The sequence below is a fragment of the Psychrobacter aquaticus CMS 56 genome, assembly GCF_000471625.1.
GTDB classification, from domain to species: domain Bacteria; phylum Pseudomonadota; class Gammaproteobacteria; order Pseudomonadales; family Moraxellaceae; genus Psychrobacter; species Psychrobacter aquaticus.
The window spans coordinates 115,343-230,685 of the sequence record NZ_AUSW01000034.1 but is presented as its reverse complement, the minus strand read 5'-3'; the positions used below and the strand labels follow the sequence as shown (position 1 = coordinate 230,685).

The 115,343-nt window shown below is 43.1% G+C and carries 89 protein-coding genes (1 of these 89 cut by a window edge); 51 read left to right on the top strand and 38 right to left on the bottom strand.

Features of this window, described 5'->3' with window-relative positions; all coding sequences use genetic code 11:
- Positions 1 to 72, top strand: partial view of a RidA family protein gene (locus M917_RS10530; protein WP_040642715.1) — the final stretch only. Its footprint begins 267 nt before the window's first position; only the last 72 of its 339 coding nucleotides appear in the window; its start codon lies off the left edge, out of view; it ends in the stop codon at positions 70 to 72.
- Positions 73 to 352: 280 nt separating this feature from the next.
- On the opposite strand, the gene M917_RS10525 is transcribed toward M917_RS10530, so the two are convergent.
- Both M917_RS10525 and M917_RS10520 read right to left on the bottom strand, forming a co-directional pair.
- Positions 353 to 1,489 carry a glycerate kinase gene (locus tag M917_RS10525; protein WP_021814826.1) on the bottom strand — a complete coding sequence of 379 codons (1,137 nt, stop codon included), beginning with the start codon at positions 1,487 to 1,489 and terminating at the stop codon, positions 353 to 355.
- A 31-nt stretch (positions 1,490 to 1,520) separates the two neighbouring features.
- Positions 1,521 to 2,918, bottom strand: a complete 1,398-nt coding sequence (locus tag M917_RS10520) for a GntP family permease (RefSeq protein WP_021814825.1) — start codon at positions 2,916 to 2,918, stop codon at positions 1,521 to 1,523.
- A gap of 183 nt (positions 2,919 to 3,101) precedes the next feature.
- Between M917_RS10520 and cobT the strand changes: the two genes are divergently transcribed.
- The 3 genes from cobT to M917_RS10505 are packed head-to-tail and all read left to right on the top strand — an operon-like array spanning position 3,102 to position 5,643.
- Entirely contained in the window at positions 3,102 to 4,154 is a 1,053-nt protein-coding gene (gene cobT, locus M917_RS10515; RefSeq protein WP_040642714.1) for a nicotinate-nucleotide--dimethylbenzimidazole phosphoribosyltransferase, read from the top strand.
- Positions 4,154 to 5,017 carry an adenosylcobinamide-GDP ribazoletransferase gene (cobS, locus tag M917_RS10510; RefSeq protein WP_021814823.1) on the top strand — a complete coding sequence of 288 codons (864 nt, stop codon included), beginning with the start codon at positions 4,154 to 4,156 and terminating at the stop codon, positions 5,015 to 5,017. Before cobT ends, cobS begins: the two co-directional genes overlap by 1 nt.
- A 32-nt stretch (positions 5,018 to 5,049) precedes the next feature.
- On the top strand, positions 5,050 to 5,643 hold the full coding sequence (locus tag M917_RS10505) for a histidine phosphatase family protein (protein WP_021814822.1): 594 nt from the start codon (positions 5,050 to 5,052) through the stop codon (positions 5,641 to 5,643).
- A gap of 67 nt (positions 5,644 to 5,710) precedes the next feature.
- On the opposite strand, the gene M917_RS10500 is transcribed toward M917_RS10505, so the two are convergent.
- The 6 genes from M917_RS10500 to ppsA all read right to left on the bottom strand — a co-directional run bounded on the left by M917_RS10500 (position 5,711) and on the right by ppsA (position 11,359).
- Positions 5,711 to 5,950, bottom strand: coding sequence for a hypothetical protein (locus M917_RS10500; RefSeq protein ID WP_040642605.1), 240 nt, complete (start codon positions 5,948 to 5,950; stop codon positions 5,711 to 5,713).
- 513 nt (positions 5,951 to 6,463) lie between these two features.
- Positions 6,464 to 6,973 (bottom strand): 50S ribosomal protein L9, encoded by a 510-nt coding sequence (gene rplI, locus M917_RS10495; protein WP_021814819.1) that lies wholly within the window; start codon positions 6,971 to 6,973, stop codon positions 6,464 to 6,466.
- A gap of 20 nt (positions 6,974 to 6,993) precedes the next feature.
- Positions 6,994 to 7,224 (bottom strand): 30S ribosomal protein S18, encoded by a 231-nt coding sequence (gene rpsR, locus M917_RS10490; protein WP_010198808.1) that lies wholly within the window; start codon positions 7,222 to 7,224, stop codon positions 6,994 to 6,996.
- 16 nt (positions 7,225 to 7,240) lie between these two features.
- Entirely contained in the window at positions 7,241 to 7,645 is a 405-nt protein-coding gene (rpsF, locus tag M917_RS10485) for a 30S ribosomal protein S6 (RefSeq protein WP_021814818.1), read from the bottom strand.
- 233 nt (positions 7,646 to 7,878) lie between these two features.
- Positions 7,879 to 8,862: an RDD family protein gene (locus M917_RS10480; protein WP_021814817.1), complete on the bottom strand. Its 984-nt coding sequence runs from the start codon at positions 8,860 to 8,862 to the stop codon at positions 7,879 to 7,881.
- A gap of 112 nt (positions 8,863 to 8,974) precedes the next feature.
- Positions 8,975 to 11,359 carry a phosphoenolpyruvate synthase gene (gene ppsA, locus M917_RS10475; protein ID WP_021814816.1) on the bottom strand — a complete coding sequence of 795 codons (2,385 nt, stop codon included), beginning with the start codon at positions 11,357 to 11,359 and terminating at the stop codon, positions 8,975 to 8,977.
- Positions 11,360 to 11,805: 446 nt separating this feature from the next.
- Here ppsA and ppsR point away from each other — a divergent pair, with 446 nt between their 5' ends.
- Together ppsR and sthA are read left to right on the top strand one after the other, a co-directional pair.
- Complete coding sequence (gene ppsR, locus M917_RS10470; RefSeq protein WP_021814815.1) at positions 11,806 to 12,702, top strand: posphoenolpyruvate synthetase regulatory kinase/phosphorylase PpsR; 897 nt, start codon at positions 11,806 to 11,808, stop codon at positions 12,700 to 12,702.
- 152 nt (positions 12,703 to 12,854) lie between these two features.
- A complete protein-coding gene (gene sthA / locus M917_RS10465; protein WP_021814814.1) occupies positions 12,855 to 14,504 on the top strand; it encodes a Si-specific NAD(P)(+) transhydrogenase in 1,650 nt (549 codons plus the stop codon).
- A 115-nt stretch (positions 14,505 to 14,619) separates the two neighbouring features.
- On the opposite strand, the gene M917_RS10460 is transcribed toward sthA, so the two are convergent.
- Positions 14,620 to 15,474 carry a YihY/virulence factor BrkB family protein gene (locus M917_RS10460; protein ID WP_021814813.1) on the bottom strand — a complete coding sequence of 285 codons (855 nt, stop codon included), beginning with the start codon at positions 15,472 to 15,474 and terminating at the stop codon, positions 14,620 to 14,622.
- Positions 15,475 to 15,694: 220 nt separating this feature from the next.
- Here M917_RS10460 and glpK point away from each other — a divergent pair, with 220 nt between their 5' ends.
- The 4 genes from glpK (at position 15,695) to M917_RS10440 (ending at position 20,495) form a co-directional block, all read left to right on the top strand.
- Entirely contained in the window at positions 15,695 to 17,287 is a 1,593-nt protein-coding gene (glpK, locus tag M917_RS10455) for a glycerol kinase GlpK (protein ID WP_021814812.1), read from the top strand.
- A 498-nt stretch (positions 17,288 to 17,785) separates the two neighbouring features.
- Positions 17,786 to 18,259 (top strand): hypothetical protein, encoded by a 474-nt coding sequence (locus tag M917_RS10450; protein ID WP_200861763.1) that lies wholly within the window; start codon positions 17,786 to 17,788, stop codon positions 18,257 to 18,259.
- Positions 18,260 to 18,537: 278 nt separating this feature from the next.
- Positions 18,538 to 19,566 carry an endonuclease/exonuclease/phosphatase family protein gene (locus tag M917_RS10445; RefSeq protein WP_021814810.1) on the top strand — a complete coding sequence of 343 codons (1,029 nt, stop codon included), beginning with the start codon at positions 18,538 to 18,540 and terminating at the stop codon, positions 19,564 to 19,566.
- A 236-nt stretch (positions 19,567 to 19,802) separates the two neighbouring features.
- The gene (locus M917_RS10440; RefSeq protein WP_040642603.1) at positions 19,803 to 20,495 is read left to right on the top strand and encodes a TetR/AcrR family transcriptional regulator; all 693 of its coding nucleotides are present in this window, start codon (positions 19,803 to 19,805) and stop codon (positions 20,493 to 20,495) included.
- Positions 20,496 to 20,580: 85 nt separating this feature from the next.
- Here M917_RS10440 and M917_RS10435 read toward each other — a convergent pair whose 3' ends face one another.
- The 5 genes from M917_RS10435 to M917_RS10415 all read right to left on the bottom strand — a co-directional run bounded on the left by M917_RS10435 (position 20,581) and on the right by M917_RS10415 (position 32,193).
- A complete protein-coding gene (locus M917_RS10435) occupies positions 20,581 to 21,360 on the bottom strand; it encodes a hypothetical protein (RefSeq protein WP_021814808.1) in 780 nt (259 codons plus the stop codon).
- 161 nt (positions 21,361 to 21,521) lie between these two features.
- Entirely contained in the window at positions 21,522 to 26,849 is a 5,328-nt protein-coding gene (locus tag M917_RS10430) for an SdrD B-like domain-containing protein (protein WP_040642600.1), read from the bottom strand.
- 128 nt (positions 26,850 to 26,977) lie between these two features.
- Complete coding sequence (locus M917_RS10425) at positions 26,978 to 29,068, bottom strand: hypothetical protein (RefSeq protein ID WP_021814805.1); 2,091 nt, start codon at positions 29,066 to 29,068, stop codon at positions 26,978 to 26,980.
- Between the two features lie 54 nt (positions 29,069 to 29,122).
- Positions 29,123 to 29,587, bottom strand: coding sequence for a hypothetical protein (locus M917_RS10420; RefSeq protein WP_021814804.1), 465 nt, complete (start codon positions 29,585 to 29,587; stop codon positions 29,123 to 29,125).
- Between the two features lie 644 nt (positions 29,588 to 30,231).
- Complete coding sequence (locus M917_RS10415; protein WP_152513976.1) at positions 30,232 to 32,193, bottom strand: hypothetical protein; 1,962 nt, start codon at positions 32,191 to 32,193, stop codon at positions 30,232 to 30,234.
- Positions 32,194 to 32,904: 711 nt separating this feature from the next.
- On the opposite strand from M917_RS10415, the gene aceE reads away from it, so the two are divergent.
- Both aceE and M917_RS10405 read left to right on the top strand, forming a co-directional pair.
- Complete coding sequence (gene aceE / locus M917_RS10410; RefSeq protein ID WP_021814801.1) at positions 32,905 to 35,721, top strand: pyruvate dehydrogenase (acetyl-transferring), homodimeric type; 2,817 nt, start codon at positions 32,905 to 32,907, stop codon at positions 35,719 to 35,721.
- Between the two features lie 25 nt (positions 35,722 to 35,746).
- Positions 35,747 to 37,459, top strand: coding sequence for a 2-oxo acid dehydrogenase subunit E2 (locus M917_RS10405; protein ID WP_021814800.1), 1,713 nt, complete (start codon positions 35,747 to 35,749; stop codon positions 37,457 to 37,459).
- 214 nt (positions 37,460 to 37,673) lie between these two features.
- Here the strand turns inward: M917_RS10405 and M917_RS10400 are convergent, their stop codons facing one another.
- Positions 37,674 to 38,300 (bottom strand): OmpW/AlkL family protein, encoded by a 627-nt coding sequence (locus tag M917_RS10400; RefSeq protein WP_051354270.1) that lies wholly within the window; start codon positions 38,298 to 38,300, stop codon positions 37,674 to 37,676.
- 847 nt (positions 38,301 to 39,147) lie between these two features.
- On the opposite strand from M917_RS10400, the gene M917_RS10395 reads away from it, so the two are divergent.
- Positions 39,148 to 40,131 carry an ion transporter gene (locus tag M917_RS10395; RefSeq protein ID WP_021814797.1) on the top strand — a complete coding sequence of 328 codons (984 nt, stop codon included), beginning with the start codon at positions 39,148 to 39,150 and terminating at the stop codon, positions 40,129 to 40,131.
- Positions 40,132 to 40,232: 101 nt separating this feature from the next.
- Here the strand turns inward: M917_RS10395 and M917_RS10390 are convergent, their stop codons facing one another.
- The 3 genes from M917_RS10390 to M917_RS10380 form a co-directional block, all read right to left on the bottom strand.
- Positions 40,233 to 40,880 carry a TerD family protein gene (locus M917_RS10390; RefSeq protein ID WP_021814796.1) on the bottom strand — a complete coding sequence of 216 codons (648 nt, stop codon included), beginning with the start codon at positions 40,878 to 40,880 and terminating at the stop codon, positions 40,233 to 40,235.
- Positions 40,881 to 40,953: 73 nt separating this feature from the next.
- Positions 40,954 to 42,075: a helix-turn-helix transcriptional regulator gene (locus tag M917_RS10385; protein ID WP_021814795.1), complete on the bottom strand. Its 1,122-nt coding sequence runs from the start codon at positions 42,073 to 42,075 to the stop codon at positions 40,954 to 40,956.
- Between the two features lie 498 nt (positions 42,076 to 42,573).
- A complete protein-coding gene (locus tag M917_RS10380) occupies positions 42,574 to 45,252 on the bottom strand; it encodes an AAA family ATPase (protein WP_406622020.1) in 2,679 nt (892 codons plus the stop codon).
- Positions 45,253 to 45,834: 582 nt separating this feature from the next.
- Here M917_RS10380 and rsmG point away from each other — a divergent pair.
- The 10 genes from rsmG (at position 45,835) to M917_RS10330 (ending at position 55,740) form a co-directional block, all read left to right on the top strand.
- Positions 45,835 to 46,551: a 16S rRNA (guanine(527)-N(7))-methyltransferase RsmG gene (gene rsmG / locus M917_RS10375; protein WP_021814792.1), complete on the top strand. Its 717-nt coding sequence runs from the start codon at positions 45,835 to 45,837 to the stop codon at positions 46,549 to 46,551.
- Positions 46,552 to 46,661: 110 nt separating this feature from the next.
- Complete coding sequence (locus M917_RS10370; RefSeq protein ID WP_021814791.1) at positions 46,662 to 47,441, top strand: ParA family protein; 780 nt, start codon at positions 46,662 to 46,664, stop codon at positions 47,439 to 47,441.
- Positions 47,442 to 47,587: 146 nt separating this feature from the next.
- Positions 47,588 to 48,721 (top strand): ParB/RepB/Spo0J family partition protein, encoded by a 1,134-nt coding sequence (locus tag M917_RS10365; protein WP_021814790.1) that lies wholly within the window; start codon positions 47,588 to 47,590, stop codon positions 48,719 to 48,721.
- Between the two features lie 79 nt (positions 48,722 to 48,800).
- Positions 48,801 to 49,499 (top strand): MotA/TolQ/ExbB proton channel family protein, encoded by a 699-nt coding sequence (locus M917_RS10360; protein ID WP_040642592.1) that lies wholly within the window; start codon positions 48,801 to 48,803, stop codon positions 49,497 to 49,499.
- Between the two features lie 121 nt (positions 49,500 to 49,620).
- Positions 49,621 to 50,052, top strand: a complete 432-nt coding sequence (locus tag M917_RS10355; protein ID WP_021814788.1) for an ExbD/TolR family protein — start codon at positions 49,621 to 49,623, stop codon at positions 50,050 to 50,052.
- Positions 50,053 to 50,140: 88 nt separating this feature from the next.
- On the top strand, positions 50,141 to 51,928 hold the full coding sequence (gene msbA, locus M917_RS10350) for a lipid A export permease/ATP-binding protein MsbA (protein WP_021814787.1): 1,788 nt from the start codon (positions 50,141 to 50,143) through the stop codon (positions 51,926 to 51,928).
- Between the two features lie 86 nt (positions 51,929 to 52,014).
- Positions 52,015 to 53,133, top strand: a complete 1,119-nt coding sequence (gene lpxK / locus M917_RS10345) for a tetraacyldisaccharide 4'-kinase (RefSeq protein WP_021814786.1) — start codon at positions 52,015 to 52,017, stop codon at positions 53,131 to 53,133.
- A 130-nt stretch (positions 53,134 to 53,263) separates the two neighbouring features.
- Positions 53,264 to 54,100: a 3-deoxy-manno-octulosonate cytidylyltransferase gene (kdsB, locus tag M917_RS10340; protein WP_021814785.1), complete on the top strand. Its 837-nt coding sequence runs from the start codon at positions 53,264 to 53,266 to the stop codon at positions 54,098 to 54,100.
- A 43-nt stretch (positions 54,101 to 54,143) separates the two neighbouring features.
- The gene (locus M917_RS10335) at positions 54,144 to 55,268 is read left to right on the top strand and encodes a DNA polymerase III subunit delta' (RefSeq protein ID WP_021814784.1); all 1,125 of its coding nucleotides are present in this window, start codon (positions 54,144 to 54,146) and stop codon (positions 55,266 to 55,268) included.
- 124 nt (positions 55,269 to 55,392) lie between these two features.
- The gene (locus M917_RS10330) at positions 55,393 to 55,740 is read left to right on the top strand and encodes a PilZ domain-containing protein (RefSeq protein WP_021814783.1); all 348 of its coding nucleotides are present in this window, start codon (positions 55,393 to 55,395) and stop codon (positions 55,738 to 55,740) included.
- A gap of 106 nt (positions 55,741 to 55,846) precedes the next feature.
- On the opposite strand, the gene ppk2 is transcribed toward M917_RS10330, so the two are convergent.
- Together ppk2 and M917_RS10320 are read right to left on the bottom strand one after the other, a co-directional pair.
- Positions 55,847 to 56,860, bottom strand: a complete 1,014-nt coding sequence (gene ppk2 / locus M917_RS10325; RefSeq protein WP_264629463.1) for a polyphosphate kinase 2 — start codon at positions 56,858 to 56,860, stop codon at positions 55,847 to 55,849.
- Between the two features lie 221 nt (positions 56,861 to 57,081).
- Positions 57,082 to 58,632: an acetyl-CoA C-acetyltransferase gene (locus M917_RS10320; RefSeq protein ID WP_021814781.1), complete on the bottom strand. Its 1,551-nt coding sequence runs from the start codon at positions 58,630 to 58,632 to the stop codon at positions 57,082 to 57,084.
- A gap of 551 nt (positions 58,633 to 59,183) precedes the next feature.
- Here M917_RS10320 and M917_RS10315 point away from each other — a divergent pair.
- From M917_RS10315 to M917_RS10300, 4 genes are all read left to right on the top strand, one after another.
- Positions 59,184 to 60,584, top strand: coding sequence for a 3-oxoacyl-ACP reductase (locus tag M917_RS10315; RefSeq protein WP_021814780.1), 1,401 nt, complete (start codon positions 59,184 to 59,186; stop codon positions 60,582 to 60,584).
- A 470-nt stretch (positions 60,585 to 61,054) separates the two neighbouring features.
- A complete protein-coding gene (locus M917_RS10310) occupies positions 61,055 to 61,972 on the top strand; it encodes a MaoC family dehydratase (protein WP_021814779.1) in 918 nt (305 codons plus the stop codon).
- A 52-nt stretch (positions 61,973 to 62,024) separates the two neighbouring features.
- The gene (locus M917_RS10305; RefSeq protein ID WP_021814778.1) at positions 62,025 to 62,588 is read left to right on the top strand and encodes a beta-lactamase hydrolase domain-containing protein; all 564 of its coding nucleotides are present in this window, start codon (positions 62,025 to 62,027) and stop codon (positions 62,586 to 62,588) included.
- A gap of 173 nt (positions 62,589 to 62,761) precedes the next feature.
- On the top strand, positions 62,762 to 64,189 hold the full coding sequence (locus M917_RS10300; protein ID WP_021814777.1) for a serine hydrolase domain-containing protein: 1,428 nt from the start codon (positions 62,762 to 62,764) through the stop codon (positions 64,187 to 64,189).
- Between the two features lie 146 nt (positions 64,190 to 64,335).
- On the opposite strand, the gene M917_RS10295 is transcribed toward M917_RS10300, so the two are convergent.
- The 3 genes from M917_RS10295 to M917_RS10285 form a co-directional block, all read right to left on the bottom strand.
- On the bottom strand, positions 64,336 to 65,580 hold the full coding sequence (locus M917_RS10295) for a cation:proton antiporter (RefSeq protein ID WP_021814776.1): 1,245 nt from the start codon (positions 65,578 to 65,580) through the stop codon (positions 64,336 to 64,338).
- 404 nt (positions 65,581 to 65,984) lie between these two features.
- On the bottom strand, positions 65,985 to 67,871 hold the full coding sequence (gene ilvD / locus M917_RS10290; protein WP_021814774.1) for a dihydroxy-acid dehydratase: 1,887 nt from the start codon (positions 67,869 to 67,871) through the stop codon (positions 65,985 to 65,987).
- Between the two features lie 190 nt (positions 67,872 to 68,061).
- A complete protein-coding gene (locus tag M917_RS10285; RefSeq protein WP_021814773.1) occupies positions 68,062 to 68,877 on the bottom strand; it encodes a hypothetical protein in 816 nt (271 codons plus the stop codon).
- A 223-nt stretch (positions 68,878 to 69,100) separates the two neighbouring features.
- On the opposite strand from M917_RS10285, the gene M917_RS10280 reads away from it, so the two are divergent.
- The 3 genes from M917_RS10280 to dusB all read left to right on the top strand — a co-directional run bounded on the left by M917_RS10280 (position 69,101) and on the right by dusB (position 72,979).
- Positions 69,101 to 69,541, top strand: a complete 441-nt coding sequence (locus M917_RS10280) for an HIT family protein (RefSeq protein WP_021814772.1) — start codon at positions 69,101 to 69,103, stop codon at positions 69,539 to 69,541.
- Positions 69,542 to 69,782: 241 nt separating this feature from the next.
- Entirely contained in the window at positions 69,783 to 71,828 is a 2,046-nt protein-coding gene (locus M917_RS10275; RefSeq protein ID WP_021814771.1) for a BCCT family transporter, read from the top strand.
- Positions 71,829 to 71,947: 119 nt separating this feature from the next.
- Positions 71,948 to 72,979 (top strand): tRNA dihydrouridine synthase DusB, encoded by a 1,032-nt coding sequence (gene dusB / locus M917_RS10270; RefSeq protein ID WP_084606231.1) that lies wholly within the window; start codon positions 71,948 to 71,950, stop codon positions 72,977 to 72,979.
- Positions 72,980 to 73,021: 42 nt separating this feature from the next.
- Here dusB and M917_RS10265 read toward each other — a convergent pair whose 3' ends face one another.
- Positions 73,022 to 73,411, bottom strand: coding sequence for a DUF1622 domain-containing protein (locus M917_RS10265; protein ID WP_021814769.1), 390 nt, complete (start codon positions 73,409 to 73,411; stop codon positions 73,022 to 73,024).
- 188 nt (positions 73,412 to 73,599) lie between these two features.
- Between M917_RS10265 and M917_RS10260 the strand changes: the two genes are divergently transcribed.
- Together M917_RS10260 and M917_RS10250 are read left to right on the top strand one after the other, a co-directional pair.
- Positions 73,600 to 74,487 (top strand): SDR family NAD(P)-dependent oxidoreductase, encoded by an 888-nt coding sequence (locus M917_RS10260; RefSeq protein ID WP_021814768.1) that lies wholly within the window; start codon positions 73,600 to 73,602, stop codon positions 74,485 to 74,487.
- 777 nt (positions 74,488 to 75,264) lie between these two features.
- Positions 75,265 to 75,594 (top strand): hypothetical protein, encoded by a 330-nt coding sequence (locus M917_RS10250; protein WP_040642589.1) that lies wholly within the window; start codon positions 75,265 to 75,267, stop codon positions 75,592 to 75,594.
- 291 nt (positions 75,595 to 75,885) lie between these two features.
- On the opposite strand, the gene M917_RS10245 is transcribed toward M917_RS10250, so the two are convergent.
- From M917_RS10245 to lipB, 3 genes are all read right to left on the bottom strand, one after another.
- The gene (locus M917_RS10245; protein WP_021814766.1) at positions 75,886 to 76,353 is read right to left on the bottom strand and encodes a hypothetical protein; all 468 of its coding nucleotides are present in this window, start codon (positions 76,351 to 76,353) and stop codon (positions 75,886 to 75,888) included.
- 176 nt (positions 76,354 to 76,529) lie between these two features.
- A complete protein-coding gene (locus tag M917_RS10240; protein ID WP_021814765.1) occupies positions 76,530 to 77,060 on the bottom strand; it encodes an inorganic diphosphatase in 531 nt (176 codons plus the stop codon).
- 181 nt (positions 77,061 to 77,241) lie between these two features.
- Positions 77,242 to 78,111 carry a lipoyl(octanoyl) transferase LipB gene (lipB, locus tag M917_RS10235; RefSeq protein WP_021814764.1) on the bottom strand — a complete coding sequence of 290 codons (870 nt, stop codon included), beginning with the start codon at positions 78,109 to 78,111 and terminating at the stop codon, positions 77,242 to 77,244.
- A gap of 459 nt (positions 78,112 to 78,570) precedes the next feature.
- On the opposite strand from lipB, the gene M917_RS10230 reads away from it, so the two are divergent.
- The 5 genes from M917_RS10230 to pncB all read left to right on the top strand — a co-directional run bounded on the left by M917_RS10230 (position 78,571) and on the right by pncB (position 86,899).
- Positions 78,571 to 79,950 (top strand): coniferyl aldehyde dehydrogenase, encoded by a 1,380-nt coding sequence (locus tag M917_RS10230; RefSeq protein ID WP_406622050.1) that lies wholly within the window; start codon positions 78,571 to 78,573, stop codon positions 79,948 to 79,950.
- A 106-nt stretch (positions 79,951 to 80,056) separates the two neighbouring features.
- Entirely contained in the window at positions 80,057 to 82,000 is a 1,944-nt protein-coding gene (locus tag M917_RS10225) for a glycine betaine ABC transporter substrate-binding protein (RefSeq protein ID WP_021814762.1), read from the top strand.
- 103 nt (positions 82,001 to 82,103) lie between these two features.
- Complete coding sequence (locus tag M917_RS10220; RefSeq protein ID WP_021814761.1) at positions 82,104 to 82,982, top strand: ATP-binding cassette domain-containing protein; 879 nt, start codon at positions 82,104 to 82,106, stop codon at positions 82,980 to 82,982.
- Positions 82,983 to 83,436: 454 nt separating this feature from the next.
- Complete coding sequence (gene msrAB, locus M917_RS10215) at positions 83,437 to 85,239, top strand: bifunctional peptide-methionine (S)-S-oxide reductase MsrA/peptide-methionine (R)-S-oxide reductase MsrB (protein ID WP_021814760.1); 1,803 nt, start codon at positions 83,437 to 83,439, stop codon at positions 85,237 to 85,239.
- A 433-nt stretch (positions 85,240 to 85,672) separates the two neighbouring features.
- Positions 85,673 to 86,899, top strand: a complete 1,227-nt coding sequence (gene pncB / locus M917_RS10210) for a nicotinate phosphoribosyltransferase (RefSeq protein ID WP_021814759.1) — start codon at positions 85,673 to 85,675, stop codon at positions 86,897 to 86,899.
- 7 nt (positions 86,900 to 86,906) lie between these two features.
- Here the strand turns inward: pncB and xseB are convergent, their stop codons facing one another.
- The 3 genes from xseB to M917_RS10195 all read right to left on the bottom strand — a co-directional run bounded on the left by xseB (position 86,907) and on the right by M917_RS10195 (position 89,356).
- The gene (gene xseB, locus M917_RS10205; protein WP_021814758.1) at positions 86,907 to 87,152 is read right to left on the bottom strand and encodes an exodeoxyribonuclease VII small subunit; all 246 of its coding nucleotides are present in this window, start codon (positions 87,150 to 87,152) and stop codon (positions 86,907 to 86,909) included.
- Between the two features lie 75 nt (positions 87,153 to 87,227).
- Positions 87,228 to 88,730, bottom strand: coding sequence for an exodeoxyribonuclease VII large subunit (gene xseA / locus M917_RS10200; RefSeq protein ID WP_021814757.1), 1,503 nt, complete (start codon positions 88,728 to 88,730; stop codon positions 87,228 to 87,230).
- A gap of 257 nt (positions 88,731 to 88,987) precedes the next feature.
- Positions 88,988 to 89,356 carry a hypothetical protein gene (locus tag M917_RS10195; protein ID WP_021814756.1) on the bottom strand — a complete coding sequence of 123 codons (369 nt, stop codon included), beginning with the start codon at positions 89,354 to 89,356 and terminating at the stop codon, positions 88,988 to 88,990.
- A 224-nt stretch (positions 89,357 to 89,580) separates the two neighbouring features.
- On the opposite strand from M917_RS10195, the gene M917_RS10190 reads away from it, so the two are divergent.
- The 8 genes from M917_RS10190 to M917_RS10155 all read left to right on the top strand — a co-directional run bounded on the left by M917_RS10190 (position 89,581) and on the right by M917_RS10155 (position 96,914).
- Positions 89,581 to 90,240, top strand: a complete 660-nt coding sequence (locus M917_RS10190) for an alpha/beta hydrolase (RefSeq protein ID WP_021814755.1) — start codon at positions 89,581 to 89,583, stop codon at positions 90,238 to 90,240.
- Between the two features lie 142 nt (positions 90,241 to 90,382).
- Positions 90,383 to 91,483 carry a cell division protein ZapE gene (gene zapE / locus M917_RS10185; protein WP_021814754.1) on the top strand — a complete coding sequence of 367 codons (1,101 nt, stop codon included), beginning with the start codon at positions 90,383 to 90,385 and terminating at the stop codon, positions 91,481 to 91,483.
- A 96-nt stretch (positions 91,484 to 91,579) separates the two neighbouring features.
- Positions 91,580 to 92,209, top strand: a complete 630-nt coding sequence (locus M917_RS10180) for a nitroreductase family protein (protein ID WP_084606229.1) — start codon at positions 91,580 to 91,582, stop codon at positions 92,207 to 92,209.
- A gap of 220 nt (positions 92,210 to 92,429) precedes the next feature.
- A complete protein-coding gene (locus M917_RS10175) occupies positions 92,430 to 93,674 on the top strand; it encodes an NAD(P)H-dependent glycerol-3-phosphate dehydrogenase (RefSeq protein WP_406622049.1) in 1,245 nt (414 codons plus the stop codon).
- Positions 93,675 to 93,773: 99 nt separating this feature from the next.
- Positions 93,774 to 94,232, top strand: coding sequence for a SixA phosphatase family protein (locus tag M917_RS10170; RefSeq protein ID WP_021814751.1), 459 nt, complete (start codon positions 93,774 to 93,776; stop codon positions 94,230 to 94,232).
- An 83-nt stretch (positions 94,233 to 94,315) separates the two neighbouring features.
- Positions 94,316 to 95,623, top strand: coding sequence for a type II secretion system protein GspL (gene gspL, locus M917_RS10165; RefSeq protein ID WP_021814750.1), 1,308 nt, complete (start codon positions 94,316 to 94,318; stop codon positions 95,621 to 95,623).
- A 39-nt stretch (positions 95,624 to 95,662) separates the two neighbouring features.
- Positions 95,663 to 96,238 (top strand): type II secretion system protein GspM, encoded by a 576-nt coding sequence (gspM, locus tag M917_RS10160; RefSeq protein WP_021814749.1) that lies wholly within the window; start codon positions 95,663 to 95,665, stop codon positions 96,236 to 96,238.
- 142 nt (positions 96,239 to 96,380) lie between these two features.
- Positions 96,381 to 96,914: a DUF4870 family protein gene (locus M917_RS10155; protein ID WP_021814748.1), complete on the top strand. Its 534-nt coding sequence runs from the start codon at positions 96,381 to 96,383 to the stop codon at positions 96,912 to 96,914.
- A 75-nt stretch (positions 96,915 to 96,989) separates the two neighbouring features.
- Here M917_RS10155 and M917_RS10150 read toward each other — a convergent pair whose 3' ends face one another.
- On the bottom strand, positions 96,990 to 97,175 hold the full coding sequence (locus M917_RS10150) for a hypothetical protein (RefSeq protein ID WP_021814747.1): 186 nt from the start codon (positions 97,173 to 97,175) through the stop codon (positions 96,990 to 96,992).
- A 34-nt stretch (positions 97,176 to 97,209) separates the two neighbouring features.
- Here M917_RS10150 and M917_RS10145 point away from each other — a divergent pair, with 34 nt between their 5' ends.
- From M917_RS10145 to purF, 3 genes are all read left to right on the top strand, one after another.
- Positions 97,210 to 98,244 (top strand): quinone-dependent dihydroorotate dehydrogenase, encoded by a 1,035-nt coding sequence (locus M917_RS10145; RefSeq protein ID WP_021814746.1) that lies wholly within the window; start codon positions 97,210 to 97,212, stop codon positions 98,242 to 98,244.
- A 148-nt stretch (positions 98,245 to 98,392) separates the two neighbouring features.
- Positions 98,393 to 98,890 (top strand): CvpA family protein, encoded by a 498-nt coding sequence (locus M917_RS10140; RefSeq protein ID WP_021814745.1) that lies wholly within the window; start codon positions 98,393 to 98,395, stop codon positions 98,888 to 98,890.
- 279 nt (positions 98,891 to 99,169) lie between these two features.
- Positions 99,170 to 100,705: an amidophosphoribosyltransferase gene (gene purF, locus M917_RS10135; protein WP_021814744.1), complete on the top strand. Its 1,536-nt coding sequence runs from the start codon at positions 99,170 to 99,172 to the stop codon at positions 100,703 to 100,705.
- 160 nt (positions 100,706 to 100,865) lie between these two features.
- On the opposite strand, the gene M917_RS10130 is transcribed toward purF, so the two are convergent.
- The 6 genes from M917_RS10130 to yajC all read right to left on the bottom strand — a co-directional run bounded on the left by M917_RS10130 (position 100,866) and on the right by yajC (position 107,588).
- The gene (locus M917_RS10130; protein ID WP_021814743.1) at positions 100,866 to 101,228 is read right to left on the bottom strand and encodes an AzlD domain-containing protein; all 363 of its coding nucleotides are present in this window, start codon (positions 101,226 to 101,228) and stop codon (positions 100,866 to 100,868) included.
- Positions 101,218 to 101,949 carry an AzlC family ABC transporter permease gene (locus M917_RS10125; RefSeq protein ID WP_021814742.1) on the bottom strand — a complete coding sequence of 244 codons (732 nt, stop codon included), beginning with the start codon at positions 101,947 to 101,949 and terminating at the stop codon, positions 101,218 to 101,220. Before M917_RS10125 ends, M917_RS10130 begins: the two co-directional genes overlap by 11 nt.
- A 180-nt stretch (positions 101,950 to 102,129) precedes the next feature.
- The gene (locus M917_RS10120; protein WP_021814741.1) at positions 102,130 to 103,566 is read right to left on the bottom strand and encodes an MATE family efflux transporter; all 1,437 of its coding nucleotides are present in this window, start codon (positions 103,564 to 103,566) and stop codon (positions 102,130 to 102,132) included.
- A gap of 241 nt (positions 103,567 to 103,807) precedes the next feature.
- A complete protein-coding gene (gene secF, locus M917_RS10115; protein WP_021814740.1) occupies positions 103,808 to 105,100 on the bottom strand; it encodes a protein translocase subunit SecF in 1,293 nt (430 codons plus the stop codon).
- A gap of 9 nt (positions 105,101 to 105,109) precedes the next feature.
- Positions 105,110 to 106,987: a protein translocase subunit SecD gene (gene secD / locus M917_RS10110; RefSeq protein WP_021814739.1), complete on the bottom strand. Its 1,878-nt coding sequence runs from the start codon at positions 106,985 to 106,987 to the stop codon at positions 105,110 to 105,112.
- 274 nt (positions 106,988 to 107,261) lie between these two features.
- Positions 107,262 to 107,588: a preprotein translocase subunit YajC gene (gene yajC / locus M917_RS10105; RefSeq protein WP_021814738.1), complete on the bottom strand. Its 327-nt coding sequence runs from the start codon at positions 107,586 to 107,588 to the stop codon at positions 107,262 to 107,264.
- 530 nt (positions 107,589 to 108,118) lie between these two features.
- Here yajC and M917_RS10095 point away from each other — a divergent pair.
- The 3 genes from M917_RS10095 (at position 108,119) to M917_RS10085 (ending at position 113,387) form a co-directional block, all read left to right on the top strand.
- Complete coding sequence (locus tag M917_RS10095; RefSeq protein WP_021814737.1) at positions 108,119 to 109,417, top strand: hemolysin family protein; 1,299 nt, start codon at positions 108,119 to 108,121, stop codon at positions 109,415 to 109,417.
- A 337-nt stretch (positions 109,418 to 109,754) separates the two neighbouring features.
- Complete coding sequence (locus tag M917_RS10090; protein WP_021814736.1) at positions 109,755 to 110,249, top strand: nuclear transport factor 2 family protein; 495 nt, start codon at positions 109,755 to 109,757, stop codon at positions 110,247 to 110,249.
- A 156-nt stretch (positions 110,250 to 110,405) separates the two neighbouring features.
- Positions 110,406 to 113,387 carry a LysM peptidoglycan-binding domain-containing protein gene (locus M917_RS10085; protein WP_021814735.1) on the top strand — a complete coding sequence of 994 codons (2,982 nt, stop codon included), beginning with the start codon at positions 110,406 to 110,408 and terminating at the stop codon, positions 113,385 to 113,387.
- Positions 113,388 to 113,505: 118 nt separating this feature from the next.
- Here M917_RS10085 and M917_RS10080 read toward each other — a convergent pair whose 3' ends face one another.
- Positions 113,506 to 114,714, bottom strand: a complete 1,209-nt coding sequence (locus M917_RS10080) for a transglycosylase SLT domain-containing protein (RefSeq protein ID WP_021814734.1) — start codon at positions 114,712 to 114,714, stop codon at positions 113,506 to 113,508.
- Positions 114,715 to 115,343: the final 629 nt, after the last annotated feature.

Below are 115,343 nucleotides of genomic sequence, written 5' to 3'. Positions count from 1 at the left end.
CGTGCTTGCGGCGAATCAGCGCTCGCACGCCCTGAGCTATTGGTTGAGATGATCGCCATCGCTGCTGAGTAATAAATAGCCCGTAGTACTTGTATTAAATAAAAAAGGACATGATAGCGATATCATGTCTTTTTCTATGAGAGAAAACATTATTTATATAGTCGGTGAAAAGTAATATCGATACAACACGTACTGCTGGTGCAAATTTTTCTTGCTTGCTGTGCCTTCGCAGCTCGATGCTGCAAAAGATTTACACCAGCAATACTGTAGCGACTTTAAAGCTTTTCAACTATATAGTCAGGTCAATATAAACGAGAGTCAGCGAAACGGGATGATTTTTTTGAATTTGGTATTATCTCATGCTTTGACCCAGTCGTATCGCTGCAGCGATATTCACAGCGGTTGTCTCGATATTGTCATAAGCGGCGCTCAGCACATTATCAATAGAATCTATCTTTTGAATGCTAGGCATGACGACATCGAATTGGCTGGTTTGAGCAGGTTTTAAACCATCTACACTGCCGCAAATAGCGATGACTGGCGTATGACTGTCTTTGGCAAACTGACTGATGCCACCGGCTACTTTGCCCATGGCTGTTTGTGCATCAAGTTTACCTTCGCCAGTGATGACCAAGTCCGCCTCGGCAATATGCTGTGACAGTTGAGCCACCTCAGCCACAGTGTCAAAACCTGATTTCAGTTGAGCACGGCAAAAAGTCATCAATGCATAGCCAAGACCGCCAGCAGCCCCAGCACCTGCGACGTCTTGACACGCGTCATAACCGTGGTGACCAGATATAGTTGCAAAGTGACTCAGCGCTTTATCCAAGGTATTAACTTGCTCTGGACAAGCGCCTTTTTGTGGCCCAAATACCGCGCTTGCCCCCAACCGACCACATAACGGGTTGGTCACATCACACGCCACTTCAAATACTGTGTCCAGTACGCTTGCGTGAAAGTTAGTGTTATCGAGTCGTTGCAAGCGAGCGAGTGCGCCCCCACCTTGAGCTAAAATGTCGTCATTCATATCATGAAACGTCATGCCGAGCGCGGTTAACATCCCAACACCTGCATCATTGGTCGCACTACCGCCCAGACCGATAACGATGCGTTTGACACCTTCTCCTAAAGCGTCCGCGATAAGCTCACCAACACCATAACTGCTAGCAATGACAGGATTACGCTCTGCGACTGTCAATAGATGCAATCCGCAAGCCTGAGCGATTTCGATAACCGCAGTTGCATCGGGTAATAACAAATATTTTGCGGTAATTGGTCTCATAAGTGGGTCGTGCACGCGCACCTCTTTCCAGCATCCCCCCAATACATAAGACAACACCGCAGACGTACCTTCACCGCCATCAGCCATCGGCAACAACGTATAATCAGCATCTGGAAACACTTGGCTAAACCCAGATTGAATGGCACGGCAAACATCCAATGCTTCTAAGCTTTCTTTGAACGAATCGGGGGCGATTAAAATTTTCATGAAATTCTCTTTGCCTATTTCAATTAATGCGTTAAATAAATACCAAGGTTAATAACCAGATAAACACGATGCTGGTCACGCCTTGAATACCAGTAGCCACTGAATGGGCTTTATAAGCCTGCGCCACACTCATACGACTAAACTGACTGACAATCCAAAAGAAACTGTCATTCGCGTGCGAGACGGTCATTGCACCTGCACCGATGGCCATCACACAAAATACTCGGCCAAGCTCACTATCGAGACCAATTTGGCTCATTAACGGAGCAACCATCGCAGAGGTAGTGACCAAAGCGACTGTGGTTGAGCCTTGCGCAGTTTTTAAAGCAGCAGAGACGACAAATGGCATAAAAATGCCCAGTCCTAATGCTGATAGAGTCGTGCCCAAATAATCACCAATCGGCGTGACCTTTAGCATGGCACCAAATGCACCACCAGCACCAGTGATCAGAAGGATGGGCGCAGCCACTACCAAACCTTGTGCGATGCTGTCGCTAATTTGCTGTGTTTTTTGCTCAGTATTGATAAGTAAAAATGAGAGAAACAAACCAATAAGCAGCGCGGTGAGTGGATTGCCGATGAATATCAGAATATCAGTCACCATACCACTGCCAAACGGCGTACTTGGGAGGTTGGCAATAGAGGACAAGCAAATCAATACGATTGGCACGATAATAGGCAAAAAGGCCATCGTTGCTGAAGGCATATGGCTATAGTCGTCGCGGGTTTTCATATTCTCAGGTAATGTCGCGGCTGGCGCGTCCAGTGCATCTATATTATCAGGAGCGACATTCAAAAAGCGATTAGACCACCACCAGCCTGCCAGTACGGCCACAGCCGTTACCACCACACCAACCATGATGACCAAGCCTAAATTTGACTCAAGCCCCAAGTTTCCTGCTGCTGCAATCGGACCAGGTGTTGGTGGCACAAAGGTATGGGTTGCATATAAACCCGTTGCTAAGGCAATACTCATTGCCACGCTAGATACCTGCAACCGCTCAGCCAAAGACTCTTTTAAGGAGTTTAAAATGATGTAGCCTGAATCGCAAAACACTGGCACTGACACCACAGCACCAACGATGGACATGGTCAAGGTAGGGAAGCGTGGCCCCAAAACCTTGATAACCGTTTCTGCCATTACAATAGCGGCACCTGTTTTTTCAAGGATTAGTCCGATAATAGTACCAAAGACAATCACCAAACCAATATAGCCTAAGATACCACCAAAGCCATCAGAGATTGTCTTTGCCACCGTGTTAAGTGGCACTTGATAAAAAAGCGCGACCAAAAAAGCGGACAATATCAACACTAAAAAAGGATGCCACTTCAACTTTGCTGTGGCGAAAATAATAAAAAGAATGGTCAGCACCAGCCAAAATACGATCATTACTGTCTCTATATAGTAGATATTTAGTGAATCATTCATGCCGCTGTCACTTAATTCGACATCAATAATGATAGGGATTTTTAAAGGGGCATATTCTATCGTAAATATGCGCTACTAGGAAATCTATTCGGAACAGATATGACTTTGTTAATGGCAAAGTTAATGGCAAAAATTCCATACTCTGCTAGTATGTGTTTTTGTTTAACCTCTACCAATATCAGGATGCTTCTCTTGACCAGATTCACCGCACCCCCTATCACCAATATAGCAAATGATGTACTTCGTCAGCAACTACAGCAAATTCTTGATCTAAAAACCAAACCGCTTGGTGCGCTTGGACGATTAGAGGCGCTGGCATTGCAATTGGGTATGATTCAAGGGACAACCACGCCGCACATTGAGCAGCCACAAATCAGAGTGTTTGCGGCGGATCATGGTTTAACCAAGCATGGCACATCTGCTTATCCTAGCGCGGTTACTGCACAAATGGTATATAACTTTTTGCAAGGTGGGGCGGCGATCAATGTATTGGCACGCCAACATAATATTGCGCTCAAGGTTGTCGATGCGGGGGTAGATGCAGATTTTGCACCGCATCCGCAACTACTGAATTGTAAAATACGCCGTGGTAGTCGTGACGCATTAACAGAGTCTGCCATGACAGAAAGTGAGTGTTTGGCTGCGTTAAAAAACGGTATGGAAGTAGTCAAGGATTTACCCGGTAATTTATTGATTGTAGGCGAGATGGGTATCGGTAATACCTCAGCCGCTAGCTTATTATTGGCGAGATTGGGTGATATACCTATTGCGGATTGTATTGGTCGTGGCACCGGTCTTGATGATGTAGGATTGCAGCACAAAACCCATATTTTAAAGCAAGTATTAGCGCGTCATAGTGAGGAAAAAGCACCATTAGCAGCCCTTGCGGCACTCGGTGGCTTAGAGATTGCGATGATGGCAGGTGCACTGATTGGCGCTGCCAGCGAACGCCGTATTCTTTTAATGGATGGTTTTATTGCCAGTATCGCCTTGTTGGTTGCTGAACGTTTAGCGCCAGGCGTTGCCCAATATGCTGTATTTGCCCATCACTCAGTTGAGCCAGGTCACGCACATTTATTAGAGCTATTGTCAGCTAAGCCATTATTGGACATGGGCATGCGTTTGGGTGAAGGAAGCGGTGCGGCGCTAGCGTACCCGCTATTGCAATCAGCATGTGCCATTATGAAAGAGATGGCAAGTTTTAGTGATGCTGGTATCAGTGAGCAAAATCACTGATGTCATCGCCTTTAAAACTACCAAAGCAGTCAAAACAATCTGTGTCTAGACCAACCATTATACAGCTCATCAAATATGAATGGCGGTTGCTGCTCGTTGCCGTACAGTTTTTAACGCGACTGCCAGTACCTTCATTTACCAATTATGATCCGCAATGGTTACATCAGAGTAGCCGTCATTTCCCTGCCGTGGGTCTATTGGTTGGGCTGCTTTGTGCTGGCGTATTTTGGCTCGGTAGTGTTTTATTTACGCCACTGATTGCCGCAGTAATAAGTACCGCATTTGGTATTAGACTGACAGGTGCTTTTCATGAAGACGGTCTGGCGGATAGCTGCGATGGCTTGGGTGGCGGCCTGACTCGTGAGCTTACTTTAACGATTATGAAAGATTCGCGCTTAGGCACTTATGGTGTTTTAGGGTTAGTTTCAGTGCTGCTGCTTAAAATTACCTTGTTGGCTTCTATGCCACCATCGGTTGCTATCGTTGCACTTATTATCGGTCATACGGCTTCGCGTTTGCTATGTATTAGTCTGCTCGCTCTGTTGCCTTACGGCGGTGAGCTTGAGCATGCTAAAGCCAAACCGATGGCGCAGCAGCTGACGCTATTGCAGGGAGTGTTGAGCAGTGGTTGGCTGCTGTTGGCAGGAATATTGGTAATGGCCATATTTCCTAGTGGCATTCAACAAATCGGACTGAATCAATGGTTGCTGGCTTTGTTACTGGCACTAATCGCTACCGACCATATGCGGCGCTTATTACGTAGACGGCTTGATGGTTATACTGGTGATGGGCTAGGCGCGACACAGCAGCTCAGCGAAGTTGCCACATACATGGGAATTGCGGTATCTGTACCATTTGTCTAAATTTTAGCAACCAAATAGGAAAACCCACATCGATGATTCTCTATATTTGGCGTCACCCCAAACCAATTTTGGTAAAAGGTAGGTGCATTGGACAGACAGACATAGCCGTAGACAAACGTAAATTAAAACGCCTTGCCAATAAAATTGAGCGTTTTGTACGCCTGCATCAATTGCCCAAGGTTATTTGGGTTAGCCCATTACAACGTTCATTAGGCGTTGGGCAGATATTGGCGCAACGTGGTTTTCAATACAAAATTGCGTCTGAACTTGCTGAGATTAATTTTGGTGTATGGGACGGCCGCCCTTGGGAACAAATCGATAAGACAGAAATTGATGATTGGTGTCGTGATTTTGCCCATTTTGCCCCTAATGATGGTGAAAGCTTGCATCAATTATTTGAGCGTGCCGACAGTTGGTTGCATGATAGAGTTATCAAAAGTGAGTTCGAAAGTACAAATGGCTTTGAGAGCAATAGTGAGAGCAATGGTCAACCCATATTAGTCATTGGTCATGCAGGCTGGATTAACGCTGCCAAAATGATTGCTGCCAAAAAAAGTGTGCCAAAGATAGCTTCTGAATGGCCACAGTCTGTCAATTATCTGACGCATCATCGATTGGATTTTTGATCAAAGACATGATTAGAGTTGACAGTCGTTTTTAGGAGCAACTCATATTTCCTTCTGTTACTGAGAGCTACGCGATTCTATCAAACCACGCTTTGCTATTTTTGGCCGTTGTAGAGTCAAAGCTCACGTAGATACCCTCATCATCTAATGTTGCATACCAGTGATCGTCATTATTGCCAGTCAACAGCTGAAAATATCTATTATTCACAATTCTACCTACAGTGTAAATTTCACCTTCTAAATAGAAGTCATTACCCCGTATACATAACAATTTATCATTGGTTTTTATTTCACTGGTGTTTATCATACTTCATGCCTTGTCGAAAAATAAGAGTCGGTAAATAATATGAATAAAAGAATAGCAACTTAATTGATAATTATAAAGATGAGTTTATAGGTAGTATCTTATTGTTAAGTATAATATTTTTAAATGGTGTATTGCAGATAGTTACTAGAATATATCATTTTAAAAAAAATGATAATAAGTAGACAATGCTAGTGTGTGTACTCAATCTAAACGATAGCGATTAAATGGACTAAAAATGATTGAATATTGGCAAAACCGCGTCAAATAGCTGGTCAATATCCAAAGATTATCGGCGCTATTTTTCTCGTTTGGCTTCAATTGATCTCATTTTTATAACCGTTTTTAAAATGAGGGCAGAGCCTATATAATTTGACTGTTTTAAAAGTGCGCACAGTTACATTTTATTGATTTTATAGTGGCTTGAATATGATTTACAGGTAAAATATAGACATAAAAAAAGCCAGCAACATGACGTTACTGGCCTTTTTAGACTAAATCTAAATATTCAAAAAATTACTCTTCTGAATAATCTTCGTTTTCGTCTTCAACTTCTTCTGCTGACTCTTCGTTGTCGCCATCTTCAGAAAGAATGGTAACTAGAATAGTAGCGGTAACGTCATGGTGTAGCTGAATATCAACATTGTATTCGCCAATTTGACGTAAAGTGCCTTCAGGAAGCTTGATTTCAGCACGGTCAACTTCTAGACCTGAGTTAGTCAATGCTTCAGCGATATCGCGAGTACCGATAGAGCCGAATAGTTTGCCTTCGTCACCTGATTTAGCACGCATAATAACATTAACGTCAGTTAACGCTTCAGCACGTTCTTGAGCAATACTAACTTCTTTAGCTTCTTCAGCTTCGAGCTCGGCACGACGTGTTTCGAACTTTTCAATGTTAGCTTTAGTTGCAGGTAGTGCTTTGCCCTGTGGGACAAGAAAGTTACGTCCGTAACCTGGTTTTACATCGACAGTTTCACCGAGTTTACCAAGGTTGACGATACGCTGTAACAAAATAATTTGCATGAGTCATTCCTAGTTAACGGTTAACCTTGATGGTTATCAGTGTATGGAAGTAGCGATAAATAACGAGCTTGCTTGATAGCAGTCGCTAGTTGACGCTGATACTTAGTAGATGTACCGGTAATGCGGCTTGGTACGATTTTACCATTATCACTGATATACTGTTTTAGCAATTCAACATCTTTATAATCGATGTGAGTGATGCCTTCAGCAGTGAAACGGCAGAATTTGCGACGGCGATAGAAACGTGCCATGAGTATTCTCCTTTAATTAGTCTTCACTGTTGTCGTTGTCGTCACCATCGTTTTCACGACTGTCTGGACGACGAGTAGTTGCTTTGCGTGCGCGTTTTTCATCGGCATTCTTGGCTAACTGCGACTCTTCAGTGACAGCTTCGTCACGGCGCATAACTAGGCTACGAATGATCGCGTCGTTATAACGGAATAACTCTTCAAGCTCAGCCAAAGTCTCACCGTCAGTTTCAATGTTGAAAAGAACGTAATGAGCTTTGTGAATCTTGTTGATTGGGTAAGCCAGTTGACGACGACCCCAATCTTCTAAACGATGGATAGTGCCGTTGTTGTCTTGAACTAACTTGATATAGCGCTCGACCATGCCGACCACTTGGTCGCTTTGGTCTGGGTGTACAAGTAACACCAGTTCGTAATGTCGCATTATGACTCCTTACGGATTAGTAGCTATTAACCCTATGTTAATAGCAAGGAGATTTATAAGGTAAGCGAGATACCGAGCAAATATAGCAGGGCATAAGCTTAGTTTATAAAGCGCCGTATTATAACAGTACTTAATCATTAACACAAAGGTTAATCACTGAGGTGCTGCTAATAAAATATATGATGAACCAAATTAAAAACGTGGCTAAAAGAAGATTGTTTTATTTAAGAAGGTTATTTTATTTTTGGCTCTTTTACCAATTGACTGCTATCAGCTTTTACAACCAACGTTTTTGCAAGTTTGTCATGCCAACCGATGTTTTCAGGGCTTTTGGAGGCCATGTAATAATGGATAGCAATAATGACAAATCCTAAGAAGCTGGTGAAAGAGAACAACAAATTATAAATAATAAAAAGCAACAAGGTTCGCACACCGATAAGCTTGGTAAATGATGGCAGACGATGGGTGGTTTGATCCACGACACGAATACCAGTAAGTAGCTTACCCAATGATTGACCACGTAGCGTGATAAAGACCAGTTGTAGCGCAAATAAACCAAAGACCATGACTTGCGACATCATCAATGTACTACTAGGAAGGCTTTCCATTAGCGTCATTGAGTATTGATAAGCAGCGTCCATATCTTGGATGTTTTGGAACTTAGTATAATCCACATCCATTTTAGTCAATGCCAGCACTAATGGGACAATTGCCAATAAATACAATAAACCATTAATGGCAGTGGCTAGCACTCGCGACATGATAGGAGCAAGTACCACATTGCCAACGACTTTATCTTTGTCTGTGGTAGCTTTTTTAAGACTGGACTTGTTCAGTGACACGTTATTGTGCGGCGTTTGATGACGATTGGTCGTCATATCTGCTTTCACATTTTTAGGGTTCTCAGGCTTACCATATAGTCTATCTAGTGATACGGACTTACCATCTTTAGCACTAGTGGCTGTGTCTTCAGGAAAGACAGTCACATTATTGATGATAGAGTCATTCACCTCAGGTCTGTTAGCAATAGTCGGTTGATAAAGCGTTTGATTGTTGGTCAAATTACCGACGCGCTGCCATTGATCTAAGCCTTCATGCCACATCAAATCATCTAGTGACACTTCACCAGAGGCCAGCATAATATTAAGCTGCTCCAAATTGTATGGACCAGCTTGGACGTTATTTCGAGCAAGGAAAATCTGCATAATTGCCTGCATAGTTAGTCATATCTTAAGTCATTATATTAGGGTCTATCTGAAAAAATCAAATAGACCCTAAAAGCGGTAGCTTTAGACTGTGTGAATTATTGCTGTGACTTAACGTGATGGCTTATTTCGCTTCTTCACCCGCTAAGAAAAACCAAGTATCTAATACTGAATCAGGATTCAAGGATACCGAACTGATGCCTTGCTCCATGAGCCAATAAGCAAGATCTGGATGATCTGATGGACCTTGACCACAAATACCAACGTATTTGTTTTGTTTGCGGCAGGCGTCGATTGCCATAGACAATAGCTTCTTAACGGCAGGGTCACGCTCGTCAAATAGATGAGAGACGATACCTGAGTCACGATCAAGACCAAGGGTTAACTGAGTCAAATCGTTAGAACCAATTGAGAAGCCATCGAAGTGCTCTAGGAACTCTTCTGCTAGCAAAGCATTGGTTGGTAGCTCACACATCATAATGACACGTAGACCGTTCTCACCGCGTTTTAGGCCGTTTTTCGCCAGTAATTCGATTACTTGTGCTGCTTCGTCAACCGTACGTACGAATGGAATCATAATCTCGACATTGGTCAAGCCCATCTCATCACGTACACGTTTGAGCGCTTTGCACTCAAGCTCAAAGCAGTCACGGAAGTTATCAGACACATAACGGCTAGCACCGCGGAAGCCCAGCATTGGGTTTTCTTCTGATGGCTCGTATAATTTACCGCCGAGCAAGTTAGCATATTCGTTTGATTTAAAATCTGACATACGAACGATAACAGGTTGATCCATAAAGGCAACAGCTAACGTTGAGATACCTTCGACCAATTTATCAACGTAGAAGTCAACGGGAGAGGCATAACCAGCGATACGCTCATTGATGGCTTGTGAAATCTCACGTGGCAAGCTGTTCATGTTTAGCAATGCTTTTGGATGCACACCAATCATACGGTTGATGATGAATTCTAGACGCGCAAGACCAATACCTTCGTTTGGCATTTGCGTGAATGAGAAGGCGCGATCTGGGTTACCAACGTTCATCATGACTTTGAATGCAAGTTCTGGCATAGACTCAACAGAGTTGGTCTGTACTTCAAAATCAATCTGACTCTCATAGATAAAGCCAGTGTCACCTTCAGCACAAGAGGCAGTCACGTCTTGACCATCAACCAATAGCTCAGTGGCATTACCACAACCAACGATAGCAGGTACGCCAAGCTCACGAGCAATAATTGCAGCATGACAAGTACGGCCGCCGCGGTTAGTGATGATGGCAGAAGCACGCTTCATAACTGGCTCCCAATCCGGATCAGTCATGTCTGATACGAGTACATCGCCTTCTTGTACCTTGTCCATCTCGTTCAAATTACTAACGATACGTACTTTACCTGAACCGATACGCTGACCGATTGAGCGACCTTCACACAATACTTTGGCATTAGTGGTATCGATGATATAACGTTCCATGACATTACTGTCTTGACGGCTCTTAACCGTTTCTGGACGCGCTTGAACGATAAAGATCTCGTTAGTATCACCATCTTTTGCCCATTCGATGTCCATCGCTTGGCCATAATGCTTTTCAATCGTTACCGCTTGCTTGGCAAGTGACGTCAGCTCTTCAGTAGATAAAGAGAACTGCATACGATCTTGTTTTTCAACATCGACCGTTTTGACTGATTTGGCAGTGCTGCCTTCGTCACCGTAGATCATCTTCTTATGCTTACTACCGAGATTACGGCGGATAACAGAAGGTTTACCATCGGCTAGTAGACGTTTTGAGATGTAGAATTCATCTGGGTTTACCGCACCCTGTACAACCATTTCACCTAGGCCGTAGCTTGATGTGATGAAAACCACTTGGTCAAAGCCGCTTTCGGTATCTAGCGTAAACATAACGCCCGCCGCGCCAGTTTCTGAACGTACCATGCGCTGTACCGCAGCAGATAGGGCAACGCCTTCATGCTCAAAACCTTTATGAACACGGTAAGAGATGGCGCGGTCGTTATATAGTGAGGCAAATACTTCTTTAATAGCAATTAGGACGTTATCAATACCGCGAATGTTCAAGAACGTTTCTTGTTGACCGGCAAATGATGCATCTGGCAAATCTTCAGCAGTTGCAGAAGAACGTACAGCAACAGCGATATCTTCGCCGCCACTCATGGTTTCAAATGACTGACGCACTTCTTGTTCAAGATCTTTTGGCAGTTCTTGCTCAATAATCCAAGTACGGATCTTTTTACCAGTGACTGCAAGCTTATTAACATCATTCACATCTAATGTTTTTAGCTCACTGTTGATTTTGTCAAGTAAGCCCGTTTCGGTCAAAAAACGGTTGAATGCATTTGAAGTGGTGGCAAAGCCGCCTGGAACACTAACGCCTAAATCAGAAAGATGGCTGATCATCTCACCAAGTGAGGCATTTTTGCCACCGACCATCTCAATGTCGTCTTTTCCTAGCTGATCAAGATTGATTACAAGTGCTGTAGATTGCGCTGCCATGATAACTCCAGAAAATAAGGTTATTTAGTAAAGATTATAACGGTGAATTATACCGCCATATTAAGAGGATTTCGAGGAGTTTAACCAAAAAACTTGTTAAAAATATACAAATTGTCGAGTTTGCTACATAACTTGTAGAGATCATCGCAATTTTTTATTAGTAGAACGTCTGTAAAATAACGCTCAATCGAAATGGCGAGACCAAAAACAGTGTTGGTTTCTAAGTGTACGCCTGTAACATTAATTTCTATTAGATCTCCATTATGCGTATAATGTAGACCATAGATAGAAGAGATTTTTCATTATGTAACTCTCTTATTTTAATAAGTATCCAATCTTAGTACTTATATCAAATGCCACATTATGCGTTCAATCAGCCAAAGATAGATTAAAATAAAGCGCTAAATAAAGGTTACTATTGTGTTTTCAATCGAGGTGCCAACGTTATGTACTCAAGCAATCCAGCGGAACAAGTGAATCCTACTATTCAAAATCGCAATGCTCTAAATTCAGACAGCTCGCAAGCCATTAGAACCGCGTTCTTTATTTCAGACGGCACAGCGATTACTGCTGAGACGCTCGGACGTGCTATCTTGAGCCAATTTGCTTCGGTACCTTTTGAGACAAGAGTGTTGCCCTATGTGGACAGTTTGGAGCGCGCTGAAGAGGCAGTTGAGCAAATTAATATGGCCTATCAACGGGATGGTTTTTTGCCTCTGGTGTTTGATACTATTGTAAATCCTGAAATTCGTGAAAAAATCAACTCGGCAGAAAGCTGTAATTTAGACATGTATGAGGGTTTGATTGGGCGTGTTGCAGAAGAGACGGGAGTGGAGCCAGATGGCCACTCAGGTCATGCGCATGATGACGTTGATTCTGAGACTTATAAAGAACGTATCGACGCAGTTCATTTTGCCTTAGACAATGACGATGGTGCGCGTACTCGTCATTATGATGCGGCAGATATTATTTTGATTGGGGTATCTCGCTCCGGCAAAACGCCAACTTCATTATATTTAGCGTTACAATTTGGTATTCGCGCCGCCAATTATCCTTTGACCGAGGATGACTTGTATGACAATCAATTGCCAAAAGCATTACGCGCGCACAAAGACAAGCTATTTGGTCTACTGATTGATACTGATCGTTTGGTAAAAATTCGTCAAGAACGCCGCGCAGGCAGTCGGTATTCGAGCTATCAACAATGTCAGCAAGAGCAGCGCGCGATACAAGGGATTTATATTACCCATGGTATTTCAAGCCTAGATGTGTCTGAGATGTCTGTTGAAGAAATCGCCACGCGTATTTTGCAGATGACAGGTCTTAAGCGCCGTATTGGTTGATAAAGGACAATAACAACTGATTGAGTATTGCGAAATATAATATAGTGTCAAAACGTATGGTGAGCATACCTTAGTATTACAATTTCGACTCATCTATGTATAAATTCACTTATTGGTTTAAACGATAAATAAATACGCATAAAGAGGACATGATGGTAAGTAAAAAAGCAAGTGACGCAACTAATAATATCGATGAGGATACTCATACTGAAGTATCGAATAAAGAGAGTGGTCGTGTGCCCAGTCCTGAGCACACTGAAGCTCAAAGTGAAAAACAAAAAATTGAGCAGACTCATGAGCAAGTCACTGATGATGTCATGCATCACCCCGATCTCATCAATCCGCTCGATGATATCCGTATTGACATCAAATCTGGTTTTGCTAAAGATTCGCGCCGTTTAAAAAGTGACGATCACGAGTATGAGTATGATGCTGTTGTTTTAGGTGCAGGCCCTGCTGGTGAAGCTGCTGCGATGAAGCTGACCAAGTCTGGTAAAAGAGTGGTCGTCGTTGATCCGCGTGACCAAGTAGGTGGTAACTCTACTCATGTGGGTACCATTCCAAGTAAAGCGCTGCGCCAATCAGTATTTAACTTAATTAACTTTCGCCGTGACCCTATGTTCACCAAGGCGATGGAATATAAGCAAGTACCTCTAAATAGTGTACTGGCCAATGCCCGTCAAGTGATACGCCGTCAGGTAAATACTCACACACGTTTTTATGAACGTAACCGTATTGAAGTTATTCAAGGTTGGGCAAGTTTTATCGACAACCATACTTTACGTATCGAAACCGATGACAATGTTTTTGAGACCATTACCTTTAACAAAGCCATTGTGACTGTTGGTAGCCGCCCATATCGTCCTGACATTTTAGATTTTAATCATCCACGTGTGTTTGACTCTGATAAAATCCTACAAATGGACTATATCGTCAAAAAAATCATCATTTATGGTGCTGGCGTGATTGGTTGTGAGTATGCCTCTATCTTTACAGGGCTTGGTTACAAAGTTGATTTGATCAATAACCAAGATCAGCTACTCAGTTATTTAGATAGTGAAATCAGTGATGCTATCGCCCACGATTTTAGACAATTTGGTGTCCTTATCCGCAGCAATGAAGAGATTGATCACCTTGAAACTCATGATGATTATGTGATTTTACACCTCAAAAGTGGTAAAAAAATCAAATCTGATGCCATTCTTTGGTCAAATGGACGCTCGGGTAATACGGAAAGTCTAAACTTAGACGCCATCGGTCTTAAAGCCAATAGCCGTGGCCAATTAAAAGTTGACGACACCTATCGTACTGAGATCGACAACATTTATGCCGCTGGTGATGTTATCGGTTGGCCGTCGCTCGCATCTGCAGCTTACGACCAAGGGCGCTGTGCCGCCGCCTTTATGGTGGGTGATAGCGATGCTGAGCCAGTATCAAGTGTCCCGACTGGTATTTATACGATTCCTGAAATATCGTGTATTGGTAAAACTGAGCAAGAGCTGACGGATGAAAAAGTGCCTTATGAAGTGGGACAAGCATTCTTCAAGCATCTTGCTCGTGCGCAAATCATCGGTGAGCGTACTGGCGTTCTAAAAATACTATTCCACCGTGAGACGTTAGAGATATTAGGTATCCATTGCTACGGCAATCATGCGTCAGAGATTATTCACATTGGACAAGCAGTGATGAAATGTAAGAGTAATAATACGCTTGAGTATTTTGTCAATACCACATTCAATTATCCAACGATGGCAGAAGCTTACCGCGTGGCGGCATTGAACGGCTTGAATCGAGTGTTTTAATTTATAAAATGTTTATAGGGTACTGTGAATAGAAAAAGCGTCTACAACACCAGTAGGCGCTTTTTTTGTATACTTCGTCACCCTAGTCGGTGACCAAGATTGGGGCAAATGCGCTCTAGTACACTCGAATGGCGCAAGGCTTGGCGTTCTCTATTGCTTCAGAATTAAAAATAGCACCAAAGGCTACGATAAAGGCTGAATAATAAAGCCAAAGCATAATCACCACGGCGGCTGAAAGCGCGCCAAATTCAGCGCTATAATTATTGAAATTTTGTACATAAATCGAAAACAGGGCAGACAATATGATCCAAAGAATAGTCGCCAAAGCTGCGCCTGGCATCAATTGTTTTAACGCTATGGCATCACGGTTTGGGGCTAGACGATATAGACCTAAAAAGCTTGAGAATATGATACCAGCCAATATTGGCCATCTGCTCCAAAGCGCAATCGTCTTAGCCACTTGAGGGAAAGGGAAATAAGCCGCTATTAAAGGAATAACAGCGATAGAAGAGATCGCTATGATCAAAACCACTATCGCTGCAAAGGTCAAACCAACTGCTCGAATTGTGCTCTGTATCAAGCCGCGCTCTTGAGTGATATGAAAGGCAAGATTGATAAGAATGATTAAAGACTTGATACCTTTAGCGCCAGCATAAAGAGCGAGCAAGCTCGATACAATAAGGCTGAAAGTTAATGCGGATGCAGTGTTAGAGACCAACTCGCTTAAGCGTGAATTAAGGACTTCATACACAGTATCAGGTATAAAGGCGCGCAAAAATGAGATCTGCTCGTACATCTCAGCGGGCGAAAACGCTAGACCATAAAGTAGCACAAACACAGCCATTACTGGAAAAATGGACAAAAAACCAAAAAACCCCACGCTCGCACAATGTGCCCAAATATTAGAACTATTTGCTATACGCCACGCTTCTAGTAAGGTCTTCAGCCAACTTATCGATTTGGAAGTCATTTTTTTCATAAAACAGTTATTCGCAATAAAATTAGTAATAGTAAGGTTATCAGTAGTTGTATGATAACCAGTATAAGCGCTTATTCACCTACCCTACGATTTTTAATATAAAATTATCATTCAGTATACAAAGTCGGCAATCGAATCTCGGCGGCATTGATATAAGCGTCAGTAGATAGTTACAAAGTTCAAATGACTGAAATAAGATAGGATGTGAGTGATGACAGGATATATTTTGGCTTTAGACCAAGGGACAACGTCAAGTCGAGCGATATTGTACGATGATCATGCGCGTCCAATTAAAATGGCACAGCAGCCGACGACTTTAAAAACGCCACAAGCAGATTTTGTTGAACAAGACGCGCAGCAAATTTGGCAAACTCAAATCAGTTGTGCCCATGATGTGATTAACCAAGCAGGGCTACTCGCTACCGATGTTAACAGTATTGCGATTACCAATCAGCGAGAGTCCATTGTTATTTGGGATAAACAAACGGGCAAACCTTTAGCACCTGCCATCATTTGGCAAGACAGACGCACCGCAAGCTATTGCAAAACCCTTGCGACTGAGATTCCTACCAGCATCAATAATGGCAATCAGGACGACATAGCAAGTGACATACAACGTATCACAGGCTTACGCTTAGATCCGTATTTTAGCGCCAGCAAAATCGCTTGGCTGCTAGAACACAATCCCAAATGGCGTACGCGCGCCAACAAAGGCGAAATAGCGGTCGGTACCATAGACAGTTGGCTTATATACAAGCTTACAGGTGGCGAGCATGTCATTGATGTGACCAATGCTTCTCGTACTTTGTTGTATGACATCCATAAAATGGCGTGGTCAGAAGACTTGTGCGCTCTTTTTGCGATACCGATGGGGATGTTGCCTAAAGTTTTGCCTTCTGATGGTGATTTTGGGAAAACCAAAAAAGGATTGTTTGCCAAACAGATTCCTATTCATGCGGTATTAGGCGACCAGCAAGCGGCGCTGTTTGGACAAGGTTGTCTCGATGCAGGCATGGCCAAAAATACATATGGCACAGGTTGTTTTATGCTGATGAATATTGGCCAAAAACCCAAACTCAGTGCGCATAAACTATTGACTACCATCGCTTGGCAACGAAAATCTGAGTCAACTCGTCCAGAGAGTCTCTCATTTGATCAAATCGTCCAATCAGGACGACGCATGTTACAACCACCAAAAAAGGAAGTTACTTATGCCTTAGAAGGCAGTGTGTTTATGGCAGGTGCCATTGTCCAGTGGCTGCGCGATAATCTGGGTATGATTCAACAAAGCGGTGAGGTTGAGCATTTGGCACGGCAAGTCGATAGTAGTGGCGAGGTAGTCCTGTTGCCTGCATTTACAGGGCTTGGTGCTCCTTATTGGCGCTCGGATATCAGCGCGAGTATTACGGGAATGAGCCGTGGCACCACCAAAGCCCATATTGCGCGAGCGGCTTTAGAAGCGATTGCCTATCAAACCTATGACGTACTGATCGCTATGCAAAAAGACAGTCCTCATCCACTCACCGAACTGAGAGTGGATGGTGGGGCGGCTAATAATGACTTACTTATGCAGTTTCAGGCAGATTTGCTGGATGTGCCAGTACTGCGTCCAAAAGATACAGAAGTCACCGCCAAAGGTGCTGCGTTACTTGCTGGGTTGAAAACAGGTCTATACGATGAAGCAACGATGCAAGCCTCATGGCAAGTCGAACGAGTTTTTGAAGCCACCATGTCTGCCGATATGCGTCAGGCGCATCTTTATAAGTGGCAACAAGCTATAGATAGAGCGTTGAGCATGATATAAATATAAATATTGAGTCATGTCATTCAAGTTTAGTAACAGCTTAATCAATCATTACTTAAAGAGGGTGACTGCCATACAAAAGGATTTTCAAGATACAGGCTGTAACGTAAGACACTCGTAATTCGGACACAGTTTACATAATCGTTCTATCTGTCTGCACCTATAAATTCTTATACTTTAGACGAATCAAGCAACATTGCTGATTTTTTATTATTTAATATACTTTATTACTTAATAAATTAGCACTTAATAACTCTAATATATAACAATGCATTTAAGGATAATATTATGAATAACGATGGCCGTATTACAGACACTGATAACCGTGTAATTGCTGATGATTACCTTGAAGTAGGTGATAGAGAGCGTATAATTGACGACAACGAACGTAGAGCAACCGATAACGACCATATGATAAACGGCAATCGAGTTACTAGACATGATAACGATAACATTATAAATGACCACGATGCTATCGATCGTAGTGAAGTAAAACACATGTCAGACGAAACAAAAGACGATTTAAACGCGGATATGATCACAGGTGAGCCAGGTTCGCATCCAGTAGGTACAGGTATTGGTGGTATTGGCGGTGCAGCAGCAGGCGCGGCTATCGGTACAATGGCAGGACCATTAGGTACGCTAATTGGTGGTGCTATTGGTGCTATCGTTGGTGGCAGTGCAGGACATGCAGCAGGTGAAGCAATGAATCCAACACATGAAGAAGCGTACTGGCGCGCAGAGCATGCAAACGCTGACTATTACAGAGAAGGTCATGATTTTGACCGAGATTTGCACCCAGCCTATGCAGTAGGTTATGCCAACCGTGCTCGTTATCCCGCTGATGCTCGTTTTGAAGACCACGAAGCAGACCTAGAGCGTTCATGGCAGGAAGTGAAGGGTGAGTCACGCATGGAGTGGAATGATGCTCGCCGTGCATCACGTGATGCATGGAACCGTGTGTCAAAATAACAATAAGCTAAAATATAGTAAAATAATGGTATATAGGCTCAAATTAATTAGGTGCAACTAATGGCCTATTTAATTTAAGTAAGTAAACAATGCAGAAGCTTACTATCTCGTCACTGAATTTAGCTTGATTGTAGATCTGGCTAGTTTGATGAACAAAGTGAGTCACAAATATGCTATTTTGAAGCTTCCGAAGATATCTTTGGAGGCTTTTTTGCTTTATATTTATGACTATGTTTTAAGATTAGCAACCCATCATCAAATATAATACTAGGTAATCTATGGTCAACCACGCCAATAATAGTAGTCAGAAGCAGTTTTATATAGCGACTGCGAATTTGCTGAATTTTGCTAATCCTAATCGCATCTATTACGAAAATGCTCCCGCTTATAATAATGAAGAATATGACCATAAGCTACGCGGCATTACTGATTTATTGGCCAAAGCACATGCCGATATCATTGCAGTACAAGAAGTGTGGGACAGTAATGCGCTAGAAGCATTGGCTGTCTCATTAGGATTTAAGCCTGAGCATGTGGTGATTCCATTGGCAAGCAATGACAGTGCGAGTCCGTATACACAAGGCAAAGGGGCACAAAATACACCTGCTGTCGGTATTATTAGTCGCTTTGAGCAACTAGAGAGCAGTTTGTTGGAAGAAGTCGTGCCAAAGGCAGTGATTGATATTCCTGATGTTGGGCCTTACCAACGCTTTAACCGTCCGCCCTTAGTATTACGGGTGAATGTGTTTGGCCAGCCAATAACGATTATTACCGCGCATCTCAAAAGTAAACGTGCTTTTTTCTTGCGTGATGAAAACGGTCATCTATTAGAAGATATGGACGATCCAAATATTAGAATTCGTGCTAAGCTCCGTAGTTTATGTATGCGTGCGTCAGAGGCGGCATCTATTCGTATGTCTATTATCGAGCGTTTGCATCATACTCGTGAGCCATTGATCTTATTGGGTGATATGAATGATGTTACCGGTAGCGTGACCACGCAATTGATGACGGAGACTGGTGAAGTCACCTATGATAAAGGCATGCGCGATGTCGCTTTGTTTGATGCTGCTCGTATTCAAGCACGTTATGGCTGGATGAAAGATGTGGCGTATACGCATATATATCAAGGCATGCCAGAAGTAATTGATCAATTGTTTGTTTCAGAAGAGTTTTTGGCTGATAGTAAATTTTCGCTCGGTCAAGTTGAACGAGTAGACTATTTTAATGACCATTTGAAGTGGGATTATGCAGATAGAGTCACCGATCATGGTATTATAAGAGCGAAAATTAAACTTAACGATTAAATTTATCACATTGCATGGTCAATTCTGTCAAATTGTTGACCCATACATTATTTTAATCCATTCATCTCCCTTGCTTGCTAGTGTACAAGCGTTTATGATGCCTTTCCGTTAGCTTAAATAGTGCTAGTATCGGCTCTACGTTATAAGCTAATAGAAAGTAATCCTTCAACTTGGGACACATATTATCCAATGAAGATTGTATCTATAAAATAGGGTGTAATATTAAGAGACTTATGATGAGCGAAAATAAAGACGAAAAAATCGAAGATGTGTTGGTAGACTCGGAACTGGCAAAAAAGCTTGTACCCAATAAGTTTAAATTTACCAGCCAACAAGGCCGTGCGCGTCGTCAGAAACTTTTGGCTGGTGCCAAAAAACTGAGTGAAACACATGCTATTAATGATATTACATTGGCTGCTGTCTGTGAAGAAGCGGGTATTCCAAGAGCTTCTGCTTATCATTTTTTCCCTAATATCGAAGCAATATTCTTAGCCCTGCGCTTTTTGAACGCTATTGAAATATTAGAGATGGTAGAAACAGTTGATGTTGGTAATTATGACAGATGGCAAGGGTATCTAACCGCACTTATCGATCAATGTGTAACCATATTTCATAATGACGAAACCAAAGCCAAGCTTATTTACGATACCAACACGCCTGAATTTGAAGGTGATAGCTTTGGAGAAGATGTCGATCATCAAATCGTTGACTTGGTTTATAAGCGTTTATCAGAACGCTATGAGATGCCGAATTTTGAAGATATCCAAGACACATTATTAATTGCTTATAGTATCATCAATGCTATATTCACATTGTCTTATCGTCGCCATCAAACTATTACCAATGAATATATTCAAGAAGCGAATACCGCTTTTATCGCGTATTTGCGTTGCTATTTGCCAGAAAAGCTACCGCGTAAAAATCGCTAATTTAAGTTGGCTAAGAGTATTGATTAACTATATAAAAGGCCGACATTGTATGTCGGCCTTTTTTTGGTTGTCTTAATGAATCATTTTAATGGATCGGTGTTAATACCTGTCCGTGGCAAACATCCTCGCTCGCATCTAAAGGGGCATATTGCTCATAATAGCTGACGATAAGGTCTTCTAAAGCGATGTTAGCTGACGAATCATGCGCATTGACATAAGCCTCACGTGCTTGCTCCAGCCAGCGATCTGCCATGCGAAAATGACTGCCTGACTCACGCCAGCCACGCTCACATTGATTAGTAGCTGCCCAAATGAGGGCAACTTCGCTAAAGGCTAACTCACGCGGTGCTGATGTTATCCCGTCACTTTCTTTAAGAGCGCTTAAGGTTGCCCATAGATCAGGTCGCATTAGAGCAGAGTTCGAGGGTATGTCTTGAATGAGACTCAAGTCTCTCTCCGTACCGTTTTTTAACGCTGCCAAAATAGTCTCTGCATTTTGTGCTGCTTGCAAACCCGCAGAGGAGCGACTATTCATGCTGTCTTGATGAATGGCATAATTAAGCCAAGCTTGAGCTTTGTAAGCAAAGTACTGTTGACGTGCTGTCATGCTTTTTTGTTGATAAGTCTGTAACTCTGTCAACATACACATCATGGCGCGTTGGCGTGTGCTTTGATATTTGGGATGGTTAGACTGTGTTTGAATAGCATTAACGCAACGAGAGACATCATTCTTTAAAGTCGACTCTTTAAGAGTATGATGGCTCGACGCAGAAGCGGACAACGTGATGGTCAGAAATAAAGCGGCTGATAACAGGATATAGGTAGCTTGTTTACAAACGTTTATTTTGGTCGCAGAATTAGACATAAAGCAAAAACCTTGTGTTGAACGGATTGGCATCAATGCTTGGCACTTTCACACTTGACTTCATTGCTTATCGAACTGTATTTGCCGTTTGCGTTTGACGTCATTAACAGCGCAATACTGCTCTCGCTGTCATAAGATAATAGCAGAACCATACATATCAGTTATAATTCAGAAGCAGTGGGCAGACGCTGGTTTTTGCTAGGATCTTCACGCTTGAATAAGTCTTCGTCAAATTTGAAACGTAGTCTAAAATAAGCACCTTGTTGTGTGGTGTCATCATAGGCGATGTCTTCGTCTTCAAAGCCCATAAAGTTATAACCTAGTGATAACCAAAGGTTGGTCATCGGGCTATAACCGACTTCAGCGCCCAGCATATAAGACATGTCATTTGCTTGCTTGTTCCAATAAGTACCCGCTTGCAAACCGATATCCCAGCGTTCGCTGATGTCATAAAGACCGCGTCCATAAAGCGCATGAGCGGTATTGTCGCTACTGATATTGTCGGCATCAAACTGCGTGTACTTACCAGCGTAGTGACCAGACAAGGTCAGCGGGCGTGTTGGGTGATAGTTGCCATTTAATGACCAAATGACCGTGTCTTTTTGGTAAACGTCATCGCCTGTGTTGTTGTCATCTAAGCGGTACTCAAGCTTTGCCAACATATCCAACTGGTTACTATCATAATCACGGTAAGCAGCACCAAGTTGAAAGCGATTGATCGTGCGATCGCCATCATTATAGGCAACTTGCGAGTAAATGTCTTTTGCCAGCAAAGTGACTTCATCGGTATAGCGATAAGCAATACCAGCACTACCTAGTAACGTATCGCTGGTTTCACCCCAACGTTTTTCAAGACGCGCAGAGGCTTTATAGTCTTCTTTTGCAAGATACTCAACGCCAATGCCAGCTGCTGTGGCGGTGTTCTCGGTATCGCCTTCTAATGATTCAACACGCTCAAACAAAGTATTTATCGTTAGGCCTTGCTGGACATACCATTTATTTTTTAGACCGATAGCAGCTTCAGCTTCGCGGGCGCTAATGGCATCACGCATACGATATTCGCTATAGACTTTACCGTCTTTCATGTAGTTGGCATCAAAACCAAATACCGTACGTTGACGCTCCTCAGTATCATCGAGACCATAACTACCAGATAGGCTATTGATCAAATCATGACGCGCATATAATCGACCCAAACTGCCCAAAGAGGTCTCACCGCCGATAGAGGTGGCATTGCGATCACTGTTGTCAATATCTTGTTCATACTCTGCAAATACCAAAGAGTTATTTAACTTTGGCAAGCGTGCGGTGATACGAGCGCGGGCAGTGATACCTTCGATGTCTTTTTCAGCATCATTCACACTGTTGAGTGCCGATTGATTGATGATGTCATCATTAAAAATAGTGTCATCTGTAATATCCACGACGTCTGTTGCCGCTTGAGTATTACGTGAGGCAGCCGTCGCGTCTTGCTTATAATAACGCACGCCAATCTCGCCAATAATATTGGTACTTAAACGCTGTTCAACGCTGGCTAAGATACCTTGACGGCTGGCTTCAGTTGTATGATCTTTGGTACGTACGCCTTCCAGTTTTAATGCCGTCTTTTTATCATTAATTATGTGAGTAACCTCAACGCCAGATTCTTCACGACCAGCAGTTTGCGGCGATGCGCCAGTAACGAAGCCTTCATCAGTGTCTTTATAGTAAGCTTTGGCGCGCGTGTTTTTCTTATTATCAAAATCAAGCTCGATACGTAAGGCATTGCCTTTAGCATCATTACCTTCTAATTCTGTCGTATTGATTTGATTGCTTGGCTGAAAATTTGGATTTTCAGCTTTATTCATCGCATATTCTGCAACCAGTTTGAGCTGCTCATTGAATTTGATGACGCTGTTTACACTGGACAACTCTTCTTTGTTAAGTGGGTCATCACTATTAATGTAGCTGCCGCCAATCGCGATTTTATCAGTCAGTTGTTGTTTGGCTGCAATACCGCCGACCAAATACTCTTCACCGCCTTCGTCTACTTCTACAGTGACACGTAGATAAATAGGGTTGCCATCGATGTCCTGACTGGCAATAGGCGCTTTCAAAAATAAGCTGCGGCTAATAGGATCAATCTCATAGTCCGCAAAGCGAGTAAGCGTCTCGCGACTGATAATCAACCCAGGATTGTTTGCATCACGGGTAATTACCTCAATAATTTCTGAGTTTTCTAATACCGCATCAAAGTTTTCAGCCAGTGGATAGGGGCCTGAGATACCTAAACCACGAGCCTCATTGACACGCTGGCTAGTACTGGTTTCTGCGACAAAGGCAGTAACGCGAGTATTGCTGTCCTCAAACTGGGCTTTTATACCAGTTAACGTACGATTATATCGGCCAAGTTTGATGCCTTCATCATTATCAACTTGCGTTTTTAGATCGCCATACATTGCGAATGAGCGACCTTTGTCTAGGCGCACATAAAGCTTACTGGTAGATTGCGCATCGAAGCCTTTGGCTGATGAGTCGCCGTATACAGGGTAATACTCGCCAGGTTCGATATCACGGAACAGACGCTCGCCTTTTTTATCACTGTCATAAGCCAAGGTCAGCAGATAGTCGCCGCGTACCTTGCCTTTGAGGAACATAGCGGCACGACCAGAGGCAGCATGGTCATCGTTGCCAGCAAAATCATTGAGTTCTTGCTCGAATGCACCTTGAGCATCAGTAATGCTACCGCCATCAAAGTCCTTGAGAGAAATAGAGCCTTCAACGATACCAACGGCGATAAGTGGACGCAGTTGAGCAGTGAACTGTAAAAGGATGACTTGCTTGCTGCTACCTGTGTCGATGACCATCTCACCTTTACCTGGTACGCTTGAGGCAGTGACCGGAATAAGTAGCTCACCACCAGAAACAATAACTTGCGTACCAGCTTGATCTTTACTGCCATCATCAAGATTTATACGGCCAATATTGGTATCGATAGTGATTGGTGTTGAAGCGATATAAGGGCGCCCATCACGATCTTTTAGGCTAATAACGACTTGATACTGGCTAATGCCGTCGGCTGGTATTAGCTGCGCTTGGGTACGATAATCAATTGCTTGCAAACTGTCTGGCGTCAATACGTTAATAGTCTGCTCAGAGATGACCTTGCCATTGATATCGGTCGCGACACCACGCAAAGTGTTATTGCCACGCTGTAGATCAACCGCGTAATAATCAAAAGCAGTCACATTTTGCTTTTCTTGTTCAGCGGTTTTTCCGATTTTTTGCTCTGATACCGCTTTACCATTGGCGTATAAAGTAAATATTGAGCCAAGAGGGGCTTGCACCTGTACCATCTGTTTGTAAGTGCTAAGCTGCTGACCTTCACCTAGATTAATAAAGTCGACATCGTTGTTAGCCACTTTTTTTAAGTATTCTTCGAGCTCTTTTTCTACTGGCGGCGCAACAGTGGTCACCGTCATATTGACACGATTGGCCACTGGATTGACCATCTTATTGACGATAGCGGAATCACAGTTATTGCCCAAATCCAAATCACCATTGATGTTACAGCCACTGGCTTCAATGTTATCAGCATCGTCGCGATCGTAGTCAGGGTCTAAAGCTAGCTCTGTTTTTATGGCTTGCTCAAGGGTATTGTTCTTAGCGCTCACCGATTTGCTACGAGCGACTAGTTCTGTATTCAAGCGGTCAGTACTATCACCTATACCGCCAACAATACCAAAATCAGCACGGTGCAATTCCCCATACTTTAAGTCGACGAAACGGCTGCCAGCTTCCCCAGCATTACGGTTACTTTGAGTGACCATTTCAGTTGCGTTAGGGATAGTAGTGCGGTCGACTTTTAAGACGTGAGTTTTGGCGCTAACGCCATAAAAGTTATACTTGCCTTCAGGATCGGTCACGATAAAGCTACCGTTTTCCATATAGATACGTACGCCTGCAACACCAAACTCGCCATCGTCTTTTTGTTGGATGCCATCACGGTTGATATCATGATAGACCTTACCAACAATGATACCATCGGTATTCATAACGCCGCGCTCTACGTCAATCTTCCACTGTGCTTCTCTTGATACCACGCTTTGACCTTGCTCATTATTAGCAACTGCAGTGGCACGATTGATACCATCGCCGCCCAACGAGGAGGCACCGACCAACACCCGATAAGTGATTTTTTTGGTTTCGCCATTTGCCATGTTACCTAGGCTTAACACCTGATATTTGCCATCGGTCTTAAATTCAGTGGTTTGTACTTTATTGATGTCGATATCAGCAGTTTGGTTAACGCGCACGCTACCATCAACATAATCAAAACCACGAGGTAAGGTATCTTTTAGCTGTACATCATAAGCTGTAGAGTTACCACTATTGGTCACATTGATGGTGTAGCTGACGTAATCACCAAGCTCGGCACTTTTAACTTCACTTTCTTTGGTAACAACTAGGCTTGGATTATCATTGACGATATTGATTTGTGTATTTAAACCATCGATACGTATCGTAAAGTCGCCATCGCTCGGTAACTGATCGGCACCAGTGCCGACAGAAGGAGCAATACAAGCGTCCAAGCCGGCAGTTAACGTATCGTTTGCCAATGTCTGAATGAGCTTATCATTGATCGCATTGGCATTGTTTTGAGTCGGTGCAGACAACTGATATTTGCCAGTACTATTACCTGTCTCAATCGCTTTCAATGAGTATTTGTCACCCGTCAATAAAGAAGTGATCGTGACCCATACTTGATCTGGTTTGTCTAATTGGACATTACACTGCGCGTAGCTGGCGTCGATATAGACGTTTTCATCGATTTGCGAGGTATTTTTGTTTTCGTCAAAGTTAGGGGTAGTGAATTTTATATCAGGCGCAACGATAAGCAGGTTGTTAGTAGCATTAGCGGCTGATACAGACGGATCTTCTAACACGACCGCACCAATCTTAATGCTAGCAGTATCGCCACTCTTGCCGTTAGCATCTGACAGAGCTTGCACAATAAATTGAATGCTTTCGCTATGCCCAAGCTTGATTTGAGCACTTAAGTTGTCAAAAATAACTTCAGTATCAGCGCTATCAATGATGCCGTTTTTATTAAGATCTTGATAAACTTTTAGGTTAGAAAGAGTTGGCGATACATCTAACGTCAGCTCAACAGTCTGATCGCTATAGCTGGTATTATTTAGAACATTGACCCACTTTACCAAAGCGTTAGGCATGACAGTGAGTAATGGTTGCTGAGTTAAGCTGATACCATATTCAGGAAGGGTAGAGACTTTGACCTGTACAGGGTTTGAGGCCGTACTAATCGTCATCTCGGCTTGATTGTTGATATTGTAGCTGGCTTGCGCCGTGTTGTTGATGAGTTGTACAAGTGAATCAGGCGCAGCAAATGCCATATTTGATTGCATAAGCAACATTGCCAATGACAGCGCAGAAATCTTCGCTGTACACAATGAAGAACGATTAGACAGTGTTACGGTAGATAGAGTCATGTGTCGCTTATCCAATAAAACCAACAGAATGCATAAAATTACTTTTACTTCTTTTTGAGGGAGTAAAGACCGTAATCATGTTATTTGTCCCTTTAAGGACAAATAACATGGTACAGAACAAACTGGTATTAAGGAGTTGCAGAGCCTGCAGCGTTAATCTTTACAGCAAACACCATTGCTGCATATTTTTGCGGCGCTAAGCTGGTTACGGTACCGCTGACAGCTGAGTTGCTAGCAGATGCGTTATAGCTGTTGGTTGCAGGTACTTCATTACCATTGGTCACATCACCCAATTTGACTGGGAATGCATAAGCAGTACTGGCACTTTGTACCGTTGCTTTGTTATTAAAACGGTCTGTTGTATCTGTTATGAGCACGTTGTCAAAAGTAAAGCGTGGATCTGCAGCAGAGAAGTTATTAAAGGCAGTAATTTTATATACAATACAATTACCAGGCTTAGCAGCAATTGCTCCTTGAGTAAAGGTAAGTGTACTATTGGCAGCACAGCTTTCATTGAGCGCTTGTTCTTTAAAGAGCTTCAATCCTCTTACTGTACTTTCGTTTTTAACAATACGATCGCCTAGAGTTGGTGCGTCTTGGCCGCCAACAATTAATGTGACCGTGATGCTTTCTGTGGTATCAATAACGGCTTGGCTAGATTCAATTTGATAATTAAAGGTTGCGGTTGAGTTTGGTACCATACCCGTCCAAGCTGGCGCACCATTTTTAGGTTTAGCAGTACTGAAGTCGTAGTCACCATTGCCGTCTCTGGTAAGCGTGTAAGTAGCATTGGGTGTGGCTGGATTATTATCAGCATCGTACACCAACTCAACTGATCCTGCGACCACGCTCACTTTACTATCAGCCTCTGAGGTGATCTTCACCTTAATTTCACCAACTTGATCACCTTCAGTTTCTTTACCTGTGTTACTGATTACCACAGAATGGGTCACAAGTGTGGTGGCAGTGGTCGTTGTAGGAATGTCTATTTTGGTAGGTGATACGATGCTAACGGCACGTTGATTAGAGGTTAGCGGTGCTGCTGAATCACTACCTACTGCTGTGCTCACCGTACCATCTGTAGTTTCACTATCATCAGTTAGAGGGTAGAAGTTAGCCGTGTTTTGCTTGGTATCAGTAGCATCAGTTGTATCATATATGACTTGGTTTTCGCCAAGATCAAGAGTAACGGCTGCATGATTGATTGTATTCTTAGGATCAGCCAACACTTCTGCTTGATCCTTCTGTACATCAAATTTTATGGTGGCTTCTTGACCTGGTGCAAGGTTAAGTAAAGTGACTCTAATGCTATCGCTTGAACTACTAGTACCTTTACCTTCATTTCCTGAGGTAATGGTTGCATTGTTGCTGACGCTGATATTTGGCTGATCTGCTAAACGTAAACCTTCTGGTAGACCGTCAAAAACCATAATGTTGTTAGCATTAGTAGTGTATGCAGCATTTTCATCATTACGCACGGTCACGGTGTAAGTGACTTTTGACGTAGGGTCATTCAAGTTCAGAGTACTGCTTACTTTACTGGTAATTTTGAAGACAGGTATTTTTGTAACGCTATTACTAATATTGGTCAAAGTCGCTTTGGTAGTGTCAGACGTTGTGAAAAATGCACTGGTGGCAGATAACGTTAGGTTCTGTGAGTCACCACCCACGTTGCCAGAGGTTTTAGCAGAAACCAAAATGTCAGCACGTTCATTGGGGGCTAGAACTATCTTAGTGTTTTGAAATACCGTTCCTGTAACGGTATTAGTACTCTTTTGAGTGTTGTCTGCATTATATATAATGTAAGTTACATTGGTAGTAGCAAAGTCATAAGACCCGACACCTTGCGGGCTATTTGGGATAATACCGCCCTGAGTCAAGCTCAGTGTATAGGTATCTTCTACGTTGCCCGAGTTGGTCAATGTATGGTTAAAAGCCACTCTGCCTTTGGGTGTTACTACTGCTGACCTGTTGTAATCATCGGTCAGATCGCCATCTGCATTCTGAGAGGTTAAGCTAAATGCCGCACTTTGCGTAATGTTGACGGTTACTTTGTTAGACTCTACAGGCGTTTGTGAAACACCGCCAATGCTATAAGTGGCAGTAGCTACGTTGTCAATAGTAGGCGTCGAGTCAGCTACAGATTTAGCAGCGTTGGCTGTGCTGACCATACCTAAAGAGGTAATGATCGCTGCGGCAAGTATAGAGTATTTAAACATATTGGAGTTTATTCAGTGATTTTCCTGAGCAAAAATGAAAGGTAAAATAGTTTATTAATTAACAGTTGTGTTAAGAGCAACGGCAGCGGATTTCATGGCGGGTAATAGTTTGATATTCCAACGTAGAGTACGGTATTCAGATAAAGGCGTTTTAACCAACTTGCCATTTACTTTTTGCATCAGTGGCATATCGGCGTAGTTTTTACCATCAGTACTGGCTTGTGCGCTTGCAGGTATTGCTTCACCAGTAAATATCATGTTTGCAGGGATAGGTAACGTTACCATTAGGTCATTAATATCTTTATTGATCGTATTAGTATAAGTCGCTTTGTATTGGATAGTAGTACCTGCTGGTGCAGTGCTCACCGGTAGATAACTGACTTTCCCCCCTGTACTCTTAATGACTTTATTAGCAGTGAGCTCCATTTGCAGTGCATTATCAGCATGGGCGACACTTACTAATGAAAAAGAGGCTAAAGACGCTAATAAACTGATACGTAAAGCATTGAAAAATTTCATATTTTAATCCTTGCTAAGACCATAATTTTGGTAAAAATTTTACCTATTGTTACGTATGCAATAATCGCGCCATATGTGGATAAAGAATCAAATAAACTACATAAAAAACAAGATAAAGCGCGTCCAGTTACATTATTACAAATAATATGATAATTAGTCATCTTGCAAGTGATAGATGGTAGGTTCAAAAAGATTAATGGCGATCATAAAATCAAAATATAATTTTATGAATACTTTGGATCATTCTTAGAATTACTGGGGAGGTATATAGCTGACTATAAATGTCAGTGAATTAGCAATTATTGTCATAAAAAAATATGCCAAATTGTCTTAATATTTGCTGTGTGTAGTTATAAAAAGAATAGTACAGAGAAATTTAGTGTGGAATTCTGAGCGGGCATCAAAGCACTGCCGTCTTATTGCTTGAAAATATAGGTGATATCAGTGATGCCAAGAGCATAATTTGAAGTTGACATCGTGATATTAGGATCATCGTTACCAGTGGGTCTAATAATATAAATATCTCTAACATTACCCACATTACTTAGCATATGCGTAAAAAAAACAGACATCCTTATGAGAAAGAATGTCTGTTACATCGTTCTGAACCAATTTTTATACGTTATAGATGTTTTCTATAAATCCTATTGTGTTTGACCGTATTTGGTGTTGAAGTACAATGTTGCTGAGCTTGGTTGCGTACTACCAGAAGGCACAGCTGCTAAACCGAATTGATTAGACCGAATCTCACCATTGCTGCCATAATTAACCGAAGGGCTACCTACTGAGGTAGGAATAAACAAAGGTGCAGGCAGTCTAAACACTGAGGTAACAGGAGTGGTTTGTAGCTGGTCGCGAATTTGTACTTGTTGAAGTCCTATATGTCCACGATTATAGGCTTGAACTGCGTAGGCAACACACTTTCCTGGACTGATGCCACTAATAGAGTTGACACTGAAACCTATGGTCGGGTCAGCGCTATTTCTGCTGATACTTTGATAATTTAAATTATCATTACATTCATGCACATATTGTGATTTTATTAGTACTAATGCTGAATTATTGGCTTTGATTTCGCCAAAGTTCAAATTGCTATAATCATAGACGTTGGCTGTTAGTGCAATTTCTCTACTATCAGCAGTTGTGTCTACAGTATAGTCCCATACGCTTGGTTCATTCTCAATCACACAAACTCTGGTTCTATTGACTAGTGCGCTGGCAGCTACTACAAAGCTATATCTTCCTATAGAGGTCGAAAGATTTGAGACAGTTTGAGGGTTTGAGGAGGGGGTTACGATATTATTACCATTACAGTCGGTTAAACGTATGTTTAAGTTACTGTCATAGATTCCAAGCTCACTTCCACTATCATAGATGCCATTAAAGTAACTGCTATTACCTGTAAAGGTACTCGATATATCTTGTCTGGTGTTGTTATTAGCTATGATACCGCCATTATCATTAAAAACAATACCCGAAAAAGTATAAGATTTCGGAGTGTTTGTAATTGTACAAGTGATCTCATCACCATATGTCGCATTAGCAAGTGTAAATGAGCGAGTGTTAGCGGTGGCGTTGTAAGTCATTGCAGCAGTTGGCATAACGGTGGTGCTACCAGTCGTGGCATTGGTGCAAGTATAGGTAGCATCATAGTCTGCTATATTACCCAGTGATGTACCATTCATAGCTCGTTCTGTAATGATGTAACTTGTGTTCTCTGCTAAGCTAAGGGTAGCGCTAGTACCATTGGTGATGGTTGAACCTGTGCCAGTTGTCGTAAAGCTGTTTGTCGCTATTGAGCCTCCGGTAGCAGTTAGCTCAAATTGATCTCGTTTAGTATCACTATCATTGACACGGTTGCCATTGAGTGCTTTTTTAATGATTAACTTAGGTGGTGCTAAGCAGAAATAAAAGTCTGAATAACCGACTGCATGCGGGCTGTTTAATTCACTTAAGACGTTATTATGCCTCAAATTGAGTGCAATATCAGCGAGTGTGTAATTCCAATTTGCATCAATAGTACATGCACCTGCTCCACAGTTCAGTCCTCTTCTACCAGTAACAATATTGCCAGCCGCGTTTATCGTATGAAAATTGCTGTTATGAGTCAGTCTACCGCTATTGGCAGACACATCTACTTGTTCTATATATGGCGTTGCATTATTCGTTGTGACAGAATCCACATCTTGTATTTTATAGCCCGATTTACTAGTAGATCGGTTAACTGCAATCCCCATACTATGGTTAGTTTTAGAAATGGTTGATACTGGAGAGCTATGAAGTAAATTTATGGCTGATGTGCTTACACCGCTAAGGCTATCATAAAAAGGTGTTTCAGCGTTTGACGGCACACTAGTGCTAGTAGTAGTTTTGTCTAATATGTTGGAGAAGGTAATTCTAAATATTTTATTACCTGATGACTCAGTGAAAGTAAAAGTCCTAGCAGTGCTGCCTGCAGTCCAGCTTAACGCTTGGGAAGCTACAGGAAAAGTTGAAGTAGAGGCAGGAGGATTAGCGCCAATGTAGTACATTTTATGATTAACAGGACACATACCATTTGCAGAGGTTTCATTCGATGCAAAGTTAGCGTGAGCGCTGTTAGACATTAGTAATATAAAAAATAGCAGAGTAAAGACAACAGAATACGAGTTTATGTTGTCTTTTAAGCGATTGCTTAAGCATAGACATTGATTGTTAGACACCTAACTACCTCGAGGCTGAATCTATATAAATTAGAATTACTATACAATAAAAGTAAAAATTAGTAACCTTAAATAATCCAATATAACGAAGCATGTAGCAAAAAGCTTATTAAAAAAGATAGAAGGTTGAATAGGATGATAACTAGTCAGTACTAGCGAATTTGTTATTATGGAAAATAATGATATTCTTAGCAAATATTTACCTGCTCACTAATCATTATTTATTTAAGAAATACTTGTCATATCATCATTTTCTTATCGCTATAAACAACCACGTCATAAGCGCCTATAATGAAGGGTTATTATCAATTGATAATTGACTCTAAATATTGATTTGGAATGTTGCTTTATTATCTACCTATTCAGTGTGTATTCAAAGAATAGATAATAATGCCATTTTTACTATAGCTCTGTGCTACGGCTACTACTTATTGTGTGGCGGTCGTACATGGCTATATTAACGCACCATACTAATATATAACTTCTTAAAATTAACAAGGAAGTCATTGAGCGAACCATTCACGTAACACAGTATTGAAATAATACTTTGATTTAATAATATCGATTTAACAACTTCCTGTTTTAAGCAGGGCTGACTGACAACAAAGGACAATGATGATGAATTATTATAAGGATGCTGACAGCACCGAAACCCAAGAGTGGCTCGAAGCCTTTGAGTCTGTTCTCAAACATGCAGATAAGGATCGCGCTCAGTTTTTACTAAAAGCTTTATACAATATGGCAGTTCAAGAAGGGCTGCCGTTCAATCGATTAGATACTGCTTATATCAATAGTATCGCGGTCGAAGATGAGCCGATGTACCCAGGCGATCTAGGCATGGAGCGTAAGATCCGTGCCTTGATTCGCTATAATGCACTGGCTATGGTAATGCGTGCTAATAAAAACGATGACGACTTGGGTGGCCATTTAGCATCATTTGCCTCTAGTGCTACGCTTTATGAAACGGGTTTTAACCATTTTTTCCGAGCAGCAAGTGACCATTTCGGTGGTGATATGATTTATTATCAAGGTCACTCAGCACCAGGTATCTATGCACGTTCTTATTTAGAAGGTCGTCTGACTGAAGATCAGCTTGATAACTTCCGTCGTGAAGTAGGCGGTAAAGGCTTATCAAGTTATCCGCATCCATACCTAATGCCTGATTATTGGCAGTTCCCAACCGTTTCAATGGGTTTGGGTCCAATCATGTCGATCTATCATGCCCATGTACATCGTTATATGGAAAACCGTAAACTGCTGGAGAAAGAAGGCCGCAAAATTTGGGCATTCTTAGGTGATGGCGAGACAGATGAGCCAGAAAGTTTGGGTGCGATCTCTCTTGCGGGCCGTGAAAAGTTGGATAACCTCATTTGGGTCGTCAACTGTAACTTGCAGCGTCTTGATGGTCCGGTACGGGGTAACGGTAAAATTATCCAAGAGCTAGAATCGGTATTTCGCGGTGCAGGCTGGCGTGTGATTAAAGTCATCTGGGGTGGTAAATGGGACAGTCTGCTTGCCAATGATGATACAGGTGTGCTGAAACATCGCATGGAAGAAGTGGTCGATGGTGAGTACCAGCTATATGAAGCCCGTACGCCTGAATTCACTCGCAAAGAGTTCTTTGGTAAATACCCTGAGTTAGAAGAAATGGCTGACGCGTTGTCTGATGAAGACATTTCACGTCTAAATCGTGGTGGTCATGATCCGCAAAAAGTTTATGCTGCGTTTAGCGAAGCGATGAAAACCAAAGGCCAGCCGACCGTTATCTTGGTCAAAACTGTCAAAGGCTATGGTTTGTCCAGCACAACACAAGCGGTCAATAAATCGCATCAAATCAAGAAACTTGATCAAGATGCCCTAGTTTATTTCCGTGATCGTTTCGATTTACCATTTACCGATGAGCAGTTAGAGACGCTACCATTCTACCGTCCTGAAGAAGGGTCGGCTGAGATGAAGTATCTAAAAGGTCGCCGTGAAGCGTTGGGCGGTCATCTGCCAAATCGTCGCAGTGGTCATATCCCATTGAACATTCCTGAACTGTCAATATTTGATCGAGTATTAAAAGGCAGTAACGGTAAAGAACAATCAACAACGATGGTGTTTGTGCGTCTATTATCAGCCATGTTGAAAAACAAAGACATCCAAGATCGTGTTGTGCCTATCGTACCAGATGAGGCGCGTACTTTCGGTTTAGAAGGTATGTTCCGTCAATTGGGTATCTACTCGGCGGTTGGCCAAAAGTATACGCCAGAAGATAGCGAGGCGTTGATGGGCTATAAAGAAGCCATCGATGGTCATATGTTAGAAGAAGGTATCAACGAAGCAGGTGCGATGAGTACTTGGATTGCGTTAGCGACCAGCTATTCTGTGAACGCGTTACCAATGATTCCAATGTATATCTATTACTCAATGTTTGGTTTCCAGCGTATAGGTGATTTGGCTTGGGCGGCAGGTGACTGTCAAGCACAAGGCTTCTTATTGGGTGCCACTGCTGGTCGTACGACGTTGAATGGCGAAGGCTTACAGCATCAAGATGGTCACTCACAGATTTTATTTAACGTCGTACCAAACTGTGTTACTTATGACCCTTGCTTTGGTTATGAGCTGGCGGTTGTCGTGCATGATGGTTTGCGCCGTATGTACGGAGAAGGCGAGCGCGTCTATTACTACTTGACCTTGATGAATGAAAACTACGACCAGCCCGCTATGCCAGAAGGTGCGGAAGAAGGTATCAAGCGTGGTATGTACTTGCTAGAAGACAATGGCTCAGCACAAGTACAGCTATTGGGTTCTGGTGTGATCTTACGTGAAGTACAAAAAGCATCTAAGATTCTAAAAGAAGAGTTCAATATCACCTCCAACGTTTGGAGCGTAACCAGCTTCAACGAGCTAACCCGTGATGGTATGGCTTGTGATGATTACAATCGCTTGCACCCAATGGAAGAAGAAAAAGTGTCTTGGGTGACTGAACAATTAGCACCACACGAAGGCATTGTCGTAGCAGCGACCGATTACATGCGCAACTACTCAGAGCAGATTCGTGCTTGGTTACCAGACAATCGTCCTTATACGACACTAGGAACGGATGGTTATGGTCGTTCTGACTCACGCGAAAAACTACGCAGTTTCTTCCACGTAGATGCAGCGCACATTGTTGTCGCCACGCTTAAACGTCTGGCGGATGAAGGTGAAGTAGAAATGCGTTTAGTAAAAGACGCTATCTCCAGTTTTGGTATCGAAGCGGATCAGCCACCTGCATGGCAGCAGCAGCCTCATTATGATCATTTCCCAGATGCACCAGCACCAGGTAATGTCAATCCAGTTCCTGTGCCTGAGTTTGTCGCTGAAGACGATGAAGAAATCAGCAACGAAGGCCGTGCTGAAGATCAAGCGGATGCGACTTTACTCAATGACGGCGATGTCAAAGAATAATAATCATAAGACAAGGAGATAAATTATGGACATTAAAGCCCCCGATTTGGGTGTGGACAGCGCCGAAGTCAGCGAAATTATGGTAGCAGTTGGTGATGTCATTGCAAAAGATGACAACATCGTTTTGCTAGAGTCTGACAAAGCCTCGGTCGAAGTACCAAGCTCTGCTGCTGGTAAAGTCATCAAAATCAGTGTTGCTGTTGGCGATCAAGTCAGTGAAGGTATGGTACTGATTGAGCTTGAAAGCGATGACAGTGGCAGCGATGACAATGCTGATAGCGTAGACAACAAAGACAATGAAAATCAAAAGCAAGAAGAAGAGCCGCAAGCCTCTCCTGATTCTGCTAGTGATACTGAGTCTTCTGCACCTAAGAAAAGCTCAGGTGCGGCAACCACTTATGCCTTGCCTGATCTAGGTGTTGATGAAGCACAAGTTTCTGAAATCATGGTTAGTGTCGGCGATATTGTTACTGCTGATCAATCTATTCTGCTGATTGAGTCTGACAAAGCGTCGGTTGAAGTGCCAGCACCAGTAGCAGGCAAGATTGAAAAAATATTGGTCGAAGCGGGCGACATGGTTGCCAATGGTCAAGATTTCATTGTCATCGTTGGTAGTGGCTCAGATGATGTAACTGAAGCCAGTGACTCTAAGCTTGCTACTACTGAAGCAAAAGATTCAACTCAAGCTGAAGTAAAGGGCAAAGCTGATAAGCAAACAACGGGTGAGCCAAAGCAAGCAGCCAAAACCTCAAACACTGATGCGCCAGCCAGTAAGCCAGTAAGCAAGCTGACAGAAGCACAAGTGAATGAAAAACTGGTCAATGTGTATGCAGGCCCTGCCGTGCGTAAGCTGGCGCGTCAGTTGGGTGTAGATATCACGCAAGTAAGTGGTTCGGCGTTGAATGACCGTATTCTAAAAGAAGACTTATTTGCCCATGTTAAGGAAAGTCTGACCACGCAAAAAGCAGCCCCTGTCAGTGGTAATGTCGCCAGCTCAAGTCTACCAAGCTTGCCTGATATGAGTAATACTGAGATTTGGGGTGAGACTGAAACACAAGACCTCAGCCGTCTACAAAAAGTCTCGATACCACAGCTCAACTATAATACCTTGTTGCCGCAAGTGACGCAGTTTGATTTATCAGACATCACGGAAACGGAAAAGCTGCGTAGTGAGCTAAAAGGCAGTATGAAAGCAGAAGGTATTGGCTTCACGATCTTGGCATTTATAGTCAAAGCGACTGGCTATGCTTTGACACAGCATCCACGTTTTAACAGTCATTTGAGCGATGACAATACTCAAGTTATCTTGCGAAAAAGTGTCAACATGGGTATTGCTGTGGCAACGGATGATGGTCTCATCGTACCGGTCATTAAAAATGTACAAGACAAAGGGCTGAAGCAAATTGCTATTGAGATTGGTGAGCTTGCCGTTAAAGCTCGTGATAAAAAACTCAGTACCAAAGATTTACAAGGTGCGAGTTTCACTATCTCAAGCCAAGGTATTTTAGGCGGCACGGCCTTCACGCCACTTGTAAACTGGCCGCAAGTGGGTATATTGGGGGCGTCAGAAGCCACCATGCAGCCTGTTTGGAATGCTGCTAAGCAGACTTTTGAACCGCGCTTGATGTTGCCATTATCATTGTCTTATGACCACCGTGTGATTAATGGGGCAGATGCTGCGGTATTTACCCGTTATGTTGCAACATTACTGGCGGATCCGCGTCGTATTTTGCTATAAAAACTCATTTAAACTAAAAACATTTACAAGGATAAGACCGTCTAAGGATGGTCTTTTTTTTATATTCGAAATTTCATAATAATGAGTATTATGTTTATCAACCTTTTTAGCAGCCGAATGTTTTAGTACAATGGTTTTAGGTCATGATAATTATTGCTTAAATTTTAGGCACAAAAAAACCAGCAATTAAGCTGGCTTTTTTATTGGTATAATATTAAAACTGTTTTACAAAAGCTACGCCATATACCCAAGGGCTGATATCTACTTCGCCGATATCAATACCATTTAGGCTGGCATCGGTTTTTATATCCATATAGCGTGCATCAATACGGAAAGCTTCGGTTGGGACAAAAGGTATGTCAAGACCGACATGACCGGCGACACCAACGCTGTCATCAAGCTTCAAATCACTACCAGTTGCGATTCTCTCTTTGAAGAAAGTCGTATAGTTCACACCAACACCAACGAAGGGCTTAATGTTCATTGGCATATTGTCATAGTCAAAATGATATTGCACAGACAGAGTAGGTGGAAGATGCTGAGTTTTTGCATCGATTTTATTACCATTAGTATCTGTTAGAGTAATGTCATGATGGAATGGAATAGCTGCTAGTAATTCAACACCAACATTATTAGCAATAAAATATTCACCGCTGATCGTTGGACGAACATCACCATCAACATCGACGTCTAGTGCGCCATTTGCAAGGCTACCATTGTCACTTTTAGGATCAACATAGTGGGCACCCGCAGCAACAGACCAAGTGCCAGCAGGTACAGCAAAAGCAGTGGTCATGGTAAGTGCGGTGGCTGCAGCTAAAACTAGGGATTGTAGTTTCATCATTTGATTCCTTAACATAGTAGATGATTATTGGTAAATACCTAATGAGGGATGACATTAGCTACCGATACACAATGTTATGATTATTTATTAACCTGTAACATTATAAATCTATTATAATATAAACCCATGCTTTCTGTAAGGTTTTAATTGCTTATTACAATATTTTATTTCTTAAATAATTTGGTGGTATTTAAAGATCAAAATTTGAAATAGATAATGCTTTTTAAATCAATAACGATGATATAAAAGAGGTGTCATAGATTATGCTTGGCTATTGTAGTAACTCTCCACTACGCTGTAAAAATGCCCGTTCTGCCAAGATGCTGAATCTAATAGATTCCTGTTGTCCAGAGTGCAATCTATTTTTATTACCTGTTCGAGATGTTAGCCAACAACAATTACGTGCTAATGAGCAGTTCTTACGATTTTCTATCTTAGCGATTGTGTTTGTGTTATTTGTGTCTGTCTATGTTTATTATTTAAATTTTGTATAATCACTTCTTATGATTCATACGAAATAAGCTGGACTGAGAACAGTGAGTATCTCTAAACGACATGCTAGGGGATGTCCTCAACCTGAACGAGAATGACTAAATGGCTTAAAAATGGCTAAGTATTCGTCAAACTGTGTCAAATAGTTGATTAATATCTCGATATTATCGATGCTATTTTTCTTGTTTGGTTTCAATTTATCTCATTTTTATGATGATTTTCAAAATGAGGACACGCCCTAATCACCGACTGATTGACACAACCTGTTTTTACCCTAACATTGGTGATGCATTTCGTGATGGCTGCTTTATTCTATTAATATAAGATCGGTGTTTCACCGCATAGGGACGGCATGCTATTCCAATCTATACGGCGCTTGCGTCTTTTTGTCTACAATATCTTGCAAAATGATGAGCATGACACGCTATTTAGCCGTTATGTTGATTACTTTTTAATATTTTTGATCATGACCAATGTGGCTGCCGTCATTGCTGAATCTGTCGATCAGTGGTATTACCCTTATCAGGAGTATTTTACTTGGTTTGAAAACTTCTCCATTTTGATATTTTCTATCGAGTATTTGTTACGTGTGTGGAGTGTTGCTGAAGCTAAGCCCACTCACACGACGTGGAGTCAGCGTTGGGATTGGCTAAAAAGCCCTTCAGCATTAATTGATTTAATTGCTATTGTGCCTGCGTTTTTAAACTTCTTTGTCTCTATTGATTTGCGCTTCTTACGTATTCTACGTTTGTTCCGTATCCTTAAATTGACGCGCTATTTTGCTTCCATGCGTATCTTGCTGGTGGTTATTAGTAAGGAGAGAGGTTCTTTTCAAGCGGTTATTTTTATTTTAATTATTATGATTGTAACGGCTTCTAGCGGGATTTATTTGGTTGAAAACCATGCTCAGCCTCAAGAGTTTGAGTCGATACCCAAGGCCATGTGGTGGGCAGTGGTGACACTGACGACAGTAGGTTACGGTGATGTCACGCCGATTACTAATGCGGGTAAGATATTAGGAGCTGTGATTACGATATTGGGGGTAGGCTTAGCGGCATTACCTGCTGGTATTTTGGCTACGGGTCTAGCAAATGAGCTGGCTCAGCGCCGTGAAGAGCTTGAACAGCACTTTCGAGAGCAGCTAATCGAGAGTGATTTTGATTTGGTGCAAAACCAGATGATGATAGACAAAATTCGCCGCGAGCTTGGATTGGACAAGGAGCAGGCACAAAATATCGTCTTACAGGTATTGCGTGAACAAGAGCTTGAGCGCCGCGAAAGAGAAGTAGAAGTGAGACAGAAGAATTTTTGTCCAAATTGCGGTGAGCCATTGTGACTACTTAACATGCCTAACCCCAAAAATAAGAGTAGCAAAGAAAACGCGTGCAAGTGCTACGTGTTGTAGGCCAAGCGTATTTTTGGGGTTTGGTGTGAGTGCTATATTCCTTGTGGAAGCGGGAGCACCCGTGCCAATTCATGCGCCACTTCTTGTGCGGCACCTGCTAAATCTTCGGCAGCAAGCGGTAAATTATGTAAGGTCAAATGCCAGTCGTCAATTTCTCGGCGCAAATCGGCAACCCAAAGCGTCGTACAGTCACGTGGCAGCTGTTTTAGGTTGACCTCAAAACAACGGTTGCCTTCATCATCGCTCAGATGAATCTCGCCTTTTTTGACTCGAGAAAATGGATGGCTATGGTAGGAGTTGGCAATCATAGCGATATGGGTGATATGTGCTGGAATTTTATCCAAATACAACCTGATTTGTTCTTGGTCAAGTGGCGCTAAGTACATCGCTTGTTCGCCACGATCTTTGCCATTCAAACTGTCGCCTTGATGTTTTACAGATTCTGCTTTGTCACGCAATTGTTTGAACCAGACAATGTCGCTAATGGTGCAGTGGTCGTCATACAGCACACACGCCAAGTCAATGTCAATCGCACCTTGATGCTTTTTAAAGCGCTTGAAAAGGCCTTTTGGTTCAGTCTTAGTAAATTCATAATTGAGCGCAAAAAATAAAATTCCCGCATCTAAGCCAAGCCCTCTTAGACTGTCTGATAGTAATGGTAATGGGGCAGTGGTTGGCATAACATTCCTTTTTCATTTTTAATTTTATAAATGGCTATGGCAGTTTGCTTTATGCTAAGCGTCAGCACTCTCACTACTCATCATTTATAGACTTGTCCAACACGGCTTGATATAGCAACTCTGGCTTGGCATTCAATAGTCCACTACCAAAACCGCGCAGCCACCAAACCAGCTGTGAGGTCAAATTAACGGTTGCTTGAATAATTAGCGTGTCATCGTCATTCAACGTGACAATTTGGTCGTCACTGAGCTTGCTTTCGGTGAGGCTCTTGCCTGCTTGTTTGGTAAATTGTAGCTCAATAACTGTGTTTTTGCCATGGCTTGGCAGCTCACCGAACAATGGATGACTAAAGCCCATACCGCCGGCGTCCAAATAGGTATCGAGTTGAAAGCCTTCAGGGGTTTTTGCGGCACTTTCAAGAATCTCAACGCTGGCAAATCGATGCAAAGCAAAGGTGCGGATAATGGCTTCAGGATCATCGGTACGGGTAGCTACTAGGTATATAATAACGCCACGCTGAATAATAGCGATGGGATTTAAGGTATATTCACTGGCTTGTGATTTGTTGCTGCGAGTGTAGCGGGCCTTGATTTGCAATTGATAAAATAAGGCATGGTAAATATTGTCTTTACTGTCCAAATGAATATGCGGCGCAATTAAAGGCTGAGTGGCAGGTTCGATGCGCACTCTATCTATCCATGAATGCGTCACTTTACTGTTTTTAAGCTGTCGCCGTGCCAAATCAAACCAAGGAAATAACTCATCTAAAATCACAGGCGGGAGTAGTTGGGTTAGATTGGCTTCCACCATATTAAAAGCAACTGCTTGTGATAGATTCATGTGCGGGAGGCTTTGTAATGGGGCGTCTTCTTTCCAGCGCCAACCTTGCGGATTGGCATTGTTTTTCTCAATGGGGAAGCGTTTGGCCAGCGCATTCAAGTCACGCTGTACCGTGCGTAGACTGATATCAAAACCTGCCATCATGAGTTGCTCAAACACATGGGTCGTGCCCACCCAGCGATTGCGCTGTAATTGGGATAGCACTTGCCATTGCCGAGCGGTTGTCGCTGCGCCGTGACGACTATCGTTGGTATCTGCTGCGACATGACTGTCCGAAGTCGCTGGCGCAGCCGTTTGCTCACCAGAGTCTGCCTGAGTTTGAAAAAGGTTAGCATCAGTAGGAAGTACAGTCATTAAGAAATAGCCTTTATGAAGTCACAGTCAGTTTTTATACGTTTTGGTGTGCTATGAACACTTTATCATCGCAGAAAAGCATCGTAACGTCTAGGGACGTCCGTCGTTGTTTATGCCTCTTTAAGTTCTTCTTACAGCCAATACTATGGTGTGTCCTTAATCTGAGCGAAAACGACTAAATAGCTTAAAAATGGCTAAATATTCGCCAAAATGCGTCAAATAACTGGTTAATATTCCAATATTATCGGCGCTAATTTCCTTGTTTGGCTTCAATTTATCTCATTTCTACGACCATTTTCAAAATGAGGACACGCCCTAAATAAAACGGATACAAGGCATTACGACGTGGAACTGGTACAAATTTTTCTTACTTGCTGTGCCTGCGCAGACAGAGGTTGCAAAAACTTTGTACCAGTCCTGTGATATCTCTTTTATATTGACCTGACTATATAGAATCATGGTCATTATACTTTGTTCATTATGGTTTTCGCTATCGTATTAGATCTCATGCTCACTATCAACGGGCACTTCATGATTATCTTTGCGTTTTTCTTTTTTATTGTCTTCTTTCTTTTGACGTCTGGCTTTCTGCTTTTTTCTAGCTCTCTTTGACTTTTTGTCATCAATGTCATCATCATTGGCCTGATTGTCATCCCACAACATCAAACGGCTCAAGACTTTGCCAAATAAAGTGTCTTTGCGATAGCGGCTTTTTTTATTCATCGTATCGATGGGCAGGCCAGTCATCAACGTCAGCGCTTCACTGAGCGTATAAACACCATAAATATGAAAGCTGCCAGCACTAACAGCGTCAATTATATCGTCACGCAGCATGAGTTGTTTGACATTGGCCATCGGAATGACCACGCCTTGTTGCCCAGTCAGCTCTTGCTCGCGGCAGGCATCAAAGAATCCGGCAATTTTTGCATTGATACCGCCAACGGCCTGCACTTCGCCCAGCTGGTTCATGGAGCCAGTAATGGCAAAAGACTGATCAATTGGCACGTTTGCTAAGGCGGACAATAGCGCGCAGCCTTCGCTGACGGTGGCACTATCGCCATCTATATGCGCATAGCTTTGCTCAAAAGCGAGCGAGGCGCTAAAATTCAAGGCATGGTGCTGACTAAATAGCGCCCGCAAATAGCTGGTCATAATCAGCATACCTTTGGCGTGTAAACTACCGCCCAAATCGACATCGCGCTCGATATCGAGAATTTCACCAGCGCCAATGTTTGGCTGAATAACGGCAGTTAAACGTGCTGGCATACCGAACTCACTATCCGCATAGCTCACCACCGTTAGGGCATTTACTTGCCCAACCGCATTGCCTTGAGTTTGGATAAGTTGCTGGCCATTTTTGAGCTCATCCCAATACAGGTCGCGTAAGTATCCTGAGCGTTCATCCATATCATCGATGGCCTGTGTGACATGATGGGCATCGACTATCGTTTCACCGCTTAAACGTGCATGGCGATTGGATTCGTGAAGAAGTTTAATCAGTAAGTCACTGTGCAGACTGAGGCGATCTTGGTCTTCTGCTTGTAAGCTTAAGTGCTCAAGAAGCGCGGCTTGTGCATACCGATTAAATGGGTAAAGGTTGGCATAGTCGATGATGTCAGCCATTTTTGCGACCAGTGCCAATTCATGATCGCTGGTGCGAATCACGTCATCGTGAAAATCGGCGCGCACTTTGAATACCGCATCAAACTCAGGCTCAAGTTCCAACAATTCATAATATAAATCTGCTTCGCCCAATAAAATAACCTTAACATCAAGATCAATGGGCGCAGGCGATAACGATAAGCTACCTGTCAAGGTCAGCATTTGCTCAAGACTAGATAGCTTAATTTTGCGTGATTGTAGGGCGCGCTTGAGACCTTGCCAAGCATAAGGGTGCTCCAGTAAGTGACTAGCCTCTAATAACAGGTAGCCACCATTGGCACGATGTAAAGCACCCGCCCGAATCATACTGACATCAGTGGTCACCGTCCCCAATTGCGTGATTTGTTCAACATGTCCCAATAAATTTAAGTGAGTTGGCAAATCTTCAAAGACAACAGGGGCACCGCTGTCAGGCGTATGACTGACAATGACATTGACCGCATAACGGCTCGGTGTCGTGGCCAGCACTGCCGTGACAAACTCTTCATCATCGCCATTGACGATACGCTCCACATGGGTAACCATGTCGTCAAATACGGCTTTGAGATACTCAATGACCAGCGGATGAGTGACAAATTGCTCATAAACAGGCGCAAACAAAGGCTCTAGTGCGCGCTTTGCAATACTGCGATGCAGCGTTTCTATAGCATCATTGGCTTTGTCTTCTATCTGTTCCAAAGCAATGGTCAGCTGACTTAGCCGTTTTTGCATATGATTTTTTTGTGCAAAGTTATTCAATTCAGCTTCGTATTCACTATTGTCATAGGCACTCACTTCGTCGTCTGCATTCACCGCATTTGTTTTTTTGCTATCATTTAGTGGTGATTTATTTTTATGTTTGGCAGAGAGTGGCGTGCTGCTATCCTCATGGCCGTCACCGTCTGTCGGTAACTGACTTGGATGTACAAACACGGCTTTATTATCAAAAGAGCGAAATGTCAATGCTAAATCATATTGCTTACCTTCGGCATTGAGCGCTTCATAAGCATGGCTTTCTTTTTGATGGGTGTTATTTTTAATGGCTTCGATTTTGCTTTGATATTGATCGCTACGAAAGCGTTGGCTCAGTCGTTTTTTTGCTTGTTGCCATAAATTATTGACGTGGTGTTGCAACAGCGTTGCTTGACCAGCGGGCAGGCGCAAAGCCACTGGAGTGCGTGGGTCGGTAAAGTTATGCACATAGACCCAATCGTCAGGTGTCGCTGCATCGGCGGCGATACGATGTAGCAAGCGGCTGATAACGGTGCGTTTTCCTAAGCCATTTTCACCAGCGGCAAATACATGATAGCCACTGGCTTTGATGTCTATGGCAGTATGCAAGGCCTTGAGTGCGCGCTGTTGACCAAAGCCAACATCCAAGTCAGGTGCAGTGCGTGTGTCGGTCGGCAGCTCATCTGGCTCGCTATAACGTTTGAGCTGTTCAGCGGTGATAAGACAGCGTTGTTTAACTTCTATAAAAATAGGATGTGGTACGGTCGGCTTAGTGTTTTTCGACTCAGAAGTGGGTGTTGCCATATGATTAGTGTCTTTTGATACTTGAGAGATAAGAGTGTTTGGCTGTTCAGTCATAAGTGTATGGTATATCATCTTAAAATAGGTAAGGAATGATTAGGGATTATATAGCCCCTAATCTTTGATTTATTTTTCTCAGATTTTTATGTTTGGCTTTTCACGCTAAATGTGAATAGCTAATAAGAGCATCTTACAAGATATAACCGTGCTTTAGATAAGTCATTAGACGCAATTTTGTATCATTATGAGCGTAGTTGCAGTGTATGATTGATATTAAGTAAAAGAGCTACACAACACTATAAAGCGAGACTGGTACGAATTTTTCTTGCTTACTTTGCCGTGACAGACAGAGACTGCAAAAAATTTATCCCAGTCACTCTGACTCTTTCTATATTAATCTGAATATATGATGTATAAAAAAGTGGTCAATGAATAGCAAGTTTACGGCTATTAAAGAAGAATAACAGCTCAATATAGGCGCAGATAGTATAAGATGTCTCACATTGAGGCGATCTGCAACTATTCAATGGGCAGACTGCATGATAAAATAGACGGTTCACATGTCAAAACTGGATAACTCGTTGTATGTCAGCTTCCGCTAAAACCTTTTCATCGTCTGCCAAAACGGGCAATATCCATATTGACCCGACTGGTTTTGTAAAGCTTGGCTCACAATTGCCAGCGCTCGCCAACACCTTGTCGCAAGCAATCGACACTCTAAGTCTATCCTTGAGCGACACGCAGCAGCGCACGTTATTATTGTACTTAGACCAGCTTTTGTTATGGAATAAAGCGTATAATCTGACCGCAATTACCGATCCAAAAGAAGCGCTGATCAAACATGTGATTGATTGCTTGGCTATTATAACGCATTTGCCATCAGGGTCACTGCTGGATATTGGTACGGGTGCGGGTTTGCCTGCCGTTATTATTGCGATTTGTCAGCCTGAGCGTCAGTGTACAGCACTTGATAGCAATCAGAAAAAAATCCGTTTTATTAAGCAGATTAGTAGCGAGCTTGGTTTGACCAACATGCAGCCTATTGCGTCTCGTATTGAAGCGCATGAGGCAAGTTATGATGTAGTCACGTCTAGAGCGTTTGCGAGCTTGATAGACTTTGTCAATGTGGCACATCCACGATTGGCGGATGGTGGTTATTTATGCGCTATGAAAGGTAAAGCGCCTAGCGATGAAGAGTTACAAGCGCTCGAGAGTGATTGGCAAATCAAGACGATTAAGCTAAACGTGCCACAATTGCATGATAGTCGTCATTTAATTGAATTGTCTTATAAAAATGTCTAAGCTATGAGCATGTGTTCAATTGTCAAACAGCAATGACTTTTTTGTGTTTGGTATGAGTTGAATTTTAAAGAAAATAACAGTAAAAGACCCCCATTAAATTGAGTGAGTGTATGGAAATCATAGCAATTGCGAATCAAAAAGGCGGCGTGGGTAAAACCACGACGGCGGTAAATTTGACCGCCAGCTTGGCGGCTAAGCGCAAGCATGTACTACTGATTGACTTAGACCCACAGGGCAACGCGACCAGTGGGACTGGAGTAGACAAAAATGAGTTGGCGCTCACCATAGCGGACGTTTTGCTGGATGGTGTGTCGCTGTCTGACGCCATTGTCACCAGTCCAGCAGGTTTTGATGTCATCGGTGCCAATCGTGATTTGGCGGGTATGGACATCACTTTGATGAATAAGACCGACAGTCATGAGTTGTTTAAAACAGCTATGGAAGCGTTGGTTAATGAGCAATTGGCCACGCAAAAGCCGCCTTATGATTATGTGATTATAGATTGTGCACCTAGCTTGAATTTGCTGACGATTAATGCCTTGGTTGCGACTGATAGCGTTATTATTCCTATGCAATGTGAATACTATGCTTTAGAGGGTTTGGCTGATTTGTCGCAGACGATTGAGCGTTTAACGGAACTAAATCCTAAACTGTATATTCGCGGTGTTGTAAGAACGTTATTTGATGCGCGTAACACACTGGCTCGCGATGTGTCCGCAGAACTAGAAGCGCACTTTGGCGACATTATGTATAAAACCCATATTCCAAGAAACATCCGTTTGGCAGAGGCACCCGCTCATGGCTTACCTGTCATTGCCTATGAAAGATGGTCAAAGGGCGCGCGTGCGTATCAAAAACTAGCAGCAGAAGTGATGAAGCAAAGCAGCTAGTTTTTATATATGCGTTTTTTATATAAAAAATAACACTGATTATAGTAGTAAGTGATCAGCCAAATAATAAAGCATTTAACATCGTATTTAGTAAGCCGCCGCAATAATCAATTGGCTTTTATTTTAGCGTTAGAGGATAGGTAATCATGGCGAAGAAAAGAGGGTTGGCCGCCAATCGAGGCTTGGATGCCTTATTAGGGTCAATCAAAAAGGAAAAGCAAATTACCGCCTCTGCCTTGCAAGATGATATGGCTGCGCGTGAGCATACTTTGCCCGTTGACGCGTCAAATACAGATGAACCTGCTGAAACAGATCAGGCGGAAGCCGGTAAAAAATCAGCGACAAAAACAGTGAATACCGAGACGTCTGAAAACAGTAATCGTAAAGCACGTGTGCCGCGCACGACCATTAAAGCACCCGTCAATAAAGTGCGTGCTAACGGAGCGGATACAAGTGTAGCAGAAGATCAGATAAGCTTGGTACAAATCGATGTGATGCGTTTGCAAGCGGGCAAATATCAACCGCGCCGTGATATGAGTGAAACGGCACTGGCAGAGCTGGCATCTTCTATTGAGCAGCATGGCGTGATGCAGCCAATCGTTATCCGTCCACTGCTAGCCAATGAAGATAAGAGCGAAGCGTTCGTTACTCACGAAATCATTGCTGGTGAGCGGCGCTGGCGTGCCGCAAAAATGGCAGGGAAGTTGGTTATTCCAGCGATTGAACGTGCTTTGTCTGATGAATTGGCGATTGCACTGGCACTGATTGAGAATATCCAGCGTGAAGACCTATCAGTGATTGAACAGGCTGCGGCATTGCAGCGCTTTCATACAGAGTTTGGTATGAGTCATGCCATGATTGCTGAAGTCGTTGGTAAGGCACGTACAACGGTATCGAATCTATTACGCCTAAATCAATTACATGACACCGTAAAAGACCATTTAGCCAACAGCGCTCTAGATATGGGTCATGCCCGTACACTGCTGGCCTTATCGTCTGAGCAGCAGCCTATCATCGCGCAAAAAATCATTGATGGTGGCATGACAGTGCGTGAAGCTGAAAAGCTGGTCAAATCAATTTTGCAGCCTACGCCTAAAGCCACTCGGGTTGAACAAGCGCAATCTCGCGATGCTGAACAATTGACTCGAAGATTGACCGACATGCTAGGGGCTGAAGTAAAACTCAAGCATAAAAAAGATGGGCAGGGCAGCGTTGAGATATTTTTCCACAGCCAAGACCAGTTAGCAGCGTTGATTAAGCACATAGAAGCACAAGCTTAAGACATTGAATGCATTTAACGACAACCATTCAAATACTTTGGTAATAATTGTTTTTGTAGAAATATAGAAGAGAGCTAATATGTGGGAGTTGGTCAAGGCGGGTGGATGGTTGATGACGCCTATCGTGGTGTGCTCAATATTGGCGTTGGTCATCATCATCGAGCGTAGCCATACCTTACAGTTTAACAAAATTGCACCGAGCCGATTGCGTGAACAACTGATAACCCGTTTACGTGAAAACGGTGATATCGGCCGTACGCAATTGATGAATGTCAAAGAAAAAACGGCGCTGGGCGATATTTTGGCGACAGGTTTGCTCTATCGTCAGTATGGGTTAGAGTCGATGACAATGCATATGCAGAATCGCGCGAGCGTGCAAATTCATCAATTAGAAAAAAACATCAATATGCTAGGTACGATAGGAGCCATAGCACCGCTGCTAGGTTTATTGGGTACGGTATTGGGTATTATCTCTTCATTTTTAGCGATTACTGATGGGGCGATGCAAGATCCCACGATGCTGGCCGCGGGCGTGTCTCAAGCGCTTATTACTACGGCAGCCGGTATGATAGTTGCCATACCAGCACTTGTGGCTTATCGTTATTTTCAGCGCCGTATCATTGATATCAACGCTCAGTTTGAGACCCAAGCAGGGCTTATGATTCAAGAGTTGTATGACTATAAGTTGCTTGAAAACACTTCTGTCTCTAGTGCGCATAAGCCTGAGCGTGATAGCGCATCCGAGGGACATTCAAGTCAAGTCATGAGCGTGCAGTGAGCTTATAGTTGATTGACTATAGCAGGTCAAGATAAAGTGATGGCAGTAGCATCTTAGTATCGGCAATTATGCGAATAATCGATTGAGCAGAATTAGTAATAAGTGAATTAAAGAGAGTAATATGCGCTTTAGAAAACCGACTGTTGAGCCACTCGAAATTAACTTGACACCAATGATTGACTGTTTACTATTTTTGATCGTATTTTTGCTACTGGCAACATCATTCAATCATTTTAGTCGCTTAAATATTATTCTTCCTGAAGCTGAAGGTGTCGCACTGACCGAACAAAAAAACAGCATCGAAGTGGCGGTACAAGAAGATGGCAGTTATTTGGTCAATGGTATTACTCTGGCCAGCAGCAATGAAGCTGAGTTAATTAGTATGCTACAGCAAGAGGCAGGCAGTAACCGTGATATGTTGTTTGTTATTGCCGCAGATGCCAACGCCACGCATCAATCAGTGGTGCGAGTAATGGATGTTGCTGGTAAACTGGGATTTTTAAACCTGAATATTAGTACGGTTGTGCCACTTGGTCAGCCATTGCCGCAATAATCTATAGCGATTTTTGCTATAGATACTCTTATAAAACTGTGCAATAGGCACAGCTCATTCATATCATGATATCCAAATTGAGGCTTTTATGAGCCAAGCACATTTACCTGACTCTACAAAAAATTCTGCCATAAAACGGTCAGCAGTGCCCTCTAATATACCTAAACGTAAGACACTGCTACGCTTACTCAGTTATCTCAAACCCTATTGGTGGGCATTACTACTGACGGTTGTCGGGTTTGCTATTAATGCGGGGACAGAAATTTGGATTGCTAAACTATTGCAGTACATTACTGATGCAATCAACCAAAACGATCAAAGTAAACAGGCCTTATTTCCACTATTGATTATATTGCTATTCTTTGTGCGTGGTGTGGGTAGCTTTTTGGGTAATTATTATTCTGCACTGGTATCACGTCATTTGGTTTATGAGCTGCGCGTAGAAGTTTTTAATAAACTGCTACGCTTGCCAAGCTCGTTTTATTTGGCCAATCCAGCGGGCACTATCTCGTCCAAATTGATATTTGATGTGGAACAGGTAACGGCCGCCAGCACTGATTCTATGAAAACCTTAATACGCGATGGTTTGACAGTTGTCGCATTGATAGGTTTTTTACTTTATAGCAATTGGCGCTTGACCTTGATTTTATTTGTCGTGCTGCCGCCTATATTGTGGTTAATTCGTGTGGCTTCTAAGCGATATCTTAAACTCTCGAAAGGTATCCAAGAGACGATGGGCGATGTCAGCCATATTACCAATGAAGTCATCGGCGGCTATCAAGTGGTCAAAAATTATGGTGGACAAGCATACGAATCCAAGCGTTTTGATAAAACATCAAAAAAGAATTTACGCCAAGGTATGAAGGTGGTTGTTACCAACAGTATCAATACACCAGCAGTGCAGTTGCTCATGGCTATCGCCATGTCAGTTGTGGTATGGCTTGCCCTACGCCCATCAGTGATAGACGATATCTCGGCGGGTGCGTTTATTTCATACATCGCGGCTGCTGGTTTGCTCAGTAAGCCGGTGCGCTCACTGACTGACGTCAATCAAAAGCTGCAAAAAGGCATTGCAGCAGGTGAGTCGATATTTGCCTTATTAGATGAACCAGAAGAAAAAAATACAGGGGTGCTTAGTCCCACGTTGTCAGGTGAGATTTATTTGGATAACGTCAGTTTGGTTTATCCTGATTCTACCGTGGCCCTGCGCGATTTTACGCTAGATATACGAGCTGGTGAAACGGTAGCATTGGTAGGGCGCAGTGGCGCTGGCAAATCCTCTTTGGTTAATTTATTAACCCGTACTTTATCGACCACTTCAGGGCAGATTACCTTAGACGGCATAGCGATTGAGAACATTACTTTAGAATCTCTACGTTCTCAAATTGCGATGGTCAACCAGCAAGTGGTTCTGTTTAATACCACGGTATTAAACAATATCGCTTATGGTAGTTTGGCCAATAGAACGCAAGCTGAAGTTGAAAAAGCAGCAAAAGATGCCTTCGCACATGATTTTATTATGAAGATGCCAAATGGTTATCAAAGTGAAATCGGCGCTGAAGGCTTGCAGCTGTCTGGTGGGCAGCGTCAGCGTTTATCGATAGCTCGAGCGCTCCTGAAAGACGCGCCAATTTTGATCTTAGACGAGGCAACCAGCGCCCTTGATAATGAATCAGAGTATTATATTCAGCAAGCGCTTGATAACGTCATGAAAGACCGTACGACGCTGGTTATTGCTCACCGTTTGACGACTATCGAGTCTGCCGACCGTATTGCTGTACTAGATGGCGGTCAAATCGTTGAGCTGGGCACACATGAGGAACTGATACAGCGACAAGGTCATTATGCGCAAATGTATGCCCGAGATTTTGAATAGAGCTATGGATTTAAATAAGATTATTGAATAGTGTCTTAGAATAATTTAACGATTAAGCCGCGCCAAACCAATCAGGTAAGTGACGAATGAGTATTGAGACGACAGTGACGCGTGCATGGCAACGTCAAGCCGCTTGGTTGTGGCTGTTGCTGCCTATTAGCTGGTTATACGGCCTCATTACCCTGATCCGTCGTCATGCTTATAAGACTGGCGTATTATCAAGCTATTGTGCGCCCGTTCCTGTCATGGTCATTGGCAATATTAGCGTTGGGGGCAGTGGCAAGACGCCGTTGATTATTGCGTTGGTTAATCATTTGCAAAAACAAAGGATTTCAGTCGGCGTCATTAGTCGCGGTTATGGTGGCGATACCAGTCAGATGCCAGCGCTGGTTAGTGCCAACAGCTTACCCAATGTGGTAGGAGACGAGCCATGTTTGATCGTCAATATGACAGGGGTAGCAATGGCCGTATGCCCCAATCGCGAGCAAGCCATTACTACCTTGTTGGCAGCGTATCCTGATTTGCAATTGATTATTGCTGATGATGGCTTGCAGCATTATGCACTGCAACGTGATATTGAATGGATTGTGGTAGATGCGGCACGAGGTTTTGGTAACGAGCAATTACTACCTACTGGGTTCTTACGTGAGCCAATGTCACGGCTAAAAGGTGCAAGCGTTATCTATCATGAACGTCCGAAGACCATATCAACCCACAATAAGGGTAATCAGCAACCCGCAAACCGTCTGACCATGCATCTCAAAGCGGATGACATACAGCGCTTATGGCAACCCATATCCTTCAACAGTCAAATAAGAGAGAAAGCGCCTGAAAAGGGTAGCAAGATACATGCCGTGAGCGGTATTGGTTATCCGCAGCGTTTTTTTGATACTTTAGACTTGCTTGGCTTCGATGTTATCGGACACTCTTATCCTGATCATTATGATTTTAGCTTGGCTGAACTGTTACAGTATGGCGATCATCCAATCATTGTCACTACCAAAGACGCAGTAAAAATAAGAGCATTACTGCTAGAGTATACCGCCGAGCAAGCACTGCCCGATGATTATAAAACGCTTGTGAGCAAATTGTGGGTATTGCCAGTAACCGCGGTATTGTCTGATAGTTGCTACCATCATTTACAACAGCAGCTAGATCACGTAGGTATCGATATAAAAAGTGGTCAAAATGAACACGCATTATAATAAATACTGATCGATACTATGGCACAGCAAGCAAGAAAATTTATCCCAGTCCCTTATCATAATGCACAATATTCATTTCATTTAGTATCGATTATATAAAACCATATAAAGGTTGCCATAGGAGCAAACCATGTCGTCTGTCATCACGCCCGCTAAAACTCATATCGTCATTCCTGCGCGATTTAAAAGCGAACGTCTGCCTGGCAAGCCATTACTCACTATCCACGGCAAACCAATGATTCTTTGGGTTGGGGAAAAGGCGCAAGCTGCGCACTTTGCTGATGATATGTGTATTGCCACTGACGATGATCGTATTGCCAAAGTATGTACAGATGCAGGTTTTGACGTGGTAATGACCAGTGCAGATCATGCGTCTGGTACTGATCGTTTGGCAGAGGTTGCGGCGATCAAAGGCTGGCCTGACCATGATATTGTGGTCAATATGCAGGGCGATGAACCGCTTGTACCGCCGTTATTGCTGGAGCAAGTGAAAGCACTTCTTGAGGCAGACAGTGACAGCGTTATGGCCACTTTATGTGAAATTATCGATGATTATGATACTTTTCAGCGTCCGTCTGTAGTGAAGGTGGTCAGCCAGTATGCCAAAGGTAGGCAACGTGCGCTTTACTTTAGCCGTGCCCCCATTCCTTGTGAGCGCGATGTTGTATTGGCCAATAAAAACCTTAAGCAACCGCCAAAAAACGCTTATCGACATTTAGGGTTATATGCTTACCGCGTCAGTCTATTGCAGCAGTTTGTCCATTGGCCGCAAACACCGCTTGAGATGCTTGAGAGCTTAGAGCAATTACGTGTTTTAGAGAATGGCGGACACATTGCAATCACTACGGCTGCTTGTCAGTTACCAGCTGGTGTTGATACAGTGGAGGACTTGGCGCGATTAAACGCGATGAGTGTGGCGGATTTTCAAAATCCTGTACATCAGCATACTAAGCAATCGAGTAACTAAGCAATCGAGCAATGAAGCAATGTGATAGAGCAGGACAGTAGCCATGAATAATACAGTAGAAAACAGCAGCGTTGCAGATAGCATGTACTTTGCGCCATTATTACCATGGCAGCAAGCGTTGTGGTCGCAACTGACGACACGGGTACTATCACAGCAATCTTTGCCTCATGCATTGCTCGCGGCAGGTATGCAGGGTATGGGTAAACGTGCTTTTGTATGGCGGCTGGTCGCTTGGCTGTTATGCCGTGAGCGCGAAAACCATCCAATGGGTGCTTGTGCAGCGTGTGAAAGCTGTCAATGGCTAAGATCAGGTACGCATCCAAGTTTGCAAGTATTGCCAATTGCTCGACTGCCAATCAGCACAGACCATGTTAATGATACAGATAAATCGAGTAGCACCGCAAAAGACAAAAAACCGACCAAATCAACCAGTAATAGTGTACTTAAAATTAAAGTAGATGACATTCGTGCCTTGCAACCCTTTATCTATCAAGGCGGGCAAGGGATGCGTATTTGTGTGTTAGATTATGCTGAGCAAATGACTGTTGCCGCGGCCAATGCGTTACTCAAAACCCTTGAAGAACCGCAAGCACAAGTTCACTTGTTTTTAATCAGTGATGCGCCAGCTCAGCTACTTCCAACCATCAAAAGTCGTGTTCAGCAGCTGGCACTGCAAACGATTGATACGACAGTGGCTATGGACTATGTGACGACTGCACTGGGTCATATCGTCAATCGTGAGGCAGTCGGTTTAGCTGCGATTGAACAGCTGATTCAACTGGCTAATGGCGCACCGCTAGCCGCGATAGCGATGGCGAAAGCACCATGGTACAGTAAGCGTGCTTTATGGCTAACGACTTGGCAGGCGTTACGTAGTGGTAAACGCAGCAGTGTGGCCGCCAGTGACTATTGGCAAAACCAGTTGGATATCGCAGCGTTTATTCAGTTGTCGGAGATGATGCTCCTTGATATGCGCCGTGTCTGTTTAGGGCTTAGCGAACTACAAAACGACATCAATCTATCAGCCATACTAGAAACCTATCAACCAGCTGATAATGGATTGGCGTTATTCGCCAGTAGCTTACAGCAGACCAAAACTGCCCTACAACAAAATGTGCAAGAGAAATTTGCTTATGATAAGCTGATGCAGGAATTGGCATACTTATAAAATAGCATGACACGTTTGCATATGGCTGTTTGCTTACCGTTTGGCGTTTCGTAAGCCCATTGCTTTACAGACCGTTGATAACCCATAAAAACACATTAAATTTAACTAACCAAGGAAGCTGACTATGCCAATGCCAGGACGCGGCGGAATTTTAACCTGCCACATTGAAAACATCGAAACGTTATACGCCAGCTATTTGTCCTTTGTCAGTAATGGGGCAATATTTGTACCCTCTGACCAACCTCAGCAATTAGGTAATGAAGTATTTATTGCCATTACTTTGCCCAATTCTAGCGAGCGTCTGCCTATGAACGGCAAGGTCGTATGGATAAACGCTAAAGCACAGAGCGGTCGCCCAGCAGGTTTTGCTGTGCAAATTGGTACTGATATCGCTGGTCAAAAAATTAAGAACGAGGTCGAGCGTTTATTGGCGGGTAAAATAGATGGCTTGCAATCTACTTATACCATGTAGCATCTGATATGATCTTAAATAAGTAGCGCTATAAAAAAGCAACCCTATATTTTATAAGGTTGCTTTTTTTATAAGCGAAATAAGATTAAGTAGATATCAGCGCACCCTAGTAACGCGGTGGCACATACATATCATCTGGAATGGGTTCGCGGTAGTATTCATCATCACGTTTACGCTCAGGTAGTTCGACCTCTTCACGAGGCACTTCCTTATAAGGAATCTGTTCGAGTAGATGGGCAATACAGTTTAGTCTGGCGCGTTTCTTACTATTCCCTTCAACAACCCACCACGGTGCTTCAGGAATATGAGATCGCTCAAACATGGTTTCTTTTGCTTTGGTATAATCCTCCCAGCGCCGACGCGATTGTAGGTCCATTGGCGAGAGCTTCCATTGTTTGAGGGGATCATGAATACGGCTCATAAAGCGCGAATGTTGCTCATCGTCAGTAATTGAAAACCAATACTTGACCAAACGAATACCTGAACGTACTAGCATACGTTCAAAATCAGGTACTGATTGAAAAAACTCCTCGTACTGCGCATCGGTGCAAAACCCCATGACTCGTTCAACGCCTCCGCGGTTATACCAGCTGCGATCAAATAAGACAATCTCGCCAGCAGCTGGCAGCTGAGCAACATACCGCTGAAAATACCATTGTGACTGCTCGCGTTCAGTAGGTGCAGGTAAGGCAGCCACTCTACAAACGCGCGGGTTTAGGCGTTGAGTAATACGTTTAATCGCGCCGCCTTTGCCAGCAGAGTCACGCCCTTCAAATATCACCACAATGCGTTCACCGCGATCGACCACCCAATCTTGTAACTTTATAAGCTCTCGCTGTAGCCGCACCAATTCTTGAAAATACATACGACGATCAAATTTTTCCTGCTCACTCATCTCATAGCCGTTAAAACGAAAATCACGTATGTAATCATCGACTTCATTTTCAAGCTCTTCATCGTACGTATCGATTAAGTCTTGGTGCATTTTCCGACGCAGTTCATCATCAAGAACTTCTTTTTCGATACGTTCAGAAAGGATGACTTGCTCCATATTGTACTGATCTAAGTGCTCCTTAGTCGTTAAAGCTTGAAAATCAGGTGTTACATAGGGTTTTGTCATAACCAATTCTTCCGAGCCAAAAATGACTTGCCTTATTTTTTTTAATAAAACTTTTGTCTTACGCATAAATATTACCTTTGTTTGGCGTATCGGCTTTTTTAAGAGATTATTATCTAGACCGTTTCTATAATAACAAAGTATAGACAAAAAAAACCACCTTCTAATCTATAGATTAGAAGGTGGTTTAAGATTTAAATGCTACTTATCTAGCGGCTAAAGAACTATTTTTCTAGAATGCAAGTTACGCCTTGACCACCCGCTGCACAGATGGAGATCAGCGCTCGACCTGAGCCTTTTTGATCCAGTAACTTAGCAGCAGTCGCTAAGATACGGCCGCCAGTGGCTGCAAATGGATGGCCAGCAGCCAATGAAGAGCCATTCACGTTCAATTTGCTACGATCGATAGATCCGAGTGGCGCATCAAGACCTAGACGCTCTTCACAAAACTTTTCATCTTCCCAAGCCGCTAGTGTCGATAATACTTGTGAAGCAAACGCTTCATGGATTTCATAAAAATCAAAATCTTGTAATGTCAGACCAGCGCGCTCAAGCATGCGTGGTACAGCATAGGCTGGTGCCATTAGTAGACCTTCTGTCGTACCAGACTTGCCAATGAAGTCAACCGCTGCTGTTTCTTGATGAACAATGTAAGCCAGTGGTTTTAGGCCGTGTTCTTTTGCCCACTCATCAGTACCCAGTAGTACACAAGAAGCACCATCTGTGAGGGGAGTAGAGTTGGCCGCTGTCATCGTTGGATGGGCGTTCTTTTTGCCAAACACGGGCTTTAATTTGCCTAGTTTTTCTAGCGTGGTATCTGGACGCAAATTGTTATCACGAGTCAGACCTTTGTATGGGGTGATTAAGTCATCAAAGAAACCGTCATCATAGGCACGGGCAAGGTTTTGATGACTATTAAAAGCAAGCTCATCTTGTGCCTCACGGCTGATATTCCACTCAAGCGTGGTAATCGCCTGGTGATCGCCCATCGATAGACCTGTACGTGGCTCACCGTTTTGTGGGGAATCAATCAAGTCTTTTGGATTCAGACCCATTAGGGCTTTTAGACGCTGTTTGTTGTCTTTTGCCGCACCAAGCTTGATAAGGACTTTACGCAGGCCATCGCCAACCGCGATAGGAGCGTCAGAGGTGGTGTCGACACCGCCCGTAATGGCTGAGTCGATAATACCGAGTGCAATCTTATTGGCAGAGGCAAAGGTCGCTTGCAAGCCAGTACCACACGCTTGTGAGATATCATAAGTTGGTGTATGTGGATTGAGTGCTGTGTTTAGAGTGGCTTCACGAGTGAGGTTGATGTCGCGGCTTAGTTTCATGACTGCACCAGCCACGACTTCGCCTACGACTTCGCCTTGCAGGTTATAGCGTTCAATCAGGCCATCTAGAGCCGCTGTTAGCATGTCTGTATTGCTGACGTCAGCGTATGAGCCGTTTGAGCGAGCAAATGGGATGCGGTTGCCACCTAAGATAGCCACACGGTTTTGACCTGAGATAACCTTAGTTTTACTAGATTTTTTAGCCGTTGTTGCAGGTTTTTTGCTTGCCACTGTTGTTGCTTTATCTTCGGCTGTGTCTTTTTTGGTGCTGTCTGATTTATTAGGAGACGCCACGTCAGCAGACTTTGAGCTGGTAGGGGCATTCGAGCTAGTAGTGGTATCAATGGCTGCTGTGTCTTTGTCATTATTTTTTGTATCATTGACTTTTATGACAGTGCTTTCAACAACGGGGCTATCAGGATGATTGTTTTTGTTACTCATAATGTTATCCTTAAAAATATAGGTAGAAAAAGAAAGGTAATATTAAAAATGATTGTTAGGTTATCAAAAAAAACATAAGCGAATGCTAGCATTTATTGTGCTGTATAACTGTTTAAGATAAAACGATTTTTACTGTCTTAATGTATATCTTTGGCAAATTATGTGACGCTCGTAAACGGTCAAGAACAAGATTGCTACCCACAGATGCTATCTTATTAAACTAGGTGGTCTTGAATAATGATATTGCATAACCGCATATTTGATAATATATTGTTATCAATAATTACGTTCCCCATAACTTATACGTTTAATATTAGCACAATATGATATTTTCAGGTGCTAGAAAAAGTTGCCCTCTTGTATACTAGCTTGTTTACAGATTGTTATAGACATTAGTGGTTTTTGGACTTGTTTATGATGAAAGTGTATAGTTAAGGCAGTTTTAGCCTCATTTACTTTATATCGATAATTATGATGTTGATACGCCTATGTAATAGGTGCATTTTATTCACTGTTTACTCTTATTTAACCATCAGCTATAGGATTATATTATGTCAGACCGTTATGGTGATTTTGTTCAGTCTTCTATTGGCAAAAAAGTTGCAAAAAATTTAGGCTTGCCTTTGCCAGTCACTCTCGATCGTTTCGAGAGTGGTGAGCGTTTGGTACGTGGTAGTGTGTTGGTTGGTCGTGCTGATGGTGAAGATAAAAGTGTCAGCGAGTCAGTAGCGCGTATCTTGTCAGATGTCCATGCTGAAGTGTTTGTGAATAGTCGTGATGATATCAAAGACGCTCTTGCGGATGCGGGCATAGAAGCAAAAGCCAATACGGGTGGCGATGATAAATTTAAAGTTTTATTGTTTGATGCCAGTAATATCAGTAATGCAGCCCAGCTTAAAGAAATATATGAGTTTTTTCACAGTGTGGCTCGCCGCGTAGAAAAATCAGGCCGAGTCATCATCGTTGGTCGCCCACCAGAGGATATCACGGATATCGAAGCTGCCTTGGCGCAGCGTGCGCTTGAAGGGTTTGTGAAATCAGTTGGTAAAGAGTTTAAGCGCGGCGTGACTGCCCAACTTATCTATGTCGCAGAAGGTGCTGAACAAAATCTAGATTCGACGTTAAGATTTTTTACGTCAGCCCGTTCATCTTATGTCTCAGGTCAAGTCGTTCGTGTGAGCAAAGGAGATTCAGTGGATGTCGATTGGAATCAACCGCTAGGCGGTAAAACTATGCTGGTTACTGGCGCAAGCCGCGGTATCGGTGAAGCAATTGCTCGTGTATTAGCGCGTGAAGGCGCACACGTTATCTGTCTGGATGTACCACAGCAACAGTCTGACCTACAAAAAGTCGCTAGCGAAATCAGTGGCTCTGCTTTAACGGTTGACATCACCAGTGACGACGCGGGCGCCCAAATCGCAGATGCGGCACAAAAACGTGGTGGTCTGGACTCGATTATTCATAATGCGGGTGTGACACGTGATAAAACGCTGGCAAACATGGACGAAAAAAAGTGGGATATGGTAATCGATATCAATTTAGGCAGTATCGCTAAGCTGAACCGTTACTTATTAGATAATGATGTCCTCAAAGAAAATGCCCGTATCGTTTGCGTATCTTCGATCTCAGGTATCGCCGGTAACATGGGTCAAACCAACTATGCGACTTCTAAAGCGGGCGTTATTGGCTTGGTTGATGCTACGGCAAAACAACTAGAAGACAACGCAAAAGGCATGACAATCAACGCAGTCGCACCAGGATTTATCGAAACGCAAATGACAGAAGCCATTCCATTCGCTATTCGTGAAGCGGGTCGCCGTATGAACTCAATGAGTCAAGGCGGTTTACCAGTAGACGTGGCTGAAACCATTGCATGGTTGGCATCACCTGCTTCTGGCGGCTTAAACGGCAATACCGTACGTGTTTGTGGTCAAAGCTTACTTGGTGCATAGCATTCATTAAATACATAGTATTGATCGTTTAGTAGGGGTAGATGTTAATCGCGCTTTTGATAACTTTATGATATAGCGCATTATTTTTAATTTATCTAACATATGCTTACGAAAGAATTGCTGATAAATTGTAATAAAGCTGCCCAAGGGTGGCTTTTTTATGATAAAAACACAGAAACCATACGCCAGATCGTTTTCTGCTGTTATAGTTAGGTCAATATAAGAGTCAGCAGAATTGGTGCAAATTTGTCATAAACTCTGTCTGCGTAAGCACAGCAAGAAAAATTTGTATCAGTCCTGCGTTATAATATCGTATATCACTTTTATTTAGCACCGACTATATAGTCGCTTATGCAATGAATTAAACATAGTACTTACGACATTGCTTATTGCTAGAGCTTAATCCACGTATTCATAGCGCCTCTACATGCACCCAGAAAATTTGTTCAAGCCCCACTTAGGATTTATTTATGTCAGACAAACATTATGATGCGTTGCCAAAAGCGCATACTACCTATGCCAATATCGTAAAAAGTTTACTACCGATCGGTAATAGTGGCAAAATTAGTAAAGATCAATTGCCACAAGCAACTTATTATGTGGATGATTTGCATATCGAGCAGGATAATTTAAACGACTATCGCAAGATCTGTGGTTTTGCTGATAATGGCAAAGTGCCCGTTACTTATTTTTCTGTACTGTCGCAAGCGCTGCAAATGAATATGATGGTCAAAGAGCCGTTCCCGTTTGCTATGTTGGGTTTGGTGCATGTTGAAAATAGCGTCACTCAATACCGTCCTGTTGGTGAGCGCGAAACGGTCGCTATGTCAGTCACTTTTGACAATTTACGTGACCATGCTCAAGGGCAACAGTTTGACTTTGTGACGACGGTCAAATCAGAGAACGAAGTGGTATGGGAGGGGACATCTACTTATCTATCTCGTAGCAAAAAGCCTAGCAGCAGTCAGGACAAAAAAAGTACGCCGCGCCCAGTAACCGTCAAGCCATTGGTCAACGAGAAAGGGGTACATAGTATCTTCGAAGTACCAGAAGATATCGGCCGTCGGTATGCCTTTGTTTCAGGCGATTTTAACCTTATCCATTTGCATCCACTATCTGCTCGCGCATTTGGGTTTCCTAAGGCGATTGCTCACGGTATGTGGTCAAAGGCCAAGTGCCTTGCCATGATGGACGAGCTACCTGACGCATGTACGGTTGACGTGTCATTTAAGCTGCCTATCTTTTTGCCAGCTGAGGTAGAGCTTATCGCTGATCCAGTGGCGCAGCTTGAGAACGCAGAAGACACGTGTGCATTTGGTTTATATAGCTCAAAAAATGACAAGCCGCATCTGGCTGGCGTTGTTAGATTACAGAGCAACAGCAAATAGTATGAGACAACTTTTATCTTAATAGCCATATTTAACGAACATACTTATTATTATGACTTCACATAAAGACGCAACAAGTTTGAAGCTATCTGATAACTCAGTAATGACTGATACTGCCAATGATACTGGTAGCAGTAATAATGCTATCGGCGATAGCGCGCTTGATAATGGCGTGGATCTTGCTGCTGTTATTGACCCATATTTTCGTCCTGATGCCAACACCATAGTATGCGGCGCACTTGACGACACAAAGGTTGTCGCTTTAGCGAAAGCGGGGATTGAACTGGTGATTAATTTACAGCCTGATGACGAGTTGAGCTTTGATGAATCAGCAGCGGTTGAGCGCGCAGGGATGCAGTATGAGCATCTGCCTATCAATGGCGCTGCAGACTTAAAGCAGCTCAAAATTTTGGCGTTTGATAATATATTGCGTCAACATCATGGTAAAAAAATAGCCGTGCACTGTGGATCAGGTAATAGAGTGGGTGCAGCGATTGCACTACGAGCAGGCTGGCTACGTGGTCGTAAGATGGACACGGCTATGGAGCGTGGTCGCAGTCATGGCTTGACCAAGCTTGAAGATGAAGTTTATAAGCGTTTGCTAGTACCACGTTAAAGCATCATCATTACTGAGTAACAAAAAGGCGACCTATAGGTGGCCTTTTTTATGAGCAAATACTCTATTTATATTTATCATATGAACGCTAAGTAGCGTAAGTACCAATAGGTGTTAGGGGCCAGTGTGGTTTACTATACCCAGTTATTTTATAAAGAGGGAGCGGCAAAGTCATGACCGACAATCATAAAAACAACAATCAGAACCAAGATAAGCAAATCAATGAAGCACTTCAGCAACGCTTACAGCAATTATTGATGGATTTACAATTGGATGGTGGGCCAGCAGGTGGTGCTGTGGTTGTTTATCAAGCAGGCAAGTGTATTGCTGAGGTGAGCATCGGCATGGCACGTTCTGATGTGTCGTGGCAACCTGATACGTTGGCAATTAATTTTTCGACGGGTAAAGGCGTATTGGCAACGCTGATTCATGTACTGGTCTCCCAGCAGATGCTCGATTATGATGTGCCTATTGCCAACTATTGGCCTGCATTTGCAGCACAAGACAAAGAAACCATCACTTTGCGTAGCGTCATGTCACATCAAGCCAATTTATTCTCAATTCAGAGTATCGATGTCGATAATGAAATCATACTTGACTGGCATACCATGCTAAACAAAGTTGCTGCAATGCCCATAACGCCACCCGACAATGCCGAATCGTATGATAGTGCTTACAGTGCGTTGATATATGGCTGGGTATTAGGCGGGGTAATAGAGGCAGTGACTGATATGTCGCTGGCCGAAGCATTAAGCCAATACCTAACCACGCCTTTAGGTATTGCGGACAGTTGCTATTTTGGTGTGCCTGATAAAAAAATCGCGAAAGTAGCGACACTGGCCAGAGACTTTGGCGGGTTAGTTGATGACAATCCTGCGCCACTGACGTTACGTAATAGACGCCATAAGCCTACCTTAAAAGTAGACTCTCAAAATACCTTAAACACTTATGCAAATTTGCCCAGCTATTCGTGTTGGCAACAGCACACGTTAGAAAACCAAGCGGCAGCTCACCATGACCAAGATAACGACAAAATCAAGCTATCTGATGATAAGCCGCCTGTACTGGATACCATGCAGATTAACAGCCTATATTTTAACAAAAATCACCTCAATTTAAAGAACTATAAGGCGGCGCTTATTCCCGATAATAAAAATACGCTCGACTATCACGATCGTGCGACGTTACAAGCGGTCATTCCAGCGGCCAATGGTGTTGCTTCAGCGCAGGCATTGGCAACCATTTATGCGATGTTGGCCAATGGCGGCATTTGGGAAGGACAAACGCTCATTGATAATGAAATCGTTAAGCAATTGTCTGTATCACAAGTCGCAGGTTTAGACGCCGTCATGCCAGCAAAAATGTACTGGCGCTTGGGTTATCATAGAGTGTTTCACTTTTGCTCTGATAAGGAGGCTAATACCATGGACTCTGAATGGTCAAGTTTTGGACATATGGGTTATAACGGTTCGGTTGCTTGGTGCGATCCCAAACGTCAGTTGTCATTTGCTTTTATTCACAATTTTGATACCACGATGCTTCATGATATTCGTCAGTTTGCGCTAACAGAAACGGTATTGAGTCTCATAGATGACATATAGTCAGATCAATATAAAAGAGAGACTAGGATAAATTTTTGTAGCCTCTGTCTGCAAAGACGCAGTAAGCAAGAAAATCTATCCCAGTCTCCTTCGTAAACAGCGGCTATTGAACGGAGACCATAGAATGGTGCTTAAGAAAATAATTATCAGGATTTGTTCGGTGTCATTTTAAGCAGTCTTGTCGCGCTGAGGCCATGCATAAATACTGAGATCAAAATAACAATAGAACAAACGATCCACAATTTGAGCGCATCTTCCTCACCGAAAAAGCCTTGATTGAGAGCATAGGATAAGTAATATAACGTGCCAATACCGCGGATACCTAATGCTGATATCGCGTACTTTTCGGTGCGCGGAAGATTCAGTCCTGATAGCGCAATGAAGCCACCGATTGGACGAATGAATAACAAAAAAGCAAAGCTGACGACATAGACGCGCCATGTAAGCTCAACCCCAGATTGTAACCCTTGACCGATAAATATACCAAAAGTGACCAATACTAATGACATCAGCAAGCCTTCTGATTGTTCTGCGAAGTCGTGTAGCTTTTGATGATAAGAGTGTTCATGCTCTGAACGACGAAAGGCAAATGCTGCGATAAATACCGCGATAAAGCCATAACTGTGTACAAATTCTGCTAGCCCATAAGCGACCAATGTGAGAGCAATGACCACATAACCTTGGGAAATAGCAGTATCTCCGCTATATTTCGAAAATATCAGCTTGGCCATGAGTTTACCGACGATAATACCAACCACCAAACCTGCGCCAATTTTCCACAAGACATCGTGGGTAAACCATGACCAAAGCATTTCAGTAGTAAAACGATTGCCTTCGCTAAAAGCTTCTGCCATTTTTATGGCTAAATATACGAATGGAAAAGCCAGCCCATCATTCAATCCTGCTTCTGACGTTAAGGTGAAGCGAGGTGTGTCTTCACGGCCTGTATTGGGCGGGCCTACCTGAATGCTAGATGCCAATACTGGATCTGTTGGTGCCAATGCAGCACCCAGCAAAATTGCTGCTGCGAGACTCAATCCAAAGGCATAATACCCCAATACTGCCATCGAAAAGATACCAATCGGCATGGTAATCAGTAAAAGGCGTGCCGTAGGCCGCCATAATCGCCAAGATAGGGGCGTATCAATCTTTATACCTGCACCAACCAGTGAGACTATCACAACAAACTCAGTAAGCTTTTCGATGACCACGCCATTTTCTATGGGGTCTAAAAAAGTCAGCGTAATCCAAAAGTAGCCTACTATTGCCCCCAACGTCACTTGTAACATGGGCAAGGAGATAGGAGTTCGTTTAAATAGAATAGGAAATAGCGCGCCAAATAAGAAAGCGATGCCGCAGATCAATAAGAATAAATTGTAGTTTTCAATCATAAGTTTTATGCCGGCCACTATATTGGTGAAAGACTGTTTTGTGCTATTAAAGAGCTATAGTTAGGTCAATATAAAATAGAGTCAGCAGGACTGATACAAATTTTTCTTGCTTGCTGTGCCTTCACAGACGAAGGCTACAAAAAATTTGTCTCAGTCCTGCGTCATAATACTGTGTATCCATTTTATTTATGATCGACTATATTTTTTAGAAATAAAAATAATAGTCATCAAGAAGCCTTATCATGACGCAAAGAAAATTCTATTACTGCAAAAAATCGTTATCAAAACGGCCGCTGTGTTGTTTTTGGGTGAAAAAAAGCCTGCATAGTGCAGGCTTCAGATCATTATAGGTTTAGTGTCATTCTACAAGCATATGCTAAAAAATCATGATTGAAATGTTGGGCTTAGCGCTCAACCTGACTGACATCACGTACCGCACCAGTATCAGCGCTGGTGGTCATAGCAGCATACGCACGTAGCGCAGGAGAGACATGACGCTCACGACTGACTGGCTTCCACGCATTGCGGCCACGTGCCTCCATTGCTTCTCGGCGTGCGGCCAACTCTGCGTCGCTCACCTGCATGTTGATGGTACGGTTTGGAATATCAATGTGAATGCTGTCGCCTTCCTCAACCAGACCAATAGCACCACCTTCAGCGGCCTCAGGGCTGGCATGACCGATTGACAAACCTGACGTACCACCAGAGAAACGACCATCCGTGAGTAGTGCGCATTCTTTACCCAGACCTTTTGACTTAAGATAAGTCGTTGGATAAAGCATTTCCTGCATCCCAGGGCCACCTTTTGGTCCTTCAAAACGAATGATGACCACGTCACCCGCGACGATTTCGTCGGCTAAAACGGCAGCGACCGCATCGTCTTGGGATTCAAAAATACGTGCACGACCGGTAAAGGTTAAAATGCTTTCATCAACGCCTGCGGTTTTGACCACACAACCTCGCTCGGCAATATTACCGTAAAGTACGGCAAGGCCACCATCTTTTGAGTAGGCATGCTTGGCACTACGAATACAACCTGACTCACGGTTGACATCGAGATTTGACCATTCTTTTGATTGTGAAAATGCCTCAGTGGTTCGTACACCACCAGGTGCTGCCAAAAAGCGTGCGCGTGCCTCATGATTGTCAGGGTTCATGATGTCCCATTTATCAATCGCTTCTTTCATTGTCTCACTATGAATGGTTGGTACGCCAGTCTTTAGTAATCCGGCACGATCAAGCTCGGCCAATAGTGCAAAGACGCCGCCCGCACGATGCACATCTTCCATATGGTATTTTTGCGAAGCTGGGGCTACTTTTGCAAGGCATGGCACACCGCGGCTTAAACGGTCAATATCGTGCATCTTAAAGTCAATTTCTGCTTCGTTCGCCGCTGCCAGTAAGTGCAAAATAGTATTGGTCGAGCCGCCCATTGCGATATCTAAGGTCATTGCATTTTCAAATGCAGCTTTGCTCGCGATTGAGCGTGGCAGCACAGAGTCATCATCTTGCTCATAGCGACGTTTGGCAAGCGAGACAATGGTGCGTCCAGCTTCTAAAAATAGCTCGCGACGCAGCGAATGGGTAGCGAGTAGCGAGCCGTTGCCTGGTAAGGCCAATCCTAACGCTTCAGTTAAGCAGTTCATTGAGTTGGCAGTAAACATACCAGAGCATGAACCACAAGTTGGGCAGGCTGAGGCTTCAATAGCAGCCACATCCTCATCACTAATGCTGTCATCAGCGGCGTCCATCATTGCATCGACGAGGTCAAGTTTACGAACAGCACTACTGTCATTACTATCAGTGTTGTGGCTCTTACCCACAGTACTGGCTAAAATTTTGCCTGCTTCCATTGGTCCGCCTGAAATAAATACCACTGGAATGTTAAGACGCATCGCGGCCATTAGCATACCTGGAGTGATTTTATCGCAATTGGAGATACACACCAATGCATCAGCGCAATGAGCATTGACCATATATTCGACAGAATCAGCAATTAGGTCACGACTTGGCAATGAGTACAACATGCCACTATGTCCCATGGCAATGCCATCATCGACCGCAATGGTATTAAACTCTTTGGCGACGCCGCCTGCTTTTTCAATTTCGCGTGCGACCAGTTGTCCAAGATCTTTTAGGTGTACATGACCTGGTACAAACTGAGTGAAAGAGTTGGCAATGGCAATGATTGGTTTGCCAAAATCGCCATCAGTCATGCCAGTTGCACGCCATAAGGCACGAGCACCTGCCATATTACGACCGCCAGTGGAGGTTTTTGAGCGATAATCCATGTGATATTCCTTACAAATAGGCGAGGTTGGTAAAAATATACATCCTCAGCTGTGATATTGATAGTGTGCTTTTTATATAGTTTGAGTACTAGTGAATTATACTAATTGATAACCATACCATTAGATATGAGTAACTAAGATAATGGAGGAGAATGGTGGTTTGATCAGAATAAAATAGACAGAAAAAGCGCTATTCAATGCGCTCTAGTATGGCTTTATCAAACCAAGGCAGCTCAGCTTTGTCCGCCTCTAACCTGACAATGACTGCCAACGCATGAGTATTCAATAACTGTTGATAGTCGCTACTGGCATCAATGGTTAGCAGGGATTCAGTCAGCGGTGCTTCAGTGCTGCGGCTTTGTTCATCGATACTTATTAACGTCTGTTTGTCATTTTTATAGAGAACATCGACACGGCCAAAAAACTGCCAGTCTTTAAAAGCGATGGTGATGGCATCTGCCTCGTTTTTGGTATAAATCTGCTGCGTTTCTTTGCCAGTATTGGTCCAGTGCAAACGTACCGCCAATTGTAATGCTTCGCTAAATACGACCAATGAGCCTATTACCTTTACATGCCAAGGGCTGGATAATAATGCTTCCTCAATGCCAATCAGCCGAGCGGCTTGACTGGCTGTCATAGAGGTATTAAATTGGGTTAATAGCGTAGGTGTTAACGGATGCGTTTGTTTAACAGCGTCATCTAAGCTGTCGTAGTGATACAAAAACGGCAGAGGTAAGTCTTGAGTGACCGTCTTTTTGATGATTTTACAGTTGTGTATCTGCCAACTGATGGCTTTATCAGCCAGTGCTTCTGCTAGGATAATGGCATTGGGATCAATTTTCTGAGAGCTGCTTTCAGCTGTTGATTGAGCCAGTTCAGCATTATTAAGCACAGAGGTATTAGGCACATCGCTATCCGCTAAAAATGTCTTATTATTGGGTGCTACATAAGTGTCAGTATTATCTAGGCTATCTAATGTATTGGTCGGCAAGGCAGTCAAATCCATAAAAAGTGTGTCATCAAAGTAGGGCACTAATATAACATTTTAAGCGCCTGACTCGCCAATAAATTAGTGAGCCATACTGCACGCATACGGTTTATGGTTTTTATGACCCAGACTATGCTACCTTGTGCTCAAGTGGTATTTCGTCCACTATAATGAAGACGAATCCACTCTAAAAATTGTTAAATAACTATTAATTAATCAATAAATAACCAAAGGAACAAAAATGACTCAAGCCACTCAACAGACTGTTTATGACGACAACAACATTTTTGCCAAAATGTTAAATGGTGATATCCCTTATCATAAAGTCTATGAAGATGATAAAACGCTAGCTTTTATGGATATCATGCCACAAGCAAAAGGCCACGTACTGGTTATACCTAAGCAAAAAGCCATTGATTTGGCAGGTCTTGAACCTGAGTATGCTGCGGCTGTTTTGATGACTTGCAAAAAAGTGATGCGAGCACAGCGTCAGGTATTTGAGCGTGAAGGCATCATTCAGATGCAGTTAAATGGCGCACAAGCTGGGCAGACGGTTTTTCATTATCATGTGCATCTGATACCATCGAGTATCCATGAGTTAGGTCGTCATGCTGTGACACAAGTAGAGAGCAATCAACTGGCTGATATGGCTAAAAAGCTTGCTACGGCTATCGAAAGTTAATTCCATTGAAGGCTTATTATTAGCCTAATGATCAGCTTTTCCTATAATGAGTCGAAAGGCAGCTTACTAGCTGCCTTTTTTATTGTTTAGTAATATTGATGTAATGTTCGTTAAAGTAATGTTACAAAACTAAGGCTTATCTGGGGTTTAGGGAAAGAGTGTGATAAATATTAGAGCGACTTGAATAAACTCACCGATAATATTATCTTTCATTGTTACTCTTTTGAGGAAATTATTTTTTATGAGTAAATTACCTCGCTCCACCATTTTGCTGCCAGTCTTCGTACCCGCAGCTGCTATTATGCTGTTGCTAGTGATTGGCACCGCTATCAATCCAGAAGCGGCTGGCGAGTTATTTAGTACTGTACTGGCGTTTACCACCGATACTTTCGGTTGGTTTTATATGTTGGCAGTTGCTATATTTTTGATGTTTATTATTGCCTTAGCGTTTTCGCCCTATGGCAGTATCAAGCTTGGCCCTGACCATGCCGAAGCTGAGTATAAATTTCTTGAATGGTTTGCGATGTTGTTTTCTGCAGGTTACGGCATAGCATTACTATTTTATGGGGTGGCAGAGCCGGTATTACATTTTGCCAGTCCGCCGATATCTACACCGCAAACGATTGAAGCGGCAAAAGAAGCCATGCAAATTGCCTATTTTCATTGGGGCTTTCATATTTGGGCGATTTATGGCGTAGTCGGTTTGTCGCTGGCATATTTCTCTTTTCGTCATGGACTTCCGTTGTCCGTACGTTCAACGCTATATCCGCTCATTGGTGATAAAATTTATGGCCCTATCGGACATACGGTCGATGTATTTGCGATTGTGGGTACGATGTTCGGTATCGCCACCAGTCTAGGACTGTCAGTAGCACAAATTAACGCTGGACTAAATTATTTGCTACCAAATATGGTGCCAGTGAGTACGACGGTACAGGTCATCATCATTGCGTTAGTGACAGCAGCGGCTTTAGTATCTGTGTTAGCCGGTATGGATAAGGGCGTAAAGCGGTTGTCCATCTTAAACATGCTATTAGCAACAGCACTGATGTTGTTTGTCTTTATCGTAGGTCCATCGATATTTATTCTGAATGCTTTCATGGAAAATACGGGAAGCTACTTGGGTAATATCGTTGAGCGTACTTTTAGCTTGCAAGCCTATCAATCCAGTGATTGGATCGGTAGTTGGACATTGTTTATCTTTGCATGGACAATTGCATGGGCGCCTTTTGTGGGTCTATTTATTGCCAAAATCAGCCGTGGCCGTACCATTCGTGAGTTTGTGCTTGGTGTGATGCTGGTGCCAACATTCTTTACTTTCTTCTGGTTTGCAGTCTTTGGTGATACCGCTCTCCATATGATTATGGTTGATGGTTATGACTCACTTATTAGCGAAGTGCAAAATAACCAAGCAATCGCTTTGTTTAAATTATTAGAAAACCTACCATTTACTCAGATCGTATCTTCGTTGACAGTTCTGTTAATTATTACCTTCTTTGTAACGTCATCGGATTCAGGGTCATTAGTTATTGATTCGCTGGCGGCAGGTGGACGTAGTGACACACCATGGTGGCAACGTTCATTTTGGGTGATCACTGAAGGCGCAGTTGCTGCGGTTTTACTGATAGCGGGTGGTTTAAGCGCTCTACAGACAGCAGCGATTGTTAGTGCGTTACCGTTTGCGATTATTATATTGATTTCGACATTTGGTATGTGGCGCGCGCTACGGATTGAAGGACATCGCAATCAAAGTTTGGCCAATGACAATCATTTGCCGCCTCATTTACTCAAACTCGACGCATGGCGTGATCGTATCGATTATATGACCAATCAGCCAACGCGCGAGAAAGTCCTGAGTTATATCAAAGGAACAGTCGTAACCTCGATGAATGAAGTGGCAGAGAAGTTTGCAGAAACAGGCTGGCTACCTGATGTCAATTATGATGAAGTCAATAATCGTGCTGTACTGGAATTAAGACGTGGCGATAATGTTGAATTCTGGTATGAGGTTCGTTTATCAGAGCACGATGTGCCTAATTATTATGTGGATGATAAGGCAGGTAGTGTGCCACAAGAGCATCATTATCGTGCTGAGGTTTATCTGCGCCGTGGTGGTCAAACCTATGATTTGTATGGTTATCAATCAGAATCTATCATTAATGACATCATCGACCAGTTCGAAAAATATCTACATTTCTTAAACATGGCACCTGATAGTCTGCCGTGGCGTATGCAAGAGCATGATGAAGATATCACGTTGGAACAGGGTAGTGTGTTTGACAAATAATGGGCTTCATGGTTAAAAATTAGTGTCTATCAGCGCAAGTTATTAATGTGAATAGCTTGCATTATATGTACGATTCCTTAGAATAACGGCTTGTTCCTATCGTGATACAAGCTGTTTTTATGCCTAATAACTCTCCCGTTGTATTCTCGTCTTCACCTGTCGCTGATCATCCATTGTTGCAGCCATTAAACATCGGTGGTCTAACGATTGAGAACCGTCTCATGGTTGCACCCATGGCAGGCGTAACGGACAATCCTTTTCGCCGATTGTGTAAATCGTTCGGTGCTGGTCACGCGGTCAGCGAAATGATTATCGCTGATACGGCGCTGTATGCCCGCAAAAAATCACTTTATCGCGCCAATTTCGATAATGAGATTGCGCCAATTTCTGCGCAAATAGCGGGTGCTGAGCCAGATAAGCTTGCGGAAGCTGCCCGCTACCAGATCGATAATGGCGCCCAAATTATCGATATCAATATGGGTTGTCCTGCCAAAAAAGTCTGTCGTAGGCTGGCAGGTTCTGCATTATTGCAAGACGAAGATTTGGTTGCCCGTTTGTTAGATGCGGCGGTAAATAGCGTAAATGCTCCCGTGACGTTAAAGACACGATTGGGTTTTGAAAATGGTCGAGAGAATATTTTACGCGTCGCAAAGCGAGCAGAGCAAGCAGGTATTGCAGCGATTGCCATTCATGGACGTACGCGTGAGGATATGTATACAGGTGAAGCGCGCTATGAGCTGATACGAGAAGTCAAAGAAAGTATTAGCATCCCAGTCATCGCCAATGGTGATATTGATAGTGCGCAAAAAGCCCAGCGCGTTTATGAATTAACGGGCTGTGATGCGGTGATGATTGGGCGGGCGGCACAAGGACAGCCGTGGATATTTCGTGATATTGGACATTTTTTACGTACGGGCGAAAGTCTGGATGCCCCTAGTGTTAGTGAGATAAAAGATATTGTACTGGCGCATTTACAAGAGCTGTATGATTTTTATGGCGAATATTCTGGCTGCCGTATAGCCCGCAAGCATATTGCGTGGTATACCACTGGCATCCGCAATTCCAATGCTTTTAGGCAGGCGATGTATGGTGAGGAAAGTACGGCTGGACAGTTTCGGGTAGTTGAGGCTTTTTTACACGAGCATGAGTAGTAGGGCTTTATCCAATTGATATGTGTCAATGGCTTAGGAGCGTCATATTTTATCAGCCTGCGGTGTGTTTAACCTTTTTTCAGATGCAGATTTTTTGCTTTGCCATGGAAAACGACCTTCAAGCTCCACTTGCAGCGATAGACTCAAAAAGGTACGTATTAATACAATAAAGCCAAGTACCAGCACATCTTTTAGTGTCGGCTCAGTGACCACTGTTGCCATGATATCAGCGGCAATTAGCACCTCAAGCCCCAGCAAGATAGATTTACCGACCGCTTGTCTGATACTCACATACGTTTCATCAGTAAAGTGACCAAGCGATGAAATGGTTTTATAAAATGCATAAATCAAGCCTAAAACCATAATCATCACTCCAACAAATTCAATGATTTTGGCAATAGAGTCAATATATTGGGTTAAGATTTCTATCAAAGCATATTCTCCTCGTTACCAGTCAGCAAAAAGTATAATAACAAGTACTGTCGCTATTATATGTCTACAAACCTCCAAAATCTTCAAATTAACCACCTGCGTCTGATGTTTTGTTCACTTTACATTCTGTTTTTTGCTATTCTATAAATAAATATTAATTAAAATAGAACAAGTGAAAAGGACTTTTTATGGCTAATCCCTCGAAAAAAACAATAACCAAAACCGTTCAAGATAAAAATATCATCATCACCGGTGCCTCAAGTGGTATTGGTGAACGCACTGCCTTTTTGCTTAGTGAGTGCGGTGCTCATGTTATTTTATTGGCACGTACCGAAGACAAGTTAAAGATGGTCAAAGAAAACATCGAAGCACTTGGTGGCAAAGCCAGTTATTACCCGTGTGACCTCACTGACATGGATGATATTGAGGAAACCAGTAAAAAAATTCTTGAAGATTTTCAGCATATTGATGTATTGGTGAATAATGCGGGTCGATCGATTCGTCGTTCAGTGCATGAGTCAGTCAATCGTTTTCATGACTTTGAGCGTACCATGGATGTTAACTACTTTGGTGCGGTCAAAATCATTCTTGGTTTTCTGCCGACGATGATTGGACGTCGAACTGGTCAAATCGTCAATATTTCCTCAATCGGTGTCTTGGCAAATAGCCCGCGGTTCTCAGCGTATGTCGCATCTAAGTCTGCACTGGACGCCTTTAGTCGTTGTTTAGCGGCTGAAGTCAAAGGTGACAATATTAAAGTAACCAATATTTTTATGCCATTGGTACGTACGCCGATGATTGCGCCTACCAAGCTTTATCGTTATATGCCTGCGCTAATGCCGGATGAAGCCGCGATGATGGTAGCAAAAGCGATTGTTCATAAGCCAAACAGTATTGCCAGTAATATGGGTAAATTTGCCTCGGCCAGCTATTCATTGGTGCCAGCTTTTAATGTGGGTGTTCAGTCGATTGGCTATCGGATTTTTCCGAGTTCGACTGCCGCCCAAACGACGGACAGTAAACCCAACTTCGCTCAGCGTGCCTTCGCCAAAATTCTTCCTGGTGAGCATCATTAAAACAGGGGTTTTATTAGCCTCGAGATAAAACAAAAAAGGATACTGCGGTATCCTTTTTTAATGCCTAAAAAAGTACATTAATGTTTATATAAATGGGTAAAAAATTAGAGTTCTTTGGGCTATTTAATTGTTAGGAATACGAGATTATAAGGTTTTTTGTTTTTAGCGGCTTATTATGATCAAAATCTATTCATCACTATTTAATATAATGTCTGTTATATTAGGCATGTCCTCAATTTAATCGATAATCATTTAAATGGAATAAAAATGGCTAAATTTTGCCAAACTGCGTCAAATAGCTAGGTAATATCTGCGCTATTTTCCTTGTTTGACGGCAATTTATCTCATTTTTATCACCATTTTTGAAATGAGGACACGCCCTAATAAAAGTCATCTTTACAGTTAAAAGAAAAACACTTAGCGGTATATGCGGGCTTAAAAATGAGGTATTTTCACCTTTAACTCGATACTTATTTTCTGTTGCGCTTGCGTCTTGGCCAATACCGTTAATGCCACACCAACGTACTGACTACTAAAAACATCCTTTTCATCGATACCTTTATATTCCTGCTCATTATTAGAAATGACAGATTTGCGCCAAAAGAAGAAAGTAATTATACATATAAATAATTGCATACATAAATTTACATATCAATATAAAATAGGAGTGGGCTACTACACTCCTAAACAATCTAATTAATATTAGGTAATTAACGTAACGTATACACGAGTTTTCAGTATTCCAAAAATTTTAGATTATTTTAGGAGTAAATGCGAATGATTAAGAAAATACAATCTATTTTTAGTAGAAAACCTAAGAGAATGGCTACTGAGGATTTCAGTTCGCCAACATTCATAAACGCTAAAATTTTAGAGGCACATGCAGTCAATTGTGGCTGTGGCTATATAGCAATTCCTACTGGAGAAAAAGGAAATACTTATAAATGTGTCAAATGTAACGAATCGGCTAATGGCCCAAAATATAACTTAGGAAAAAGAGTTATTCACTACGAAGCTTCTTCTAACCCATTACCTAAAAGTCCCAATGAACTACTCAATATGGATTTTTATGATGATGCTGTAGAGCTTTTAAAACATAAAAGATGATAGTAATAAATAGAAAAAATTATTTTGGCAGAGTGAAAAAAGACAACAGAAATCGTAGCGAAAATGGTAAAATAGAAATATTTACCAACTAGATAGGAAGGAGTAAAAAGATTTAGGAGTTAACTGCACCAAGGATAGTGACTACAGTCCAAGCAACCTAGAGCAGCTGCTAAATACAAAAAATTTGCTATAATTTAGATGAGGAATAGGCCAAATCTTCAAATGTCAAAAAGGCCGCAGCTCATCGGTAGACTGTTTTACCTGAAGTATGATAATCCAGTATTTTGGTACTTAACCAAATACCCGCCACAATATCCAAAACAGTCCTAGCATAACTATCGCAATAACGAATAGTCGTTTTAACCAATAAGGCAGTAGCGGTTTTTTGTAGCCTAAGTTGTTAAGCTGACTATCAACTCCCTCTTGCAAGCTTTTGAAACCTCGACTCTGCTTAGTGGTTTTGATACGGTTTTTGATCAGAGGGTCGAGATCATCATCAGACTCTTGTTCTCTATCAAAACTAATAGCGTGGTTAGAGATGCCTTGTTTGCTCGCGATCGTATTGAGTTTCTGCTGCTGTTCCACCTTTAATTTGGTTTCATAGGCATCAATCCGTAGCTTGGCTTCATCCATACTGATATTTTCGTCGGCCGCCAATGTTTTGATGGCCATCACTAAGTTGTTTTTTTCGATCATCATGATGACCGCTTTTGGCAATTTTGTACTGACGGATTTTGAGCTGGGGTCGGGGTTAAACATGATTGTCCTTATGGCGGCATAAATCTATAAATGTCGTAAACTTACGAATATATGGTACAGTTTATTATAACCATTTTACGCACCTAACATCCAAGCAAAAAAATACCGCAATCACGATGACTGCGGTATTTTAATAGCAACTATCTGTATTAGCATAAATGCCAATTATTGATAACTTACAGGTCTTTCCAGCGCTGGATAGACTCTTTAATGACTTCTTTGGCTTCTGCTACGTCACCCCAAGATTCGACCACAGTCGTGCCTGCTTTTTTCAGGTCTTTATAGTGGCTAAAATGGAACTCTAATTGGTTGATAAGCTGCTTTGGCAGATCATCTAAGCTGTTGTAAGCATTGCCTGTATCACGGTCATCAGCAGGTACGACAACAATCTTATCGTCGACTTCACCATCATCAACGAACTTCATCACACCGATGACTTTGGCTTTTAAGAAAATACCCGTCGGTAGCGGTTGCTCAGTCAATAACAATACGTCAAGCTCATCGCCATCTTCGTCAAGGGTTTGCGGGATAAAACCATAGTTACAAGGCTTAGCAAAAATTTGTGGATCAATACGATCAAGCTCAAATACAGCCAATTCGCGATTCCACTCAATTTTATGGCTACTACCAGCTGGTATTTCTACTACTACGTTGATGATGCCGCCATCTACGTCGCCTGCGTCCAAAATTTTGTTAAAATCTGCCATAAAGTGCTCCAATTTGCTTTTGTTTTAGGTGTTTGAATAAGAGAGTTCAGCTAGGGACGTCGCAAGATTATTGCGGCATCCGATTTGTACTGCATGTGATTATAACAAGTTTGGCTTGAGTTTTCTCACAATGCTTAAGTCTAAGCAGGCAAGATATTATGCAAAAACGGACTCAAAGAAATCACTTAGGCGCAATCGATCGCAATTCAATCAGCCCAGCATGCCGTTTGGCAATGTTGTCGATGAGCTTTTGGGTCACTTGTTCATAGCTTATAGAGTGTCGCGTTTGCTGACTATCGATAGGATTACCAATAGGTTTATCTGCATTAGTATTGATATCGTCACTTATATCACGATTCATCGCTACAAAATCCGACAGCCGTAACATTTGCATGCCAGCATAACCGCAGGGATTGATGGCGTTAAACGCTGATAAGTCGCAATCTAAATTAATTGCGATGCCATGGTAACTAAAGCCATGCTTGATCTTGAACCCAAGTGAGGCCATTTTGCCCAGCATAATCGTGTTATCAGTGGAGGCATCAGCAGCATCGGTCTCACCATTACGTTGGTTAGGCATATCAGCATACAAGTAAACGCCCGGCGCATCACGGCGTGCGCGTGCGCTGATGTTGGCATTGTCAGAGGAGGCGGTATCGAGCAAGCACTCATTGATAACATCTTCGATCGCTTGTTCAGCGTGAGAAACCAAATTGCGCACACTCCAGCTCAAGCTGTCCAAATCAAACAACCAGTAGATAACCAATTGCCCATGACCGTGCCAAGTCACCTGACCACCGCGATCGGTTTTGATGATAGGCGTGTTGGTTCGTTGCAAAATATGCTCTTCTTTACCTGCTTGGCCAAGCGTATAGACGTCATTATGATCGACAATCCATAGTTCGTCAGGCGTGCGCAGTCCTTGCTGCTTTTTTAAATCAATACGCGCTAGGGTGCGCGCTAACATTGCATCGAGAGTCGTCACATAGTCAGCCGCTGACAGAGATTTACGGATAAGTGTGTCGTTAAGGGGTTGCGTGGTATTTTGCATGAGAGTAGTAATCTTATTATTGCCGATTTTAAAAACTGGTTATCGATGTAGTGTGTGGCTGTTTTAAAGACAGTCGCACAAAACTATATCTTATCATTACCTCACCTCCAGAAATACGCGTAATGAAGAAAAATTCAAAAACATCTGCTCACACTTTCTTGTTTCATACAGACGCAATAGTTAACGTAATCTACTGTTCATTGAACAATCGATGCGCTACATTAAAGTATAATGAACGGAATCTGATGAATTTTATGGTCAGGGCAAGCTAGCAAAGTGAGCATCTGACTAGAAGTACGCAGTCTTTTCCCCAATGTAGCCTGTGAACACCAACGCATATGACAAGGAAGATCAATGACAGACAATAATCAAACCCTCAATGAGCAAACTTCAAACGCGACGGATCTTGTGCAGCGACAAGCGCTCAAAGTCCTGAGCACAGCCAATACGATTGAGGAGATGCAAGCGCAGTTTTCGCGTTTACAGACACTAAGCCGCACACAACCGATCAATGATTGGGGCACTCGCGAAACCCAATTAGACAATCTAGAAATTATGTTGAGCGATAATCAAGAAAGTTTTGCGAAAGCAATCAGTGCAGACTTTGGCTATCGTAGCGAATCAGAGACCCAGTTCGCCGAGCTGTTCCCCAGCTTTACAGGTATCAGCCATGCCAAGAAACATGGCAAAAAATGGATGAAAGCTCAGCGCGTCTCTATTTCAGCGCTCTATAGGCCCGCTCATAATGAGATTCAGCCACAGCCATTAGGAGTGGTCGGTATTATGGTGCCTTGGAACTATCCGCTGTTTTTGGCGATAGGGCCGATGATTGATGCGCTCACGGCGGGCAATCGAATCATGATTAAAATGAGTGAGGCCGCTCCGCAATTTGCCCAAACGTTTGCTGATGCGATTGCGCGCTATTTTTCACCTGATATGATTTGTGTGGTGCTGGGCGAAGTTGATATCGCTGCTGCTTTTAGTGAGCTGCCTTTTGATCATCTGCTTTATACTGGCTCCACTGCTGTGGGCAAAAAGGTCATGGCTGCTGCCGCACCGAATTTAACGCCAGTGACCCTCGAGCTTGGTGGTAAGTCACCAGTCATTGTATTAGAGGATGCTAATTTAGAGTCCGTGGTCAATCGCGTGATGATGGGCAAAACCTTGAATGCTGGTCAAACCTGTATCGCCCCTGACTATGTGTTGATTCAGCGTCAGTATCATGAGCAATTTATTAATCTAGCAAAAGAGTGGATGGCTAAGCACTATCCCAATATTGAGAAAAACCCAGATTACTCGCGCATCATCAATGGTGAGCAGTTTAAGCGCGTAAAAGGCTATTTGGATGCGTTATCAGGTGAAGAAATACATGAGCTTACCGACGTTAAGGCTAATATAGAAACGCGCCTCATGCCGCCAGTGATTGTGAGTGAGCCTGCTGCTGAGAGTGAGGTGATGCAGGACGAGATTTTTGCGCCGATTTTGCCGCTGATGCATTATGAGACGCTTGATGATGCCATCCAATTTGTGAATTCACGTCCACGGCCATTGGCGCTATATGTCTTTGGTGATAGCCACAGAGGGATAGAAAAGGTACGTAATAATACAGTCTCTGGTGGCCTATGTATTAATGAAGTGATTATGCATGTCGCGCAGCATGATTTACCGTTTGGTGGGGTTGGAGACTCTGGTACGGGTGCTTATCATGGTAAAGCAGGATTTGAGCGTTTAAGCCATATGAAACCTGTCTTTGTACAAACCAAACTCAATGGTATGGGTTTATTGTTGCCTCCCTACGGTGGGCTATTCAAAAAGGCCATGGCACTGTTTTTAAAGTAAACGTTTCTAAAATCAGCGTGTTGAAATAGCCATTTTGAAATAATAACTTTAAAGTAATCATTTTAAAGTCATTATTTTAAAGTAACCGTATTGAATAGGACAGACCATGCGCCAATGGATTGCGTTAAGTTTACTGTGTATGAGTGCGTTGTTACTGCCCATATCGGCTTCTGCCGCTTGCGAATCACCAATCAAATTTGGTGCGCTGACATGGGAGAGCGGTCAGTTCATCTCTGGTGTGCTCAAATACATCGCTGAAGATGGCTATGACTGCACGGTTGAAGAGGTACCGGGGGCAGGGCCTGCACTTGAGACCGCCTTGTCACAGAATGATATCCAAGTTATTGGCGAGCAGTGGGTTGGACGCTCCCCAATCATGGAGCAAGCCATTGAAGCAAATAAGGTAGCAGTCATTGGCGATACGCTCAAAGGCGGTGCAACCCAAGGCTGGTATGTGCCAAGCTATGTACTAGAAGAAAATCCCGGTCTCCGCAGCTATCAAGATCTGCCTAAATATGCTGAGCTATTTAAAGACCCTGAAAACCCGAGCAAATCACGCTTCATGAACTGTCCGTCTGGTTGGACATGTGAGATTTTTAATACGCGTCTACTCAAAAATACAGGTTTGGACAGTATCTTTAACAACGCTCAGCCTGGTACTGGGGCGGCGCTTGATGCCGAGATTGCCTCTGCTTTTGAGCAGCACAAACCGCTATTATTTTATTACTGGCAGCCGACTGGCTTGATGGCGAAATATGACTTTGCGCCATTAGAGTTTCCTGCCCATGACGACGCCTGTTGGCAAGATTTATTACGGGCGGATGGCACATCCGATTGCGTTTCTGGATTTCCTGTATCCCCTTTAGGTATTGCGGTCTCTACGCCATTTATCGATACCAATCCTGAGCTGGCAGAGGTATTCAAAAAAGTCCAGTTCACCTCTGATGCGCTCAATGGTGCTATTTTGGAGATGAGTGAAAATAAACGTAGCGGAGAAGAGCAAGCTTTAGTATTTTTACGGGAAAATCCAAAGGTTTGGCAATCGTGGTTGTCTGAAGAAGCGGCCACCAATCTTGCGGCTAACTTGGGTGTTAGTTTAACAGGCGCTGCTGTCGTTAACACTGGTGTCGTTAATAACAATGCCGCCAATGATAATCCATTTGGTCTGTCATCACGCTTTCCTTCTTGGTCACTTGAGACCCCACTGAATAATACCTTAGCAAGCGTCGTCCGAAATTATGGGGACGTGTTTCGTACGATTAGTACGATGGCACTGACGTATCTATTGCTACCGATTGAGCGTCTATTAACCGTTATTCCTCCATGGTTGATTATTGCGCTGGTGACTGTGTTGGCTTGGTTCGGCGTACGCAAGATTTGGTTTGCGCTGGCATGCGGCGCGGGACTGTTTTTAATTGGGGCGTTTGGACTATGGGGCGCATTGATTGATACCTTGGCACTGCTCATCGTCTCGGTGTTGGTCACAGTGGTGATTGGTATTCCTATTGGCATTGCTATGTCAGGCAGTAAGCTACTGCGCAAGGTTGTAACGCCTATATTGGATGTGATGCAGACCATGCCAAGCTTTGTTTATCTGATACCAGTGTTGATGCTATTTGGTATTGGTAAAGTGCCTGCGCTATTTGCCACCATTATATATGCATTGCCGCCGCTCATTCGTTTGACAACGCTAGGTATCACGCAAGTGAATCACGAGATGGTGGAGGCAGGGCGCTCATTTGGTAGCACACATTTGCAGTTACTCATTTGGATCAAATTACCACAAGCGCTGCCCAGTATTATGGCAGGTGTCAATCAAGCGGTGATGATGTCACTTTCTATGGTGGTATTGGCGTCTATGATCGGAGCGCCGGGTCTTGGCGAGGACGTATTGCAATCGATACAAACGCTCAATATCGGTCAAGGCTTACAAGCAGGGACAGCCATTGTTATCGTGGCGATTATTATTGACCGTATTACGCAAGCATTTGGCCAAGGCAAACGCGCTCGACAAAAAACCATTGACGCTGGCAGACGGCCGATTGATTAGTTGCTTGCTAATTATTAGTAAATAACAGAATTAATGACCAACGTAACGACAACCATGCGCATAAAACCTTGTTCGTAAAACAGTGCCAATAGCGAGAACCACGATGAATCATATCCGCTTAGAGAACATCAGTAAAATCTATAATGCCAGTAGCTCGCAAGCACAGGCTGCATTGGCATTACTAGCAGAAGGTATGGATAGCAGCGAAGTAAAAGAAAAAACGGGCTATTCGGTTGGGCTTTACGATATCAATCTGGCGGTCAAGGCGGGTGAGCTGCATTGTATTATGGGATTATCAGGCTCGGGCAAATCGACATTGATACGTCATATCAATCGATTGATTGACCCAACCAGCGGTAAGATATGGGTCGATACTTCTATCAATGCAAAACCTTCTACTATGGCAAAGATAGCAGAGACTGAAACATCATCGTCGTCTATCAATATATTGGCGCTTGATGACAAAGAGCTGCAACATTATCGTCAGCAAACGGTCAGTATGGTCTTTCAGCATTTTGGCTTAGTACCACATATGACCGTCATACAGAACGTCGCTTATGGTTTGCGTGTGCGCAAAATGGGTGTCAAGGAGCGCCATGACGTTGCTCGACATTGGCTCCATGAAGTTGGGCTGTCAAACTTGGAGCGCAGTTATCCTGATGAGTTGTCAGGTGGTATGCAGCAGCGGGTTGGGTTGGCGCGGGCTTTGGCAACGGACAATCCAATTTTGCTGATGGATGAAGCGTTTTCTGCGCTTGATCCGCTGATTCGAGCCCAATTGCAAGACCAATTATTAGCGTTACAAGAGCGCTTGAATAAAACCATTGTTTTCATTACTCATGATATCGATGAAGCCGTCAAAGTAGGTCAACGCATTAGCATCTTAAATGGTGGACGTTTGGTACAAACAGGCACGCCAAGTGACTTGCGTCACAATCCAGCGGATGACTATGTGGCACAATTTATGAGTGCCAAAACTTAGGGGCTATATATGGTCGAAGCTAAATAAAACAGCTACATTATATTTCAATGTAGAACTGGTATAAATTTTTCTGGCTTCCTGTGCCTTCGCAGACAGAGGCTACGAAAAATTCATTCCAGTCCAGTCCCGCTGACTCGTTTTTATACTAAACTCACTATAGAACTCACAAATAGTCTCTGTCAGCGTCATGGTTGGATTTTATACAGCCCCTAAATATATATTCAAGCATGAGTCGTCATGTTAGCCATTTCTCTATATCGCTACTTTTGCTACGTTGTTAAAAAAGTGTAGCAGCGCACAACTTACTATTAATGTAGGCTCGACCATCGAGGTATACTGTTAAGTCTACCTAATACCAAACTCAAAAAATACGATTAGCTGCGTCAAACTCGTTTAGCCTACTGCCAACTATCATCAAGTATATGATCGCAAGACTTCGTAAAAAGGACATATCATGTCACACAAACAGATTCACAGTAATGACCACAGCAATGTTAATACATTGGCGACAAAATCACGTGCCTCATCGCGCTGGTTTAAAAACGCCCGTGCGTTTGGTATCACGACAGTATTGAGTGCAGGCATATTGGTTGCTTGTGGACAAATGAGCAGTGCGGAAAATGATGCGAGCAGTAGCACCAAATTAGGCAAGCAAAACAGCGGCGTAAACAGCTCACGTGACATGTTGCCATCTGATATGCTGGGGCAAATGCAGGCATTGCCGCAATTGACCAAAGGCTTGGGTGACACGGGGGCCGCAGTAATTGATCCTAATAAACCCACCTTGGTGAAATTTTGGGCAAGCTGGTGTCCGCTTTGTTTGGGAACGCTCGAGGAAACGGAGGAGTGGCGCACCGATCCAAAATTTGCTGATTTGAATGTCGTGACCGTGGTCAGTCCTGGTCATTTGAATGAAAAAGCGGATGGTGAGTTTGGCACTTGGTATGCTGGTGTTCAAGCAGATTATCCACAGTTACCTGTCTTGTCTGATGCGTCAGGCAAGTTGATCAACAAGCTTGGTGTGCAGGTGTATCCAAGCTGGGCGATACTTGATAAAAACGGCAATTTAGTACATTTAGTCAAAGGCAATATATCGGCAGAGCAAGCCTATGCGCTTGCCGAAAATGCCAACAACGATTTTGCTGAGCTAAAAGCGGGCACTGCCAAACCTGCAAACGCGCAAACGTTAGACAGCAACAGCAAGATTGAGACCATCAAGCAAAAAGATGGGGTTTATTATAATGACAAAGGCAAAGCGATTAACACGCGCTCAATTTATCTTGCTGGCGGCTGTTTTTGGGGCGTAGAAGCTTATATGGAGCGGGTCGATGGCGTCGTAGATGCGGTATCAGGCTACGCCAATGGTGATATGGCCAATCCAAGCTATGAGCAAGTGATTCGTGGTTCAGGACATGCTGAAGCTGTCAAAGTCACTTACGATGCGGACAAAACGGATCTGGACACTATCTTAAAATACTACTTCCGCGTGATTGATCCAACCAGCCTAAACAAGCAAGGCAATGATCGCGGAGTACAATACCGCTCAGGTGTCTACTATACTGATAAAGAAGACAAAGCAGTAATTGATGCCGCGCTTAAGCGGGTGCAAAGTCAATATAAGCAAAAAGTCGTCGTTGAAAATGAAGCGCTAGACAATTTTTATTTGGCTGAAATGTATCATCAAGATTATCTGGCAAAAAATCCAAATGGTTATTGCCATATTGACTTAAGCCTTGCCGATGACAAACCTGAAGGCACGACCCGTACCAAGCTTACTCCCGTTAGTACGGTCGCCGAGACACTAGATCCCAAACGATATGCTGGGTTTGATAAAGGTGCTTTGAAGAATACTTTGACCAAAGCACAATATAATATCACTCAAGATGCAGGTACTGAACGTGCCTTCAGCCACGAATATGATAACTTATTTGCTCCCGGTATTTATGTCGATGTCGTCAGTGGTGAGCCGTTATTTTTATCAACCGATAAATATCAATCAGGTTGCGGCTGGCCAAGCTTTACCAAGCCTATTGACATGCAAGTGATTACCCAGCATGAAGACAAAGCATTTAACATGGTGCGTACCGAGATTCGCTCACGGGTTGCTGATTCGCATCTCGGTCACGTATTCCCTGATGGTCCAAAAGATCGTGGCGGCTTGCGTTATTGTATCAACGGTGGCGCTTTGCAGTTTATTCCAGTCGATGTGATGCCGCAGTCAGGCTATGCGCCATTGGTCAAATTGGTCAAAGCGTAATTGCATTGATATATCATTTATCTACTATGAAATAAATGCAGGGCTACTGAGATAAATTTTTCGCAGCATCGAGCTGCGCAGGCACAGCAAGCAAGGAAAATTTGTCTCAGTAGCGGGTGATAGTATTTATCCTAATTTTATTTAAGAGCCACTATAGCAGTAGGTAAAAACAGTTGATGATAAAAAAAGACGTTAAGCATTTTCTTAGCGTCTTTTTTTGGCGTAGATTCTGGCCATATTTTTGTAAAGACTGCGCACAATCGTAGTAGTTTTGCTGCAAGCAATCGTGAACTCTGAAATCAACCGAAAACTTCGTTATACTTAGCGGTTCATTGGGCATTTATGCGTTCTTTAGTCCATTGTCCACATTATGATGTCGCTTTGAGTATTGGGTGACGCTTATTTCTTATTTTAGCTTTTTTAAGGCCATAGTATGACCGTTACCGATGCACCTATCATTACCTCATTACTTGACAATGATTTGTACAAATTTACGATGTTACAAGCCATGTTACATCAGTTTCCGCAGACACATGGTGTTTATCGCTTCCGTTGTCGTAATAATAAAGATGCCATCTATCCACTGTCTGACATCAAAGAACAACTAGAGAAACAATTAGACAGTTTATGTGAATTGCGTTTTTTAGAAGATGAGCTGGAGTATTTGCGCGGGCTACGCTTTATGCGCTCAGACTTTGTGGATTACCTAGAGTTGTTTAAGCTTAAACGCCGTTTTATCACCGTCAGTACCGATGGTCAAGGCCGTCTATTTATCGATATTGAAGGCCCAATGATTCAGGCCATGTTTTTTGAGGTTTTTGTGCTGGCGATTGTCAATGAACTTTATTTTAATGCGTTATCCAATGCCAGAGTGATTGCAGAAGGGCAGCGCAGATTGGATGAAAAAGTAGAGTTGTTACATCACTATGCAGCAGAACAAACGAAAAACGGCCATGATATACCGCCATTTATCGTCGCTGATTTTGGTACTCGCAGACGATTCAGCAAAGCGTGGCAGGCTCATGTGGTTGAGACTTTGCACAAAGCCGAGCCAAAAATCGTCAGTGGGACGTCCAACGTGTATTTGGCAAAAAAGCTGGGTATGACGCCCATAGGCACCATGGCGCATGAGTTTATGCAGGCCTTTCAGGCATTGGATGTGCGTTTACGTGATTCACAAAAAGCGGCGCTTGAAGCGTGGGTACACGAATATCGTGGTGATTTGGGGATTGCACTGACCGATGTTGTGGGGATGGATGCGTTTTTACGGGATTTTGATTTGTATTTTGCCAAGCTTTTTGATGGTCTGCGTCATGATAGTGGCGATCCCTATGTTTGGGGCGACAAGGCCATTGCGCATTACGAAAAATTAAAGATAGACCCCAAGACGAAAATCTTGACCTTTAGCGATGGTTTGGATCTCGAAAAGGCATGGGAGTTGCATCAATACTTCAAAGGCCGCATTAGAACCAGCTTTGGTATTGGCACCAATCTCACCAACGACATGGGCATAACACCGCTTAACATTGTCCTAAAACTGGTTGAGTGCAATGGACAACCAGTCGCCAAACTGTCCGACAGTCCAGGCAAGACCATGATTAATAATGACACGTATCTTGCCTATTTGCGCCAAGTGTTTGAAGTTGATGAGTTTGAATAAAGAGCGCTTAGCTGTCGCTACTTTCTACCTTATTTTCTTCGGAAAATGCGGCATCTAGCGCTTGTTGTACTGCATTGATGCGGGTTTCACAAATGCGATACGCAGCAATGGACTCTTCAACTGTGGTCATTAGATTGTCGATATCAGGCTCGTCTTGCTGCTGTAATTGCTCCGCATTGGTTTTGAGAATGTCGTAAGCCGCCTTAAAGGTTTTTGGGGCGGCTTTTTTACGTTTGCGAGTAGGAGTAGTCATAGTGTGTCCTAAATGTGTTTTAATATTGAAAAAATAAATAGATAAATAATGGCGGCATAATATCGTGTATCTATTTTATTTAGCATCGATCATATCAAGAATACGCGCTTTTGCTTTGCCATCTTTTAAAATGATATGAATGGTCTGCTCAGCATAAAGTTGGGTGCTACTGGTGAGTATCTGTTTGTCTTTTTCATCCGTAAGCATGGTATAGCCTTGCTTGAGCACACGAGAGGGTCTATGTAACAGCACAATATCCCGCAAATGCTCGCTATCCCGCTGAGCCTGTATCAGTTGCTGCTGACTGATTTTCCGAATGGTTTTTTGGTGATTTTCACTATAAGTAGTGGCTATGGATAATTGCTGATAAGCTGCGGCTTGTATTTGGGTCTTTAGCTCAGTAGTTTGCCTCGCGGCTTGCTTTACTTGGCGCTTGGCGCTTTGTTGAATGCTCTGCCATGCATAATCACTGTCTTTTTGTAGTGCGGTTAATTGCCCGATTGTTTGCGACTGTATTTGATTTAACTGGCGCGCAGTTTGTTGCTCAGCCATATTAAGTTGACGCTGGGCAGCTTGTTTGATTTTGGCTTGGTAGAGTAGGGTCTGAGTGACCAATTGAGCTAAATGACTGCTGATGGCGGCGATTACTTTGGACGGGGTGTCAAAGCTGGTGTGTGCAACCTCATCTAAGATAACGTTGTCTCGCTCGTGACCAATACCCACCCAGACAGGAATAGGCTGCTCAGCGACTAAAGCGGCAAGCTCATAATCGTTGAGATAAGCCAAATCACCCACGGCACCACCGCCGCGAATAATCACTAATAAATCAGGCAAACGCTGATACGTATCGTAAAATTGTTGCTGAGCGCTGACGATTGCTTGGCGAATTTCAGCGGGGGCATGATTGCCTTGAAAGGTGGCATTATGGTAGTGAAAGTGACATGCGCCTGCACTCGCTAAGCGATCGGCGTCCGCTTGGAAATCGCCCAAGCCTGCTGCTTTTTCAGGGGCGATAACCAGCACATGCTCGATATCAAACGGGGTAGGTAGCTGCTGATTAAGATATAGCAGTCCTTCGCCTGTCAGACGGTCAACCATTTGTGCATATTGTTTTGCCAAATCGCCTAACGTGTAGCTGGGGTCAATGTCTTCAATGGTCAGCGAAAAACCGTATTGCGCATGAAATCCTGCCGATACTTTGAGTAAAACGGTTAAATCGCGATCAAGTGGCATGCCAGTTGCGCGTTCGAACTTTGCTAACACGCGTGTCGCTTTGAAGCGCCAAAGGTTGCCACGGCAGCTGGCGACTACTTTTCCATCATCGTCTTTTTCTGCCAGTTCAAAATAATAGTGCCCACCTTTGCTCGATAAATTGCGAATCTCCGCCTTTACCCATACGCGGTGGTCAAAAGTTTGTTTGATGACCATGTCAACTGCTGACAAATAATCGCTTAAACGCAGAACCGTATCTTCCAAGTGGTCTTCTTGCTCAGCCAGTTCGGCCTCTAACGTTGCCAAATCCTTGGCAGGCGTTAATACTTTAGCTTTTGTAATATTTGAAAGATTGGGCTTGCGCATAATAGGACACCAACGGTGATTAAAACGTAAAGGCTAATTGTGATTGAACTGATTATGATAAGTAACATTTTTGAGAAGACAGTTTAACCCAAAAGCGTCCATACCAAAAGTAAAGCCAACAAGTCGCGATAGTGTGTCACGCAAACTTATTGGCTATAAGCGATTTTGATCCGTCAGGCAAAATATAAACACATAAAAAATCTACATTCAATAATTTTTAGCCGAGGTCAACTTAGTCTTTATAGAATTTAAGGACATTACTGACAGCGAAAGTTAATATTGTATTCATAATCGTCGCTACGTGATAAGTCAGGCGAGCCAGTACCAAAGATTGAGCCAACGACCGCGCCCACTTGACCCACCATACGGCCAGTGCGTTCATCTAAAATACCATTGTATTTTACAGTGTCATTGACGATAATCACTTGTTTGCTACGGCAGGTTTTTTGTGCACTGTCTAGCGCATTTTGTTGTGCTTTGACTTTGGTTTCTGCGATGCCAGTGGTCTCATAAGTAGCATTGGCGCGCTGGATAACAGGCGATGAAGGCGTACTTTGGCAAGCACTCAATGCAAGAGCGGCCACCAAAGTGGCGGTTAAGGTTGCGGTTTTATTAAACGTATTCATAGATAATTCCTAGTAATGGCAAATGGAGCATAAGCGTTGAGTCAAGGTTCAATCAGTATGAACAGAATCTAACCCATTCGCCACTCAAGTGTCTAGGCGGTTATTGTGTTATATATTGCCACACCCTTGCAGGTTAATATGGCATATTGACACAGCAAATCACTTGAAATATAAACCATATCTAGGATAATTGACGTATTCATTCTCAATCAGTAAGTGATTTTATGCAATTGATTCCTGCGCCTGCTGGCGTGCTCGAAGTCGACGCACTATGGCAACAAGACAATCCTAACGATCCAAGTACCGATACAGTGGCACTGCTTTGTCATCCCAACCCGTTGTTTGACGGTACGATGAACAACAAAGTGGTGACTACCATGTATCGTTTCGCCCGTGATAACGGTATGCATGTGGTACGTTTTAACTTTCGCGGTGTGGGTCAGTCAACGGGCGAACATGATTATGCGGAAGGTGAAGTCGTGGATGCAATGACCGTGTTACAATGGATTGCTGAACAAACCACGGCACGCAAACTATGGCTTGGCGGTTTTTCTTTTGGCGGATATGTGACCGCGCGCGTTGCTGAACAAGTGCTGGAAGCCTCTCATGTGTGGGGATTGGGCGATTTTGAAATTGCTAAAATAGCCCTTATTGCGCCGTCTGTCGAAAAAAACGACGGCAGCGATTTAACCCTGCCAGCTGATAGAACTTTTGAGATTTATGGCAATGCGGATGAGGTTATTGATCCTGACAATATGCAGGCGTTCGCTGACAGATTAGGCATTGCCGTCAGTGTCGTGGATGGCGCTGGTCACTTTTTTCACGGCCGCTTGTCTGAGCTGAAGGGTTTGTTGGAAAAACACAGTTTTGATAACGAGCGGTAGGTTTACCTATTAGTAGTGTTATTGTTAGAGCATAGCACAGCAGTTTTATTCAATAATGGCTTTTAATAGCGTTGTATCGATGTCATAAAGCAGCGTTAACCAATTATTTTAATATCCATTTTATCTAACGACGAGTCTTATTATGAGTCTATCTCCATTGCAACGTTACGAGCAAGCCGTCAGTACAGACGATTTTACTCGAGATGAGCAGCAATTCAAGGCCATGAGTTATCTTGATGAGATTTATCATCAGCTCATCAACAGTGCGGAACAAAAAAAGGGCTTCTTTAGTTTTCTAAAGTCTAAGCCTGCCGCACCGAAAGGTCTATATATGTGGGGCGGTGTCGGCCGCGGTAAAACATGGATGATGGATATGTTTTACGAGTCTTTGACTATTGACCGTAAGATGCGTCTGCATTTTCATCACTTCATGCAGCGTGTACATCAAGAGCTACATAAGCTACAAGGCGAGAGTGATCCTTTAGAGAAAGTCGCTGATATTATCTATGAAGAAGCCGTTATTATCTGTTTTGATGAGTTCTTTGTCTCTAATGTTTCGGACGCCATGATTTTAGGCGATTTGTTTACCATGCTTTTTAATCGCGGTATTACGTTGGTTGCCACATCAAACATTGAGCCGTCAGGACTTTATAAAGATGGTCTACATCGTAATCGCTTTTTGCCAGCCATTGCAGAAGTTGAGCGCCATACGACGGTGATGAATATTGATTCTGGCATTGACTATCGTTTGCGGGTTTTGCAGCAAGCCGAATTGTATGAGTCGCCCATGACCAAAGCCAACCATCATTGGTTAGCCAACCGTTTTGCCAGCTTATCTAACAATCAAAAAATCAGTAATGAGCCTATTACTATTAATGGCCGTGAAGTCAAAATTAATGCTCGTACTGAAGATATCTTGTTCTGTGATTTTCGTCATTTATGTATGGAGCCACGTTCTGCCTCTGATTTTATTGAAATTGCCAAAAAGTTCAACACCGTACTGGTCAATTCAGTGCCAGCATTAGATGATGATCTGCGTGATCCGACGCGTCGTTTTATTTACCTTGTTGATGAGTTTTATGATCGCCGTGTAAAGCTGCTAGTCCGAGCAGAGCAATCGATTTTGGATTTGTATCAAGGAGAAAAGTTGGCGTTTGAGATTGAGCGTACACGTTCGCGCTTGTTAGAGATGCAATCAGAAGATTATTTACGAATGGCGCATCGCGTTGAAGACGCGGCATAATGTCACGTCTTCATGTTATTGAATATCAATCATAATTCAAGTATAAAAGAACGCGTTTTTGAGTGAAGAACAGCAACAGATAATAATAAATAGGGAATGATAATGCTTTCATCTGATATAAACGATCAAGAGAAAAGTGACGAAAAAATAACTGCCAAAGTGCTGATTGAATGGATCAATTCAAGACGCAGTATGGGGAACTTGGATGCACCAGCGCCGACTCGTGCCCAAATCGAAGTGGCCATTGAGTGTGCAGCAACAGCACCCGATCACAAAAAACTGCGTCCATGGCGCTTTATAGTCACAGAAGGTGAGTCGCGTCATGAGTTGGGCCATGCTTTGGTTAAAGCCGCCCAAGAAAAAGCGACGCAAGAGGGCGAAGTATTGTCCGAAAAAGACATCAAAAAAACCCAAACCATGCCGTTACGTGCGCCCCTCATCATCACGGTTGTCACTAAGATACAAGTACACAAAAAAGTCCCGCCTTTTGAGCAAATGCTCAGCGCTGGTGCTGCTGTACAAAACCTCATTCTGGCGTTAAAAGCGCAAGGATTTAGTACGGTATGGCGGACGGGGCTGCTATGTAATGAACCTGCTGTAAAAGCGTATTTTGATGTCGGCCCAGATGATTATGTGACGGCTTTTGTTTATACTGGCACAGCTCCCAAAGAGGAACCTACACGTAAGCCAATGGATATCGAGCCGTTAGTACGATTTGAGTCATAGTATTAATGAGTCACAGTATATGTGATCGCTGTCTATCGTTATCATTAGGTCGACATAAACAAGACTCAATTTATTTGCTCTCTACTATAGGTGAATATAAAAGCGAGTCTTAAAACTCAATGATGATACATATTATTAATAATAAGTCAGTCAACACGGATAAAAGAACATGACCAGCTCTAATAATAGTAATAAAGATATTGGTAACGACAATAGTGACATGGACAATACTACGCCTGAGAAGCAAAACAGTCTGCTGGCAGGTATCATCGAACGTGCTAGCAAATCAGGTATCGGCCGCAAGAAACTCAATCCTAGCGCGGTAGAGTCAGCAGTGGCAAAAAACATGGCAGATATACATAATAGCCCGACTAAGCTGCGTTTGGCATTTTTAGGGGGCGGTAGTTTTGGTACTGCTATGGCAAACTTAGCGGCACGTAATGGCTGTGACACCACGCTATGGGTACGGAACAAACGTGCGGTTAAGGCCATGGCAAAAACCCAGACCAATAAAAAATATCTGCCAAGTTATAAGCTAGATGATCGTTTGAAGTACAGTCATGATTTGGCGATGGCAGTGAAAGACAAAGACATTATTTTTATCGCGGTACCGGGTTTGGCTTTTCGCGAAACCTTAAAAAGCATCGCGCCTTTTATCAGTGGTCAGTCTATCGTGTCATTGACCAAAGGAATGGAAAAAGATACGTTTGCTTTGATGAGTGACATCATTAAGGATGAATTGCCAGAAGTAAATTTTGGGGTAATGTCAGGGCCAAACCTTGCTATCGAAATTATGAAAAACATGCCATCGGCTACTGTTATCGCTAGTGATTCTGAGCCACTGCGTCATGCAGTGCAAGCCGCGCTGCACAGTGCTTTTTTTCGCGTATTTGCGAGCGATGATGTTAAGGGCGTGGAGCTTGGCGGCGCGCTCAAAAATATTTACGCAATTGCGATGGGCATGGCCGCCGCCTATGATGTGGGCGAAAACACCAAAGCGATGATATTGACGTGTGCCTTGGCAGAGATGAGTCGTTTTGGGGTAGAAGCTGGTGCAAATCCGTTGACCTTTTTGGGGCTTTCTGGTGTCGGGGATTTATACGCAACCTGTAGCTCAGAATTGAGTCGCAACTATCGTATCGGCAACATGCTCGGCCGTGGTATGAATATCGATGCAGCCGTGAAAAAGCTTGGTCAGACGGCTGAAGGGGTCAATACTATTCAGCAAGTACACGAAAAAGCCACCAAAGATGGCATCTATATGCCCATTACTCATGCACTTTATGCGGTCATTTACGAAGACAAAGCTGCATTAGGCGTTGCGTTACATCTGATGGAAGCTGGCTTTCGCAGTGACGTTGAGTTCGTAATGGCTCATGATCATAGTAATGCGACGCTGACTGCCCAGATGAAGTCATCAAACAGCCACACTGAAGATGAAAAAGACGATACAGACAGTAAATAACATGACGTTTATGACAGCAGCGCTCAAGCTATTATTAAGGTATTAATGACATGCGGCGCTGCTAAATATAGTGCGCCAAAACATATGACAAGGAAGGTTATGAAAATTATACTAGTACGTCATGGTCAAGCAGAAGATGAGACGCGTCCAGATAGCGCGCGTCAATTGACAGACTTTGGACAACAGCAAGCCGCACAAACCGCAGAATATGTGACGACTCGCTATCATCTAGATCGTTTTGTTGTGAGTCCTTATGATCGGGCGCAGCAAACATTAGCAGAATTTCAATTGCGAGCGCCGCAAGTACCCTCAATGGTACAGGACAATATCACGCCTTCTGACGATGCTCATAAGGCTCTAGTAGACATTGCTAAGATAGAAGCAGAGTGTCTCGTGGTGGTATGTCATATGTCTATCGTTGCCAATATTGCTGGGTTGCTAACGGGTGAGTATCCTGAGTCTTTCTCTTTAGCGGAAGCACGGGTATTTGAGATGGATTTTGTGATGAGCGGTATGGCCAGTGAGGTTGATCGTTTCGTTCCCGATCAACCGTACTAAGAATAATTGCATTTCTGTAATCAATCCACTATAAGCTGAATACAGCCCCTATATAACTGCTTCAATGATTAAGGACACGCTTAGTGTTACATGTTTGGTTACGAGCGCAGCATAGCCCACTAGCGGTCTGGCATGAAGATGTGCAACAATGGCAATCGGTCGATGGTTGGCAACAGCTGCAAGCTATCTATGGCAGCTTTAAGACCAATGCACGAAAGACATTGTGTCTGTATTTTCCTTCAACCCATGTATTACAAGTTGATACTGCGCTGAATACAGCTCAGCTTAAGCAGCTAGGTAATAGTGGCAAGCAGTATCTGTTTGAAGAAACCTCGTTGACACCAGTTGAGCAGTTGTCCATTCGCCAAGTCAGTTATGCGGATAATCATTATCTGTATGCACTGGCGCAAAGCGATATCGAATCATGGCAGCAAAGCGCCACACTGGCTGGCATGAGTATAGCGGCATTGCTTCCTGATTTTTTATTGTTGCCAATACCAATCGAGCCTGCAAGCCAGCAAGTCACGCTCTACCAAGATACCCAAACCATGCTACTGCGTCAGTCATTACATCACGGCATGGCTGTTAGCTATTTGCCATTGGTTTTTGAGCGTTTTCCGCAGTTAAGTGAAGTAAATGTACTGCCCTCTATTGAAACCTCTGATCACTCCTTCCTTCAATCTGCTAGCGATAATGTGAGTGAAATTGTCACATCTGATGATAGTAGTGATCTACAAAAACCATCAGTCACCGCTGACTTTTTAGTGCAAACAGAACGGCTTATCACTGAGCATCAGCTGCTATTCACCAATCTATCTGTGGCGCCAAAGCCTGTTGACAATCCTGAACGTCATGCGCTTAATTTCTTTATTAAATCTACAGATTCACAATTGTCTCCGTATTTACGGGTGGCAATGATGGTCGCCTTGTCAGCGTTGGTACTACAGATGGCAACCGATGGCGTGCAATGGTATCAGTACAAGGAAGCGACAGCGGCGACTAAGACAGAGATTGCTAGGCAGTATCAATCTTGGTTTGCGGATGAACCACTGAGCGCACGGACAAAATTGCAAGTACAGCTGCAACCCAAGCTGCGTAGTGACAGCCAAGCTCCAGCCGCGCATATGGCTGCTTTGGCACGTATATCACCTTTAATCAAACAATCGTCGTTGCGTGCGCAGACGCTTGTAATGCAGCCGTCGACACTTAGTTTTACTTTGATTGCGCCTGACCGTGGTAGTCTGGATCAATTTACGAGTACGCTCACTGCCCAAGGTTTAAATGCCAAGCTTGCGCAAGTAAACAGTAATGAGCAAGGGCAGTTTAGTGGTCAAATCACAGTGAATGTCGTAGAAAATAATGATACCCAAACGAATATAGCGACATCATAAGCTACTGGCCATATAAATGACGGCAATAAAGGTGAGAAAATGAAACGATTAAAGCGCCGCGCAAAACGTACTGTCGTACTCTCTGATAATAGGGTCGGTATGGATAGCAATGTCTTATCAGAGCGCATGAACCGTTACCAAAATACTCTATCGTCGCGCTGGCAAGCCCTGTCACCACGCGATCAATTGGCATTAGCTATCCTGTCTGCATTTTTGCTCTTGTTTGTTGGGGGCTACGGTGGTTACAGTCTGCATCAAGCTGCAAACAGCAGCAAAAGCGACTATCAGGAGCAGGTGGCTGATTATTTTTGGTTACGGGCACAAGCGGGTAATATCGATAGCAATGCGATGAATGCTGCCAGCACAGTGGATGGTGAGGCAGCAATGCCACCTGCCAATACGATTAGTACACTGTTGAGCAATTCAGGTATTGCAAACGCCCAAGTGGTGGCAGCTGGCGATGCGGTGCAATTGAGCTTTAATCACGCCAGTCAAGCAGTGGTCAGTGCAGCACTTGGCAAGCTTGAACAACAAGGCTGGCAATTCACGCAGCTATCGATGCAGCAAGACCTCACCAATAAATCTATTCAAGTGCAAGCAACCGTTACTTCATAAAAATATATTTTGTTAGAGTTAATTTAATAATATTTATTTAAAACGCTTTCTAAATCAGTAATTTGAAGTCATTCTTATTGAAAAACTGCATGTCTGGCACAATCAAACAGGTATTAGTTACTATCAGACATGGATATTTACGATGAACTATTCTCCTGAGCACAAAGTTGATGAACCAACGCCTCGGCCAACTAAGACGGCTGACAGTAATCACCGTAATTCCGTTGGTACAATGTCTGATCATGAGGTTGCCCAAAGGGGACAGCACAATATGATGAGCGATACTAAACGCCGCTCTTTAATCACGTACAATCACATTACTTACTTTTTGTATGTGATCAGCTATTTTACGGCTGGTCTACTATGGATCGTCCCGATTGTGATGAACTATGCGAAGCGCCGTGATGCCGATGGCTCATGGCTGGCCACGCATTTCGATTGGCAGATTAAGACCTTTTGGTACAGTATTGTGTGGTTCTTTTTAGGTATTATTATCATCACCTTTGCGTTAGGTGGGTTTGGCGTAAGTATGTTAGCGGATAGCGGTAGCATTGCCCTTGGGTCAGTGCTATTGGCTGGATTCGGTCTTCTCATTATGACGTTTACCTTTATTTGGCATCTTTACCGCATTGTTCGTGGTTGGATAGCCCTGACTGATGGTCGTCCTGTGCCTTAATCTCTTCTAGCTAATGGTTGGGTATTGCAAACTTCGCCCAACCTATGTGCTACTTAATTCGGCTTATAGTGACAACTAGCCTATTGATAAATTTTGACGTCCTTCGTTCAACTCTGTAGCATCTTTTTCTAAATAGCCAGTCAATGCCAGTTTATACATGCTGACTACTGTTTTAATGTGGAAATTTACCGCATGAAACTTTGCTCTTATTTCTGTTAAGCTGATATAATCGCAGCGCTTGATTTTATTCGTACTTCTCATTCACTATTTCTTTCGAGCAGGGTCTGTCATTCCTATGTCTTATGCCTTACTTCGCCCTTTTTTGTTTAATATGGATCCTGAACACGCCCACGAAATGACTTTGTCTTTATTGGATAAAGCTCATAAAGCGCGTGTTTTGGGTTTGGTATACGGTCAGTCGATGCAGCCAACAGACTGTATGGGATTGCAGTTTGCTAATCCAGTCGGCTTAGCCGCAGGATTGGATAAAAATGGTGATTATATCGATGCGCTCGCTGAGCTGGGCTTTGGTTTCATAGAAGTGGGTACGGTTACCCCAAGGCCACAAATAGGCAATGAAAAGCCAAGGTTATTTAGAATTAAACAAGCGGATGCCATTATTAACCGTATGGGCTTTAATAACCAAGGTATTGACTATCTAATCGACAATGTCAAACGCTGCAAATACAAAGGCAATATCGGTATTAATATTGGCAAAAATGCCGACACACCTGTAGAGCAGGCCGCTGATGATTATGTCTATTGCCTAGAGCGTGCCTATCCACATGCTTCGTATATTACCGTCAATATCTCATCTCCAAATACCAAAAACTTACGTGATCTGCAAAGTGGGGAAGCACTCACTCAGCTGTTGGATACGATTAAAAACCGCCACAGTCAGTTGGCGACCGAATATGGTTTTTATGTACCATTGGTACTCAAAGTAGCGCCTGACTTAGAGCCGCTGCAAGTAGATTATATCTCACAGCAGCTACTAGATTTTGAGATTGATGGTTTGATTGCGACTAATACAACGTTGAGCCGTGTGGGTGTTGAAGATTTGCATGATGGGAACCAAACGGGTGGTCTATCAGGTCGTCCAGTGAGCCACATTAGCACTCAGATTTTACAACAATTCTCCGATCAGCTGGATGGTAAAGTAGCGTTGATTGGGGTAGGTGGTATTGATAGTGGCGTCAAGGCCGTTAAGAAGATTGAAGCGGGGGCGGATATGGTGCAGCTTTATACTGGTCTTATCTATCGAGGGCCTGGGCTGGTACAGTCTTGTATTCAGGCAATCGGCGGTTATTACGATGCGATGGAGCTCTAGCCAACCGATCAACTGCTGGTATCTCAGTAAAACCGCTCGAGACCGAGTAAGCAATGCTTGGTGATAAATGGAATCATTACAAATCAACCTTACTATAAAAACCTAAGTAAACATCCGATAAGAATGAATAGGGTATGAGGCATAAAACATGAGTGGTCTGGATATCGTGATTGCTGTTGTTGTCTTGATTGGCTTATGGCGAGGCTTTCAATTAGGACTGGTGAAAACTGCAGTTGGCTTGGTTGGTTGGTTGATCGCTTTGATCGCTGCTACTCGGCTAGCAGGCTCTGTATCGCCTCAATTATCAGGCATTGTACAAAATCCTGTTTTGCAAATGGCAATGGCATTTTTATTAGTGGTGATTGTTATATTGGCCGTTATGCATTTGGTTGCTTTTGTGTTTTCAGGGGTGCTCAAAACCCTTCGTTTAGGTATTGTGGACAAGATGGCAGGCGGTGTACTAGGAGCTGCCAAAAATGTACTGATGGTATTGGTTGTGCTTAGTGTCAGTGCACCGTTGTTGGTACAAATGCCGCAATGGCAAACTTCAGTGCTTGCACCTGAGCTGATGCCTTATGCGCCAATGGGTAAAGAGCTAGTCTCAGACGTCATGGGTATGGCTTGGGATCAAGTCAATCAATCATAAGTGTTTATACTTGCAATTTTAACATGATGTTTTTTATCATTTTTGTTTTATTAGTATCAACTGTATCCTTGATAAAAATTTATAGGACAGCAGTTAGGGTTTATAGATGACGATGGATAAATGATTGATTTGTAGATAATTAACAAAGCAACTATTCATTTATTTTCTAATTAACATCATCAAGTGGGCGGTTGAGTGGCAGCCAGTACTTCGAATGGTACTGTCAGAAATTTTGCCGTTATTGTATTACAAATATATGAGTCAAAATAGGATATAACTATGTGTGGAGTCATTGGGGTTGCAGCTCATGAGCCAGTCAATCAGATTCTTTATGACGGCTTAACGATGTTACAGCATCGTGGGCAGGATGCAGCGGGTATTGTCACTTTGCAAGATGGGCGACTCTATCTACGTAAAGAAAATGGCATGGTACGTGATGTTTTTATGAATCGCCACATGATGAAATTGGTCGGTAAGTTCGGTATCGGGCATGTGCGTTATCCAACAGCTGGTACCTCTAGCAGTGCTGAAGCTCAGCCTTTTTATGTAAACTCGCCTTATGGTATTACGCTTGCGCACAATGGTAATTTAACCAACGCTGAAAGTTTGGCCAAGTCATTATACATCGAAGATCGTCGCCATCTAAATACAGATTCAGACTCCGAAGTACTATTAAATGTACTTGCGCACGAAATGCAAAATTTGGACAAAACCCATCCAACGGCCGCTGATATTTTTGAAGCAGTAACGGCTGTTTATGGCCGCTGTGAAGGCGCTTATGGTGTGGTGGCTTTGATTACTGGTCATGGGTTACTTGCTTTTCGGGATCCGAACGGTATTCGTCCGCTTATTTTTGGTAAGCGTATGGCAGAAAATGGTGGCACCGAATATATGGTTGCCTCAGAGTCAGTGGCGTTGACAGGATCAGGTTTTAGCATCATCCGTGATGTCAAACCAGGGGAAGCTATTTTTATTGATTTGGATCACAAGCTACACACTCATCAGTGCGTAGAGCAGAAAGAATACACTCCTTGTATCTTCGAATATGTGTATTTTGCCCGTCCAGATTCAATTATGGACAATATCTCAGTTTACAAATCACGCTTACGTATGGGTGAAAAACTGGCAGACAAAATTCTTGCTGAATGGGGCGAGGATCATGATATCGATGTGGTTATTCCTATTCCGGATACCTCGCGTACGTCAGCGATGGAATTGGCGCTTAAGATGAATGTCAAATACCGTGAAGGGTTTATGAAGAACCGCTACATCGGTCGTACGTTCATTATGCCCGGTCAGCAACAACGCAAAAAGTCAGTTCGTCAAAAGCTCAGCGCCGTACCATTAGAGTTCAAAGGTAAAAACGTGCTGTTGGTTGACGATTCTATCGTTCGTGGTACGACGTGTCATGAAATTATTCAAATGGCGCGAGACGCTGGTGCGAATAAGGTATTTTTTGCTAGTGCTTCACCACCGGTAAAATATCCCAATGTTTATGGCATCGATATGCCCGTACGTAGTGAGCTGATTGCCTCAGGACACACGGTAGAGGAAGTGCGTGACATTATCGGAGCTGATCGATTGATTTTCCAAGATTTAGATGACTTAATTGACGCCGTAAAAGATACCAAACACAGTAAAGTCGCAGGTTTCGATTGTGCGGTATTTAATGGTTGTTATATTACTGGTCAGATCAATGAAGCGTACCTTGAGCATTTGCAAGAGCAGCGTAATGACACTGCCAAGACTGGTAAAAAAGGCGTGCAGATCGTTGCTGATACGCCAGTCGATATGACGGGTGTTGAAGAGATGTAAAAGTCGGAAAATCAAAAATAGCTCAGAAAGTAAAAAAGGCTGAATTCTTGCGAGAGTTCAGCCTTTTTTTATGCTCAAAGTAGGGTTGTTTTCTTGTTTTCTTGTTTTCTTGTTTTTAGCGTATTTCGTGATTATCTTTAGCTGATATCATTCATTTGCACTATTGGCCTAAGAGGCTCGCAAACACCCACAATAAACCATTAATTGCTGCAATACCGACAACCATACTGACCAAAAGCTGACGGCTGATATGATAAGTAAACAACACCAAAACCAGCGCGCCAATTTGTGCCATCAGTAAATGCAACTCTGGGCTACTCATGCTGGCAGTCGCTGACAGATTCTGATAAGAAAGGCTGGTCAAAATAAGTAATACCATGACCGATAGCGGTAAGCTCTCGTTCAATCGATGTAGCCAAGGCGTGTCCAAAAGCTTCTTAGGTATTAACGCTGGAAGGGCACGAGTGACAAAAGTAACAGCGGCCATCGCAAAGGTTGCAAAAATAAGATAACTACTGCTCATGGTTTCCTCCTGTTAGACTGCGTTGTGTCCAAATACCCCGTGCTAAAATCAGCAGCATACAGATAGTAATGGCCACTAATAATAACCAATTGCTAGTAAATAAAGAGGCTGCGACTAAAGAAACCACAGCAATACCGATTGAAAAATAACGTTTGATGCTTTGAAATTGCTCATAAGCTAGAATTGCAAACAGACAAACCAAAGCGAAGTCCAAATGTGGCACCATATCGCTCAGCGCGCTACCGATTAATACCCCAATGGCACTTGCTAGCACCCACCAACTTTGATTAAATAAACTGATGGGCAGCATCAAAGCTTGTCGTGACTCATTAGGCAAACTGGTGATGATTGAAAAAGTCTCATCAGTAAGCGCAAACAAGCAATAGGTTTTGGCGAGCTTTTGTTTCGGTAGATACTTTAGTAATGGCATACCATAAAATACATGGCGTAAGTTGATAGCGGCAATATTGGTCGCGATATTACCAATCGGTAAGCCAGCGCTCAGCATTGGCAAGCAGGCATACTGAGCAGCACCAGCATACAGTACAGTACTCAGCATGATGACTGCCCACATAGGGATACCAGCCACTTGGGCAAGCACTCCGAAGGCAATGCCTGCTGGTAAGTAACCCATTGCTACTGGCAGACTTTTTTTGAAGCCTTCAGCCCAATCGGAGCGAGTTTCAAACTGTTGGTTTAATTCATTTGAGCGAGTAGTCACGTGATATCCTAATTTTTCTGACTATAGTCAGTTCAACATAAAAGATATGCAGCAAAACTGGGATAAATTTTTTGTAGCCTCTGTCTGCGAAGGTACAGCAAGCAAGAAAAATTTGTACCAGTCTTTCGTCGTAATGTCGTGTATCTATTTTATCCAGCCTCTATTTAATTAAAAAGTGCATTAAACATTGGGTTGTAATTTTTCATAGCTCCCTGTTTGCTGAATGCAGTATAAAAAGCCCCCTAAAATAATGAATCTCAAGAGTAGTAAACACCATACGCTTAGCCAAATCCCCGTCATACCCCATTGCTGATAGAGCAGCCAACTAACTGGAAAAAAGATAGCGGCTAATACTAAGGCAGCATTGCGAATGACACTACCTGCCGTTAAACCAAAAAATATACCGTCTAACCAATAAGCACCGACTCCGATGAGTGGCAGCAATACGGCATAAAGATGATAGTCATAAGCCAGCGCAAAGACGGGTTCGATATTGGTCATAAATTGCAAATACGTTGGCATCACCAGCCACCATATCGCACTTAACGTTATGGCAAGCCCATAACTGACGACACCTGTGCGCTTTACGATAACACGAAAGCGTGACCAATCACGTCGCCCTGCAGCTTGACCGCTTAACGTTTCAGCAGAGACGGCTACGCCATCAAGCGCAAAGGCTGAAATACTTAATACTTGAAGCAAAATAGCATTGGCCGCCAGTATGATATCTCCACTTTGGGCAGAAAGACGTGTGATCCAAGCAAAGCTCAACGTTAGGATAAGCGTGCGAATAAAAATATCTTTATTGAGCGAAAATAGCCTAAGCAATCTATCTTTAGTAAAATGCTGTCGGTCAGCTTTAAATAGCACTGTCCATGATATTTTAAGATGTCGACGACTTAACCATAGCGCCAACAATACACCTAACCAAAACGCAATGGTCGTGCCAAGCGCCACCCCAACCAGACCCATTTGCATTGTAAAGACAAAAAATAAGGTCAGTACAATATTAAGTATGGCAATAAAGCCTTGTTGGTAGAGCATATAACGTGTCTTGCCTTGACCTGCAAACCAGCCAATAAATGCAAAGTTCATCAGCTCAGCAATAACGCCCCAAAAGCGTACATCTAAATAGGTTTTCGCAGCGCGACCACTATCAGGATTGGCTGATAGGGCCTGCAAACCAAAATCAATCAGCCATGGTTTTGCCAATAAGAGAACGGCGCCAATCACAAATGCCAATAGTAAAGCACGCTGTAAGATAGACAGTAGAGGTGATGGTGTTAGATTTAAAGGTTTTGCCGCGTTATTTACTGCATTGGTTATAGCATTGTCAGTATGGCTCTCTGCTTGACCAAGTGCCTGAGCCGACAGTCCAGATGAAGCGTATTGTAAAAAGTTAAAACTGACAAGTAACAAAGACAGTAATTGTATGGCCAAACCCATACCAGCAAGTTTGGCCGCATCGTTCATATTGCCTACAATCGCTGTATCGATAACGCTTTGTAGTGGCATCGCAAGATTTGCCAATAATACTGGCAAAGCGATAGTAATAATACGCGTGTAACGAGTATCGATGGGAAGCATCATACTAGATGGTGGTGTGGTCATGGGCATTTTTGGCTCGTTTATACTTAAACCATGAAAAGAGTGCTGTTCGTTAATCGACACCACTAGGCCAATCAGCGTAACAAGTTGAGTAGTGGAGATAAAACAGTTACAAAGACAAAAGCACCTAGACTCACTATTAATGAGTCAGGTGCCTTTATTTAAAGATTGTTACCTTTTAAGCCCACAACAGGTTATAAACCTGCTTAGTCAAACATTAAACACTGGCTTAACTAGTGATAATTAAGCATTATTTAATATTGTCTTGTTCAAACATTTTTGGATCATTAAAAGTAACGATTTCTTCTTCAAATTCTGGTTTTACTTTTACCACAAAGTCATCGCGCGATAAACCCATACGTAATGGGATGGAGCTTGCAATATAAGTAGATGAGTAAGTACCAGCCAGCAAACCAATAAAGAGCGCGACTGAGAACCAATATAGTCCATCACCACCCAAGAATAGCATGGCAAGTACCACCAGTAAAACCGTTGAAATAGTCATAATGGTACGGCGTAAGGTTTCGGTTAAAGACAAATCAATCGTTTGGCGCGGTGTTATACCACGGACGCGGCGGAAGTTTTCTCGAATACGATCATAAACAACGATAGTATCGTTTAATGAGTAACCAATCAACGCCAAAATAGCCGCCAAGACCGTTAAGTCAAATGGGAAACCAAATAAGGCAAAGACCCCGATGGTGACAATAGCATCATGGAATAGGGATAATACCGCGCCAAGGGATAACTTAAACTGGAAACGCAGAGCGACATAGCCAAGCATACATACCAATGCCAATACTAACGACATGACGGAACTGAGATAAACCTCATTACCGACTTGGCTACCGATAATATTGACATTGCTGATGTTAGCCGTATTATTGGGCAAAGCCAACGCTTGAGTCAGACTGGCACTAAGTCCATCGACATTATCAGACTGGGGTGGCAAACGTACCAGTAGCTCTTCTCGCGTACCAAGATACTGTACCACCGCATCATCAAAGCCATTATCAGCGAGTGCTTGTACAACTTCAACTTGCTCGACAGGCTGCTCATAACGCACATCTGCAGAAACACCACCAGTAAAATCAAGGCCTAAATTTAGACCGTTCACTGCGATAGCAATGATGCTACCGATGACCATGAATAAAGATAAAAGTGCCATTGGCTTTTCTATCTTCATAAACGGAATAATACGTTGGTTGCTAACCGCTTTGATACCACCTTCAGCTTGTGCTGCTGCGTCATCAGCGGCATCGCCCAACGCTAAATCAGGGTCAATAGCGGTGGTCACACGACGCGTTTGAGTAGCCAATGCTTGACTGTCTTGTTCGCTGCCTTTACCACCACGACGAGTTTTGTTTTTACTTGATGCTGTAGTCGTGGGATTATTGGTTTGGGTGTTGCTGCCTTTGCCATCACGGCGTGGTTTTTTGCGGCGGCGCGTGCTTGCATTAGCTGCATCACTGTTTGTGCCACCTGAGCCATTTCGATCTGGGGTATTCTGCTGTTCTAAAGGATTATTCTTATCGATCGCCATAATGTTCTCCTAACCGATGCTCAGACGTTTGATAGATTTACGCTTACCATAAGCAATTTGTACCAGCGCGCGCGTTACCAAAATGGCAGTAAATAGCGAACTGACAATACCAATAGCTAGCGTAATCGCAAAGCCTTTAATCGGACCGGTCCCAATCGCAAATAGGATAAATGCGACCAATAAGGTTGTAATGTTGGCATCGAAAATACTGCTAAAAGCTCGATCAAAACCTGCCACAATGGCGGACTTTGGCCGTACCCCGTTAGCAATCTCTTCACGTATCCGCTCAAAAATCAGCACGTTGGCATCGACTGCCATACCGATGGTCAAGACGATACCCGCAATACCAGGTAGGGTAAGTGAGGAGCCTAAGATTGACATAATAGCGATGATAATAATAACGTTCACGGCCAGCGCCAAGTTAGCGATAACGCCAAACAGACGATAGAAAATAATCATAAACGCAAAGACTAACAGATAACCAACCTGAGTTGAGAACAGACCTTTATCAATATTTTCTTGTCCCAATGATGGGCCAATGGTGCGTTCTTCTACAAAATACATCGGTGCCGCAAGTGCGCCTGAACGTAATAAAAGGGCAAGCTCGGCTGCTTCGGCGCTACTATCAAGACCAGTAATACGGAAAGATGAACCAAGTACGGCTTGGATGTTGGCGCGGTTGATGACTTTCGTTTCAGCATAAGGCGTTCTTACTTCGACAGTTTCACCCGTCGCTGGGTCTTCTTCATAAGTAATTCTTTGCTTGTTCTCGATGAACAATACAGCCATCTGTTTACCAACAGCCGTACGGGTAGCATTTTGCATCAGCTTGCCGCCAGCACTATCTAGTGTAATACTGACTTCAGGAGAGCCGCTTTCATCAACGCCAGTTTGCGCATTGGTCACTTTATCACCAGTGACGATTGCTTGACGCTCGAGCAATACAGGTGGGCCATCTAGGGTTTCAAATGGGAAAGCTTCAGTACCCGCTGGAGGAATGCCGCCCACATAGTTTTCACTGTCTTCAGCAACCATCCGGAACTCTAGGTTCGCCGTACGTCCAAGAACACGTTTTGCTTCGGCTGTGTCTTGTACACCAGGTAGCTCAACGACGATACGACTGGCACCTTGTGATTGTACTAAGGCTTCAGTAACACCAAGCTCGGCAATACGATTACGTAGGGTAGTTAAGTTCTGATTGACCGCATAGCTATTAATCTCATCGAGCGTGGCATCGTTGTACGCTAAAATTAATGCCGGACCTTGATTATCAATAGAAGATTGTAAACTAAACGTGTTACCCATTGAGCCTTGTAGGATGTTTTGTGCACGGTTGCGCGCATCTGTATCAGCAAAGTGTAAGACCACGCTCCGATCTTCCGTCTTAATACCCTTAATCGCAATGCGCTCAGCACGTAGGTCACGACGCATATCACGACTGGCACTGGTCAAACGCTGCTCAAGTGCCTTGTCCATATCGACTTCTAGCACAAAACGCACACCACCACGTAAATCAAGACCCAGTTTCATCGGTTTCGCACCGATATCACGTAGCCACTGCGGTGTCGTTTGCGCCAAGTTAAGCGCAACCACATAGTTTTCGCCCAAATTCTGACGCAACACTTCTTGAGCTTTTAGTTGGTCGACTGGATTGTTAAGGCGTACCAATGCACTGTTGCCCTCAAACGTACCATCATGATTTTCAAGACCCGCTTCTTCAAGTAAGCTTTGCGACTGGGTTAGGATATCTTCAGACAGCTGTGTACCTGCTGCTGCGCTTGTAATCTGCACGGCAGGTTCGTCAGGGTAAAGGTTAGGGGCGGCATACAGACCGGCAATGATTAGCACGACGGCAATGAGTAAGTATTTCCAAGCGGGATATTGCATAATCACTTCTTTAAGTTGATAAACGACTGGCGACGTAAGCCACAAGTTAGCAGATGGGAAGTTAGCGATAGTAATGGTCGAGTGCTATGTTTGGCACTCGTTGTTATTCACCATTGCGATCATCCGCGGTGATAGTAAAGCGTAAAACAGTAGAGCAGGTAATACAGAACTATACTAGTGAAAAATGACCGCAAATAATGTACGGTCATTTTTATTCATCACGCTTACTCATGATACAACCAATGAATGGTCATCAGTAAGGTGCTATTACTGCTTAAACGCTTTCGATCGTACCAGCAGGCAATACTGAAATAACAGAAGCACGTTGTACTTTCACATCAGTATTATTATTTAAGCTCACAACAGCATAATCGCCTTCTAAGTCTTTGATGCGACCCATCAAGCCACCAGCAAAGATAATTTCACTACCAACCGTTAATGAATTAACCATTGCACGGTGTTCTTTGGTACGTTTAGACTGCGGACGAATCACCAAAAAGTAAAAAATCGCAAAAAAAGCGACAGGCAATAAGATTTGACCGAACAGTGATGCCGCACCAGCAGTTTCAGCAGCATGAGCAGCTTGGATAAATAACAACATAGTTTCTCTCAACAAGTTATAGATAAAAATAAATTTAGACGCATAGTAGCAAAAAATCCCAGACTTGGTAACTGTTAATGATAGGCTGAGTATGTTTTTCTTGAAGCCATGAGATACAAGTAGCCAGTAATTGTCGTGAGAACTGTTTTACCAAACCATTTTTACCAAATCACATAAATAAGCCCAAAGTGCTCAGAGTATAGCAATCTTAACTATATAATGGATGTTAGGCAATGGTGGCGTAATAAAGCGTATCAAAAAATAAAGCCTTAAAAATAGTGACTTATTGTGAAATAGCATTATCAATGCTACTATAAAATGATGGCAATTCCTTGCATTTAGCAGATCGTCTCTTGGGACATAATAAAGTCTAATGTAAGTTACTAAGTCAGTGTAAAACAAATATTTTTCATGATTTTTGTAGATGTCTTTATTTGTTTTAAAATCTGCTTTTGTCATGTTGTTTGCTTATTATATTATGATCCCTTTTCCTTTTTCTATTTAGGTTACCCAACTTGTTCCCCACTCTTATGTTTGCACCTCGTTTATGTCGTCCGCGCGCTTATAAAGAAGCGTCTGGTAAACCTCCTCCGACAAGACGCGATTTTAATCGCACTAAATCAGTTTTTGGGCTGTCAGCGTTAATAGCGATGCCTATGATGCTATTGCCTTATTCTGCTTTAGCAGCGGGGGCAGCAGTAGCGACAGAGGCCTTAGCAGAGCCAACTGCTATGAGTGTACTATTACTGATATTTTTTGTGGTCGTTGCCATTGGTATCTCGTTTGTGTGCTCTTTATCAGAGGCGGCACTGCTGAGCATGACACCATCCTATATTGCGGATGTTCAAGAACACAATCCAAAAAAAGCAAATATGCTAAGACGCTTGAAGGTTGATAATATCGATCAATCGTTGGCTGCTATTTTGACCTTGAATACAGTGGCTCATACGTTAGGTTCCATCGGCGCAGGTGCTCAGGCTACGATTGTGTTTGGTAGTGCTTGGTTTGGGCTGTTTTCTGCATTGATGACCTTAGCCATCTTATTTTTATCTGAAATTATTCCAAAAACACTCGGAACCGTATACTGGCGTCAGCTAAGTGGTCTAGTCGCTTACTTTGTACGCGGCATTATATTGCTACTCTATCCACTTATTTGGATTTCAGAACGGCTGACGAAAATGCTTGTACGTGGCAAAGAACCGCAAGCATTTAGCCGTCGTGAGTTTGCTGCGCTTGCCAGTATCGGTGAAGAGTCAGGACAAATTGATCCGCTAGAGTCGCGCATTATTCGTAACTTATTGGCATTTGGTGCTATCAAGGTCGAAGATATTATGACCCCGCGTTCTGTGATGCTAGCATTTGAAGAGAATAAGACCGTTGCTGAACTGCTGGTTGATCGGCCAAAACTCACATTTTCACGATTGCCAATTTATGATGGTGACCTAGATAATATTACGGGTTTTGTATTAAAAACAGATATGTTATTGGCAAAAGTCAATCATGCGATGCATAAGCCGTTGACTCAGTTTAAAAGAGACATTACGTTTGTATTCTCCAAAATGAAACTGTTTGATTTATTAGAGCTCATGCTAAAAAACCGTATTCATATTGCAATTACGGTTGGTGAGTACGGCGAAGTCAAAGGCTTGGTTACTTTAGAAGATGTGTTTGAGACCTTATTGGGTCTTGAGATTGTGGATGAAATAGACCGTGTCGAAGACATGCAGGCACTGGCTCGGCAGATGATGGACAGACGAGTAGAGCGTCTGGGCATGAAGCTTAGTGACGATGAACAATATGAAGACAACGGTACAGAAACCAAGTTTTAAGATAGATTGTTAAATAGGTCTTCATCTGGGTGAGAAAAGTATAAGGTCATCGTTATTTCAAAAATAGCGGTGTCATGTGCTGGGTAGTTTGTTATTCGCAATAATTACACAGGGTGTCACATAGCTGTGAGAATTAAATGATAGTCTCACACTATGATACAAATGTGCTGTTATGAGTATTAAATATATCGACTAAGAATACAGACATCAAAATGAAAGACATAGAGTAAAAGCCTCGGATCAGTTTATAACCAAATAACTGTCTTTTATTAAGTGATAGAAGAACGTTAATCATCACTGTATGACAACAACGAAAACCGTATCGCTAAGGATTATCATGAAACAATTATTGGGAAAGAGGCTTTTGGCGCTATTGATGAAAGGTGCTGGTGTGGCGGCTATCGTTGCAGTGGCAAGTGCTGTGAGTGTCAGTGCGCAAGCGGCAACCATGACAGAAGCGTTGGTACAAAACTATGTAGCAGCAATGAAGTCATCAGCAAATAGTCGAGATGTCAATCAAGTTGCTCGTCTTGTATCAGATGACGCACTGATTTCTTTATCTCGAAAAGGTAAGTCTACTAGCTTAGATAAAGACGCTTATTTACGATTGCTACAAAGCAGTTGGAGTGATACTTCTAATTATCGCTATGATATTGCTGTAGACAACATCGTGATTACAGGCTCGCAAGCCAAAGCCAATGTTACGACCAATGAAAGCTGGATAAAAGATGGTCAACAAGTTTCGTTTGTTACAAACTCAAGAGTGACCTTAACGGTGGCAACGGGTAATGCGGTGCTATTACGTGCAGTATCACAAGTAACCATTAATTAAATAGCTAGTAATTAAGTAACTGGCTGGCAATCAACGAAACATTATCTGTTTTATGATGGATTGACTACATTAGCGTGGTCTTTGCTTTACATTGCGTACTATACTACCAAGCAACTTTCTCTTATTATTTCTTGTCGTTAGGAAAATTTTAATATCATGTCTACTGTACTATCAAACTCTCGCTCATTTTTTGCGTTGCCATTGACGCTTGCGGTATCCACTTTACTTATCAGCGCTTGTAGTAATACGTCAACGGTAAAACAGGGTGCGACCAATAGCACGTCTGTCATTACCAAACGTCCCGCTACGCAAGCGCCTGCAACAAGTAGTACTGATTATTCAACCGCCTATTTGGATGCGGAGAGTTTGGATGAGTTGGCCGATTTGCTAGAAGCTACTGATATGACAATGGTAGAAGGCAATAAACTTGCCATTCAGCAATACGGTGATTTATGGAATCGTCTGCGTGCTGGTTATCGCATGAATGGTGGTCAGCCGATTTATAATCAGCGTATTGAGGGACAAAAGAGTTGGTTTACCAGTCGCCAAGATTATCTAAACCGTCTGACTGCGCGTGCCAGTCGCTATATCTACCATACGGTAAGAGAGGCTGAGCGTCGTAATATTCCGACCGAGCTGGCTTTACTACCAGTGATCGAGAGCTCCTATGATCCAAGTGGTACCAGTAGTGCAGCTGCAGCCGGTTTGTGGCAGTTTATTCCAAGTACGGGCCGAATTTATGGTTTGAATCAAAGCAGCACCTATGATGGTCGCCGTGATGTTATCGAATCGACGCGTGCCGCTTATGACTTTTTGACGGCACTACACAATCAGTTTGGTAGTTGGGAGTTGGCATTAGCCGCTTATAATGCAGGTCCTGGTCGTGTGCAAAAGGCAATTGATGCCAATGCCGCGCGTGGATTGCCCACTGATTATTGGTCACTCCAATTGCCTACTGAAACCATGAATTATGTGCCACGCTTTTTGGCAGTAGCCGAAATCGTTGCCAAGCCTGAGCAGTATGGTGTCTATCTACCTGCTATTGCTAATCGTCAGCATTTCCGTAGCGTGCCAGTAAATTATGGCGTCAGTCTGGCTGAAGTGTCACAGTTGACAGGGGTGAATTATGATGAGCTACAGCGCTTGAATACAGCACTGACTTCAGGGCGTGTTGATTCTTCGGGCCCGCAGCGTATCATCATCCCCAATGATGTAAACCTGAATACCGATGCTAAATTAAGCTCGTTGAGAGGTAATGGTACGGGTAATGTATTGGCAGCCGCCAATAACACAAGTACCCCGACCACAACCACGCCAGATTATAATAGCAAACCATACACATCGTCATCACTGCCCTCTACTGGTAGTGCCTTGGCTGATTATGCAGCCAGTGCTAGTGTGCCTCAGCAAACGACAAGCTACATTTCGCCATCTGTTCAGCCAACCAGCAGTTCTGTTTATAGCGGTAGTGCGTCAGTTCGTACTGAGCCACCATTAACCACTGCTGAAACAAACAAGATCAACACTGAGCTTAAAAACAGTAACAGTCTACCGACGACCTCTGCTCAAATTACACGGAACAACACGATTGTCCAAGAACCGCCGCTAAGCAAAGAAGAACGTGACTTTATTGCCAATCAAATTCGAAGTAATACGCCTGAAACCAATGTCATCAATGCTGATGGTAATATCAATCTATCGGCAGTACAGACACAGCAGTCTATTTTAGAAGCCAGTGGTGGAGAGAAAAAACTTAGCTTTGCGCAGACTTCAGTAAGTAAACCAAAACCCCAAGGCGCACGTACCACCTATACCGTCAAGCGTGGTGATACGTTGTCTAATATTGCCAGTCGTGCTGGTGTGAACTGGCGTGATATTGCAGAATGGAACCAAATAGACGCCAGCGCTAAGCTGTTATCTGGTAGCACCTTGTATTTATACAATGCTAAAACCATCCAGCCGTTAAGTACGGCTAGCAATACCGCAGCCAGTCAGCCTGAAAGCTACGTGGTACAAAGTGGCGATACCTTGATTGGTACGGCCAATCGCTTTGGTTTATCAGTCACACAGCTTGCCAGCTATAATAACCTTAGCAGCCGTGCTGACCTACTTAGAGGTCAAAAGCTATGGTTAATACCGGGTAAAGTCACCGCGCCTGCGACGACACCTGCTGCACCTGCAACCAAACCAAAACAATCAAATACTGCTACCAAAAACTATCGAGTAAAAGCGGGTGATGGCTTGATTGCCTTAGCACGTCAGTTCAATATCCCAACTAATACTTTGGCTACTCTTAATGGTATGGGCTCAACAGACTCGCTATACGTCGGACAAACCCTAAAAGTACCCGCCAGCGTTGACTTTAATTCAGCTGTTACGACCTCTAGTAGCGCAAGCAGCTCAATTTCTGTAGCTACCACTAATTATAAAGTCAAATCAGGCGACACTTTAATCGGCATCGCTAATAGCGTAAGAATTAGTCCAGCAGAGCTGGCTGCCGTGAATAGTAACTTTGATGCCAAAGCACGCTTGCAACGTGGACAAACCATCAAAGTGCCAGTGTCTAAAGAATTGGTAGATCGTCAGCTAAATGACAAACAAGTCAGTTATAGAGTGAAGTCAGGGGATACTTTGACAGGGGTGGCGCAACGCTACAATATTGAGATAAGTGATTTAGCCGCCGCCAACAATCTAAAAACCAACGCTAATCTTATACTTGGGCGTACGATTACTATTCCAGCCAGCGGCAGTGTCACAACTGCTAGCGCTTCTAATAGCACTAAGCAAAGTAGTAGCAGTTCGGCTAGCACTGCAAGCAGTAGTGGCAAAAAACTGGGCAACACTGAGAGCTATAAAGTTAAGTCAGGCGATGGTTTGATTGCTCTAGCACGTCAATTTGGTGTGTCAGTAGAGGATTTGGCAGTGACCAATGACTTGGCAACCAATGCTCAGCTGCAGCGTGGCCAAACCCTTAAAGTACCAAAGGTCACGGTAAGCTATACCGTCGGATCAGGTGATAGCTTAATTGCCTTAGCACGTAAATATGGTATATCTACGCAAGAGCTGGCTGAGATGAACAATATCGCCGCGAATACTATGCTACAGCGTGGTCAGCGTCTGACCGTACCCAATCGCTAATCGCTGATTTATTGTTAAAACAAATATAAGCTCAGCGAATTTAAACCCTAACAAACAAAAAAGCTGCTCTTATAAAGAGCAGCTTTTTTATATATAAATCTCTGACAATGTTGGTGAATTAAACAGTTTGAGTCTTTATCGTCTCAAGATAGCTTCTGATGTTACTGACGTAATGCATTGCTTGACCATAGCGACTATTAGACGCTTTATTGTCAGCCAGATACGCATAAACGTTTGCCCAATTTTTGTCATCAATACCTTGATCTCTCAGTTTACGTTGAATACTTTTTACGGCATTCGGCCCCATATTGTACCCAGCGAGCGCAAACCAAATACGGTCGGTTTTTGGTACATCAGCAAACGAATCCTTCATTTGCTCTAGGTATCGTGCGCCGCCGCCAATACTTTGATAAGGATCTACTCGATCTGCGACGCCCATCGCTTTGGCTGTGTTATTGGTCAGCATCATGAGGCCACGCACACCAGTTGGTGATACTGCATTGGCATCAAGATGTGACTCTTGATAACCCATCGCCACTAACAGTTCCCAATCATGATTATAATTGCGTGCTTGCTCTTCAAAAGAAGATTGATAATCAGGCAACTTCTCTGTCAGCGTTTTTTTGAAATGGTCTTGACTATAAGCATCTTTGAGTAAGTTCTGGTTATAAAATGCAGCAAGTTTTTGTGTGTTTTGTAGTTTGATATTATCACACAAAAAGTAACTGGCTTTTTTGGATAACGGGTCATTGGACGAGCTAAACGTCCAGCTGACCTTTGGATGCAAACCATTTTTTGTCAAACTGGCATCATAACCACAGCTGACATTGATAGATGACAAATTAAGCCGGCTTTTTAACTGAGTGCTGGCTGTTGTCAATGCCATATCTGCTTGACCTGATCTTACCGCTTTTAATGCTGCATCTTCATTGGCATAAGCTCTGAGATCAATATCGACACCCAGCTCATCAGCATAACTATTTACCAAATCAAAGCCAAAGCCATGCTGAAAACCATCGGTGGCAAAATACGTGCTGTCACCTGGGACAGCCGCGATGGTTAAAGTGTCTTCTGACATAACACGGTCATAGGCTGGTATTTGCACACCCATCGTCGTCAGACTCTGCGCAGGCAAAGAGAGCAGGGCGATACTAGAGACTTGAGCCAGTTTTTTGGTTCTGGCAAAACGAGCTGAGGCTGTTGGGGTAACGGATGAAACGATGTTACTTTTAGTGTTTAGTCGTTGCTTGGATGGACGCAATAAATAAGAAATACGGCGTTTCGCCCCTTGCGCAGATACTTTTACACGATAAGTAATACGCTGCATGGATGTCTCCTGATTTTAGCCATCCTGCTTACCTTAAAATGTTAACGAGTTATGCACATAAAACACGCATACATCGATGTCACATTTTAGATGGCACTGCGCTTTTTAACGATACAAACGCAATGCCACCTTGTTTAATCATGGTTCAGCTAACAATGCTACTAGATACTTTATAAAAACTAGCGGCACAGTTTCTCAATTAACTATCTATCGACATAGAATCTAAGAGGTTTATAACACCACTCTCAAAATCTGAACACAGCAACGCGAAGGATGTGGATCAGATGATTCCTTCATCGATGATAAACAGCGCTAATATCGAAACAGCTATAGATTAAACACAGATAAGGTCATGAATAAGTTATTAAAACAAAATCGTAGACTAATTGAGTTGGTCGAACGCATCATTAGTAACTGATACTAAACACGCGTTCAACCGTTACTACGCAAAAATCAATCACCCTTTGTCCTTTAAATTGTTTATGACAAAGTATATAAGTGACGATAATTCATTGTTCAGCCATAAGGGCAAGCAAATAATGCTAAACCGTTATTGCGACACTTAAATGATAGACATCGTACGTCAATTGGTACGCAGTCTAAAAGCTCATTAATCATACAAGATAATA

Coding starts and splice junctions, on each gene's coding strand:
- M917_RS10525 (WP_021814826.1), bottom strand. CDS start 1,489: ATGAAAATTTTAATCGCCCCCGATTCGTTCAAAGAAAGCTTAGAAGCA.
- M917_RS10520 (WP_021814825.1), bottom strand. CDS start 2,918: ATGAATGATTCACTAAATATCTACTATATAGAGACAGTAATGATCGTA.
- cobT (WP_040642714.1), top strand. CDS start 3,102: ATGCTTCTCTTGACCAGATTCACCGCACCCCCTATCACCAATATAGCA.
- cobS (WP_021814823.1), top strand. CDS start 4,154: ATGTCATCGCCTTTAAAACTACCAAAGCAGTCAAAACAATCTGTGTCT.
- M917_RS10505 (WP_021814822.1), top strand. CDS start 5,050: ATGATTCTCTATATTTGGCGTCACCCCAAACCAATTTTGGTAAAAGGT.
- M917_RS10500 (WP_040642605.1), bottom strand. CDS start 5,950: ATGATAAACACCAGTGAAATAAAAACCAATGATAAATTGTTATGTATA.
- rplI (WP_021814819.1), bottom strand. CDS start 6,973: ATGCAAATTATTTTGTTACAGCGTATCGTCAACCTTGGTAAACTCGGT.
- rpsR (WP_010198808.1), bottom strand. CDS start 7,224: ATGGCACGTTTCTATCGCCGTCGCAAATTCTGCCGTTTCACTGCTGAA.
- rpsF (WP_021814818.1), bottom strand. CDS start 7,645: ATGCGACATTACGAACTGGTGTTACTTGTACACCCAGACCAAAGCGAC.
- M917_RS10480 (WP_021814817.1), bottom strand. CDS start 8,862: ATGCAGGCAATTATGCAGATTTTCCTTGCTCGAAATAACGTCCAAGCT.
- ppsA (WP_021814816.1), bottom strand. CDS start 11,359: ATGGCAGCGCAATCTACAGCACTTGTAATCAATCTTGATCAGCTAGGA.
- ppsR (WP_021814815.1), top strand. CDS start 11,806: ATGTACTCAAGCAATCCAGCGGAACAAGTGAATCCTACTATTCAAAAT.
- sthA (WP_021814814.1), top strand. CDS start 12,855: ATGGTAAGTAAAAAAGCAAGTGACGCAACTAATAATATCGATGAGGAT.
- M917_RS10460 (WP_021814813.1), bottom strand. CDS start 15,474: ATGACTTCCAAATCGATAAGTTGGCTGAAGACCTTACTAGAAGCGTGG.
- glpK (WP_021814812.1), top strand. CDS start 15,695: ATGACAGGATATATTTTGGCTTTAGACCAAGGGACAACGTCAAGTCGA.
- M917_RS10450 (WP_200861763.1), top strand. CDS start 17,786: ATGTCAGACGAAACAAAAGACGATTTAAACGCGGATATGATCACAGGT.
- M917_RS10445 (WP_021814810.1), top strand. CDS start 18,538: ATGGTCAACCACGCCAATAATAGTAGTCAGAAGCAGTTTTATATAGCG.
- M917_RS10440 (WP_040642603.1), top strand. CDS start 19,803: ATGAGCGAAAATAAAGACGAAAAAATCGAAGATGTGTTGGTAGACTCG.
- M917_RS10435 (WP_021814808.1), bottom strand. CDS start 21,360: ATGTCTAATTCTGCGACCAAAATAAACGTTTGTAAACAAGCTACCTAT.
- M917_RS10430 (WP_040642600.1), bottom strand. CDS start 26,849: ATGACTCTATCTACCGTAACACTGTCTAATCGTTCTTCATTGTGTACA.
- M917_RS10425 (WP_021814805.1), bottom strand. CDS start 29,068: ATGTTTAAATACTCTATACTTGCCGCAGCGATCATTACCTCTTTAGGT.
- M917_RS10420 (WP_021814804.1), bottom strand. CDS start 29,587: ATGAAATTTTTCAATGCTTTACGTATCAGTTTATTAGCGTCTTTAGCC.
- M917_RS10415 (WP_152513976.1), bottom strand. CDS start 32,193: ATGTCTAACAGCGCTCACGCTAACTTTGCATCGAATGAAACCTCTGCA.
- aceE (WP_021814801.1), top strand. CDS start 32,905: ATGATGAATTATTATAAGGATGCTGACAGCACCGAAACCCAAGAGTGG.
- M917_RS10405 (WP_021814800.1), top strand. CDS start 35,747: ATGGACATTAAAGCCCCCGATTTGGGTGTGGACAGCGCCGAAGTCAGC.
- M917_RS10400 (WP_051354270.1), bottom strand. CDS start 38,300: ATGAAACTACAATCCCTAGTTTTAGCTGCAGCCACCGCACTTACCATG.
- M917_RS10395 (WP_021814797.1), top strand. CDS start 39,148: ATGCTATTCCAATCTATACGGCGCTTGCGTCTTTTTGTCTACAATATC.
- M917_RS10390 (WP_021814796.1), bottom strand. CDS start 40,880: ATGCCAACCACTGCCCCATTACCATTACTATCAGACAGTCTAAGAGGG.
- M917_RS10385 (WP_021814795.1), bottom strand. CDS start 42,075: ATGACTGTACTTCCTACTGATGCTAACCTTTTTCAAACTCAGGCAGAC.
- M917_RS10380 (WP_406622020.1), bottom strand. CDS start 45,252: ATGGCAACACCCACTTCTGAGTCGAAAAACACTAAGCCGACCGTACCA.
- rsmG (WP_021814792.1), top strand. CDS start 45,835: ATGTCAGCTTCCGCTAAAACCTTTTCATCGTCTGCCAAAACGGGCAAT.
- M917_RS10370 (WP_021814791.1), top strand. CDS start 46,662: ATGGAAATCATAGCAATTGCGAATCAAAAAGGCGGCGTGGGTAAAACC.
- M917_RS10365 (WP_021814790.1), top strand. CDS start 47,588: ATGGCGAAGAAAAGAGGGTTGGCCGCCAATCGAGGCTTGGATGCCTTA.
- M917_RS10360 (WP_040642592.1), top strand. CDS start 48,801: ATGTGGGAGTTGGTCAAGGCGGGTGGATGGTTGATGACGCCTATCGTG.
- M917_RS10355 (WP_021814788.1), top strand. CDS start 49,621: ATGCGCTTTAGAAAACCGACTGTTGAGCCACTCGAAATTAACTTGACA.
- msbA (WP_021814787.1), top strand. CDS start 50,141: ATGAGCCAAGCACATTTACCTGACTCTACAAAAAATTCTGCCATAAAA.
- lpxK (WP_021814786.1), top strand. CDS start 52,015: ATGAGTATTGAGACGACAGTGACGCGTGCATGGCAACGTCAAGCCGCT.
- kdsB (WP_021814785.1), top strand. CDS start 53,264: ATGTCGTCTGTCATCACGCCCGCTAAAACTCATATCGTCATTCCTGCG.
- M917_RS10335 (WP_021814784.1), top strand. CDS start 54,144: ATGAATAATACAGTAGAAAACAGCAGCGTTGCAGATAGCATGTACTTT.
- M917_RS10330 (WP_021814783.1), top strand. CDS start 55,393: ATGCCAATGCCAGGACGCGGCGGAATTTTAACCTGCCACATTGAAAAC.
- ppk2 (WP_264629463.1), bottom strand. CDS start 56,860: ATGACAAAACCCTATGTAACACCTGATTTTCAAGCTTTAACGACTAAG.
- M917_RS10320 (WP_021814781.1), bottom strand. CDS start 58,632: ATGAGTAACAAAAACAATCATCCTGATAGCCCCGTTGTTGAAAGCACT.
- M917_RS10315 (WP_021814780.1), top strand. CDS start 59,184: ATGTCAGACCGTTATGGTGATTTTGTTCAGTCTTCTATTGGCAAAAAA.
- M917_RS10310 (WP_021814779.1), top strand. CDS start 61,055: ATGTCAGACAAACATTATGATGCGTTGCCAAAAGCGCATACTACCTAT.
- M917_RS10305 (WP_021814778.1), top strand. CDS start 62,025: ATGACTTCACATAAAGACGCAACAAGTTTGAAGCTATCTGATAACTCA.
- M917_RS10300 (WP_021814777.1), top strand. CDS start 62,762: ATGACCGACAATCATAAAAACAACAATCAGAACCAAGATAAGCAAATC.
- M917_RS10295 (WP_021814776.1), bottom strand. CDS start 65,580: ATGATTGAAAACTACAATTTATTCTTATTGATCTGCGGCATCGCTTTC.
- ilvD (WP_021814774.1), bottom strand. CDS start 67,871: ATGGATTATCGCTCAAAAACCTCCACTGGCGGTCGTAATATGGCAGGT.
- M917_RS10285 (WP_021814773.1), bottom strand. CDS start 68,877: ATGGATTTGACTGCCTTGCCGACCAATACATTAGATAGCCTAGATAAT.
- M917_RS10280 (WP_021814772.1), top strand. CDS start 69,101: ATGACTCAAGCCACTCAACAGACTGTTTATGACGACAACAACATTTTT.
- M917_RS10275 (WP_021814771.1), top strand. CDS start 69,783: ATGAGTAAATTACCTCGCTCCACCATTTTGCTGCCAGTCTTCGTACCC.
- dusB (WP_084606231.1), top strand. CDS start 71,948: ATGCCTAATAACTCTCCCGTTGTATTCTCGTCTTCACCTGTCGCTGAT.
- M917_RS10260 (WP_021814768.1), top strand. CDS start 73,600: ATGGCTAATCCCTCGAAAAAAACAATAACCAAAACCGTTCAAGATAAA.
- M917_RS10250 (WP_040642589.1), top strand. CDS start 75,265: ATGATTAAGAAAATACAATCTATTTTTAGTAGAAAACCTAAGAGAATG.
- M917_RS10245 (WP_021814766.1), bottom strand. CDS start 76,353: ATGTTTAACCCCGACCCCAGCTCAAAATCCGTCAGTACAAAATTGCCA.
- M917_RS10240 (WP_021814765.1), bottom strand. CDS start 77,060: ATGGCAGATTTTAACAAAATTTTGGACGCAGGCGACGTAGATGGCGGC.
- lipB (WP_021814764.1), bottom strand. CDS start 78,111: ATGCAAAATACCACGCAACCCCTTAACGACACACTTATCCGTAAATCT.
- M917_RS10230 (WP_406622050.1), top strand. CDS start 78,571: ATGCAAGCGCAGTTTTCGCGTTTACAGACACTAAGCCGCACACAACCG.
- M917_RS10225 (WP_021814762.1), top strand. CDS start 80,057: ATGCGCCAATGGATTGCGTTAAGTTTACTGTGTATGAGTGCGTTGTTA.
- M917_RS10220 (WP_021814761.1), top strand. CDS start 82,104: ATGAATCATATCCGCTTAGAGAACATCAGTAAAATCTATAATGCCAGT.
- msrAB (WP_021814760.1), top strand. CDS start 83,437: ATGTCACACAAACAGATTCACAGTAATGACCACAGCAATGTTAATACA.
- pncB (WP_021814759.1), top strand. CDS start 85,673: ATGACCGTTACCGATGCACCTATCATTACCTCATTACTTGACAATGAT.
- xseB (WP_021814758.1), bottom strand. CDS start 87,152: ATGACTACTCCTACTCGCAAACGTAAAAAAGCCGCCCCAAAAACCTTT.
- xseA (WP_021814757.1), bottom strand. CDS start 88,730: ATGCGCAAGCCCAATCTTTCAAATATTACAAAAGCTAAAGTATTAACG.
- M917_RS10195 (WP_021814756.1), bottom strand. CDS start 89,356: ATGAATACGTTTAATAAAACCGCAACCTTAACCGCCACTTTGGTGGCC.
- M917_RS10190 (WP_021814755.1), top strand. CDS start 89,581: ATGCAATTGATTCCTGCGCCTGCTGGCGTGCTCGAAGTCGACGCACTA.
- zapE (WP_021814754.1), top strand. CDS start 90,383: ATGAGTCTATCTCCATTGCAACGTTACGAGCAAGCCGTCAGTACAGAC.
- M917_RS10180 (WP_084606229.1), top strand. CDS start 91,580: ATGATAATGCTTTCATCTGATATAAACGATCAAGAGAAAAGTGACGAA.
- M917_RS10175 (WP_406622049.1), top strand. CDS start 92,430: ATGGACAATACTACGCCTGAGAAGCAAAACAGTCTGCTGGCAGGTATC.
- M917_RS10170 (WP_021814751.1), top strand. CDS start 93,774: ATGAAAATTATACTAGTACGTCATGGTCAAGCAGAAGATGAGACGCGT.
- gspM (WP_021814749.1), top strand. CDS start 95,663: ATGAAACGATTAAAGCGCCGCGCAAAACGTACTGTCGTACTCTCTGAT.
- M917_RS10155 (WP_021814748.1), top strand. CDS start 96,381: ATGAACTATTCTCCTGAGCACAAAGTTGATGAACCAACGCCTCGGCCA.
- M917_RS10150 (WP_021814747.1), bottom strand. CDS start 97,175: ATGAGAAGTACGAATAAAATCAAGCGCTGCGATTATATCAGCTTAACA.
- M917_RS10145 (WP_021814746.1), top strand. CDS start 97,210: ATGTCTTATGCCTTACTTCGCCCTTTTTTGTTTAATATGGATCCTGAA.
- M917_RS10140 (WP_021814745.1), top strand. CDS start 98,393: ATGAGTGGTCTGGATATCGTGATTGCTGTTGTTGTCTTGATTGGCTTA.
- purF (WP_021814744.1), top strand. CDS start 99,170: ATGTGTGGAGTCATTGGGGTTGCAGCTCATGAGCCAGTCAATCAGATT.
- M917_RS10130 (WP_021814743.1), bottom strand. CDS start 101,228: ATGAGCAGTAGTTATCTTATTTTTGCAACCTTTGCGATGGCCGCTGTT.
- M917_RS10120 (WP_021814741.1), bottom strand. CDS start 103,566: ATGCCCATGACCACACCACCATCTAGTATGATGCTTCCCATCGATACT.
- secF (WP_021814740.1), bottom strand. CDS start 105,100: ATGGCGATCGATAAGAATAATCCTTTAGAACAGCAGAATACCCCAGAT.
- secD (WP_021814739.1), bottom strand. CDS start 106,987: ATGCAATATCCCGCTTGGAAATACTTACTCATTGCCGTCGTGCTAATC.
- yajC (WP_021814738.1), bottom strand. CDS start 107,588: ATGTTGTTATTTATCCAAGCTGCTCATGCTGCTGAAACTGCTGGTGCG.
- M917_RS10095 (WP_021814737.1), top strand. CDS start 108,119: ATGTTTGCACCTCGTTTATGTCGTCCGCGCGCTTATAAAGAAGCGTCT.
- M917_RS10090 (WP_021814736.1), top strand. CDS start 109,755: ATGAAACAATTATTGGGAAAGAGGCTTTTGGCGCTATTGATGAAAGGT.
- M917_RS10085 (WP_021814735.1), top strand. CDS start 110,406: ATGTCTACTGTACTATCAAACTCTCGCTCATTTTTTGCGTTGCCATTG.
- M917_RS10080 (WP_021814734.1), bottom strand. CDS start 114,714: ATGCAGCGTATTACTTATCGTGTAAAAGTATCTGCGCAAGGGGCGAAA.